Here is a 111,970-nt window from a genome sequence, read left to right on the forward strand (position 1 = left end):
TCCTCGACTTCGAGCAGCCCGTCGCGCTGTCGCTGGTCGCGCTGCTGCATTTCATCTCCGACGAGGACGGCGCGCAGGAGCTGGTGGACACGCTGGTCGGCGCGCTGGCTCATGGCAGTTGCCTGGTGCTGTCGGCGATGACGGCGGACTTCGATCCGGAGAAGGTGAACGCGGGCATCGCGGCGTACACGGCGAGCGGGGTGACCCTGGTGGCCCGCTCGCACGACGAGGTGAGCCGTCTCTTCAAGGGACTTGAAGTGCTGGAGCCGGGGATCGTGTCCCTGTCGCGGTGGCGTCCGGACGCCCGGGAGGACGGCGATCCCGTATCGCTGTACGGCGCGGTCGGCATCAAGCGCTGAGCCCGCGAGGCGGCCACTCACCCCAGCAGCCACCCCCCGTCCACGCTCAACTCCACCGCGTTGACCGAGCCGTTGCGCAGCAGGAAGTCCACGGCGTCCACCACGTCCGCCACGGTCGCGAGCCGTCCGGTCGGGGTCCTGGCCCGCACTCCCGCCAGGACCTGCTCCGGTTTGGCCCGCCAGTGGGGGCTGTCGCCCACGACTCCGGGGTGGATCGCGTTGACCCGGACGGGCGCGAGTTCGACGACGAGGGTGTGCATCAGCCCGGTCACCCCGGCGTTGACGGTCGCCACCGTCGTCGCACCCGGGTAGGGCCGCTCCTTGGCCTGTCCCCCGAACAGCACGACGGCGCTTTCGTCGTGCAGCCGGGACCGCAGCGCGTGCACGACGGCGGTGTAGCCGACGAGCTTGAGCGTGACGAGGTGGATGGCGGCGTCGATGTCGTACGCGGTCACCCGGTTCTCGTCCCGTGAGACGCCCGCGATCACCAGGTGGTCGACGGTCCCCACCTCGCCCAGCGCGTCGACGATCCCCTTCGGCCGCGCGAGGTCCAGGGCGAGCCCCCGGGCGCCGATCTCCTTGGCCGCGGTGTCGGTACGGTGCGCATCGCGCCCGGTGATCACCACCTCGTCGCCGCGCTCCGCCCGCACCCGGGCGAACTCCCTGCCGATGCCCGAGGTTCCGCCGATCACCACCACGCCGCTCATCGGGAAGCCTCCCTCAGGTAGTCCCAGTCCCGCGTGAAGCGGTACGAGTGCCGCGCCGGCGGCTGCGGGGCCTGTGTCTCCAGCCAACGCAGCGGCTCGTCACCGGCGTTGGAGAAGCCGTGTACACAACCGGCGCCCGCCCAGGCGCAGTCGCCCGGACCGAGCCGGTATCGCGCACTGTCGAAGACCGCGTCCGCCTCGCCCTCGAGGAACAGATACGTCTCCTCGAAGGGATGGTCGTGCGTGCCCGCGACGCCGTCGGGCGCGTACTGCACCATGAACATCGTCGAGGCCACCGCGCCGAGATCGCTGTCGACCATCATCTTCACCGTGATCCCGCTGTAGACGAGGAGCGCGGTCCGCATGCTCGCCGACACCGCGAGCAGGTCCTGGGACTGCTTGCCGGGGTCCATCTGGGCGGGCTCGAAATGACCGAAGGACCGGGTGCGCGGATCACGGACGTCGATACGGACGGGCGGGCGCGCAGGCCACGCCGGGACCGTCTGGGTGTCGTACCCGTACCGGGCCCGCGGCACCGGTGCGAGCATGTCGGCCCAGCGGGCGGCGGTGTCCCCGGCGCCGCGCCACGCGTGCGGGACACCGGTCGGGAGAAGGCCGTAGTCACCCTCCTCCAGCAGATACGACCCCTCGGGCACATCGAGGACCGCGGACCCGTCGAGGACGTGGAAGCTCTCCTCGTACGAGTGCACATGGGCCGCGACCGCGCCATCGGGCCGCAGCTCGCACACCCCGAAACCGGTGTGCGAGCTGCCGTCGCCCTCGCCGACCAACTCCCGTCGCCGGTAGCCGTGTTCGTCGTACGACGGCTCCGGCAGGTCGGCGGCCCGGCGCACCAGGTGTCGCGTCACGCCCGGGCCTCCTTCGCGGCCAGCAGCCGGTCACGGGACTCCTCGACCAGGCGCCGGGCCCGCGCCACGTCGGCTGTGAGCCTGCCGTCGCGCTTGCGGACGACGCCGTCGACGATCACTGTCTCCACGTTGGACACGTCGGCGCTCAGCACAACCGCCGCGGCGGCGTCGTGAACCGGAGCCACATTCAGGGCGGTTGCGTCGATCGCGACGACGTCGGCGCGCTTGCCCGGGCTGAGGGAGCCGGTGCGGTCCTCCAGGCCGGCGACGTGCGCGCCGTTACGGGTGGCTATCTCCAGCATCTGACGTGCGGTCAACATCGTGTCGGGGACCGGGACATCGGCCTGCCAGCTCGCCGCGTTGACGCGGGCTCGCTCGGCGCCGAAAGCCGCGCGGATCTGGGTGAACATGTCGCCGGGCACGGTGGTGACGACGTCGATGCTGAGCGAGGGACGCAGTCCGTGCTCGATCGCCTTCATCACCGGCGGCCAGCCGTGCCCCATCTGCGTCTCCACCTGCGGCGCGATGGAGACCGTACCGCCACTGTCGGCGACCAGCCGCCACTCCTCCTCGCTGAAGTAGCAGCAGTGGACGTAGGTGGTGTCGGGGCCGAGCAGTCCGAGGTCGTGGAGCTGCTTGACCATCCCGAAGCGGCCGGCGAGCCGTCCCATGGCCACGTGCACGGTGATCGGGATGTCCAGCTCGCGGGCGAGGGCCCACTCCGAGGTGACGACGTCGTTGACGCAGAAGCCGGGGCCGCGGGTGGCGAGGGCCAGGGTGAGCAGGCCGTCGTCCGAGGCGAAGTACTCGGTGCGGACACGGCGTACGTCGTCGCCCGGGATCGCGATCTTGCTCTCGAACCAGTAGTCGGCGAGGGAGGTGTTGGCGCTGCCGTAGGCGTACTGGGCGCGGATGCCTGTCTCCGCGAGCGCCCGGATCGCCGCGTCCGGGTGCTCGGGCGTGTTGTTGATGTGGGACCAGTCGACGAGCGTGGTGATACCGGCGTTCAGGCACTCCAGGGCGCCCGCGAGGTTGGCCGCGTACACGTCCTCGGGTGTGTAGAGGGGTGCGAAGGTGTCGAGGATGTCGACGAAGTAGTCGTCGAGGGTGGCGTCGGGCGCCACGTTCCGGATCGAGGCCTCCCACGTGTGGCGGTGGGTGTCGACGAAGCCGGGGATCACGATGCGGCCGGTCATGTCGAGGACTTCGGCGTCCGCGCCGATCTCGCGGTCCACGGCCGCGATCTTCCCGTCCTCGATGAGGACGTCACCCTTGGGCAGGTCCCCGATTGCGGGGTCCATCGAGAGCACGTGTCCGGCACGAAGGAGTATCCGATGGGTCATCGCGCTTCCTCCTAGAGGGTGTTCAGTACGCGGCCAGGCTCCTGACGGCCGCCACGACCTTGTCGACGGTGGGGATGACCTGCTCCTCCAGCACGTCCGCGAACGGCAGCGGCACACACTCCGCCGCCACCCGCCGCACCGGCGCGTCCAGCAGAGAGAAGCCCTCGTCGGCGACGACGGAGACGAGCGTGGCGCCCCAGCCGCCCTGGTACGGGTTCTCCTCGACGGTGACCAGCCGGGAGGTCCGGCCGAGCGAGGCGAGGACGGTGGCCATGTCGAGGGGCACGAGTGAGCGCAGGTCGACGACCTCGACGCCGATGTCCTCCTGGGCGAGCCTTTCCGCGGCCTTCAGCGCGACCGGCACCATCGAGGCGAGCGCCACCAGAGTCACGTCCGCTCCTTCGCGGACGACAACCGCGTGGCCCAGCTCGACGACGTGGTCCGGCGGCGGGGGCACTCCCTTGCTCGCCAGCAGCCCCTTGTGCTCGAAGAACACCACCGGGTCGTCGCTGCGGATCGCGGCCGCCATCATGCCGATCACGTCGGCGGGGGTGGAAGGCGCCGCGATCTTCAGCCCGGGGACGGTCAGCGCCCAGTTCTCGGTGGCCTGCGAGTGCTGCGCGCCGAAACCGAGCCCGCCGCCGTTGGCGGTGCGAACGACGAGGGGCACGGTGACCTGGCCGCCCGTCATGTAACGCACCTTGGGTATCTCGTTGGCGAGGTAGTCCCAACAACAGGCCAAAAAGTCCGAGAACATGATCTCCGCGACGGGCCGCATCCCGGTCATCGCGGCACCCATCGCCGCGCCCACGATGGCCTGTTCGGAGATCGGCGTGTCCCACACCCGCTCCCGCCCGAACTCCTTGAACAGACCGGCGGTCGTTTTGAACACCCCGCCGGCCTCCCCGATGTCCTCCCCCAGGCAGACGACGGACGGATCGCGTCGCATCTCCCGCGCGATGCCCTCGGCGACCGCCTCCCGGTACGTGATCACGTCCGCCATGCCGCACCTCCGTCCGCCCACACGTCGGTGAACGCCTCCCGCGGATCCGGCGGCGGCGCGCTCTTCGCGGCCTCGATCGCCTGCCGTACGACTGTCTGGGCGCGCTCGTCCGCCGCGGTGACCGTGTCCTCGGGCACCCCGGCCTCGATCAGCCGCCCGCGTGCGATGTCCAGCGGGTCGTGCTTGAGCCAGCGTTCGACCTCCTCGGCGGGGCGGTAGGTCGCCGGGTCGGTCCGGCTGTGCCCGAAGTGGCGGTAGGTCTCGGCCTCCAGCACGGCGGGCCCGTCTCCGGCCCGGGCCCGCCGCGCCAGCCGTGCCACCGCCTCCTGGACGGAGACGACGTCGTTGCCGTCGACGACCTCGCCGGGGATGCCGTACGCCGGTGCCCGGTCGGCGGCCGGCCGGGGCACCGAGGTGACGTCGGCGATCGGCGTGTACTCCATGTACAGGTTGTTCTCGCAGACGAACAGCACGGGCAGCTTCCATACGGCGGCCAGGTTCAACGCCTCGTGGAAGGAGCCGATGTTGGTGGCGCCGTCCCCGAAGAAGGCGACCGCGAGCTGTCCGGTGCCGCGCAGCCGGGCGGACCAGGCGGCGCCGACCGCCATCGGAAGGTGGGCGCCGACGATGGCGTAGGAGCCGAGCATGTTGGCGTCGGCCTTGGTGAGGTGCATGGACCCGCCCTTGGCCTTGCACAACCCCGTTGCCCTGCTCATGAGTTCGGCCAGGCACTCCTCGGGGGTGGCACCCCGGGCCATCGCGTGGTGGTGACCGCGGTAGGTGGCGAAGACGTAGTCGTCGTCCCGCAGAGCGGCGCTCGCGCCGACCGCGATCGCCTCGTGGCCGGCGGCGAGGTGGGTGGTGCCCTTGACGAGGCCCTGGAGGAACAGGTCGTGGGCGGCCTTCTCCGTACGACGGATGAGAGCCATCTGCTCGTACGAGGCGAGGAGTTCAGCGGTGTCCATCGGTGGTCCCCGTGTTGAGGTGGGACTGCGCCTCCCGGGCGGTGTTGAGCTCGCCGCCCACCGTCCAGTACTTGCGGCCGGCCACCAGCAGCTCCTCGGCCGGGAACTTGGTGATGACCTCGCAGCCGTCGGCGGTGACGACCAGTTCCTCCTCGATCCGGGCGGCGGACCAGCCGTCGGCGGCGGGCCAGTAGGTCTCCAGGGCGAACACCATGCCCTCCTCGAGGACTTCGGGGTGGTCCAGGGAGACCAGGCGGCTGAAGATGGGCTTCTCCCAGATCGACAGGCCCACCCCGTGGCCGTACTGGAGAGCGAAGGCGGCTGTCTCGTCGGCGAAGCCGAACTCCTCGGCGCGCGGCCAGACGCGCACGATGTCGGCGGTGGTGGCGCCGGGCCGGACGAGGGAGATCGCCTCGTCCATGTACTCGCGGCAGCGGACGTAGGCGTCGCGCTGGGCACGGGAGGCGCTGCCCACGGCGAAGGTGCGGTAGTAGCAGGTGCGGTAGCCGAGGTGGCTGTGCAGGATGTCGAAGAAGGCGGGGTCGCCCGGGCGGATGAGGCGGTCGCTGTAGACGTGCGGGTGGGGTGAACAGCGTTCCCCGGAGATGGCGTTGACACCTTCGACGTACTCGCTGCCGAGGTCGTAGAGGACTTTGCTGACCAGTCCGACGCACTCGTTCTCGCGGACTCCTGGGCGGAGGTATCCGTAGAGCTCCTCGTAGGCGGCGTCGACCATCGCGCAGGCCTGGGCGAGCAGGGAGATCTCGTCGCCGGTCTTGATGCGGCGGGCCTCCAGGAAGACCTGCTGCCCGTCGACGACGTCGATGCCCTCGGCGCGCAGGGCGGCGAGGACCGGCATCTCGGCGACGTCGATGCCGAGCGGTTCGCCGGCGAGGCCGTGGGCGCGGAGTTCGGCGGCGATCTTCGCGGCGACGTCCTCGGCGATGCCGGCGTCCGGGTGGAAGGCGCCCCGCAGAGTGGAGATGCCCGCGCGGGCTCCGGTGGGCGGGCCGCCCTTGCCGTCGCTGTAGTCGAGCCACGGGTTGTAGAGCTGGTGGTGGCGGGCCGCGGAGCCGAAGTCCCAGACGATCGGTTCGCCGCCGCGGACCAGCAGGGCGAAGCGGATCAGCTTGTCCATCGCCCAGGTACCGATGTGCGTGGCGGTCATGTAGCGGATGTTGGCGAAGTCGAAGCTGAGCACGGCGCCCAGTTCGGAGCGGTTCAGCGTGTCGTGGAGCCGGGCCAGACGCTGTCTGCGCAGCCGGTCCAGGTCGACGCGCTCTTCCCAGTCGACGGCATTGGGGCCGTAAGTTCGGATCGCCATCGCGACCACCCCCACCGTCGAGTCAACGACCGTCCGCGAGGAGTGTCAAGCGTCACTGAACGGTTTGGCTCGACACGAACCAGACACCCACGGCCGGTTCGTCGCCGTCGTTGCGGTAGCGGTGGGGGGTCGTGGACTCGAAGCTGACGGCGTCGCCGGGGTGCAGGACCTGCTCGTCGAAGCCGAGGGTGAGGACGAGTTCGCCGGAGGTCAGATAGCCGTACTCCGTGCCCGCGTGCCGCATCAGGCCGCCCGAACCGGAGGAGGAGCCGCCGGGCCGGTAGGTGACGAGCAGGAAGTCGACGTCCGTGCCGGGGACGTGCCCGAGCCGCTCCCACACGACGCCGGAGTCCAGTTCCAGCACGTCTCGCTCACCCGGCGTGACCAGGGGACCGATGCGTCGACCGGGGTCGGCCGAGAAGGCCGCCAGTGCGTGCACGAGGGCGGCCGAACTCGCCGCCGCGGCGGTCTCCCGCACCTCGAAGAGGGACTCGACGGAGATACCGAGAGCGGTGGTGATGGCGTACAGGGTGCTGACCGAGGGCTGGCTCTTCCCGGTCTCTATCTGGGAGACCAGGCTCGCGGAGACGCCGACCTCGCGGGCCAGGGCGCGCAGGCCCAGACCGCGCTCCAGACGCGCCTGCCGAATGCGCGCGCCGATCGGCGGCACGGGGGCAGGGGACACGAGCGGCTCCTCTCCTGTGCAGCCCCATTGAACAACCCGCCCCCTCACCTCGGAAAGACCGCCCACATCACTCGGGACACACCGCTGGGTCGCCTCGCACCAGACCACCGCATCGTTTCGCGCCAGACCGCCACGTCCGCCTCACGCCAGACCGCCGCATCGCCCCCCCCTCAGAGCACCGCATGGCCCGCGACGGACTACCGGCAGCACCCCAGATGGACCGCTACAGCCCCCCGGGAAGCCAACCCTCGACAGACCGCTGGCCGCGTCGGACGGCTCAGCCGCGCGTCATCCACGCAGACCGCCACGGCCCCCGGGGCAGCCCACCTGCGACTCCCCGGAAAGACCCCGACGCCACCCGCGACAGACCACCGCGTCCCCCACGGCAGCCCACCCCTGGCACCCCCGAAGGACCCCCACGTCCGCCAGGACAGACCACCCGCAACACCCGGAAAGACGGCCGCGTCGCCCACGGCAGACCCCCCCCGGCACCCCCGAAAGACCCCCACGTCATCCCGGAAAGACCGCCCGCACCTCCCACCCGCTCTCCGCCCGCGGCCCCGCGTGCAGTTCCCCGCCGAGTGCGGTCACTCGCTCCTTCAGGCCGACGAGCCCGTAGCCGCCCCCGTGCGCCGCCGCAGGCAACTGGCTGCCGCCGCGACCGTCGTCGGACACGGACACCTGCAGGCGGGTTCGTTCGTAGTGCAGCCCGACGGTGACCTGGGTGGCGTCGCCCGCGTGCCGCCGTACGTTGGTCAGCGCCTCCTGCACCACCCGGAAGGCGGCCGCCTGCACCTCGTGCGGAAGGTCGTCGGGCACCGCGGTCTCGCGATGCAGGGTGGCCTTCTGGATGGGGCTCGCGAAACCGTCGATGAGACCGGCGATACCCGCGAGGTCGCCCACCGGGCGGCGGTCGGCCGCGTCGTCGGTGTCGCGCAGGACGCCGACCGTCCGGCGCATCGACGCCAGCGCCTCGGTCGCCGCACGCTCGATACCCGCGAGGACGGGGTCGAGTTCCTCGGCGCCGGTGTCCGCCATCATGCGGGCCACCTGGGTCTGCACCAGGATGCCGGTGACATGGTGGGCGACGAAGTCGTGCAGGTCGGCGGCGATGGCCAGGCGTTCGGCCCGCCGGGTCTCGCTGACGGCGACGGTCCGCCGGTAGTCCTGCGAGCGCAGATACGCGGCGAACGCGATCGTGAGGCCGACCAGGAGAAGCCCGATCAGCATGAACCCCAGCATGGTGTCCTGCTCGGCCAGAAAGGGCCGTACCGGAAGCGCCAGCACAGCGGCCCCGTCGAGCGCGGCGCAGGCCACGACCCAGTTGCGCGGGCAGTGCCGTACGGCGACGAACAGCAGGCACAGCAGGATCGCCAGCTCGCCCGGCCCGAACAGCACGCCGGAGCGCGCCACCGAGTCCACCGTGCAGACCAGGGAGGCGACGGCCGGCACGGTGGTACGCAACTGCGGGGTGAGCCGACGGGGGTGCCGGGCGGCCGGCCACAGCACGGCGACGCCGCCGAGCAGCAGGGTCGCGGCCAACGGCCAGGACGGACCGTCGCCGTCGCTCGCGTAGGCCACGTCGACGAACACGGCCGCGAACAGCGCGCCGATACCGGCGCCGCCCGCGCAGCCCCGGGCAGATACGGACTTCATGCCGCTCACCGTATGCGCGGCCGCCGCACGTGGGATCGGCCGAACGGTCGAGGCGCCGCCGTGCCCGGCCCCCAGACCCTGGCCGTTCGGCCGAGGCGGGCGCCCGTGCCCGCGGGTGAGAGTGGAGCCACTTCCCCGCCAGGGGTCCTCCGCCCCCGGAGGACCTCCCTCATTGCCCTCAGGAGCATGCGATGCAGCGCAAGACCCTCGTCACCGGTGTCGGCGCGGTGGCCGGCGCGGCCATGGTCTTCGGGGTCGGTACCTGCTTCCTCACCGGCACCGAGTCGACCACCTCCCTGGACACGCAGAGCACGGCGTCCGTCGGCGGCCACAAGGCACTCGCCGCGAACGTCGTCGAGGGCCGCACCCAGAGCAAGTACCACCCCCTGCCGTGGGTCGGCGTGAAGGTCACCGACGTCTCCTGCCCGAGCGGGCTCAAGGCCGTGGCGGGCGCCACCCTCACCTGCACCGGCAAGAAGAGCGACGGCGGGACCGTGGACATACCCGTCAGCGTGGTCAAGGCCTCGGCGACGTCCGTCACCTGGAAGTTCGACCGCTAGCCGGCAGAGAACCGGCTGACGTGATGAACACCGCCCGCCCTCCGACCGGCACCGGGCCCGGCCGTCACCCTCCGGCCGGACCCGGTGTCACGACCACGCCCCGCCCTCGACCACACCGACTCTCGACCACACCCGCCGAAACAGCCACCGCGCACCCCGCCCCCGTCCACAGCCGCTCCGCACCCTCCTCTCCCTGAGGCATGATCGCCCCATGACGAGCCCCACCCCGCCGGCAGCGCCCATCCGCGTGCTGATCGCCGACGACCAGGACATGGTCCGTACCGGCTTCCGTTTCTTCCTGGACGCGCAGCCGGACATCACCGTGGTCGCCGAGGCCGCCGACGGGGAGACGGCGGTGCGGCTGGCCAGGGAGGTACGGCCCGACGTGTGTCTGCTGGACATCCGCATGCCGAAGCTGGACGGGCTGGAGGCGACGCGGCTGCTGGCGGGGCCCGACGTCGCCGATCCGATGCGCGTGGTCGTGGTCACCACCTTCGACCTCGACGAGTACGTCTACGGCGCGCTGCGCGGCGGTGCCTGCGGGTTCCTGCTGAAGGACTCCGGGCCCACGCTTCTCGCCGAGGCGGTCCGTGCCGCCGCGGCCGGCGATTCACTGGTCTCCCCCTCGGTCACCGTCCGCCTGCTCCGGCACGTCACGGCGGACCGGACGCCGGAGCCGGTCGCCGCGCCCCGCTCCGCTCCGGCCACCGAGCCCCTGACCGACCGTGAGCTCGACGTGGTCCGCCTGGTCGCCCTCGGCCGTACGAACGCCGAGATCGCCGCCGAACTGTACGTCTCCCTCTCCACGGTCAAGACCCACCTCTCCAGCGTCCAGCTCAAACTGGCCGCACGGAACCGCGTGGAGATCGCGGCGTGGGCCTGGCAGAACGGGCACGCGCGGCGGGAGGGCTGAGCCGCCCGCCGGACGGGGCGTTCGAGTCGCCGTTTCCGGGACAAGCTGATCATCGGACGGCACAATGGCGGCAACGGCCGCAGGCACGAGAAGGAGCACAGTCGTGAGCGAGAGCCACACCCCGTCGGGTGCGTCGGCGAGGCTGAACACAGGTGTGGCGCACAACGCGCGCGTGTGGAACTACTGGATCGGCGGCAAGGACAACTACGAGGTCGACCAGCGGGTCGGCGATCATGTCGCCGGGATGTTCCCGATCATCCAGGAGATCGCCCGCGCGGACCGCTGGTTCCTGGGCCGCTCGGTGCGCTTCCTCACCGAGGAGCAGGGCATCCGGCAGTTCCTCGACATAGGCACCGGGCTGCCGACGGTGGACAACACCCACGAGATCGCCCAGCGCATCGCCCCCGACGCGCGGATCGTTTACGTCGACAACGACCCGATCGTGCTGGTCCACGCCCGCACCCTGCTGACCAGCACCCCCGAGGGCGTCACGGACTACATCGACGCCGACGTCCACGACCCGGCCGCGATCCTTGAACGCGCCGCGCAGACCCTGGACCTGAGCAAGCCGGTCGCGGTGATGATGCTCGGCATCCTCAACTTCGTCCTCGACACCGAGGAGGCCCGGCGGATCGCGCGGGAGGTCATGGCCGCGATGCCCGCCGGCAGCCATCTGGCCCTGACGCATCCCACGTTCGACGCCGACCTCGGCGGCGAGGGCCAGATCCCGGCCATGAAGTTCTGGAACGAGAACGCCACTCCGCCGATCACGGCCCGCAGCGGCGAGGACATCGCCACGTTCTTCGAGGGACTCGACCTCCTCGAACCCGGCCTGGTCTCCTGCTCGCAGTGGCGTGCGGACTCCGAGTCCCCGGTCGTGGTACCGCAGTTCGGCGCGGTGGCCGTGAAACCCTGACGCGGGATCCGTTCCGGCCGAGCCCGTCGTGGAGGACGTATGACCACCCTTGCCGACCCCGTTCCCGGCGGCCGTCCCGGTGACGTGGACCGGGCCGCCGCATTGAGTGACGAGCTGGCCGAGAAGGGCGTGCACGGCGTGGTCCTGGCCTACGTCGACACCGCGGGCATCTGCCGGGTGAAGACGATCCCGACGGCGAAGCTGCCCTCCGCCGCGGCCTGGGGCGTGGGCATGTCGCCGGTGTTCGACACGTTCCTGGCGAACGACTCCATCGTCACGACCGACACCCTGGGCTCTCCCGACGGCGATCTGCGCCTCTACCCCGACCTCGACCGGCTCGTGGCGCTGGCCGGGCAGCCCGGCTGGGCCTGGGCGCCGGTCGACCGGATCGCGCAGGAGGGCGAGCGGCATCCGGGCTGTTCCCGCACGGTCCTCAGGCGGATCGTCACCGAGGCCGCCGAGCGGCACGGGATCACCTTCAAGGCGGGCGTCGAGATCGAGTGGGCGGTGGGCCGGGGCCCTGCGGCGGACGGTGACTTCGTGCCCGCCGTGTCGGGACCGGCGTACGGCGCCACCCGGCAGGTCGAGCTCGGCGACTACGCGGCCGACCTGCTGGCGGCCTGCGCCGAGCAGGGCATCGAGGTCGAGCAGCTCCATCCCGAGTACGCGGCCGGGCAGTTCGAGATCTCGACGGCTGCCCTGGACCCGGTGGCGGCGGCCGACGTCAGCGTCCTCGTACGGCAGACGATCCGGGCGGTGTCCCAGGGGCACGGGCTGGTCGTCTCCTTCGCCCCGGCGGTCTTCGCGGAAGGCGTCGGCAACGGCGGCCATCTCCACCTCTCCGCCTGGCGCGAGGGCGAGAACCTGCACTCGGGCGGCAAGGGCCGGTACGGCATGACGCCCGAGGCCGAGTCGTTCGTCGCGGGTGTCCTCGCCCATCTGCACGCCCTCACGGCCCTGACCGCGCCGAGCCCGGCCAGCTATCTGCGTCTCCAACCCTCCCAGTGGGCCGGGGTGTTCACCGCCTGGGGCCGCGAGACCCGGGAGGCGGCCGTCCGGATCATCACCGGCACGGCGGGCCTGACCGACCGGGCCGCGAACCTGGAGCTGAAGCCGGTCGACCTGGCCGCGAACCCGTATCTCGCGTTCACCGGTCTGATCGCCGCCGGGCTCGACGGCCTGACCTCGGCCATGCCCCTGCCCAGGGAGATCACCGGCGATCCGGCCCTGCTCGCCGCCGACCGGGCCGCCGCCATGGGCGTACGCCGGCTGCCGACCTCCCTCTCCCAGGCGGTCCGGGCGTTCCGCGCGGACGAACAGCTGCGGGCCGCGCTGGGCCCGGTCCTCGCCGACGCCGTGGTCGCCGTGCGCTTCGGAGAGAGCGATTCCGTGGCCGAGCTGGACGACGAGCAGATCGCGGCGGCGTACCGCTGGAAGTACTGAGCATGAGCGAACCTGTCCACGAGGCCCTCGCCGCCGCCCGGCTGGTGGACCACCACTGCCACGGGGTCGTCATCGACGGCCTCGACCCGACGGGCTTCGAGTCGCTGCTCACCGAAGGCGCGGCCTGGCCGGGGATCTCCCCCTTCGACAGCCCCGTCGGCGTGGCGGTCCGCCGGCACTGCGCACCCCTCCTGGACCTCCCGCGCCACGCGGCGCCCGACGCCTACCTGGCCCGCCGCGCGGAACTCGGCCCGCAGGAGGTCAACCGCCGCTTCCTGACCGCCGCGGGCACGGACGTGTTCTGCGTGGACACCGGGTACGCGCCGGAACGTCTCACCACACCGGCGGAGCTGGCAGCGGCCGCGGGCGGGACGGCGTACGAGATCGTGCGGCTGGAGGGTGTCGCGGAGGCGGTGGCGGCGCGGGGCGTGGGGCCGGGCGCGTACGCGGACGAGTTCCGCGCGGCCGCTCTGGAGGCCGTGGGGCGGCCGGGTGTGGTGGCCGTGAAGTCGGTCGCCGCCTACCGCACCGGCTTCGACCTGGACCCGGCGCGTCCCTCGGACGCGGAGGTCACCCGTGCCGCCGCCGGCTGGCTCGCCCACGGTGGACGACTGGCCGATCCGGTTCTCGTACGGCATCTGCTGTGGACCGCCGTGGACCTGGGGCTGCCGCTCCAGCTGCACACCGGGTTCGGCGACAGCGACATCCGTATGCACCGCGTGGACCCGACCCACCTCACGGACTGGCTGCACCTGACCGCGGGCACGATCCCGGTCCTGCTGCTGCACTGCTGGCCGTATCAGCGGCAGGCCGCCTATCTGGCCGCGGTGTTCGAGCAGGTGTACCTCGATGTGGGCCTCACCCTGCACTACGTCGGCCCCGCACGGTCCCGGGCGATCCTGGCGGAGGCGCTGGAGATCACGCCGTTCCGCAAGCTGCTGTACAGCTCCGACGCGTACGGCGTGGCCGAATTCCATCTGCTCGGCGCGCTGTCGTTCCGGCATGGACTGGCCGGACTGCTCCAGGAGCGGGTGGACGCCGACGAGCTGAGCCTGCCGGACGCGTTGCGCGTCGTGGCCTGGACGAGCGGGGACAACGCCCGCCGCCTCTACGGACTTCCCGCCCTGTCCCCCGTCCCACCAGGCGAGCGCGACTGAGCGCCCGCCGTCCCTGGAAAGTATGATCTAGCAATGTCTGACTTGACCGAAACCACGCCCGGCTGGCTGAGCGCCGACGATCTCGAGCAGGCGCGCGCCCGGATGCCCATCCTGTACGTCGAGGCCGTGCCCGTGCGCGTCGACGACAGCGGCGAAGTCACCAGCGTCGGCCTGCTGCTGCGCATCGGACCCGACGGAACGGTCAGCCGGACTCTGGTCTCCGGCCGCGTTCTGCACCACGAGCGGGTCCGGGACGCCCTGTTGCGCCACCTGGAGAAGGACCTGGGACCCGTGGCCCTGCCCCGGATCCCGCCCTCCCTGCAGCCCTTCACGGTGGCGGAGTACTTCCCCACCCAGGGGGTCACGCCGTACCACGACCCGCGCCAGCACGCGGTGTCCCTCGTCTACGTCGTCCCGGTGAGCGGCGACTGCCAGCCCCGCCAGGACGCCTTGGACCTGGTGTGGTTCAGCCCGCAGGAGGCCCTGTCACCGGCGGTGGAGAGCGAGATGCCCGGCGGTCACGGAGTGCTGCTCAAGCAGGCGCTCGCCCACATGGGCTGCGCTGTCTGAGGCCCCGGTCAGTCGGTCTCCTTGCGCTGCGTCGTGCCGGGCTCGCCGCTGTCCCGCGTCCACTCGACGACGAGTTCGTCCTTGCTGCCGAAGCGGACCAGGTGGCTGCCGACGACACCCTCCAGGAGATCGAGGTGCTCGGACTCCGTCTCCAGCCTCAGCAGCAGCGCATCCTCGGTGGCGGTGAGGGAGCCCTTGCCTCCGTTCTGGAAGAGCAGGCTGCCCTCACCGCTCTCCTCGTCCCACGTGGTCCGGCTGCGACGCCCGAGGTGCGAGGCGAGCTGCTTGGCGTAGCGGTGCGGGCGGTCGGTGGCGACGCGGGCTTCGGAGCGGGGCATGGGTACTCCCAGGAGTGCGGTGGCGCGGTACGAACTCGATGCTGCCGCAACACCGGTCGTCCCACGTCCATTCCGCACCCCCCGCACACCGCAACGTATGTGTGCGGCCTATGTGCGGGTCTTGCTCGTCATGGAGAACTCGTCGGCCTCCGCCAGGTCGAAGTCGCCATGGTCGCTGCCCAGGCCCTGCGCCACCAGCGCCGCCGCGGCACTGCCCAGGATCGCCGCCTCGCGTGGCGTACGGCCCAGGCCCACCCCGCGCAGGAAGCCCGCCGAGAAGGCGTCGCCGCAGCCGGTGGTGTCGACGACCTCGACCTCGAAGGCGGGGACGGTCTCCGTGCCCTCGGCGGTGACCAGGAGGGCGCCGTCGCCGCCACGGGTGACCGCGACCAGGCCCACTCCCCCGGCCAGGAACTTCTTCGCACCGGTCACCAGGTCCTCCTCCTCGCTGAAGCCGAGGATCTGGTCCTCGTTGGGGAGCAGGAAGTCGACGTACGGGAGCAGCGGTTCGATCTGGTCGAAGGTGCCGAGCGCACCCGGTGCGAGCAGGTCCACCGAGGTGATGACGCCGTGGTCCTTGGCATGCGCCAGGATGCGGGCGGCGACCTCGGCGCCGATCAGCTCGGGGCCGCCGAGGTGGAGGTGGCTCGCCTCGGCGACCGCGTCCCAGGGCACGTCGTCGAGGCCGTAGGTGATGTTGGCGCCGAGCAGGTGGAGGGTGGGGCGGTCACCGTTGGGTCGGATGGGCAGGACCGTCGCGGAGGTGGAGGTGTCGATACGGCGGACGAGCAACTCCGTGTCGATCCCCGCCTTGTCGAGCAGCTGCGTCAGCAGGTCGCCCGTCGGGTCGGTGCCGATCGCCCCGGCGGTGCGCACCGAGGCGCCCAGCTTGGCGAGGGTGAGGGCGGTGCCCGCGGCCGTGCCGGCGGCGGTCATGCGGATGTCCTCGACCAGGGTCGCGCCCTGGCCCTCGGGTATCTCCTCGACCGGCCGTACCAGCACGTCCAGCACGTGCACACCCATGGTGACGACGTTCTGTGCCTTCATCGGTTCCCCTCCTGTGCGGATTGCGTGGTGCCGTAGTCGCGGGCGAGGGCGGCCTCGATCACCGCGATCTGCTGCTGTTCGTCGAGGATGCGGGGCTGCCCGAGGGCGGCCGCGCGCTGGTAGACACCGCAGGCCCACTCCAGGAGCAGCGCGTGCTCGACCGCCTTGTCGAGGGTCGGGGCGTGGGTGACCGCACCGTGGTTGGCCATCAGGGCCGCACCGCGCCCCTCCAGCGCGGTGAGGACCGACTCGGCGAGTTCCGGGGTGCCGAAGGTGGCGTACGGCGCGACCCGGACGGTGCCGCCGAGGGCCAGCAACTGGTAGTGGATGCAGGGCAGTTCGTCGAGGACGAGGGAGAGCGCGGTGGCCATCGGGGCGTGGGTGTGCACGACGGCGGCGGTGCCGTACCGGCGGTAGACGCCCAGGTGGAGGTCGAGCTCCGAGGTCGGCAGCAGACGTCCGGCCACGATCTCTCCGTCGAGGTCCACCACGGTCACCTGGTCCGGGGTGAGCTCGGCCAGGACGGCGCCGGTCGCGGTGATCGCCACGTGGTCCTCGACGCGTACGCTGACATTGCCCGCCGTACCGATGAGCAGTCCCTCGGCTCCCAGACGGCGGCAGGCGTCGGCCACGGCGGCCCGCTCCTCGCTCAGCACCGGGCTTGAGTCGGTCATGCGCGCGACGCTAACCTAAACCTGAAACAAAGTCACGTTCACGTTCGGAGGTTGTCCCGTGAGGTGGTCACGTGGGTGAGCGGAGGTCGTCCCGTGGCTGAGCCCACCCCGGACGCCGAGTCGGCCGCATGGGTCGGCGCCCTGCGCCGCACTCCTCAACAGGCCCGCAGCCGGGCCCGGTTGGCCAGGGTTCTCGAAGCGGCGGAGCGCATCCTGGTCGAGGAGGGCGTCGAGTCGCTCACCACCACCCGGATCGCGTCCGAGGCGCGGGTGTCGGTCGGCTCGCTGTACCAGTACCTGCCCGACCGCGGGGCGATCATCGACGCGCTCGCGGCCGGTTACTTCGCCAAGCTGGAAGCGGCGATGGACGCGCTCGTCGAGGCCGCGGCCACCGAGCGCTGGGAGGACCCGGTCGGCGTCCTCATCGACGCGTACGCGGAGATCTACCGCACCGAACACGGCTTCCGCGCCCTGTGGTTCGGCAGCGGACTGACCGAGCGGACCCGGACCGCGGACCGCGAGCACAAGCGCCGGATGGCCGACGGGATCCGCCGCATCCTGCTCGCCCTGCGGCTCGCCGAGGACGACGAGACCCTCGCCCGCGTCTGCCACGCCGCGATCCTCGCCGCCGACGCCCTCGCCCAGGAGGCCTTCCGCCGGGAAACGAAGGGGGACGCGGCGCTGCTCGAGGAGACCAAGATCCTGCTGCGCGGTTATCTCACGGACATCGCGGCGCGGTACAACGGGTCCTGACGTCTTCAGCGCAACGGGGGTCCGATGCAGCTCACCTTCACCGGCCGGGTGATCGAGTGGCGCGGCCCGGCGCCCTACTACTTCGTCCCGGTGCCCGACCAGGAGTCCGCCGACATCGGTGAGGTGGCCCGGATGGCCACCTACGGCTGGGGCGTGATCCCGGTCGAGGCCCGGATCGGCGAGGTCACCTTCACGACGTCGCTGTTCCCGAAGGACGGCGGCTATCTGCTGCCGCTCAAGATCGCGGTGCGGAGGCCGGAGGGGCTCGACGCGGGGGACGACGTGCGGGTGGAGATGACGGTCCGCTTCTAGGTCTCACGGGTCTCCTGCACCACGACGACCACCACGACGACGGCCACGTATCGTGCAGCCGTGACCGACACCGAGCCCCTGCGGCTGCCCGACATGCCGTTGCACGATCCGTTCGTCGTCGCCGACGCCGAGACGCGGACGTACTACCTCTACACCTCCAACGAACCGTCCGTGTCGGGTGTGGAGGGCGTCGGGACGATGGTCTACCGCAGTCGGGATCTGCGGGACTGGGCGCGGCCCGTCGTCGTGTTCCGGACGGACGAGCAGGAGGGGATCTGGGCGCGGGACGGCGGGTGGGCGCCGGAGGTGCATGCGTGGGGTGGCAGGTACTACCTGTTCACCACACTGCACGACGAGGCCCGGGTGCTGCCGGTGCCACCGGCCGAGCGCTGGGGCACACCCTTCCAGCTGCCGAACCATGCGCGCGGCACCATCACCGCGGTGTCCGACTCGCTGCTCGGGCCCTTCACCGCCGTCGACCCGTCCGGGCCCACTCCCCCCGCGCATCTCATGACCCTCGACGGCACGCTCTACGTCGATCCGGCCGGCCAGCCCTGGATGGTGTACGCGCACGAGTGGCTGCAGACCGTCGACGGGACGATGGAAGCCGTGCGGCTCGCTCCCGATCTGACCGGGACGGTCGGCGAGCCCGTCTTTCTGTTCAAGGGCTCGGACGCGTTCTGGCTCGGTGAGCAGATTCCCGCGGGCGTGCCGCACCAGCTCGCGCCCTACGTCACCGACGGCCCGCAGCTCCACCGCACCCCTGACGGTGCCCTCCTCATGCTGTGGTCGACGTACGAGAAGCACACGGCCGGTGCGGACGGCACCGTCAGCGGTGGTTACGTGCAGACCTACGCCGTCTCCAAGTCCGGTGAGCTGACCGGCCCCTGGGAGCAGCGCCGGCCGCTGGTCCGGGACGACAGCGGGCACGGGATGCTGTTCCGGACCTTCGACGGCCGGCTGATGATGATCCTTCACCGTCCCTTCGAGAACGCGCGCGGGAAGCTGTACGAGATGCAGGCCGAGGGCGACGAGCTGCGGGTGCTGCGGCAGTGCACCGACCTGGACGGTGATGACATCAGCGGGTGAACGGTTCAGGTACGCGCCGGGCCTCCGGTCGTCGGTCTCCTCGTCGCTGGTCCTCGTCAGCGCCGGGTCGTCGGCAGCCACACCCGCATCGTCGACGGGCCGCGGTTCGCCCAGGAGTGGTACGGCACCAGCACGATCCCCTGCCTCTCGGCGGCGGGCAGCTCGGTCTGGTCCGGCGGCCGGTACGGCCACTCCTCGTCGTGCGGCTCGGCGAGTTCACCCGGCGCCACGACCGTGTTGTCCGGCCCGTCCACCGGCTCGGCGGCGGTGTCCACCCGCACGGCGTCGACCTCCCGTCCGTCCGGCAGGTCCACCGACTCGGCGCAGTACACCAGGGGGCCGCGCTGGACGGCGACCGTGCCGCGTACCGCGTCGATGCGGGGGTCCGGCCCGATCCAGCGCGGGGCGACGGGCAGTTCGAGCCGGATCTCGTCGCCGGGGCGGAAGACGCGGGTGACCGTCGCCGTGCCCGGGGCGACGGCGCGGCGGGTTCCGTCCGCGTCGACCAGCCGGGCCGTGGCACCCTCCGTCCACGCCGGGACGCGCAGGGACAGGGTCCATGGGTGGTCCGGGGACCGGGCGATCCGTACGGTCACGGTCCCGTCGGACGGGTAGTCGGTGCGGACGCGCAGGGCGACGTGGCCGACGGAGATCTCCGCGTCGGCGTACTGGTGGAGCTGGACGCCGTGGTCGTCGACGGAAGCCAGATACGCGGGCAGCAGGGCCAGGGTGCGGGCCACGTTGGTCGGGCAGCAGGACACCGCGAACCAGGGGGCTCGCAGGCTCGATTCGGCGCGTGGGCTCACGGCGTCCGTCACCGGGACGGTGCCGCGTCGGCGGCGGTGCAGGGTGTTGGCGTAGAAGAAGGAGCGGCCGTCCTCGGAGGGTGAGGTCGCGACGACATTGAACAGGGTCCGTTCGGTGAGGTCGGCGAAGCGTGGTTCGCCGGTGGCGAGGAGGAGGCGCCAGCTGAGCATCACGGAGGCGACGGCGGCGCAGGTCTCCGAGTAAGCGCGGTCGGGTGGGAGGACGAAGTCGTCGCCGAAGGACTCGTCGCGGTGGTGGGAGCCCATGCCGCCGGTCAGGTAGGTGCGTCGGGCGACCGTGGTCTCCCACTGCCGTACGACGGCCGCGAGGAGTTCCTCGTCCCCCGTCTCCACGGCGACGTCCACGGCACCGGCGGCGAGGTAGAGGGCGCGGACGGCGTGGCCGCGCAGGACGGTGGCCTGCCGGACGGGCAGGTCGTCCTGGTAGTAGGCGCGGCCGAACTCGCCGTCGGCGAGCGTGCCTCGGCCTCGGCGGTCGATGAAGAGTGCCGCCTGGTCGAGGTAGCGCTGTTCGCCGGTCGCTCGGGCCAGTTCGGCCAGGGCGGTCTCGATCTCGGGGTGTCCGCATACGCCGTCGATGCCGCCGGGGCCGAAGGTGGCGCACACGTGATCGGCGGCCCGCTGGGCGATCTTCGCCAGCTCGCCCTCGCCACGGGTCCGGATCTGAGCCACGCCCGCCTGGATCAAGTGGCCGTAGCAGTACAGCTCGTGGCCCCATTCGAGGTCGCTGTAGCGGGGCTGCCGGCCGGGGCGGCCGAAGGCGGTGTTGAGGTAGCCGTCGGGTTCCTGGGCGGAGGCGATCGTCTCGGTGATCGTGTCGGAGCCGGTGCCTGCCCAGGCCATCGCTTCGAGCAGCTTGTAGACGTCCGAGTCGGCGAACTCCCGTCCGCGCCGCTCCTCCACGGGTGCGCTGAAGTTGCCGGTCCAGCCGACGCGTTCCATCCAGTCGCGGCAATGGTCGAGGGTGGCGGTGGCGTTGACCTCCCTTCGCCGGGCCCAGAAGCCGCCGGTGATCCGGACCTCGTCGAGTCCGAGAGGCCGTAGGCGACCGCGACTCGGTGCGACCGGTACGACAAGGTCCCTGTTCGCCTTCAACAACGCGTCATCCCTTCAGGGCGCCTGACATGAACCCGCGCACGTAGTGCCGTTGCAGAAGCAGGAAAACGAGGAGACAGGGCACGGCGAGCACCACCACACCCGCTTCGGTGGCGCCGTAGTCGACGGCGCCCATGCTCTGTTGGCGCAGATTCGCGACGGCCAGCGGCAGGGGCGCCTTCTCGCTGTCGGAGATGAGGATCAGCGGGGCGATGAAGTCGTTCCAGGCCGCGAGGAAGGCGAAGAGGCCCACCGTGATCAGTCCCGGCCGCACCGCCGGGAGCAGCACCCGGCGCAGGGCGCCCGCGGTGCCGCAGCCGTCGACGAGGGCCGACTCCTCCAGTTCGCGGGGGACCGCCTCGAAGGAGATCCTCATCATGAAGGTGGCGAACGGGAGTTGGAACATGGCCAGCACCAGGCTCAGCCCGAGCAGGGAGTTCTGGAGGTGCAGACGGCCGAGGAGGACGTAGAGGGGGATCAGGAGGGTGGCGTACGGGACCATGAGGATGGCCAGGGTCAGCAGGAACAGCAGGTTCTTGCCGGGGAAGCTGAACCGCGCGAAGGCGTAGCCGCCGAGGAGCGACACACCGACGGTGAGCGCGACCGTGAGGACCGAGACGACGGTCGAGTTGAGGAGGTAGCGCCACAGTCCGGCGTCGTAGTCGAGGAGGGTGCGGTAGTTGCCGAAGCCGTAGCCGGACTCCTGGGCGGTGCCGGGCTGGGCGCTGACGGAGGCCCAGGTGTTCCAGAGCAGCGGGAAGAGGAAGACGACGGCAAGGCCGGAGGCGACAACGTAGTAGGGCGTCTGTCCGAGAGCCCGGGTGCGCACGGCGAGGTCTCCCTTCATGATTCGTCGGCGTGCCGCAGACCGCGGAACTGCAGGGCGTTGAGGAGGAGCAGCGCGGCCAGCACGAGGATCGAGAGGGCCGCCGCGCTACCGAGGTCGAGCCGCTGGAACGCCTCCCGGTAGATCAACTGCACCACCGTCACCGTGCTGTTGTCCGGGCCGCCCTTGGTCAGGACGAAGAACTGGTCGAAGGCGAGCAGCGATCCGGTCACGCACAGCAGCAGGGACAGGGCGAGGGAGGGCCGCAGCAGCGGCAGAGTGATGGAGCGGAAGATCTGGCCGCGGCTCGCGCCGTCCATGCGCGCCGCCTCGTACAGCTCGTGCGGAATGCGCTGGAGGCCGACGAGCAGGATCAGCATGTAGAAGCCGGCGAACTTCCAGACCACGAGGAACACCGTCGACAGCAGGGCGGAGGTCGGTGTGCCGAGAAAGGACACCGGGCCGTCGACCAGGCCGAGTTTCTCCAGGGGGCGGCTGAGAGGGCCGGTGGTGGGGCTGTACATGCCCCAGAACAGCAGGGAGGCGGAGGCGAGCCCGAGGGCGCCCGGCAGGAAGTAGACCATGCGGAAGAAGCCGGTGCCGGGGCGGGACTCCTGCACCAGCAGCGCGAGGAGGAGCGCGAGACCGAGGAGGACGACGGTGACGATCCCCGTGTAGAGGAGCGTGAAGCGCACCGCGGGCCAGAACAGGGTGCTGTCGGTGACGTCGGTGTAGTTCTCGGGGGTGTTGCCGCCCTGGTCGCCGGCGAGCAACGGCCAGTCGTGGAGCGACATCTGGCCGACGAGGAGGAGGGGCAGGACGAAGAGGACGGCGACGAACACGGCCGTCGGGGCGGCGTATCCGAGGCCTTGGAGGGTGCGGGAGTGCCACAGGCGGCGCTGCCGACGTTCCGTCCGGACCAGGGGTTCGACTGCCTCCCGGTCCGGTGCCTTCACCTGCATGTCCCTCCTCAGCCGTTGCCCCTGCGGCATCGTCAGTCGGTCAGTGAGGCGGTGACGGCCTCGTTGTCCTTCTCGACCTTCGCCGCGTCACCGAAGACGGCGTCGCGCATCAGCGTCAGCCAGGGCCCGTTGGGGTCGTTGAAGGTCTGCCCGAACTTCAGGGCGTAGGGGGTACGGCCGTCCGCCACCAGCTGGTTGATGGCGACCAGGCGCGGGTCGGCCTTGGAGTACTTGTTGGACGCGAGGTCGGTGCGGGCCACCACGTCCTTGTGCGCGGCGACCACGTCGACCTGTGCCTCGTCGCCCACGGACCAGGCGAGGAAGTTCCAGGCCTGGTCGGTCTTGTCGCTGGTGGCGGAGATGCCGATGGCGTCGCCGCCGACGAAGGTGGACTTGCCGCCGTCGGGTCCGGGGATGGGGGCGACACCGAGGTCGAGGTCCTTGGGCATCAGACCCAGGGTCGTCGACGGCATGGGCATCACACCGACCTTGCCCTTCGGGAAGACTCCGGTCCAGGTCACACCGGTCTCGTCGCGGGCGCCGGGGGCCACGATGTCGTCCTGGACCCAGCCGCGGTAGGTGTCGTAGACCTTCTCGGCGGTGTCGGAGGCCAGGAGGGCCTCGGTGCCGTCCTTGTTCAGTACGTCCTCGCCGGCGGCCCAGATCGACGGCCACCAGGTGAAGACGCCGCAGCCGCCGCAGTTGCCGCCGAAGAAGGTGCCGCTGACGCCACCGCCCAACTTGTCCACGGCCCTGGCCTGTTGGTCCCATTCGGCCATGGTGGTGGGCGGCTTGCCGGGGTCGAGCTTCGCCCGGCGGTAGAGGTCCTTGTTGTAGAAGAGCACCGAGAGGTCGAGGGTGTGCGGGACGACGTACTTCTTGCCGTCGTACGTGCCCGCCTTGATGTGCGACTGGGCGAGGTCGTCCGCGAAGGGCAGGGCGTCGATGCGGTCGGTGAGGTCGGCGAAGAGCCGGCTGGAGGTGTAGTTCGGGACGAACACCACGTCGGAGGCGAACAGGTCGGGGAGGTCCTTGGAGCCGGCGGCCGCGCCGACCTTGGCCTGGTAGTCGTCGGTGGGGACGACGGTCAGTTCGACCTTGTTCTTGTGGTGGGCGTTGTACGCCTTGACCAGGGCCTCGCTCTGCGGGCGGGTCGCCGCGCGGGTCCACATCGTCAGCGTGGCGCCGTCGTCGACCCCCTTCGCGTCCGCTGCACCCCCTCTCCCGCCGCCGGAGTCGTCGTCCCCCGATCCGCAGGCCGTGGCCAGGCCGACGGTGGCGACCAGGGCGACTGCGGCGGTGACGAGTCGGCTGACGGGTCCACGCGATCCGAACGGGCTCCCCATGACGATCCCCCTACGTGACGAGCACCCGGAAGAAACGAGCCGAAAAGGCTTTCGTCAAGCTAGAACCGAGCTCAATGCCCGTCAATCCCCCGCGCAGAACAACGAGTTCAGGTGGGCGAGCGAAAATTCTCGCGTACGGTTGAGAGTGCGCGACGCGAGACAGGAGACCCCCGTATGACACCCGCCCCCGGCCCCGCTCGTTCGCACACCGCCACCCTCACCGACGTCGCCCGGCTCGCCGGCGTCTCGGTGGCCACGGCGTCCAAGGCCCTCAACGGCCGCAGTCAGGTGCGCGCCGAGACCCGGCAGCGGGTGATCGAGGCGGCGGAGCGGCTGTCGTTCCGGCCCAACCAGCTGGCCCGGGGACTGCTCGCCGGGCGGACCGGCACCGTCGGACTGCTCACCAGCGACCTGGAGGGCAGGTTCAGCATCCCGATCCTCATGGGCGCCGAGGACGCCTTCGGCGCGGGCGAGGTCGCGGTGTTCCTGTGCGACGCGCGCGGTGACGCGATCCGCGAGCAGCACCATGTGCGCGCGCTGCTCGGGCGCCGGGTGGACGGGCTGATCGTGGTGGGCAGCCGGACCGATCCACGCCCCTCCCTGGGCCGCGACCTGCCCGTTCCCGTCGTGTACGCGTACGCCCCCTCCGACGACCCGGCCGATCTGTCGATCGTGCCCGACAACGTGGACGCGGGCCGGATCGCGGTCGAGCACCTGCTGGCCTGCGGGCGCACCCGGATCGCGCACATCACCGGCGACCCGGGCTATCTCGCCGCGCGGGACCGGGCGGACGGCGCCCGGGAGGCGCTCGCGGGCGCGGGGCTGGACTTCGTCGGGGAACCGCGCTTCGCGGAGTGGTCGGAAGGGTGGGGACGGGCGGCCACCGCGATGCTGCTGGAGGGGCACTCCGAGGTGGACGCGGTGCTGTGCGGCAGCGACCAGATCGCGCGCGGGGTCATCGAGGTCCTGCGGGAGCGCGGGCACCGGGTGCCGGAGGACGTGGCGGTCATGGGCTTCGACAACTGGCAGGTCCTGACCTCGGCCTCCCGGCCGCCGCTGACGAGCGTCGACATGAACCTGGAGCAGGTCGGCCGGGCGGCCGCCCAGGCACTGTTCGGGGCGATCGACGGCATTCCCCGCTCGGGGGTCGAGACGCTGCCGTGCCGGGTTGTGATCCGGGGGTCCACGGCTCACCTGTCCTGAACCATGCGGTTGCCGAACTCGGTCCTCACCCACCTCTCTTGACACTCCATCAGCTCGCTCCTACGTTGCGAAAACCTTTTAGGTCGTTTCAGCAAAGGGGAGCATCCGATGCGAAGACGAACTGCGCCGCGAAGGCGAACCGGGACCGTCCCCCAGCGCCTCCTCGTGATCCTGGCGCTCCTCCTGTGCTCCGTCTCCCTCGCGGCCCCCGCCCGGGCCGCGCAGACCATCGGGTTCCCCACCTTCACCGGGCCCGCGATCCCCGCTCCGCCCGTCGCCCAGACCACCGGCGACATGATGCGGGCCATCTACGACGCGGAGAGCTCGGGCACCGACTTCTGGATGGACCGGCACCTGCTCGTCGGGCGCCGACCAGAACATCGTCTACACACCCGTCTCCGGTACGAGCGACACGTACACGATCACCACCCGGTCCGGTCAGTGCGTCGACGTCAACGGCGCCTCCACGGCGGACAACGCGGCGATCATCCAGTGGCCCTGCCACGGCGCGACGAACCAGCAGTGGCGGCTCGTCCCGGTGACGGTCGCGGGTACCGACAAGACCTTCAACCTGGTGTCCGTCGGCTCCGGCAAGTGCGTGGCGCCGAGCGGTGGTTCGTCGGCCTCGAACACCAGCCTGGTCCAACTGCCGTGCGCCACAAGCGGCGGCCGCGTGTGGCGACTGCCCGCCTTCACCGGCGGCGGCACCGGCCCGGGCACCTTCACCAACCCGCTCTCGCAGCACGGGCCCGACCCCTGGCTGACGTACTACGACGGTTCCTACTACCTCGCCACGACGACCTGGAACTCGACGGTCACCATGCGCAAGGCGAGCACCCTCGCGGGGCTCGCCACCGCCTCCGACCAGGTGATCTTCAACCTGACCCGGCCCAACGGGGCGGGCACGATGTGGGCTCCGGAGTTCCACCTGCTCGACGGGCCCAACGGGAAGCGCTGGTATTTCTACTACACGGCCGGGCGCGAGCCGTACGACCTCGGCACCCAGCGCATCCATGTGCTGGAGAGCGCCGGACTGGACCCCATGGGCCCCTACAGCTTCAAGGCCGACCTGCTCGACCCCACCCAGGACAACACCTGGGAACTGGACCCGGGCATCCTGCAACTCAACGGTCAGCTCTATCTGTTGGGCACCTTCTACAACGGTTCACAGCCCATGTTCATCCGGCCGTTGTCCAACCCCTGGACGGCGAGCGGCGCCCGGCGTGTGCTGTCCACGCCCACCTACAGCTGGGAAACGGTGGGTGGCGCGGTCAACGAAGGTGCCGAGGTGCTCCAGCGGGGCGGCAGGACGTTCATCGTCTACTCGGCCAGCCACTGCTCCACGCCCGACTACAAGCTGGGGATGCTCACCTACAACGGCGGCGATCCACTCAGCTCCTCCTCGTGGGTCAAGTCGCCGAACCCGGTCTTCCAGCGGTCCAACGCCAATGGCGTGTACGGCCCCGGCCACAACGGTTTCTTCAAGTCGCCCGACGGCACCGAGGACTGGATCGTCTACCACGCCAACAGTTCCGCGAGCGGCGGCTGCGACATGAACCGCACCACCAGGGCGCAGAAGTTCACCTGGAACGCCGACGGCACTCCGAACTTCGGCACCCCGGTGGCGCTCGGGGTCACGCTGACCGCGCCCTCAGGCGAGTAGTCGGGAGAGGAACGGTGCGAGGGTGCGGGTGAACGTGTTGTGCTGCGGGGCGGCGAACAGCGGGTCGAGGTGGTTCATCCCGTTGTCCGTCTCGTACGTCGCGTACGGGATGCGCGAGTCGGCGACGACCTCGCGGGCCGCCGAGACGATCGTTCCCTTGGCGTAGCTCGTCTGGAAGGCGTACAGCGGGACGTCCATGCCTGCGGCGTGCTTCAGCCGCAGGCCCAGTGAGCGGGCCGTGTCGGTCTCGGCGTAGAAGTCGGTGACGTCGAGGTCGACCGACAGCCGGGCCGGCCAGTACCACTCCCACACGGCCGGTTCGGGGCCGCCCGCGTACGCGGCGGCGACCCGGCCGATGGGGGTGATGCCCGCGTCGACCCAGCCGCGCGGTTCACCACTGTCGGCCAGATGTCCCGAGTGCACGCTGATGTCGTTCGGCCAGCCGATGCCGGCGTCCACCAGGGTGCCCAGGAGGGCCGCGTTGGTGACCGGGACCGGCGGCCGCAGGGCGTCGGGCATGCGGGGCTGCAGGACCGAGGGGCCGTCCGGGTCGCGGTGGGCGTACCACCCCGCGAGCTGGTACCAGATCTGGGTGCTCTCCGCCCGGTCACCCAGTCCCACGGCGCTCAGGGTCATGTCGAAGACCGCGCCGTCCTCGATGGCCGCCAGCCGCTCCTTCACCTGCTCCGGCGAGTCGGCGACCGGTTCCCCCGTCCCGTCGAACGCACCGCGCACTCCGCCGTCGACCAGCACCAGGGCGGCCACGTCCCGGTACCCGGGGCAGCCGTCGAAGTCCCAGGCGGCGTACGCCATGGCGGTGGTCGCTCCCCATGAGTGGCCTCCGAGCACCACCCGCCGCCCACCCCGGGCGGCGGCCCGTACGACCGCGCGCAGATCCTCCAGCGTGCGGGTCAGGCCCCACCCGGCGGCGAAGGCGGAGGCCGCGGGGTCCTGCGAGTGGTAGTGACCGTCGAGGTAGTACGCGGCCGGGTCGGCGGTGCGGAAGCCCGAACGATCGGCCAGGTTCTCCTCCCGCCGGTCGAACGCCCACACCTGCACTCCCGGCACGGCCGCGACGAGGTCCCGGGCCGCCCACCGGAAGTCGTTCGCCGCCCCGAACATCCCCGGGACCATCACCAGCACCGTGCGGGCCGTGTCGGGGCCGACCTTCAGCACATGGACGCGGTCCGTCGCCACCGGGCCGCCCCCACCGCCCACGGTCAACGGAACATACGGCTCCCGGACCGGTCCGGCGGCCGCGGCCGACCCGGCCCCCGCCGCCAACAGGGCGGCTCCACCGGCAATGCCGCCCAGCACCGCCCTACGAGACAGACTTCCCGTCACTTACGTTGTCCTCTCAACTGACCGCCCACAGACGCCGGATGACAACGTACGCCCCCCACCTGACGTGCCCGCACCCGGAGTCGGCCGCGCACTGATCAGTCCCGGAGGGGCCTGAGAGACCGCCGGTCTCAGATCGCCTCGCGGATCGCCTGTTCGAAGCCCGCGACGTGACTACGGGCGAGCCGCGCCGCCGTGTCGGCGTCACCGGCGACGATCGCCTCGATCAGCGGTCCGTGCTCCTCGACGTGTCCGGCCATGTCGGCGAGCCGGTCCACGAACAGGCACCAGATGCGGGTGGCCAGATTGTCGTGGCGGACGAGGGTGTCCTCCAGGTAGGGGTTGTGCGTGGCGGTGTAGATGGCGCGGTGGACCTGGAGGTCCAGGTGCATGAGTTCGCCGGAGTCCCGCCCTGGGGTCCGGGCGGTTTCGAGTTCCCGCCGCAGGGCCGTCAGGTCGGCCCGGTCGGTGGCCGTGGCACGCCGCGCGGCCTGCGCCGCGGCCAGGGGTTCCAGTTCCTGGCGCACCTCGGAGATGTGCGCGAGGTCGGTGATGTTGACCTCGGTGGCGAAGGTGCCGCGGCGGGGGTAGGTCGTGATCAGGCGCTCGTACTGGAGCCGTTTGAGTGCCTCGCGCACGGGCGTGCGTCCGACGCCGAGGGACTGCCCCAGCTGCTCCTCGTTGATCGGCGCGCCGGGACGGATCTCGAGCATGACGAGCCGGTCCCGGATGGCGCGGTAGGCGCGCTCCGCGAGGGACAGCTCCTCGAGCTGGGTCGCGACCTGCTGCATGGATGCCCCCTTGACCTGTGCGGCGAGCTCCCATACCTTACCGCACAGGCTGATATATCAGTTGCTCATTAGCTGGCTCTCAGGACGGTGCACAGATGGCAACGAGTACGTCGCTCACCACGCCCACCTCCCCGCTCTCCCTGCCCCTCGGCGAGCTCGACCCGGACGTCGCCACCGCCGTGGCCGCCGAACTGCACCGCCAGCAGTCCACTCTCGAGATGATCGCCTCGGAGAACTTCGCCCCGGCCGCCGTGATGGAGGCCCAGGGCTCGGTCCTGACCAACAAGTACGCCGAGGGCTACCCGGGCCGCCGCTACTACGGCGGCTGTGAACACGTCGACGTCATCGAGCAGCTGGCCATCGACCGGGTGAAGGAGCTCTTCGGCGCCGAGGCCGCGAACGTCCAGCCGCACTCGGGCGCCCAGGCCAACGCGGCCGCGATGTTCGCCCTGCTCAAGCCAGGCGACACGATCCTCGGCCTCGACCTGGCGCACGGCGGGCACCTGACCCACGGCATGCGCCTCAACTACTCGGGCAAGCTCTACAACGTCGTCCCTTACCACGTGCGCGAGTCCGACCTGCGCGTCGACATGGACGAGGTGGAGCAGCTCGCGCTCGCCCACCGGCCCAAGATGATCGTCGCGGGCTGGTCGGCCTACCCCCGGCAGCTGGACTTCGCCGCGTTCCGCCGGATCGCCGACGCGGTGGGCGCGTATCTGATGGTGGACATGGCCCACTTCGCCGGCCTGGTGGCCGCGGGCCTGCACCCGAGCCCGGTGCCGTACGCCGACGTCGTCACGACCACCACCCACAAGACCCTCGGCGGCCCGCGCGGCGGTGTCATCCTCAGCCGCGCCGACCTGGCCAAGAAGATCAACTCTGCGGTCTTCCCGGGCCAGCAGGGCGGCCCGCTGGAGCACGTGATCGCGGCGAAGGCGGTGGCCTTCAAGGTGGCGGCGGGCGAGGAGTTCAAGGAGCGTCAGCGGCGCACGCTGCGGGGAGCGAAGATCCTCGCCGGCCGGCTGCTGGCCGACGACGTCGCCGAGGCCGGGATCACCGTGCTGACCGGCGGCACCGAAGTCCACCTGGTCCTGGTGGACCTGCGGAACTCCGAGCTCGACGGGAAGCAGGCCGAGGACCGGCTGCACCGCGTCGGCATCACCGTCAACCGCAACGCCGTGCCCTTCGACCCGCGCCCGCCGATGGTCTCCTCGGGCCTGCGGATCGGTACGCCCGCCCTGGCCACCCGCGGCTTCGGCGAGACGGAGTTCCGCGAGGTCGCCGACATCATCGCCGAGGCCCTGAAGGGCGAACGGCCCGACGACGAACTGCGCGCCCGGGTCGAGAAGCTCGCCGCCGCCTTCCCGCTCTACCCCCACCTCGACGGAGGCCCGGCATGACCGCCGAACCGCTGCCGGAACACCCGGACTTCCTCTGGCGCAACCCCGAGCCGCGCTCCTCGTACGACGTCGTCATCGTCGGCGCGGGCGGGCACGGCCTGGCCACCGCCTACTACCTCGCCAAGAACCACGGCATCACCAACGTGGCCGTCCTGGAGAAGGGCTGGCTCGCGGGCGGCAACATGGCCCGCAACACCACGATCATCCGCTCCAACTACCTGTGGGACGAGAGCGCGGCGATCTACGAGCACGCGCTGAAGCTGTGGGAGCGGCTCCCGGAGGAACTGGACTACGACTTCCTGTTCAGCCAGCGCGGTGTCCTCAACCTCGCGCACACCCCGCAGGACGTCCGCGAGGGCGTGCGCCGCGTCAACGCCAACCGCCTCAACGGCGTCGACGCCGAATGGCTGGAGCCGGACGAGGTCGCCAAGGTCTGTCCCATCCTCAACGTCTCGTCCCGCACCCGGTATCCGGTGCTCGGCGCCACCTTCCAGCCCCGGGCCGGCATCGCCAAGCACGACCACGTCGCCTGGGCGCTGGCCCGCCGCGCCGACGAGCTGGGCGTGGACCTGATCCAGGGCTGCGAGGTCACCGGCTTCCTCAAGGACGGCGACCGGGTCGTGGGCGTCGACACCAACCGCGGCCGCATCCACGCCGGCCGGGTCGGTCTCGCCGCCGCCGGGCACAGCAGCGTGCTGGCCGAGCGGGCGGGCGTACGGCTGCCGGTGCAGTCCCACCCCCTGCAGGCGCTGGTCTCCGAGCTGCACGAGCCGGTGCATCCGACCGTCGTCATGTCGAACCACGTGCACGTCTACGTCTCCCAGGCCCACAAGGGCGAGCTGGTGATGGGCGCGGGCGTCGACTCGTACAACGGCTACGGCCAGCGCGGCTCGTTCCATGTGATCGAGCAGCAGATGGCCGCCGCCGTCGAGCTGTTCCCGATCTTCGCGAGGGCGCATGTGCTGCGCACCTGGGGAGGCATCGTCGACGTCACTCCGGACGCCTCGCCGATCATCGGCAGCACGCCGGTCGAGAACCTCTACGTCAACTGCGGCTGGGGAACCGGCGGTTTCAAGGCCACTCCGGCGGCCGGCTGGACCTTCGCCCACACCATCGCCACGGGCGAACCGCATCCGCTGAACGCTCCCTTCGCCCTCGACCGCTTCACAACAGGCGCGTTGATCGACGAACACGGCGCAGCAGCCGTGGCCCACTGAGGCATTGAGGAGAACGCCGTGCTGCTGATCACCTGCCCATGGTGCGGACCGCGGAACGAGACCGAGTACCACTACGGCGGTCAGGCCCATGTCCCCCACCCCGAGTCCCCCGCCGACCTCACCGACGAGCAGTGGGCCGAGTACGTCTTCTACCGCGACAACCCCAAGGGCCCCTTCGCGGAACGGTGGATGCACAGCATCGGCTGCCGCCGCTGGTTCAACGTCCTGCGCGACACCGCCACCCACGAGGTGCTGACCTCGTACCGGCCCGACGAGCCACGCCCGGGAGGGAACCGATGACCGACCAGCGCTTCCGGCTGCCGCGAGGCGGCCATGTCGACCGCGGCACCTTGCTGCGATTCACCGTCGACGGACGGGAGTTGACCGGTCACCCCGGCGACACCCTCGCCTCCGCGATGCTGGCGAACGGGCTCGTCGAGGTCGCCCCCTCGCTCTACCGCGGCCGCCCGCGCGGCATCGTCACCGCGGGTGTCGAAGAGCCGAACGCCCTGGTCCAGCTGGGCGGTTCGTGCTCGGAGGGCATGCTCCCCGCCACGACCGTCGAGCTGTACGACGGCCTGTCCGCCACCACGCTCTCGGGAATGGGCCGACTCGACCCCACTCCGGATCCCGCCGTCTACGACAAGAAGTACGTCCACACCGACGTCCTGGTCGTCGGCGCGGGGGCGGCCGGTCTCGCGGCCGCCGCCGCTGCCGCCGCCTCCGGCGCCCGCGTGCTCCTCGTCGACGAGCAGCCCGAGCCCGCCGACCGGGAGCGGGCCGACGAGCTGCGCGCCGCGCTCGACGCCGCGCCCGAGGCCGTCGTACTGCATCGGACCACGGCCTTCGGGTCGTACGACGACAACTATGTGCTGGCACTGCAGCGGCGCACCGACCACCTCGGCGCAGAAGCCCCCGAAGGCGTCTCGCGGCAGCGGCTGTGGCACATCCGGGCCCGCCAGGTGGTCCTCGCGACCGGCGCGCACGAACGTCCGCTGGTCTTCGCGGGCAACGACCGGCCCGGCGTGATGCTCGCCGGGGCCGTGCGCACCTATCTCAACCGGTATGCCGTGGCACCGGGTTCGCGAGCCGTGGTGAGCACGAACAACGACAGTGCCTACGACACCGTCGCCGATCTGTGCGCCGCCGGGATCCCCGTCGCCGTCGTCGCGGACGCGCGCCCCGAACTGTCCGACCGGGCCGCCGAGGTCGCCGCGGCGACCGGGGTGCGGGTGCTGACGGGCAGCGCGGTGATCGACACGGCGGGCGAGCACAGGATCACCTCCGTCACCGTGCAGGCTCTCGACCCCGAGGGCCAACTCGCCGGTGAGGCGGAGTCGTTCGACTGCGATCTGCTCGCCGTCTCGGGTGGCTGGAGCCCGGTGGTGCATCTGCACAGCCAGCGCCAGGGGCGGCTGCGCTGGGACTCCGGGCTCGCCGCGTTCGTGCCGGAGGGGGCCGTACGGGATCAGCAGGTCGTGGGGGCGGCCCGGGGGACGTACGACCTGGACGGCTGTCTGGCCGAGGGGGCACGGGCCGGAGCGCTGGCGGCGACAGCGGCAGGTTTCCAGGTGCCCGTACCGGACGAGGTCGCGCGGCCCGCACCCGGCCCGACCCGCGCCCTGTGGCTGGTGCCCACCTCCGACGGCGAACCCGGCACCTGGGACAGCCACTTCGTCGACCTCCAGCGCGATGTCACCGTCGCCGACGTCTGGCGCTCCACCGGCGCGGGAATGCGCGGAGTCGAGCACGTCAAGCGGTACACCTCGCTCGGCACGGCCAACGACCAGGGCAAGACGTCCGGCGTCAACGCGATCGGGGTGATCGCCGAGGCCCTCGGCGGTTCGCTCGGAGAGATCGGCACCACGGCGTACCGGGCGCCGTACACACCGATCGCCTTCGCCGCCCTGGCCGGGCGTGAGCGCGGCGAGCTGTTCGATCCGGAGCGGACCACGTCCCTGCACAGCTGGCATGTGGCGCACGGCGCGGAGTTCGAGGACGTCGGTCAGTGGAAGCGCCCCCGGTACTACCCGCAGACCGGTGAGGACATGGACGCGGCCGTGGCGCGCGAGTGCCGGGCGGCCCGGGAGGGGGTGGCGTTCATGGACGCCTCCACCCTGGGCAAGATCGAGATCTGGGGCGCGGACGCGGGCGAGTTCCTCAACCGGATCTACACGAACGCCTTCAAGAAGCTCAAGCCGGGCAATGCCCGTTACGGCGTCATGTGCAAGCCCGACGGCATGATCTTCGACGACGGTGTGACCCTGCGACTCGACGACAACCGCTATTTCATGACCACCACGACCGGCGGCGCCGCGGGCGTCCTGGACTGGCTGGAGGAGTGGCTGCAGACCGAGTGGCCCGAACTCGACGTGCACTGCACCTCGGTGACCGAGCAGTGGGCGACGATCGCCGTCGTCGGCCCCCACTCACGCGAGGTCGTTGCGAGTCTGGCCCCTGACGTCGATCTGTCCGCCGAAGCGTTCCCCTTCATGGCCTTCCGCGAGACCACCCTGGCCTCCGGCGTCCCGGCCCGGATCTGCCGGATCTCCTTCTCCGGCGAACTCGCCTACGAGATCAACGTCTCCGCGTGGTACGGCCTGGCGGTCTGGGAGGAGGTGGACGCGATCGGCCGGCCGTACGGCATCACCCCGTACGGCACCGAGACGATGCACGTCCTGCGGGCCGAGAAGGGCTACATCATCGTCGGCCAGGACACCGACGGCACGGTCACCCCGCAGGACGCGGGGATGAGCTGGGTGGTGTCGAAGCAGAAGGACTTCATCGGCAAGCGGTCCTTCGCCCGCGCCGACACCGCCCGCACCGACCGCAAGCAGCTGGTCGGCCTGCTCCCGGCCGACCGCACGACCCGGCTGCCCGAGGGCACCCAACTCGTCGCGGCGGACGTCTCCTTGGAGACCGTGCCCGTGCCGATGCTCGGCCACGTCACCTCCAGCTACCACAGTCCGGCCCTTGGCCGCCCCTTCGCCCTCGCCCTCGTCGCCGACGGACAGGCGAGGAAGGGCCAGACGCTGCTCGCCCCGGTGGGCGAGGCCCTGGTGCCGGTCGAGGTGACCGACTTCGTCCTCTACGACCCCGAAGGGACCCGGCGAGATGGCTGAACCGATCACGGAGGGACCGGTGGCCCTGCGCACGAGCCCCCTGTCCCACCTTCAGGAGCGGATGGGCGCCGCCGCCGTCAGCGGCGCCCGGGGCGTCACCCTGGCCGAACTGCTGTTCGTCACGATGGTGAACGTGCGGGTCGACCCCGCGTCCGCGGCGGCCGACCGGATCGGCAGGACCCTGGGGGCGCCGCTCCCCCGCCGGTGCGGCGACACCGCCGCCTCGAGCCTCCATACGATCATGTGGCTCGGCCCCGACGAGTGGCTCGTGCTGTCCCGGGCCGACGCGGGCGCCGTGACCACCCAGCTACGGCAGGCCCTCGACGGTGCTCCCGGCTCGGTCGTGGACGTCTCGGCGAACCGCACCACGCTGGAGCTGAGCGGGCCGGCCGCCCGGGAGGTGCTGGAGAAGGGCTGCCCGCTGGACCTGCACCCCCGAGCCTTCGGGCCCGGCCGCGCGGTGTCGACCACGGTGGGCCCCATCGCGGTACTGCTCTGGCAGCTCGACGACTCTCCGACGTACCGACTGCTTCCGCGGTCCTCGTTCGCCGACTACCTGGCACGCTGGCTCATCGACGCGATGAGCGAGTACGGCGGGCCGCGGGTCGCCTGACGGGCGTCCCACGGAATACGGAAAAGGCCGTTTTCTCATCCCTGAGAAAACGGCCTCCGACCTGCGTGAAGCTGGTCGGGACGACAGGATTTGAACCTGCGACCCCTTGACCCCCAGTCAAGTGCGCTACCAAGCTGCGCCACGTCCCGGTGCCCGCCTGACCTGGGCTTTCCCCTGGCCGAACGTGCAGAGAAACCATACCGCACTCGGGTCGGTGGTCGCGCACCCCTTTCGCCCACCTCACCCCCTGGGCGGATCGGGCAGCCCCAGCCCCGGATACGCGTCGAGCAGCCCGGTCGGCGCCGCCTGCCGCCAGGAGTCGGCGAGGATGTCCCGCAGTTCGCCCTCGTCCTCGATCGCGGCGAGGCGGGCGCGCACCCACGCGAACTGTGCCTCGTGATCGGCGATCCAGAACTTCCCCGGCTCGGCCAGCACCAGCTCGTCGCGCTCCTCCTTCGGACAGCGCACGGCGAGGGAGGTCTCGTCCTCGGGCAGCGTGGCGAACATCTTCCCCGCGACCCGGAACGTGGGCATGCTCCAGGCGATCTTCTCCGTCGTGTCCGGCAGGGACAGGGCGACACGGCGTACGTCTTCGGCGTCCGGCATGACAGGCACCGTAGCGGCTGCCACTGACAATCACCTGGTCGGAGCGGTCGCCCCGAGCCGCTTGTAGTACAGGGTGGTCGGCCGCAGCTCCCCGGCGGGGTCGGCCGCGTAGTCGGGGATGACTCCGGCCCGGGTCCATCCGGCGCCGCCGTAGAGGCGCTCGGCGGGGCTGTCGGTCTCGGTGTCCAGGTGCAGCAGGGTGATTCCGGCCGTGCGAGCGGCCTCCTCCGCGATGCCGAGGAGCCGCCGCCCGAGACCGTGCCCGCGCGCGTCCCGGTGCACCATCAGCTTGACCAGCTCCGCGCGGTGGCGGGAGTTGGGTTTGTCGGGGAAGGCCAGGCTGACGGTACCGACCGCGCGGTGACCGTTGTCCGCCGCCCACACCGCCAGACACCCCGCGGCCACCGCGTCCGCACGCTCCTTCCACCAGCCGACGGCCGCCGCCCGGTCCATCGGTGCGAGGAACCCGACGGAGGCGCCGCCGTCCACCGTGTCGACCAGCAGATCGGCCAACTCGTCCACACGGTCCAGCAGTTGGACCTCGTCAAGGCGGGTGACGTTCACGGCAGGACCACCGCCAGCACATACCGCACCGGGTCGGGACCCGCGCACCGGAACCGCGTCGGTCCCCACACCCGCAGCCGCAGACAGTCCCCGGTGCCGAGGTGGTGCTCGGCGTCCTGGGCGGTGACGTCGAGCGCACCCTCCAGAACCCAGATGTGCTGCTCCAGGCCCGGCACGGGCGGCCGGTCGTAGGCGATGTCGGCACCGGCGGCGAGCCGTCCCTCGACGAGTTCGCCGCGCAGCCCGGCGTGCGGCGGCGACACGGACCGCCGTACGAACCCGGAGGCCCGGTCCTCCCACACCGTCTGGTCGGCGCCCCGGATCAGCAGCGCGGGCTCGGCCTCGACCTCGCTGAGCAGCTGGGACATGGTCCGCCCGTACACCCCGCACAGCCGGTTCAACAGCGAGGCGGTGGGGCTGATCTCGGCCCGCTCGGCGCGGGACAGGGTGGACTTGCTGACACCGCTGCGCTCGGCCAACTCGCCCAGAGACCAGCCCCGTTCGGCCCGCAGGGCGGCGAGTCGGACGCCGAGGCGGGTGTCGACGGGGTCGGGCCCGGGTTCGTCGTGTTTCATATTCGGGAAACTATCCCACATACGAGAAACCCGCTAGCGTGACCGGCCCCCTACTCCCCGGCAACGGCTCCGAGCGCGTCCAGCACAGGTCGGATGAGGGGGTGCTCCTCCGCTCCCCGCCGCACGGCCGCGAAGACCCGGCGCGTCGGGGCGATCCCGTCCACCGGCCGTACGACGACCCCGGTGAGGTCCATCCCGATCAGCGCCGATCGCGGCACCAACGCCACCCCCGCGTCCGCCGACGCCAGTGCCACCACCGCGCGGAAGTCGTCCGACGAGTGCTCCAGACGCGGCTGGAATCCGGCGTTCTCGCAGGCCAGGACCACGACGTCATGGCAGGGGTTGCCCGGGTAGGGGCCGATCCACGGGTCCTTGGCGAGCTCGGCCAGCGGCACCTCGCCCGCGTCGGCCAGCCGGTGGCTCACCGGGACGACCGCGTCGAAGGGCTCGGCGTACAGGGGTACGTGGGCCAGGCGGGGATCGTCGGCGGGCGGAGCCCCGCGGTACTCCACGGCGACCGCCACATCGACCTGCCGGTCGAGGACCATCGGCAGGCTGGCGTCGCCCTCGGCGTCCTGGACACGGAGGTGGATGCCGGGGGCCGTCGAGGCGAGACGGGCCAGCGCGGGTGCCACGACCAGGGCGATCCCGGTCGCGAAGGAGGCGACCGTGACCGTGCCGGCCGCGCCCGAGCTGTAGGCGGCCAGCTCGGCCTCCGCCCGCTCCAGCTGGGCGAGGACCGCGTTGGTGTGGCTGAGCAGGATCTCGCCGGCCGGGGTCAGCCGTACACCCTTCGCCCCGCGCTCGACGAGCCGGTGGCCGGTCTCCTGCTCCAGGGCCGTGAGCTGCTGCGAGACCGCGGAGGGGGTGAGATACAGCGCGGCGGCAGCCGCCGTGACCGTGCGGTGGTCGGCCACCGCACGGAGGATGTGGAGCCGCCGCGCCTCGATCATGGGATCGATTATCGCAATACGTCCGGACTAGGCCGCCAGCTCGGCCCTGGCCGCGACGAAGGCGTCGACCGCGCGGTTCACGTCCTCGGTGGAGTGGGCCGCCGAGAGCTGCACCCTGATGCGCGCCTGCCCCCGCGGCACGACCGGGTACGAGAAGCCGATCACGTACACCCCGCGCTCCAGCAGCAGCTCCGCCAGACGGCCTGCCTCGGTGGCGTCCCCGATCATCACGGGTGCGATGGCGTGGTCACCGGGCAGGACGTCGAAGCCCTCCTCGGTCATACGGCGACGGAACAGGGCCGTGTTCTCCCGCAGCCGCACCCGCAGGTCGTCCGCCGACTCCAGCAGGTCGAGGACCTTCAGAGAGGCCGCGGCGATCACCGGGGCGAGCGTGTTCGAGAAGAGGTACGGCCGTGAGCGCTGACGCAGGAGCGCGACGATCTCGGCACGGGCGGCGACGTAACCGCCGGAGGCGCCGCCGAGCGCCTTGCCGAGGGTGCCGGTGACGATGTCGACGCGGTCCATGACGCCGTGCAGCTCGGGGGTGCCGCGGCCGCCGGGGCCGACGAAGCCGACGGCGTGCGAGTCGTCGACCATGACCATGGCGTCGTACCGGTCGGCGAGGTCGCAGATGTCCTTCAACGGCGCCACGTAACCGTCCATGGAGAAGACGCCGTCGGTGACGATCAGCTTGCGCCGGGCACTCGCGGCCTCTTTCAACTGCCGTTCCAGATCGGCCAGATCACGGTTGGCGTACCGGAACCGGCGGGCCTTGGACAGCCGGATGCCGTCGATGATGGACGCGTGGTTCAGGGCGTCGGAGATCACCGCGTCCTCGGGGCCCAGCAGCGTCTCGAAGACACCGCCGTTGGCGTCGAAGCAGGAGGAGTACAGGATCGTGTCCTCCTGGCCGAGGAAGGCGGACAGCCGCGCCTCCAGCTCCTTGTGGACCTCCTGCGTGCCGCAGATGAAGCGGACCGAGGCCATGCCGTAGCCCCAGCGGTCCAGGGCGGCGTGGGCGGCGGCGACGACCTCGGGGTGGTCGGCGAGGCCGAGGTAGTTGTTGGCGCAGAAGTTGAGCACCTCACCGGGGCGGCCGCCCGCGGAGACGTTCACGGTCGCGGACTGCGGGGTGTCGATCACGCGCTCCGGCTTGTGCAGGCCGGCCGCGCGGATCTCGTCGAGGGTGGCGCGCAGGTCGTCGCGCACGGAGTCGAACATCGTCAATCCCTAAGTCAGTTGGTCCAGTCGAGGATGACCTTGCCGCCGCGGCCGCTCGCCGCGTCGGCGAACGCGGCCTCGAAGTCGCGGTAGCCGTACCGGCCGGTGATCACGGGGGCGAGGTCGAGGCCGCCCTCCAGGAGGACCGACATCGCGTACCAGGTCTCGAACATCTCCCGGCCGTAGATGCCCTTGATGGTGATCATCGAGGTGACGATCCGGGCCCAGTCGACCGGGAACTCCGCGGCCGGCAGTCCCAGCATCGCGATCCGGCCGCCGTGCGTCATGTTGGCGATCATGTCGCGCAGGGCCTCGGGCCGACCGGACATCTCCAGGCCGATGTCGAAACCCTCGCGCAGCCCCAACTCCTTCTGCCCGTCGACAATCTGAGCCTCCGACACATTCAGCGCGAGGCTCACCCCGATCTTGCGGGCCAGTTCCAGGCGCTCCTCGCTGACGTCGGTGACGACGACGTTGCGAGCACCCGCGTGCCGGGCGACCGCCGCCGCCATCAGTCCGATCGGCCCGGCGCCGGTGATCAGCACGTCCTCACCGACCAGCGGGAAGGACAGCGCGGTGTGCACGGCGTTGCCGAACGGGTCGAAGATCGCGGCCACGTCGAGTTCGACGGGGACGCGGTGCACCCACACATTGGCGGCGGGCAGTGCGACGTACTCCGCGAACGCCCCGTCCCGGCCGACGCCGAGCCCGACCGTGGCCCGGCACAGGTGCCGCCGCCCGGCGAGGCAGTTGCGGCACTTGCCGCAGACAAGGTGCCCCTCGCCGCTCACCCGGTCGCCGATGGCGATATCCGAGACATCGCGTCCGGTCTCCACGACCTCGCCGACGAACTCGTGGCCCAGAACGAGGGGCGTGCGGATCGCCTGCTGTGCCCACCCGTCCCAGGACCGGATGTGCAGATCGGTGCCGCAGATACCGGTGCGCAGCACCTTGATCAGGACGTCACCGGGGCCGACGGCCGGCTCCGGGACGTCCGCGAGCCACAGTCCGGGCTCCGCCTTCTCCTTGACCAGCGCCTTCACGGCATGGCTCCTGTGGGTGCGAGGGGTGGAAACGCCCAGCAATCTGCCGTACGACGCCGTCCTGGTCCATCGAGGATTTCTTAAGCGGTGCCACAGCTCCGCTTCACGCCCGCTGCGGGCCCCGGTCGAGGCGGGAGACCTGATAGTGGCTGATGTACCAGCCGTCCCCCGCCCGGGTCACGAGCACCGCGAGCTTGACCGCGAGTGCGGGCCGGTCGGTGAACGTGAAGTCGACGTCCAGGTAGCCCATGACGAGGCCGTCGGCGGGGCGCCGCGTCTCGAGGATGCGGCACTCCGCCTTCAGGCCGGGCGGCTGGGAGGCGTAGTACTCGGCGACGCCCTGCCGTCCGACGCTGTAGGGGTGCAGTCCCTGGAACACCGCGTCCTCGGTGAAGAGGGCCGCCACGCGCTCCGGTTGGTGGGCGTCGACGCCGGCCTTCCACCGGTCGAGGACGTCGTTCAGGATCGCCATGGCGTCCGTCGAGCTGGTCATGTCCGCTCCTTGGTGGATGAATTGACGGTTCGTCAGTGTCCGGCGCTCATACCGCCGTCGACGTGCAGGATCTCGCCGGTGACGAAGGGTGCCGTCTCCAGGAAGAGCACGGCGTCCACGATGTCGCTCACTTCGCCCATGTGTCCGACCGGGTGCAGCGCGGCGAGGAACTCGTGGGTCTCCTCCGCGTGCATGGGGGTCTTGATGGTGCCGGGCGACACGGCGTTGACCCGGATGCCGCGGGTGGCGTACTCGACGGCGAGGGACTTGGTGGCGGACTGCACACCGCCCTTGGTCAACGAGGCCAGCACGGACGGGACCCTGGAGTCCGCGTTGTCGACGAGGCTGGTGGTGATGTTGACGATGTGACCGCCGCCCTGGGCGAGCAGGTGCGGGACGGCCCGCTGGGTGAGATGGAAGACGCCGGCGAGGTTGATGCCCGTCACGGTGGCGTAGTCCTCGGCGGTGTACTCCGTGAACGGCTTGGCGACGAAGATGCCCGCGTTGTTGACCACGGTGTCGATACGGCCGAACCGTTCCACGGCAGCCTCCACGATCCGCCCCGCGGTGGCCGGGTCGGCGAGGTCGCCCTGGACGGTGAGGACGTCCGCGTCGTCGACGGGTGCGATGGTGCGCGAGGTGGCGACGACGGCGTAGCCGAGCTTGCGGTAGCCCTCGACGAGGGCGGCGCCGATGCCCTGCGAGGCGCCGGTGATGATCGCGACCTTCTGGCTCTGCGTGCTCATGGTGACCTTCTTCGAGTCGGTGACCGGCACTAGCCGACCGGTCGACTATTGGGAAGGTAGCCCCGTCCACGGGGTGACGGAAGGATCGGATTCCTACGGCCTGGAAGGCACTGCGTCCCAGTGCAGGTCAGCCGGGGATCGCGTACGGATCGTCGGCGGGCAGCCAGGCGTCCGGGGCGTGGATGCCGAGGTCACCGACGCCCTCGCACAGCGCGTCGACGACGGCCAGGACGCCGGTGCGCTCCTCCTTCTCGCGCCACACCAGGGACCAGGTCCAGTAGACCTTCGGTCCGACGATCTCGCGGCGGACGAGGTCGGGCGGGAGCGGACTGGTCTGCCCCTTGGGCGAGTTGACGACAGGGCGGGTGCAGCGGCGCACGTGGTCGAAGAACGCGGGGCCGGTGATCGCGCCGTCGGAGATGCGTACCGTACGGGCGCCGGTCGCCTGCGCGAGCTCTTCGGCGTACACGTTCCAGGCGGCCCAGGCGGTGAGATCGTCATCGATGAGCACGTGGACGTCCCGGGCCGCCACGTCGGGTACGTCGCTGCTGTCGCCGCCCCTGGCGACGGCGTAGAGCCGGTCGGCGCCGATCAGCCGGGCCCGCAGCCCTTGCCTGCGAAGGTCCTCGGTGCGCACCCAGCAGACGGCGAGGTCCAGGCTGCCGTCGGCGACACGCGCGGCCTGGGTGTGGGAGGGGGCGACCCAGGCGTCGAGGTGCACCTGGGCCACCGCTGCCGTACGCGACATCAGGTCCGGGGGAAGCCAGTTGACGTACCCGAGCCGTACCGACTGCGAGCCGGTCAGGCTGCCGGCCCGGCGTTTGAGGTCGTCGGCTCGGTCCAGCAGGGCGCGGGTGTGCGGGAGGAGGGCGGCACCGGCCTGGGTGAGGGAGACCTTGCGGCGGTCACGGTCGAACAGCCGGACGCCCAGGTCCCGTTCGAGTGCCTTGATCTGCTGGGAGAGCGAGGGGCCCGCGATGAGCAGCCGCTCGGCGGCCCGGCCGAAGTTCAGTTCCTCGGCGACGGCGACGAAGTACCGCAGCTGGCGCAGTTCCACGGGCGCCATCGTACGCGCTGGGAGGCTGCGCCTATCAGCAGCGAGGAAGCCGGTCGTGGCATCGGTGCAGGTGACGCGCGCACCATGGGTTCACCGACGACGAGCGGAGCGCGTCATGCGAGAGTTCCTGGTCGAGATCACCACCACCGTTCCCGAGGGCACCGGACAGGAGGAGGTCGACCGGCGGCGGGCCGCCGAGGCCGTCCGCGCGAAGGAGCTGGCCGCCACCGGCCGTCTCGCCCGACTGTGGCGCCCCGTGGGCGAGTTGCGCAGCATCGGCGTGTGGCGGGCCGCCGACGAGGAGGAGCTCCACGAGAAGGTGCTCGGCACCCTGCCGCTGCGCCCGTGGATGACCCTCACCGTCACCCCGCTCGCCCCGCACCCCAACGACCCCGGCACGAGGTGAGCGCCTCGTCCCCCTGGAGTCATGTTCTCCGGGCCGCGGCGGCGCTCGCGGCAGGCATGGGAGTCGGCCGCTTCGTCTACACCCCGATCCTGCCCCTGATGCACACCCAGGCGGGCCTGTCCACCGGCGCCGGGGCGAACCTGGCCACCGCCAACTACGTCGGCTATCTGGTCGGCGCCCTCGCGGGCATCCTGGCCCCCGTACTGATCCGGTCGCGCACCGTACTGCGTGCCGCCCTGACCCTGCTGACCGGCACGCTCGCCGCGATGCCCCTCACCCACAGCACCACCGTCTGGAGCCTGCTGCGGCTGCTGGCGGGCGTGGCGAGCGCCCTGGTGTTCGTCGTCGCGGCCGGCTCCCTCCTGCACCACCTGCGGGACCACCCGCCGCACCTGGCCGGCTGGGCGTTCGGCGGGGTGGGCGGCGGCATCGCGCTGTCCGGCCTGCTGGTCCTGGTGCTGCGGTCCGCGGCCGACTGGCGCACCGCCTGGTGGGCCGCCGCGGTACTGGCCACGCTGCTCGCGGCCGCCTCGTGGAATCTACGGCCGCAGGAGGCGTCCGTCGCCGCCCCGGGCGGGAGCGGCGCGAGACCCCGCACGCACCGCTGGTTCGGTGCGCTGTTCGTCAGCTACACCTTGGAGGGCGTCGGCTACATCGTCGCCGGGACCTTCCTGGTCGCCGCCATCGGACAGGAGTCCCCCGGCTGGGTCGGCAGCGGCGCCTGGGTGCTCGTGGGGCTGGCCGCCGTGCCGTCCTCGGCACTTTGGGCCCGGCTGGGCCGCCGGTGGTCACGCCCCGGACTGCTGCTGACGGCGCTCGTGATCCAGGCGGCCGGCATCGCCCTGCCCGCTCTGGTCGGCGGTACGGCCGCGGCCCTCGGGTCGGCGGTGCTGTTCGGCGCCACGTTCATCGGCATCAGCTCGCTCGCCCTGGCCACCGGAGCGCACCTGCGGTTCCCCCGCTCGGTCGCCCTGCTGACCGCCGGGTACTCGGTCGGACAGATCCTGGGCCCGCTGGTCGTCGCTCCGCTGCTGCACCACGGCTACCACCGGGCCCTCCTGCTGGCCGCCCTCGTGGTCCTGGCGGCGGCCGCAGCGGCCGCCGTGCTGCGGATCGGCTTTCCGCACCACATGGTCGTAAGGGGACACACAGTCCCCGAGCAACAGCGAGAATCGACCGAGGACGCCCGGCCCACCGCGGCCGGCCCCTGAGCACTCACCGCCGCACCCGGCCGACTGACATGGAGCCGCTGATGACCACCGCACGGGACCTCGCGATCGTCGTCCTCGATGTGGCCGCCGACAAGCCGGTGGAGCAGGGCGATCTGTCGCTCGTTCTCGCGGGAGCCGAGGTGCTCGATCTCCTCGACGCCCACGCCCTCGCCCTGGACGGCGACCGCATCCTGCCCCAGGCCCAATCCCCCACGGGCGACCGCCTGTTGGACGAGGCCGCCGAGGCGCTCGTACGGCAGGAGCCGTACGAGTCGGTCGAGGACTGGCTGTGGCGCCGGGGCCGCGGGCTGTCCGCGGCCTACGTCGACGACCTGGAGCGGATCGGGCTGACGGCCCGCTCACGGGGCCGCCGGATCCCGCTGCGGACCGGGCGGACGGAACTGGTCGACTCGGCGGCCAGGCGGCAGGCCGAGGAGCGCCGGGCGGCGGGCGAACCCGTCCTCGCCGCCCTGGTGTCCGCCGCCGGAATCGGTGACGAACCGGCCGGGGAGCTCGCCGACGACGCGGCCACCGTGCTGGCCGCGGTCGGGGACGCGGTGATGGAACTGGAGGCCGTACGCCAGCGGAAGGTCATCGAGGACGCCGCGTTCGACAACGTCTGGCGCGGTTACTAGGCCTGCCCGGCGGATCGGGTCCAGGAGCCTGCGGCGCCGAGCAGGGCTCGGCAGTTGTCCCACAGGGGGCTCAGGCGCTGGGGGCTGTTGTAGAGCTTGGCGAACATCACCTGGCCCTCCAGTTGGGCCACCACCGCCCGTGCCGCCTCCCGTGGGTCGGACACGGTGACGTCGCCGCGGTCCCGGGCCTCGGCGACGACCGCCTCGACCATGTCGACCTGCGCGTCGAAGATCTCCTGCAGCCGTCCGCGCACGGGCTCGGCGTGGTTGCTCAGTTCCAGAGCGAGGTTCCCGAACAGACAGCCCGAGACCGTGCCGCAGCCCTCCTGGACGGCACGCTGGCCGGCCTCGGTCTGCTCGAAGAGCCCGCGCAGCCGCAGCAGGGGGTCCGCGTCGGTGCCCAACACGGTTTCCCAATCCCGCCGTTGAGCCGCCCAGTGCTCGTCGACGACGGCGAGCGCGAGGGCCTCCTTGGACTCGAAGAAGTAGTAGAAACTGCCCTTCGGCACCCCGGCCGCCTTGCAGATCTCGGCCACGCCCAGCGCCGAGTAGCCGCGCCCCTCGATGAGCGAGCGCGCGGCACCGAGGATCTTCTGCCTGGCCTCACTGGTACGTCCCACACAGCGAGTCTACGTGAGTACTAGACCGGTCGGCTGGTGATGTGGCCGTCTCGCCCGTCACAGCACCGGGAGCCCGTCGGCCTCCCGTCGCTGCAGACGCGCGACCAGTTCCGCCGCCGACGACTTGATGGTCTCCAGTCCGGACTTCCCCCAGGTCCGGGGGTGCACGTCCGCCGCGCACACCGTGCCCAGCACCATCCCCGTGGAGTCGATGAGCGGCGCGCCCAGATAGGAACGGATGCCGAATTCGTCGACGACCGGGTTGCCCGCGAACCGTGGGTAGTCACGGACGTCCTCCAGGACCAGCGCCTTGCGGCGGGCGATCACATGGGGGCAGAACCCATGGTCGCGCGCCATATAGCGGCCCACTTCCGGTTTGGCCTCGTCACCGTCCGCCGGGGGCCTGGCCACGGGAATCCTGAGACCGGCGAAGAACTGCCGGTTCTCGCCGATGAAGTTCACCATGGCGTACGGCGCCCCCGTCTGCTCGGCGAGCCGCTCTGCGAAGGCGTCCAGAGCAGGCTCCGGGCGCTCCCCGAGGTCCAGCAGGCGCAACCGTCGTGCCCGGTCCGGGCCCTCCTTGTCCTCCGGGGTGAGCAGCAGACGACCGGCCGGGCGTGGTGGGTCGTAGCTCATGGGCGGGTTCCGTCACTGTGGACGTCGGTCATATGCGGCTCCGTGGCGGTGTGTGCGGGGGTCACATGTGGGCGCCATGGCTCGGCGCGGGCGCCGGGCTGTGGGCGATGAGATGGCGTACGAGGGTGAGCAGGGTCTGCACACCGGAACTGGAGATCCGTGCATCGCAGCGCACGATCGGGATCTCCGGCGGGAGGTCGATGGCGGCTCGGACCTCCTCGGGGTCGTAGCGATACCCCCCGTCGAACTCGTTGATCGCGACGATGAATCCGAGGCCGCGCTGCTCGAAGAAGTCCACGGCCGCGAAGCAGTCCTCCAGTCTGCGGGTGTCGGCGAGGATCACCGCGCCCAGCGCGCCCTCGGAGAGTTCGTCCCACATGAACCAGAACCGCTCCTGCCCGGGCGTGCCGAACAGGTACAGGACGTGTTCCGGATCGAGGGTGATCCTGCCGAAGTCCATGGCCACCGTCGTCTCGACCTTGTTCTCGATACCTTCGAGACTGTCGGTCGCGGCGCTGACCGTGGTGAGCAGTTCCTCCGTGCTGAGGGGAGCGATCTCGCTGACCGCGCCCACGAAGGTCGTCTTGCCTACCCCGAACCCTCCCGCCACCAGGATCTTCAGTGCGGTGGGGAAGGGGTCAGAGCTGTCGTCGTAGTCCATCGAGCACTGCCTCCAGAAGAGCCCGGTCAGTCGGGTTGTGGGTGAACTCGGGGGGCTTGGTGGTCAGCGCCCCGCAGTCGACGAGGTCGGACAGCAGCACCTTGGTGACCACCGCCGGCAGCTTGAGATGGGCGGCGACCTCGGCGACCGATACGGGCGCGCGGCACAGGTCGAGGGCCTGCGCGTGCTCGGGGCCGAGGTAGCCGATGGGGGTGGCCCCGGTCGCCATCACGTGCGACAGCAGGTCGAACGCGATGGACGGCCGGGTGCGGCCGTTGCTGACCGTGAAGGGCCGCACCAGCCGCCCGGCCGCGTCGTCGAGCCAGGGCCCGTCGCCGACCGCAGCCACGCTCAAGGCCTCATCGCCGGGGATTCGACGGCGTGCTGCCGGGGCGCGGTCACCAGGTAGGGACGCACGCTCTTGACGAGCATCGCCATCTCGTAACCGAGGACGGCGGCGTCGGCCTCACGTCCCGCCAGCACGGCGAGACAGGTGCCGGAACCCGCGGTGGTCACGAACAGCAGCGTCGAGTCGAGTTCGACGACGACCTGGCGGACGTCTCCGCCGTCGCCGAAGCGGACGCCCGCGCTGCGGCCGAGGGAGTAGAGGCCGGAGGCCAGGGCCGCCATGTGGTCGGCGCTGTCCCCGTCGAGGCCGTGGACCGACTTCACGAGCCCGTCGCAGGACAGCAGGACCGCGCTGTGGGTGTGCGGTACGCGCTGCACGAGGCCGCTCATCAGCCAGTCGAGATCGGATACATGGCCGGTCGGCGCTTCGCTCGCCATGGTGGATCGACTCCTTGAGGTACGAAGGTCTGCGGGAGCGCTGGGGGGTGGGGTGAACGCGGGGGTGGTCATCCGGCGGGTGCGCTCCCGTCGTGCCGGGGGGTGGTGCGGTCGAGATCGAGACCGTGCGCCTCGGATATGTGGGGCCGCTCCATGGGAGTTGCGTCAATGGGGGCGGATGCCGTGGAGCCGGTGTCCGAGTGGGCCGCGTCTGTGTAAGAGGTGTCCGTATACGTGCGGCCCGTTGCCGCCGTGTCTGGTTGGGCCGAACCCATGTGGGCGGGGCCCATGTGCACGGAGTCGATGGGCGCGCTCATGGGGGTGGAGCTCATAGGGGTGGGGTCCATGTGTGTGGACGCCGTGTGTGCCGCATCGATGCGGGCGGGGTCAACGGGGTCGGCCTCCCTACGCGGCGACGGCAGTGTCGTGGTCGGTTCGCCGGGCGCGTGCTCCAAGTGCTGCTGGGCCTCGGCGAGGCTGATACCGCGCTGGAAGGCCGCCATCAGTCCCGGGTCGTGGCCGGCCGGGTACTCGGGGTCCTGCCGTGGCACCGGTCCGCCGCGCAGCTGGGGTGCGATGTGCTCCTGGGCGCGGCGCCTGGGCAGTTGGGGCTTGCCCATGGTGCCCCGCACGGTCCCGGTACGCGGGGTGGGTGGCGTGCTCACATGCTCCACGACCAGCCGGCGTTCGTCGGGCCTGATCCCGGGCACGGCCTCGGCGGGGGTCGGCCGCTCCGCACGGGCCCCGCGCACCGGCAGCGGCGCAGGCCGCCCCGAGTGCGCTCCACCGCCGTTCGGCCCGCTTCCACCACCGGGCTTCCGCTGGGCCACGCCACGGGCCAAAGACCCGCTCCCGTCGGACCATGCCTCGCCCCCACCCGGCACCGCCGAGCCACCGTTGAGGAAGGACCCACCGCCACTCGCCGGGGCGTCACTGCCGCCAGGCACCTGCCCGCCACGACTCGGTGTCTCCGAGCCGCCGTTCAGGAAAGCTCCACCGCCACTCGGCGTTAAGCCACTCCCCCCGGGCACCTGCCCCTCGCCACCAGGTGCCTCCGAGCCACCGTTCAGAAAGGCCCCACCGCCACTCGACGGGAAGCCACTGCCCCCAGGCACCTGCCCCCGGCCACTCGACACGCCCCCGCCGCCATCCGGCGAAGACCCGCCACCGCCCGACAGGCGGCCGCCCTCACTCGGAACGCTCCCCCCGCCCGCCGGTGCCTCCGAGCCGCCGTTCGTGAAGGGCTCACCACCACTCGGCAGACGATCGCTGCCACCAGGCCCACGCCTGCCACCGCTCGACGCGGCCCCGCCACCATCCAGCGCAGCCCCGCCGTCGGCCGGTACACCTCCGCCGCCGTGCGTCAGTGACCCGGCACCGTCGGCCATGGATTGGCCACTCGACGCGCGGTCACCGTCGCCCGGCGCGCGACCACTGCCGTTCCGTACGGGCCCGCTGCCGTTTCGCACGACCCCGGTGCCCTGCGGCACCGCTCCGCCGCCGGTCGTCGGCGCCGCACTGCCGTTGAGTCCGGACTCCGTACCCCGGGACTGCCCCCGGCGTGGGGCGACCCCGGGACGGGGCTCAGCGGGCGCGCCGCGGTGCCGTGCCTCGTGCCCGGGTCCCGGATGGGCCGGGCCCTGCGTGGATACGGCCGTACCCGCGGTCCCGACCGACCCCGCGGCTTGCGACGACTGTGCACCGATCGCCCCCGGCGCCGAACCCAGCAGCGCCTGCGGCACCACGAGGACGGCCTGGACGCCGCCGTAGATGTTGGTCTGGAGCCGGACATGGATGCCGTGCCGCTTCGCGAGCTGCGACACCACGAACAGCCCGATGCGCCCGTCCGCCAGCAGGCTCGCGACGTTGACCTGGTCGGGATCCGCCAACAGAGCGTTCATCCGGTGCTGTTCGTCGACCGGCATGCCGAGCCCGCGGTCCTCCACCTCGACGGCGAGCCCGGAGGTCACGAGGTTGGCGCGCAGCAGCACTTGAGTGTGCGGCGCCGAGAACACCGTGGCGTTCTCGACGAGTTCGGCCAGCAGATGGATGACGTCGGCGACGGCGTGCCCACGCAGCGTGCCGTCGATCGGCGGCACGAGTTTGACCCGTGAGTACTGCTCGACCTCGGCGATGGCGGAGCGCAGCACCTCGGTCATGGAGACGGGGTTGCTCCACTGCCGACGCGAGACGGCACCGCCGAGGACGGCGAGGTTCTCGGCGTGCCGGCGGATCCGGGTGGCGAGGTGGTCGACGTGGAAGAGCCCCTTGAGCAGGTCGGGGTCCTCGATCTCGTTCTCCAGCTCGTCGAGGATGGAGATCTCGCGGTGCACCAGCGACTGAAGCCGCCGCGCGAGGTTGACGAAGACCTCCAACTTCTGTTCGCTGCCGGCCTGGCTGGAGAGCTGGGCGGCCTGGACGACGGCGGTGACGGCCCCGTCGTGGGCGCGGGCCAGGTCGGCGGCGAGCAGTTCGAAGTCGTCGGCGTCCTCGGGCGGACCGCTGCTCGGGCCGCGCCCCGGCGGAATCTCCCCGCGGCGCAGCCCCTCGACCAGGACCCGCAGGTCGGCCTCGCGCCGCGCGCTGCTGCGGCGCAGTGCGCCGACGCGGTCGCTCACCGTCTTGGCGGCGCGGTCGGCCGCCACGGCGGCGATGAAGATGGCCGCGAGGGTCACCGAGACGGCCCCGGTCAGGACACCCCACAGAATGAGGCTGGGTTGTGCCCCGGTGGAGCGGACGGTGAACAGGACGGCCGCACAGCCGCTGAGGGCGACCGCGATCGGTGGGAGCACGGCCAGCCGCAGCAGTTGCGGCCGTATGTGCGTCTCCGGCAGCGAAGGGGCGGGGCGGGCGACCGGCCGCCCGTGCCGCCCGCCCTCACGGCGGTCTGCGCGTGCGGCCGGGGCACGGAGGTGAGACATCGGTGGTGTCCTTGTACTGGTCCGTCGGTCCTGTGGGCCGGAGGGTCCCGGGCCGGCCGGCCCGGTTCGGCGGGCTCCGGCACGTGCCCCTGCCGGTTGCTGGGCGGGGTGCCGAGCGGGGCGCGCGGCATGATCGTCGGTCACCGGCGCGTCGCCTCCGTCCTCCCCGCACCGCGGCTGTTCGCCGTGGGCATGCGTCATGGCGTACCGGTCGAGAGAACCGAAGACTTCAACCCCTCGTTGCCCGGCGGACACTCACAGTAGTCGCCAACGCGTCAGGTGCGAGCGGCACTTGACAAAGTCCCCCGCGGAGCGTCCCGCTCTGGTATGAGGTTTCGCACGACAGATCGACAAGCAGCTCGGCCGGGAATCCCCGAACGAGTGAATACCGATCAGTCCTGGTCAGAAGCGGTCACGAGCGTCCGGCGAGGATCCAGGGGGTACGCGCACCTCGGTCGCCGCGTCAGCCATTTCCCCGCGTACGGCAGACCCGCCAACACCCCTCCGGACCGTTGGCCCGAGCCTTCCCGATTGTCACTGACCGTGTCGATCGGAAGGAGCCCCTGACGAAGTCCTGCAGGGTGACCTCGTGGGGGAACGCGGTCGGGACCGGCAACTGCCGCTCGCCGGGCGACGAACCCGACGTACCCCGAACAGCTGGAGCGCACCGTGAACCCACTCACCCGCAATCCGGCGTCCGTCAACACTGTCGTGGGCCTACGGCCGCGTCCCGTCCAGTCCCACAAGCCCCCGCGGTCACCTCTCGGCGAAGAACCCCATCGACCGACCGGACGGTCACACACTCGCCCTACCCCAGCCCGCACCGGTCGACCCCAGCCGCACGGCCCGCGTCACATCAGCCACGTCCACGCCCGCACAGTCACCTATCGGCGAAGAGCCCCACGGACCGGCCGGACGGTCACACACATCGCCCTACCCCAGCCCACACCGATCGGCCCCACCCACACCGCCCGCGTCACACCACCCACGGCCACTCACACGGAGAACCACCACCTGCGGGCATGGTGCCGAGTCCCCTCAGCGGTGGCGCAACCGAAGCCCCTCCGTCCCCCGCGGTGACGCGCCCGGCCACAGGCCAACGCGGCCCCTCACCCGACTCCCCGCGCCCCTCAGGTGACTGGGCCGCACCCACCCAGGACCCCGGGGAACCCCGCCCAGCCACCACGAACCAGCAGAGCTGCCCCACCGCACGGTGAGGCAGATCCGCGACCGTGACTCAGGCCTCGGCCACAGGTACGGGCTCCTCCGCCACAGGTACAGGCTCCTCCGCCACCGTCGGCAACGCCGCCCACCCCCCGGCCGGCGCCTTCGCCACCCCCCGCCACCAAGGATCGACCGCCGGGGCGGCCCCAGGCTCGAACGGCTCCCCCGGCCGAGGCGTAGCCATCGCGACGCCGGCCTTGTGGGCCAGCAACATCGTCCGATCCGCGGGCTCCGCCCAAGGATGCTGCGCGAGATTGAACGTGCCCCAGTGGATCGGCAGCAGCACCCCCTCCGCCGCATCCCCGCCCTGCAGATCCAGATGAGACTGCACCGCCTCTTCAGGCGTCATGTGAATCTCCGGCCAGAACTCCGAGTAGGCGCCGAGCTGGATCATCGTCGCGTCGAAGGGCCCGAACGAGGCGCCGATGTCCTTGAACCCCTCGAAGTACCCGGTGTCACCGCTGTGGTACACCCGGTGTTCACCACTGGAGACGACCCAGGACGCCCACAGCGTGTGCTGGGTGTTCCGCAGCCCGCGTCCGCAGAAGTGCCGAGCCGGGGTGGCCGTCAGCGCCAGTCCGGCCACCTGGGTCGACTCGTGCCAGTCCAGCTCACGCAGCCGGTCCGCGGACACCCCCCAGTGCTCGAGATGGGCTCCCACACCGAGCGGCACGGCGAAGACGGTGTCCGTCCCGGCCAGTTGCTTGATCGTGGGCATGTCCAGGTGGTCGTAGTGATCGTGGGAGATGACGATCACATCGACCGGCCCGAGCGCGGCGAGCGGCAGGGGCACGGGGTGCAGCCGCTTGGGCCCGGCGAAGGGGAACGGGGAGCACCGCTCGCCCCATACGGGGTCGAACAGCACGCGCCGTCCGTCGATCTCGGCGAGCACGCTGGAGTGCCCCATCCAGGTCAGTCGCAATCCCGTGGCGGGCGGCTTGGAGAGGTCGGCGAGCGTCGTGGCATGGACGGGGATCCGGCCTTGCGGCGCCCGCTGCTGCCGGGCGTCGCTGTCGAAGTAGCCCTTGGCGAAGTCGATCGCCGACCCGTCGGGCCGGATCCTGGCGGTTCCGCCGGGGTTCTGGAAGACACCGTCTTTGAAGTGGGGGGATCTGCGGATACGCGCCATGCGCTCACCGCTCGGGTCCGCACCGAAGGCCGCGGGCTGCAGCGCGCGGAGCCCGGAGCTCAAGGGACGGAAGCCGGTCACGGTACCTCCAGGTGGAGTCGCTGAGGCATCCATTATGGTCCGCCCCTCTGACAGTGCCGGAGTCTGTCCGGTCACACGGGTAAGGACGCCGTCGGAGCGGATCACGTTGACAGGGCGCGGCCGGATGCCAATACTGACTCCCCGTTCAGTAGCCGTCCGCCCGCACCGGAGCCCGTGTGACCACCCCCTTGTTGTCGCTCACCTGGACCGACCACGTCACCGGCCACCAGGGCTTCCTCGTCGTCGACCGCCTGGTACGGGGTGTCGCCAGCGGCGGCCTGCGGATGCGCCCCGGCTGCACGCTGGACGAGGTCACGGGGCTCGCCCGCGGCATGACCATGAAAGAGGCCCTGCACTACGACCCCGAGGCGCGGTACATCCCGCTGGGCGGCGCCAAGGGCGGCATCGACTGCGACCCCCGGGACCCGGCGGCGTACGGCCTCCTCGTGCGCTACCTGCGCGCCATGCGGCCGTACGTCGAGAGCTGCTGGACGACCGGCGAGGACCTCGGTCTCAGCCAGGACCTGGTGGACCGGGCGGCCGCGGAGGCCGGCCTGGTCTCCTCGATCCAGGCGGTCTATCCGCTGCTCGACGACGAGGCCACTGCCCGGCGCCGGCTCGCGGACGCGTTCGCCGTCGAGGTCGACGGCGTCGGACTCGATGAACTGGCGGGCGGCTGCGGGGTCGCCGAGTCGGTGCTCGCGGCCCTGGACCTGGCCGGAGTGCCGTACGCGGGCACGTGCGTGGCGGTGCAGGGCCTTGGCACCATGGGCGGGGCCACGGCCCGCTTCCTCACGCGCGCGGGGCTCACCGTGGTGGCCGTCGCCGACATCAAGGGCACGGTCTTCAACCCCGCGGGGCTCGACGTCGAAGCGCTGCTGGCCGCCAGGGACACCTACGGCACCGTGGACCGCTCCGCCCTGCGCCCCGCCGACCGCGAACTGCCCGGCGACGCCTGGCTGTCGCTCGACGCGGAGGTACTCGTGCCCGCGGCGGTGTCGTACACGATCGACACCCGCAACCAGGAGCGGATCAGGGCCCGTTGGATCGTCGAGGCGGCCAACATGCCGGTCCTGCCCGCGGCTGAGGCGCTGCTGGCGGCGCGCGGGGTCACCGTACTGCCGGACGTCGTGGTCAACTCCGGGACCAACGCCTGGTGGTGGTGGACCCTGTTCGGCGACATCGGCGCGGACGCGGACGAGGCCTTCGCGCACATACGGCGTTCCATGCGTGCCCTCGTCGAGCAGTTGCTGACCCGCGCGGAGGCGGACGGGATCTCGCCGCGCGCCGCCGCCCACGCACTGGTCGCGGATCGGCTGCCGGTGATCGCGGACCGGTTCGGCTGGTACCGCTGACCTGGGCCCTCGGGGCGGCGCCCCACCGAGCGACGGCTTAGGGTGACCCCGTGGCGAGAGTGCGGTTGACAGTGGCCGAGCGGCGCGAGGAGCTGCTGCGGGCCGCCATCGAGCAGATCGAGGCGCGGGGCGTGGCGGCCGTCAGGATCGCCGACGTGGCCTCGGCGCTCGGAGTCAGCAACGCCCTGGTGCTCTACCACTTCTCCACGAAGGAGAAGCTGGTCGCCGCCGCGTTCACCTACGCCGCCGAGGACGATCTGGCCCATCTGCGCAAGCTCCTGGGCCGCCGTACCAGCGCCCTGCGTCGGCTGCGGGCGGCCGTTCGCTGGTACGCGCCGACGGGCCAGGCCAAGGGCTGGCGGCTGTGGATCGAGGGCTGGGCGGTGGCCCTGCGCGAGCCGGCGCTCCAGGAGGTCACCCGCGACCTCGACAGGCGCTGGAAGGCGGCACTCGCGGAAGTGATCGCCGAGGGCGTGGCCGCGGGCGAGTTCCACTGCCCGGACCCGCAAGCCACAGCCCTGCGCCTCACCGCCCTCCTGGACGGCCTGGCCGTCCAACTGACGTCCTACGCGGGCGCGGTGCCCAGGTCCCGGGCCCAGGCGTGGGTGGACGAGGCCCTGGCCCGCGAACTCGGGCTGGACGGCACGGGATCCGCATAGCGGTGGCAGGGCGAAATCCGCCCGGCCCCGGCCACGCGCACAGCTCAAGCCACCGAAGCGATCCGGGTCTTGATGTCGTCCGGCGACAGCACGCCCTTGGCCGTCACGTGGTCCCCGGAGGACTCCCCCCGCAGCCGACGCCCGATCCACGGCACCAGATACTCCCGGGCCCAGTGGACGTCGTCCCGTCGCACGTCCAGCGGACCTCGCGGCGGAAGCGGCGGCCACTGCTGGTCCGGGTCGGCCGGGACCTCGAGACCGAGGACCTGACCCGCGCGGAGGGCCACACGCGTGTGCCCCTCCGGGGAGAGGTGCAGCCGGTCGCCGTCCCAGGCCCGCCGGTCCTGAATGGTCTTCAGGGACCACAGGTCGAGCACCGGACATCCGTACCGGTCGGCGACGGCCCGCACATGTCCGTTGTACGTGGCGATCTTGCCCCGCAGATGCTTGAGCACGGGAACGCCACGCGTGTCGAAGCCGGTCGTCACCATGACCGTGCCGCACGCCTCGGTGAGCCGGGCGATCGCCCGCTCGAAGCGCTCGGCGACCTCGTCGGGGTCGGTTCCGGGCCGGATGATGTCGTTGCCGCCGGCGCAGAACGACACCAGGTCCGGTGCCAGTTCGACGGCCTGCGGAAGCTGGTCCTCGACGATCTGGTCGAGCAGCTTCCCGCGTACGGCGAGATTGCTGTACCTGAAATCGCCCTCGGGCCGCCGGTCCGCGAGAAGTACCGCGAACCGGTCGGCCCATCCGACGAACGCCCCGTCGGGGCCGGGGTCGCCGACGCCCTCGGTGAAGCTGTCCCCCACCGCCACGTACGACCCGATCACTGAACTGCTGTCATCCTTCGAATCGTCTGCCACAGCCGTTCATGATTCACCTTCGAATGTGACCTACGCGACCGTAGGAAGGGCTTGACGGGCGGTGAGATAAGCCACTCCTAAAGTGTTCACCAAACAAGGAATAGGTCTCTCATCGGGAACGTTGACGCTGCGACCGCCATACCCTGAAGTCGCTGATACGGAAGTGGCTCCACGTGGTCCGGAACGCGAAGTGCCCAGTCGTATAAGGCTCCGGGTCGTTGTAGTCGAAGACGAGTCGCCCGTTGTTCCACCACTGCACCTTGGAGCCGTCGGAGACGATCCGCACCCGGTTCGGCTCGTTCGCGGTGAGCAGCGGCTCGGTGTAGTCGTAGATCAGCGGTCGCACACCGGGCTCCCCGACGTATCGGCGCAGCCGTGTCGTGGTGTTGTAGTTGGCGCCGTAGCCCGAGTAGTACGTCTTCAGGTAGTCGTACTCCGCGAGCGCCCCGCCCCGCCGGGTGGCGAAGAGGTCGTCGGGGGACCGGACGTCGACCGCGTTCCAGAAATTGTTCAGGTCGGACACCCGGTCGTTGGCCCCGCCCGCGGAGACGGGTGTGGCGGTGTACTCCAGGACGTACGGCCCTTCGAGTGGCTGCCTGAACCAGATCGTCGCGCCCGCGGGCACGTCGACCTCCAACACCCCGCGCTGCGCGGTGACCGTGCCGCCCTGCTCCAGTTCGACGGCCCAGCGACCGAGGCCGTGGCGGAAGTCGTCGTGGGCGATGAGGCGACGGTGGCGGGGCGAGGCGCTCGCGGTGACCGCGGGGGCGAGGGCGGCCAGGGCGGTGCCGGCGGCGAGGGCTCCGAAGGCTCTACGGGTGGTCGTCATGCGAGAGCGTTCCTTCCGGGGACGGCCCGGGCGCACGAGGGGTCTCGGAGCCCAGGCGACAGTCGGGGTACGTGGATTGCAGAGAGTGGGTCGCCGGACACAGTGACCTCCCACAGTCTAGAAAGCGCTTGCCCCACTACGGAGTTCACTCTGTCCCCACCCTCCCCCGCCTGTCGACGCCCTGAGCGCGCCTGCCACAAGAACGCAATGAAGTGATCATGAAGGCGCGGACCGGCTCAGACCGGGAACACCGAAGGCCGGACCCGGGGATCGGGGTCCGGCCTTCGGTGGCACAGGGGGGCGTTGTCAGCCGACGGCGACACCCTTCGAACGGAGGTAGGCGACCGGGTCCACGTCGGAGCCGTAGTCCGGCGTGGTGCGGATCTCGAAGTGCAGGTGCGGGCCGGTGACATTGCCGGTCGCGCCGGACAGGCCGATCTGCTGACCCTCGGTCACGGCCTGTCCGGCCGAGACGGAGAGCTGCGACAGGTGGGCGTACTGCGCGTAGTAGCCGTCGTTGAGCTTGATGACGACCTGGTTGCCGTAGGCGCCGCCCCAGCCCGCGGAGACGACCGTGCCCGCGGCCACGGCCTTGAGCGAGGTGCCGGTCGGGACGACGAAGTCGACGCCGGTGTGGTAGCCGCTGGACCACATGCTGCCCGCCACGCGGTAACCGGTGCCGATGGTGGCGCCGGTGACCGGAAGGGTGTAGCCACTGGAGCTGGTGGTGGCGGAGCTCTGGGTGGCGGCCGTCGAGTTCGAGGACGACTTCGACGCCGCCTTCTCCGTCTTCTTCGCCTTCGAGGAGGACGAGGAAGCGGAGGACTCGGTCTTCGTGGTGCTCGTCCTGGCCTTCTTGCCGATCGAGAGCTTCAGACCGGGGTGGATCAGCGACGGGTCGTCTCCGATGGCCGAGCGGTTGTCGGCGTAGAGCTTCTTCCAGCCACCGCTGACGTTCTGCTCATCGGCGATCTTCGAAAGATAGTCGCCGACGCGCACCGAATAGGTGCGCACAGTCGAGGTCTTCGCGGCCGTCTTTTCAGCGGACTTCTGCGCGACCGGAAGCGACTGAACGGCCTTTTCCGACACGGACTGGGGGGTGGCGGCGTGAGCGCCGGTGGCCCCCATGAACGGGAGTGCGAGAGCGGCGCCTCCGGTTCCGGCAACGGCTATCGAGCGGGTGAAGCGCTGGGACTTCGGACGGCGGTGCTTACCCTTCGCGGGCATGGTGAATTCCTCTCCGGCGCCTGCGAGGTGAGCTGTCGGGTGCGAGCTGGAGATGCCCGGCCGCGTCGAGACGCGACTTAACCCCAAGCCGTTCCGGAGACCGGAACAGGCGAAACTACCTGTGGGTCCCCCGCTCCTGCCGTGCACGGGTGAGTGAGTGAGCGGAATCCGTTCGGCGGCAGGATTGGGCGTCCGACCGGATCGGTGGCGAACGTAAGCGAACAAGACGCAAAGGGACAAGTGAGAGGTTCCCTGTGTATGCGTTCCTGTTGATCCCTTAAGAGAATTACCGGTCACGCTGCGTGGATCGGGCGCCCATTACCCGGCCTGAATCCCCTTGTAGAACCTGCGAATTACGTGAACATGACGGGCGACACACCGTCACGGATATGACGCTCCTCACGTCACGAATTCACAGGAACCCTGATTCCGGAAGGAGTTGGAAGGAAGCTATTAATTCGGACAGAAGCCCTAGATGCGACGCAGTCGGATAACCGTCGCATCGAGGTCGCCGCGCAAACCGGTACGAAGTCCGTGATGCAGCAATACGGCCCCTCGGTGCACTTCGCCCGTTTCGGGGCATTCGTACGACGCCGTCGGGTCGAGTCCACGCAGCCGCAACGCCGGGACCGGCTCGCCGTACTGCTGCGCCTGGAGCCAGGCGAGGACGACGGACTCGCCCCCGAGGACGTACTGCACCGCACTCAGGCCGCCCCGCGGAGGCCTCAGCCGGTAGAGGTCGCCGCGCTGCACCAAGGGCCGGATCTCCTTGTAGAGAGCCACCCACCGCCCGGCCTCGGCGAGCTCCTCCTCGGTCCACTCCGCGAGGTCCCCGCCGACCCCGAGCACCCCGGCCATCGCGCTCACGAACCGGAACCGCAGCGAGCTCACCCGGTCGTTGAGCTGGGTATTGGGGCTGTCGGTGACCCAGGCGGCCATCACGCGCGCGGGGTGGATCTGACTGAAGCCGTACTGAATGGCCAGGCGGTCGAGCGGGTCGGTGTTGTCCGAGGTCCACACCTGGTCGGTGCGGCTGAGCACCCCGAGGTCGATCCTGCCGCCGCCACCCGAGCAGGACTCGAAGGCGACGCCCGGGTGGGCTTCCCGCAAGCGGTCCAAAAGGGCATAGAAGCCGCGTACATGGTCGACCCACAGACGCTGCGGATAAGGGTCGCCGGGCCAGCCCGCGTCCGTGAAGCAGCGGTTGAAGTCCCACTTCACATAGTCGATCGGGGCCGAGGAGAGCAAGGTGTCGAGCTGCCCCCACAGGTACTCCTGGACGTCCTCGCGCGCGAGGTTCAGCACGAGCTGATTGCGGAACTCCGTCCGCTTTCGTCCTGCTTGGTACTGCACCCAGTCCGGGTGGGCACGGTACAGCTCGCTGTCCGGGTTGATCATCTCCGGCTCGACCCAGATGCCGAACTGCATGCCGAGCCCGTGCACGTACTCACCGAGCGGCTTGAGGCCGTTCGGGAAGCGGTCGGGGTTGGGGGCCCAGTCGCCCAGCCCGGCCCGGTCACTGGTGCGGGCACCGAACCAGCCGTCGTCGACCACGAACAGCTCGACGCCCATCGCCGCGGCCCGCCGGGCGAGGGTGCCCTGCTGCTCCTCGGAGATGTCGAAGTTGGTGGCCTCCCAGGAGTTGAACAGCACGGGACGGTCCTGGTCCGCGCCCGGGATGACGTACGCCCGCTGGTAGGCGTGCCAGGCGCGGCTCGCCCCGCCGAACCCGCCGTCGCTCCAGAGACCGGCGAAGACAGGGGTCGTGAACGACTCCCCGGCCGCCAGCCGGAGCAGACCCGAGTCGTCGTATCCGGCGCCCCCGGTGATCTGCACGCGCGCGTCGGGGAGTTGCGCGACGGCGATCCGCCAGGACCCCGACCAGCCGAGGGCGACCCCGTAGACCTCGCCCCGCTCCTCGGTGGCGTCGGTGTCGAGGGCGACCCAGGGCAGGTGCTGGTGCCCGGTGTGGCCGCGACGGCTGCCGATGACCTTCTCGCCGTAGGTGAGGGGGGTCTGCGTGAGCAGGGACTCGGCGGCCCAGCGGCCGTGCAGCTGGGACAGCCGCCAGCCGTCCTCCCGGTCGGGCAGGGTCCAGGTGGCGGAGTCGGCGCGCAGCAGCTCGACGGGCGCCGGTCCCTGGTTGTCCAGGGTCACCCAGCGCTCCAGGACGTCGTGGCGCATCCGGTAGTGCAGCGTGACGGTCAGTCCGCCGTCGCGGAACCGCAGCCGCAGCTCGTCACCCTCGGTGTCGTACGCCTCGAAGCTCCACTCGGTGCCGCGCCGCTCGTCGGTGCGCACGGACAGGGCCGGGCGTGTGAAGCGAGGGCCGCCCTCGACGGGGTACTCCTCGCGTCCGTCGAGCGGGGCCTCGAACGGCCGGTAATCGGGCAGCGGGCTCACCGCGAGGGCCTCGGCGTCGGCGAGGGCGATCCGCGGACCCCAGTGCAGGTGCAGCAGCTCGTCCTCGGCGGTGAGGTGCAGGGCGTAACTGCTGGCAGGGCCGGACAGAATCCATGTACGGCCGTTCTCGGCGATCTCCAGCATCGTGCTTCCCTCACAGATTCGAACAGGTGCCAACAGGTGCACTCAGGCACCAACATCATCAATGTCCACCCGCCCCGGTGCAACGGCTGTGGACAAGTCATTACGGGCCCTGTGGACAACTCATTGCCCCAGGAACCCATGTCGTATGGTCGAGAGCGTGCCCGTCGACGAGCAGCGTCGGCGGAGCCCGGCTGGGAGGAGCCCCCGTGACGCAGCAGATCCCGTCGACCGAACCGGAACTGGCAGGTGTCCGCAACTTCCGTGACGTGGGCGGACTGCCGACGGCGGACGGACGGCGGGTGCGCTACGGCGTGCTGTTCCGCAGCGGTCACCTCGCACACGCGACGGAGGACGACGCGGCCTTCCTGGCCTCCCTGGGTCTGCACACGATCTTCGACTTCCGCAACGCGGCGGACCAGAAGCTGGAGGGCCCGGACGTCGACCTGCCGGGCGTCGCCAATGTGAACCTGCCGCTGAGCGACCCGGCGGAGGGCACCTGGTTCTGGAAGATGGTCCGCGACGGGGACATAGAGCAGCTCCGCGAGCTCCTCGGCGACGGCAAGGCCGCGCAGCGGATGATCAACTCCTACCGCACGATGATCAAGGAGCGCACCGGCGAGCACTCCCAGGTGCTGCGCTCCCTCGCCGAGGACAGCGTGCCCGCCCTCATGCACTGCGCGGCCGGCAAGGACCGCGCGGGTCTGTCCATCGCGGTGACCCTGCTCGCCCTGGGCGTGGAGCGCGAGGCGATCGTCGCCGACTACCTGGAGTCGAACGCCAAGCACCGCCGCTACAAGGTGCGCCGCACCAGCACCTCAGCCGACGCCTACTCCCCCGAGGTCATGGAGCTGCTCAGTCCCCTCTTCGAGGCGCGCGCCGAGTATCTGTCAGCGGCCTTCGAGACCATCGACGAGACATGGGGCAGCGTCGAGGTGTATCTGGAGGAGGGCCTCGGCCTGACCCCCGAGATCCGCGAGCGGCTGCGGGACCGGCTGCTCGACTGAGCCGTACGACCGCTACTGCCCGGCTCCCACCTCGAAGAGCAGGAAGATGAAGGCCGCGAAGACGTGGCCGACCGCGAGATAGATGATGAGGCGCACCCACAGGGCGCGGGGGAACTTCTCTTCCATGTCACTCATGGCGTCTCTCCAGGGGTGGGCCCCAGGCACAGCGTGGCCGTGGGACTCTGCAACAGGGTGTGGACGAACAGGAGCTCGACTCCGGCGGGATCCTGGGCGGCGATGCGGTGCGGGGTCAGCGAGTCGAAGTGCGCGCTGTCACCCGGGCCGAGCCGATGCGTGGTGTCACCGAGGCGCAGCCTGAGCCGCCCCTTGAGGACGTAGAGCCATTCCTCGCCGGGATGCACCCGCACGATGTCGCCCTGCGAGCCGTGCGGCACCCGCACGCGCAGGGCCTGCATCCCGCGGCCGGGCGCGCCGGCCGGGAAGTATGTCCAGCCGCCTGCTTCGGTGGGTTCCATATCGGCCGCGCGCACGACGGCGTCCCGCTCCGCGACCGTCTCGCCGAGGAGTTCCGAGACCGTCGTACCGTAGATGCGGGCCAGCGCGAGCAGCATCGGCAGCGAGGGCTGGCGCTGACCGGTCTCCAGCCGGGAGAGATGGGCGGGCGACAGCCCGGCGGCTCCGGCCGCGGCCTCCAGGGTGAGGGAGGCGCGGCGGCGCAGGGCCCGTAGCTGAGGAGCCACCGAGGGCAGCTCCGTGAAGGCTTCCGGAGAGCTCATACATCCATTGAGCCGGAGCTTTGCCTCTGCGGCAAATTTCTTGCCTCAGAGGCAAAAAACCTCAGGACGTGCCGCTACCGGTTGGCCACCGCCTGCTTCACCAGTGTCTTGCTGAAGTCCCACATCAGCCCGCTGCCGCTGTGCGCGTCGTCCATGACGTCGGTGAAGGCGTCGACGAACCGGTCCACTTCCTTCTCCCCGACGACGAGCGGCGGGATCAGCTTGATGACCTCCAGATGGTCGCCGGAGACCTGGGTGAGGATCCGGTGCCGCTGGAGGAGGGGGACGACCACCATCTGCGCGAACAGCCCCTTGCGCGCGGCCTGGAGCATGGTCCAGCGGCTGCGCAGCTTCAGCGACTTGGGCCTGCCGAACTCGATGCCGATCATCAGGCCACGGCCGCGGACGTCGGCGAGCAGCTCGTACTTGTCGATCAGCGCGGTGAGCCGGGAGCGCAGCAGGTCGCCCGTGACGCGGGCGTTCGCGACGATCTGCTCGTTCTCCATGACCGAGAGAACCGCGAGCCCGGCCGCCATCGCCTGGGCGTTGGATCCGAAGCTCGCCGAGTGCACCAGCACCCGGTCCATCGACGAGTAGACCTTCTTGAAGATCCAGTCCTTGCCGAGGGTGGCGCCGACCGGCACATAGCCGCCGGAGAGCGCCTTGGCCACGCACACCAGGTCGGGCTCGACCCCGTCCTCGTGCTGGTAGGCGTAGAAGTCCCCGGTCCGTCCGAGCCCGGTCTGCACCTCGTCGGCGATGAGCAGCGCCTTGTGTTTGCGCAGCAGTTCCTGCGCGGCCCGCAGATAGCCGGGCGGGGGCTCGTGCACGCCCTTGCCCTGGATCGGCTCCACGACCAGGGCGGCCACGTCGCCCTTCTTCAACTCCCGTGCCAGTGCGTCGAGATCGCCGAGAGGTACGGCGGTGTCGGGCAGCAGGGGCGCGAATCCGTCCCGGAAGCCCGACTCTCCGTTGACCGACAGCGACCCGGTGGTCAGCCCGTGGAAGGCATGGTCGCAGTACAGGACCCTGGGCTTCCCGGTGGCGTACCGGGCGAACTTCAGAGCGGTCTCCACCGCCTCGGTGCCGCTGTTGCCGAAGAAGACCCGGTCCAGGTGCGGGCTGTGGGCGAGGAGCTTCTCGGCCAGCAGCCCGGGCAGCGGCTGGCAGTCGAAGCGGGTGAGGTCGGCGAGCTGGGCGTCGAGGACGTCGTGCAGTGCCTTGCGGACGACGGGGTGGTGGCGCCCCAGGCCCATGACTCCGAACCCGGCGAGCATGTCCAGGTAGTCGTTGCCGTCCGCGTCCCAGAAGTAGGCGCCCTCGCCGCGCTCGTAGACCTTGTCGAAGCCGATGGTGTGCAGCATGCGCGGGAGCTGGTGGTTCAGGTACCTGCCGTGCAGCTCGTAGCGCTCGGCTCCGCGCTCGGCCAGGAGTCTGCCGAGGTCGAACTCCGTGGTCATTCAGCCTTCTCCCTGACTTCGGTCTGTGCCTTCACGGCCAGACTCGCGCTGATCCGCCCCGCCACCTCGACCGGCGTCAGACCGATGTCGGCGAGCACCTCGCCCCGCTTGGCGTGCGCGAGGAACTGCTCCGGGATCCCGAACCGCCTTACGGGTACGTCGACTTCGGCGTCACCGAGCGCCAACGCGACGGCGGCGCCCACTCCGGCGGCCCGGCTGTTGTCCTCGACGACGGCGACCAGCCGGTGTTCCGCGGCGAGGCCCGGCAGCGAGGGGTCGACGGGCTTGACCCAACGCGGGTCCACCACCGTGCAGTTGATACCGCGCGCCGCCAGCAGCTCGGCGGCCTGGAGGCACACCGGGGCCATCACACCGACGGCGACCAGCAGCACCTCGGGCCGCTCCCCGCGATGCAGCACGTCCAGGCCACCGACCCGGTCGATCGCCGGCACCGAGGGCCCCACCGATTCCTTCGGGAACCGCACCAGGGTCGGCGCGTCGTCCACGGCGACCGCCTCCCGCAGCTGCGCCCGCAGCTGGTCGGCGTCCCGAGGAGCCGCGATCCTCAGTCCGGGGACGACCTGGAGGATCGACATGTCCCACATGCCGTTGTGGGAGGCCCCGTCGACGCCCGTGACCCCGGCCCGGTCCAGGACGAACGTGACCCCGCAGCGGTGCAGGGCGACGTCCATCAGGAGCTGGTCGAAGGCCCGGTTCAGGAAGGTCGCGTACACGGCGACGACCGGATGCAGCCCACCTGTGGCGAGGCCTGCGGCGGAGACCGCCGCGTGCTGCTCGGCGATACCGACGTCCCACACCCGGTCCGGGAAACGCGCCGCGAACTTCCCGAGGCCCACCGGGTGCAGCATGGCCGCCGTGATCGCCACGACGTCCTCCCGCTCCTCGCCGATCGCGACTATCTCGTCGCCGAACACCGAGGTCCAGGAGGGCCCGTTGGACGGCGCGAGCGGCTCACAGGTGAGGGGGTCCATCACACCGACGGTGTGGAAGTGGTCCTCCTCATGAGCCAGGGCGGGCTCGTAACCGCGCCCCTTCTCCGTCAGGCAGTGGACGAGCACCGGCCCGTGGAAGCGCTTGGCGCGCCTCAGCGCCGACTCCACGGCCCCGATGTCGTGTCCGTCGATCGGGCCGACGTACTTCAGCCCGAGGTCCTCGAACATGCCCTGCGGCGCGAAGGCGTCCTTGAAGCCCTTCTTCGCGCCGTGCAGGGACTCGTAGACGGTGTTGCCGACCAGCGGGGTTCTGAGGAGTACGTCCTTCCCCCAGGCCAGCACCTTCTCGTAGCCGTCGGTCGTGCGCAGGGTGGCCAGGTGGTTGGCGAGCCCGCCGATGGTCGGCGAGTACGACCGCTCGTTGTCGTTGACGACGATGATCAGCGGCCGGTCCTTGGCGGCCGCGATGTTGTTCAGCGCCTCCCAGGCCATGCCGCCGGTGAGCGCGCCGTCGCCGATGACCGCGACGACATGCCCCTTCGCCCCCTGCACCTGGCGGGCCTTGGCGAGCCCGTCGGCCCAGCCGAGCGCGGTGGAGGCGTGGCTGTTCTCGACGATGTCGTGCTCGGACTCCTCACGCGAGGGGTAGCCGGACAGGCCGCCCTTGCCGCGCAGCTTGGAGAAGTCCTGACGTCCCGTCAGGATCTTGTGCACATAGCTCTGATGGCCGGTGTCCCACACGATGCGGTCGACCGGTGACTCGAAGACCCGGTGGAGCGCGATGGAGAGTTCCACCACCCCCAGGTTGGGCCCGAGGTGTCCGCCGGTCCTGGCGACCGCGTGCACCAGGAACTCCCTGATTTCCTCGGACAGTTCACCGAGATCCGATTCGGACAGCGCCTTCAGGTCGCGTGGTCCCCGGATGTTCTCCAGAATGGTCACGCTCGGGCCCCCTTCGGTCCGTGCTGTTCAACTCACGGTGACGGCCGGCTCCCCCGACGCGACGCCGTCCTGCTCCATCTGCTCGGCGATCTTCATCGCCTCTTCGATGAGGGTCTCCACGATCTTCGACTCGGGGACGGTCTTGATGACCTCGCCCTTCACGAAGATCTGCCCCTTGCCGTTGCCGGAGGCGACCCCGAGGTCCGCCTCCCGTGCCTCGCCGGGACCGTTGACCACACATCCCATCACCGCGACCCGCAGGGGCACCTCCATGCCCTCGAGACCCGCCGTGACCTCGTCAGCCAGCTTGTAGACGTCGACCTGCGCGCGCCCGCAGGAGGGACACGACACGATCTCCAGCCGGCGCTGCCGCAGGTTCAGCGACTCCAGGATCTGGATGCCGACCTTGACCTCCTCGACCGGCGGGGCGCTCAGCGACACCCGGATGGTGTCGCCGATCCCCCTGCTGAGCAGCGCACCGAAGGCCACCGCCGACTTGATCGTCCCCTGGAAGGCGGGCCCGGCCTCCGTGACCCCCAGGTGCAACGGGTAGTCGCACTGCTCGGCGAGCAGCGTGTAGGCGCTGACCATCACCACGGGATCGTTGTGCTTGACGGAGATCTTGATGTCCCGGAAGCCGTGCTCCTCGAACAACGACGCTTCCCACAACGCCGATTCGACCAGCGCCTCGGGGGTCGCCTTGCCGTACTTCTGGAGCAGCCGGCGGTCCAGCGACCCGGCGTTGACCCCGATCCGGATCGGCGTGCCGTGGTCCTTCGCGGCCCGCGCGATCTCCTTGACCTTGTCGTCGAACTGCTTGATGTTGCCGGGATTGACGCGTACGGCCGCGCAGCCGGCCTCGATCGCCGCGAACACGTACTTGGGCTGGAAGTGGATGTCCGCGATCACCGGGATCTGCGACTTGCGCGCGATGGTCGCCAGGGCGTCCGCGTCGTCCTGGGTGGGACAGGCGACGCGGACGATCTGGCAGCCGGACGCGGTGAGTTCGGCGATCTGCTGGAGGGTGGCGCCGATGTCCGACGTACGGGTCGTCGTCATCGACTGCACCGACACCGGGGCCCCGCCCCCGACCGCCACCGGTCCGACGTGGATCTGCCGCGACAGGCGCCGCTCGGCGATCGGCCGGACCGGTACCTCGGGGACGCCCAAGGAAATGGCGGTCATGGCGCTACTCGCGGTTTCCGGAGACCGTCTCGCGCATGGCGCGCAGCGATTCCTTGAGCGAGCCCATGGTGGCGAGGACGGCGGTGGGCTCGTAGCCGCAGTGCGCCATGCAGTTGGCGCACCGCGGGTCCTTGCCGCGGCCGTACTTGTCCCAGTCGGTCTCCTCGATGAGTTCGCGGTACGTCGGCACGTAGCCGTCGCTCATCAGGTAGCAGGGCCGCTGCCAGCCGAACAGGGAGTAGTTCGGGATCGCCCACGCCGTGCACGGGAAGTCGACCTTGCCCTCCAGGAAGTCCAGGAAGAGCGGGGAGTGGTTGAGCCGCCACTTCTTGCGGTTGCCGCCGGCGAAGGCCTTCTTGAACAGCTCCCGGGTCTGTTCCACGCCCAGGAAGTGCTCCTGGTCGGGCGCCTTCTCGTAGGCGTAGGCGGGGGAGATCATCATCTCGTCGACCTTGAGGTCGTCGTTGAGGTAGTTGAGCACCTCGATGATGGTCTGCGGGGTGTCCGTGTTGAAGAAGGTCGAGTTGGTGGTGACCCGGAAGCCGCGCTTCTTTGCCTCCTTGATCGCCTCGACCGCCTCGTCGAACACACCCTCCTTCGCCACCGACTCGTCGTGCCGCTCGCGCAGCCCGTCGATGTGCACGGCGAAGGCGAAGTACGGGGAGGGCTTGAACTTGTCCATCTTCTTGCGCAGCAGCATGGCGTTGGTGCAGAGGAAGACGTACTTCTTCCTCGCCACCAACTGCCGCACGATCTCGTCGATCTGAGGGTGCATCAGCGGCTCACCGCCGGCGATGGACACCATCGGGGCACCGGACTCAAGGACCGCCCCGACGGCCTGGGCCACCGGCATGCGCTGCTTGAGCACCCCGGCGGGGTGCTGGATCTTGCCGCAGCCCTCGCATGCGAGGTTGCACGCGAAGAGGGGCTCCAGCTCCACGATCAGCGGGAACTTCTCCCGCTTGCGGAGCTTTTGTTCGGCCAAGTATGTAGCGACCTTGATGGTCTGGCGAAGCGGCATGGCCATCTGGCTCACCTCCTGGGGAGCAGCAAGGAACGGTGCCATTCATAGAAAGCAGGAAGAACGGAACGAAGAACACGGAAGGCCGATATTCCACCGCGTACCGTGCCGATCCGGACGAGTTCATGCTGTGGAGCGTCCACGACCACCCGGACGGCCGCAACGGGGCGCTCGCCCGCGCGCACGGCGCTCAGGAGCGTGGCCGCGGACTCCATGTCGACCGCGATCGCGCCGGTCGCGAGCAGATCCGACCGCTCGTGACCGCGGACGACGTGATCGGAGCCGGTGAGCGGCCCGGTATGCACGGTGCGTCCCGGTACGGCCCGTACGAGCTCCTTGACGAGTAGGTCGGTCTCCACACACGGAACGGTTCCGTCCGGATGCCGTGTCTCCTCGGCGACCACCAGATCGCCGGGGTGCATCCCGGGGGCGAGCCCCGCGCAGAAGCCGGTGGCCAGTACGGCGGCCCCGTCGAGCAGGGGGTCGGCCAGTCGGCGGGTGACGGACCGTTCCGCCGCCTTGGGGCCCATGCCCGTGCGGAGCACGGTGACCGGCCCGCCGGCCCCGCCGCGCTCTCCCGTGCGCAGGGCGAGCTGCTCGATGCCGAGGGCGCAGGCGATCAGCAGCGGGGCGCTGGCGGGCCGGGTGCTCATCAGAGGGCCTCGGGCCGGGAGAACGGTTCTCCATGGACGTAGCGGCCGAGTGCGGTGAGCGGGAAGACCTGCCGGTAGAGGTGGTAGTTGATGGAGAAGTCCCAGGGGAAACCGGTGCCGGTGAAGTAGGGCTCGTCCCAGGATCCGTCCTCGCGCTGGGTGCTCGCGAGCCACTCGATGCCCCGCTCGACCGCCTTGGAGTCCCTCTCCCCCGCGGCCAGCAGCGCCATCAGCGCCCAGGCCGTCTGCGAGGCCGTGGAGGCACCGCGACCGCTCCACTCCTTGGCGTACTTGTAGGAGCGCAGGTCCTCGCCCCAGCCGCCGTCGTCGTTCTGCACCTTCTCCAGCCAGGCCACGGCCCGCCGGATCGCCGGGTGCGAGGCGGGCAGACCGGCGGCCGTCAGCGCGGGCACCACCGAGCCGGTGCCGTAGACGTAGTTGACGCCCCAGCGCCCGAACCACGAGCCGTCCGGCTCCTGTTCGGCGAGCAGCCAGTCGATGCCCCGCCGGGTGCGCGGGTCGTGCGCGAGCCCCTCGACGGCCAGCATCTCCACCACATGCGCGGTGACGTCGGCGGACGGCGGATCGATGACCTCGCCGAAGTCGCAGAACGGCAGCCGGTTGGGGAACGGACTGGTGTTGTCCACGTCGAAGGCGCCCCACGCGCCGTTCTTCGACTGCATCCCGAGGTTCCAGCGCACTCCGCGCCCGATGGCCTTCTCGATCCGTTCGGGGTCGTGGTGCCTGACCCGGCGCAGGGCGAGGGCGACCTCGGCGGTGTCGTCGATGTCGGGGTAGTTGTCGTTGTGGAACTCGAACGCCCAGCCGCCCGGCGGGAGTTGAGGCCGCTTCACCGCCCAGTCGCCGGGGCGCACGATCTCCTCGCCGAGCATCCAGTCCGCCGCCTTGACGAGCTGCGGATGGTCGGCGGGCACTCCCGCGTCGGCGAGCGCGATGGTGGCGAGGCAGGTGTCCCACACCGGCGACTGGCAGGCCTCGATCATCCGGGACCCGTCCTCACGCCAGATGGCGAAGCGGTCCAGGGACTCCAGCCCGGCCCGCATGACCGGGTGCTCCAGGTCATAGCCGACCAGGTGCAGGGCGATCACCGAGTACACGGCCGGCGGCTGGATGCCACCCCAGCAGCCGTCGTTCTCCTGCCGCTCGATGATCCAGCGGGCCGCGCTGTTCATCGCTGCTCTGCGGAGTCTGCGCGGGGCGACCTTGCGCAGCTGGTGCAGCGCCTTGTCCAGACGCTGGAAGGCGCCGTCCCAACTCGCCACCGGGGCAAGGGGCTTGGCAGGGTTCGGGTCGGCCGGGTCGATGTGCAGCTCATCGAGCGGGAAGGGCGCGGGCCGGACCGGCCGCTTCGCGGAGACGATCGTCAGCGGGACGATGGTCTGGCGGGCCCAGCAGCCGAAGTCGTAGATGTTGAGCGGCATCCACTGGGGGAAGTAGATGAGTTCCGGCGGGAGTTCGGGCAGGTCCTCCCACTTCCACCAGCCGAACAGGGCGAGCCAGATCCGGGTGAACACCCGGGCGGCGGCGATACCGCCCTGAGCGCGGATCCAGGCGGAGGCCTTCGCCATGTGCGGGGCGTCGGGCGCGTCGCCGTCCAGGCGGAGAGCGACGTACGCCTCGATGGTGGTGGAGAGTTCGCCGGGCCCGCCGTAGAAGCCGGCCCAGGTGCCGTCCTCGCGCTGCTCGCCGCGGATGAACTGGGCGGCGGCACGGGTGGTCGACTCGTCACGGATACCCAGGAACTGACGGAGCAGCAGGTCCTCGGCGTCCATCGTGACGTTGGTCTCGAGGTCGCCCTTCCACCAGCCCTCGGCGTCCTGCCGGGCGAGCAGGTGCTCGGTGGCGCGCTGTACGGCACGTACGGCGGCTTCTTGTATCCCGGCCGCCACGGGGGTGTCGAGGTGGATTTCGCTGGCCGCGGCAGCGCGGGGCGGGAGGGCCCCGGTGCTTCCGTCGGTCGTCGCTGTCATGGCTTCCCCTTCGTGCAGTGTGCAATGTGGTGCTCTGCTGTGGGTCCGCCGTCGGCCGGTGCCTTTCCTTTCCTCGCAGCACCGGCCGGCGACTACGCGAGGGCTATTCGACCGATAGTGATCATCTCTTTCGTACGACGACGAAGTCGGCGAGCGCCGTGAACCGGTCCCGTACCCGGTCGGGCATGTCAATGGCGTTCAGGGCCTCGATGGCGACGGCGTGCTGACGGCGGGCCTCCGCCGCCGTCCACTCGCGACCTCCGGCCTCCTCGATGAGGGCGGCACGGGCCGCGAACTCCTCCTCGGAGAAGTTCTCGAAGTCGCTGCTCTTGGCGTCGGCGGCGAGGATCTCGCCGAGTCGCTCGGAGGCGGCACCGCCCGCCGCGAGCGCGGCCACGACCGGCAGCGACTTCTTGCGCTGGCGCAGATCGCTCCAGGTCTGCTTGCCGGTGGAGACCGGGTCGCCCCAGATGCCGAGGAGGTCGTCGACGGCCTGGAAGGCGAGGCCGAGGTGGTAGCCGTACTTCTCCAGGGTGTCGGCGGTGCGGTCGTCCGCGCCGCCGAGCACCGCGCCGATGGAGGAGGCGCAGGCGAGCAGGGCGCCGGTCTTGTTGCCCTCCATCTCCAGGCACTCCTCGACGCTGACGCGGTCGCGGTGCTCGTAGGAGATGTCCTGGGCCTGGCCGTCGATCAGGGCGCGGGTGGCGGTGGTCAGACGGCGGGTGGCGCGACCTGCCTCGACCGTGCCGAGCTCGAGCAGGACCTCGTTGGCCAGGGCGAACAGGGCGTCGCCGACCAGGATGGCCTGGGCGGGGCCGTGCACCTTCCACACGGTGTCGCGGTGGCGGCGCTGCTCGTCGCCGTCCATCAGGTCGTCGTGCAGCAGAGAGAAGTTGTGGACCAGTTCGACGGCGACGGCGCCGGGGATGCCGGTCTCCGGCGGGGCGCCTGTGACCTCGGCCGAGAGCACCGCGAGGGCGGGGCGCACGGCCTTGCCGCCGTCCCCGTCCGCGGGGTTGCCCTGGGCGTCGATCCAGCCGAAGTGGTAGGCGGAAACGGTGTCCATCGGGGGTGCCAGACGGTCGACGGCCGCCTTCAGCTCCGGTGTGGCCAGGGTCCGGCCGCGCTCGAGGAGCGCGGTCACGTCCACCGCGGTCCTCGCAGCGGCTGTCTCTGCCGGGGGCACAGTGGGCACGGTCTCTCCTCTTGTTGCGGTACCGGAGGTGCTGGGGCCTGACGCGCCGTGCTGATCGAGCATCACGCGGCCTCCTCGAACTCGAAGAGGCGGGCGGGGCGGGGCCGGCCCAGGGCGGCGAGAGCGGCGTCCGCCGCACTCACACCGCTGCGGACCGCACTCTCCATGGTCGCGGGCCACCCTGTGGCGGTCCACGCGCCGGCCAGGTAGAGGCCGGGGGCTTTCGTACGGGCACCGGGCCGCAGCCGTCCGACGCCGGGGGCCGGAGCGAACGTCGCCGTGCGCTCCCGGGTCACGAAGAAGTCCTTCACCTCGGCGCCGCGCGCGAGCGGAAGCAGCCGCTCCAGCTCGGGCAGATAGCGCTCGCGCAGCGCGGCCACCGGCTCGTCGATCTCGTCGTGCGCGGCCGACTGGGACAGGGCGAGGTACTGGCCCTCGCGCAGCCCGGAGGCGGCGGTGCGGTCGAAGACCCACTGCACCGGGGTGCCGAGGGCCGCGAAGAACGGCTTGTCGAGCACCTTGCGGTCGTAGACGACATGGACGTTGAGGATCGGCGCGGTGCCGATGTCCCGAAGATTTTCCGGGGCGTCCAGCGCGCCCTCCGGCAGCAGGTCACACGCCTCGTCCTGGGCGACGGCGAGGACCACCGCGTCGGCCCGGAGCGTCTCCCCGGGAACCTGAACGCTCCAAGTGCCGTTCTCGTCAGTAGAGATGGAGGTGACGCGTGTACGGACCTCGGTACGCACGCCCGCGGAGTCGAGCGCCTTGCGGGCGAGCCGGTCATGCAGTTCACCGAGCGGGACGTGCGCCCAGCCGATGTCGGCCGCGCCCGGGTCGGACAGCAGACCGGTCTTGAACACCATCGCGGCGAGCGCCAGCGAGGCGTCGCCCGCGACCGCGTTGAGGGTGGCGACCCCGACCAGGTCCCACAGGGCCTCGACGGCACGCGCCGACTGACCGTGCGCGGTCAGCCAGCTGCCGAAGTCCTGTGCGTCCAGGCTCGGATCGGCGAGGTCGAGCCCCTTGAGCGCGAGCGCGGCACGCCCCACCCTGGCCCGCTCGGCGAGTGAGAGATGTGGATAGGTCGCGAGGCTGCGCCCCAGATGCAGGGGCACCGGCAGCGCGTCGCGCCGCAGTCTGCCGAGCCGTCGGCCCTCGGGCCGGGCCACGTCGAGCACGGGCACGTCGAGGCGATTCTGCAGCGGCGCCAGCGCCGTTCCCTCGATGCGGTCGAGGAACCAGCGGTAGGCGGTGCAGCAGCGCAGGTAGACGTGCTGTCCGTTGTCGACGGTCAGTTCGCCGCGCTGGAAGGAGAAGGCGAGCCCGCCCAGGCGTGGTCTGCCTTCGAGCAGGGTGACACGCACCCCGGCGTCGGCAAGCGCGAGCGCGGCCGTGATTCCGGCGAGCCCACCGCCGATCACGACGGCGTCCCGCCCGGACTGCTGCCCGTCGGTCATCGCACACCCTCCCCTGCGCGGACGCCGTGGTGCTTGAACGGTGCACGGCCGGCCGTTGCAGTCAGGGACGCCGTCCTCGAGCGGAGGGTTGCGTGCCACTTTTCTCCGGTGGCATCACCTTGGACCGAATTGTCCATCAGGCGCGCCTCCTGACGGCCTGGCGCGTCACATGCCGTGCGTCCAGGCCCGACAGGCCGCGGACGGCGACGTACGCCTTCTCGCGTCCGGGCAGCGAGACCCGGCCGCGCAGCACCGCCTCGGGGTCGCGCTCGATGCGGTCGAGCAGACGGCGGTAGATGCCGGCCATGGCGGCGACACAGGCACCGCTGCGCCGGTCGAGCATCGGGAGCAGCCGGTAGCCCTCGGCGAAAAGGGCGCGGGCCCGTCGCACTTCGAAGTGCACGAGGCCCGCGAAGTCGGCGCCCTCCGGTGGTTTCGGCCCCTTGAAGCCGGCCGAGCAGCCGAACTTCGCGAGGTCGTCGGCGGGCAGATAGATGCGTCCGCCCTCGGCGTCCTCGCGGACGTCTCTGAGGATGTTGGTGAGCTGGAGCGCAAGACCGAGCGTGTCGGCATACTCCGGCGCGCGTTCGCCGGCGCGCGCCCCCGGTTCGGTGCCGAACACACCGAGCGAGAGCCGTCCGATGGCGCCCGCCACACACCGGCAGTACACCTTCAGGTCGTCCCAGGTCTCGTAGCTCTCGCCGCGTACGTCCATCAGGACGCCGTCGATCAGCTCGTCCAGGCCGCCCAGCGGGATCGGGAAGGTCTCTGCGGCATGGGCGAGGGCGACGGCCACCGGATCGGTGTCGTCCTCGTCGACCGAGCCTTCCCGCACCCGGGTCAGCATCGCCCGGGTGTCCTCGAGTCTCGCGGTCTTCACGTCGTCCGCCAGCGCGCCGTCGCCGATGTCGTCGACGCGCCGTGAGAACGCGTAGAGCGCCGACATCGCACGCCGCTTGGACGTGGGCAGCAGCCTGATGCCGTACGCGAAGTTGCGCGCCTGCTGTCCGGTCACGGTCTCGCAGTAGCTGTAGGCGGCGAGTACCGGTGCGGACACATGCGGTGGTGACTCCACGGTCCGGATCACCCCTCTCCTCGCAGAGTGACGCCCACCTCGCGCAGCAGCTGGAGCCTGCCGGGCTTGGGCGGGCCGGGAAGTACGTCGTGTTCTGCGGCGGCGATCGCACGGAGCGCCGCCCTTCCCCCCGCCACGAACCCTGCGAGCAGCAGCTTCAGTCTGCCGTGGACGCTACGCACCAGGGGGGCGCCTTCATTCAGGAGTTCGCGGGCGCGTTGTGATTCGTATGCAACCAGAGCGCGCACCGATGCGCCCGCGGTTTTCGCGGCGAGATCCGCTTCCTGGACGTGAAAGCGCTTCATGTCCTCGGCGGGCAGATAGATCCGGTCGCGGCCGAGGTCCTCGGCGACGTCCTGGAGGTGTTCGACGATCTGGAGGGCCGTGCAGATCGCGTCCGAGAGACGGATCCGCTCGGGGGTCGAGGTGCCGGTGACGGCGAGCACGAGACGGCCGACGGGGTTGGCGGACAGCTCGCAGTAGGCGAGCAGGTCGTCGTAGGTCTCGTAGCGGGTGACGAGCTGGTCCTGGCGGTTGGCGGCGATCAGGCCGAGGAAGGGCTCGGGGGTCAGCGAGCGGCGGCGGACCGTGGCCTGGAGGCGGCGCAGCAGGGGGTGGCCCGGGGTTCCCTCGAAGACCCGGTCCAGGTCGGCCTCGAAGGCGTCCAGGAGGAGCAACCGGTCCTCGGCCTCCGCGGGCGACACGCCGAGCAGTCTCGCGTCGGCTCCGCCGGGGGCCAGGTCGCCGTCGCCGATGTCGTCGACGAGCCGGGCGAAACCGTAGACCGCGACGAGATCGGTGCGCCAGTCCTTGGGCAGGAAGAACGGAGCCACGGGGAAGTTCTCCCCCGCGGCCTTGTCGAGCGTGCCGCGCTCCGGATCGCCGGCGCGCGCCGTACCGGTTGCCGTCACCGCTCACTGCCCGGGGCAGGGACGGCACGGGCTGGGCGGAGCTGGGGATCTTCGGTCGCCATTGCCGTCACAACTCCCGTTCTACACCGCAGACCCAATACAGACTATTTCGGACACGCCGCCCGGCCGTCGGCGCAGCGCCCCAGTGATCGGGTGTCGCGCATTATCGCCCCACTTGCCGCGATTAGGCACCCGTACAGCTTACGTTGTACAACGCGGCAAGGATCGTCGGGGTGTCCTGCACATCACAACAACACACCGATTGGCCCCAAGATTCCTAAGGGGGCACGAAGTTGACGTTTCCTTTGCAGACGCGGGGCCCCGCCGGAACAGTTCCGGCGGGGCCCGGTCAAGCGGAGCGGTCCTGTTCGTCCGCGGCGCAGTGGACTACTTGCCCGTGAACTTCTCGTACTCCTTGATGACCTCGTCGGTCGGGCCGTCCATGCGCAGCTCGCCGCGTTCCAGCCACAGGACGCGGTTGCAGGTGTCACGGATCGACTTGTTGTTGTGACTGACGAGAAACACTGTTCCCGCGGTCTCGCGCAGCTCGCGGATGCGGGCCTCGGAGCGCTTCTGGAAGGAGCGGTCGCCGGTGGCCAGGGCCTCGTCGATCATGAGTACGTCGTGGTCCTTGGCGGCGGCGATGGAGAAGCGCAGGCGGGCCGCCATGCCGGAGGAGTACGTGCGCATCGGAAGGGTGATGAAGTCACCCTTCTCGTTGATCCCGGAGAAGTCGACGATCTCCTGGTAGCGCTCCCTGATCTGCTCCCGGGTCATGCCCATCGCGAGCCCGCCCAGGATGACGTTCCGCTCTCCGGTGAGGTCGTTCATCAGGGCCGCGTTGACGCCGAGCAGGGAGGGCTGGCCGTGGGTGTAGACGCGGCCGCTCTCGGCGGGCAGCAGACCCGCGATGGCGCGCAGGAGGGTCGACTTGCCGGAACCGTTGGAGCCGATGAGGCCGATCGCCTCGCCCTTGTAGGCGACGAAGGAGACGCCCTTGACGGCGTGCACCTTACGCACGCCCCGCGCCGCGTCGTCGGAGCCTCGCTTGAGGATGCGGCTGAGCGCGGCGGTCGCGCTGCCCTTGCCTGTCTTGGCGCCGTTGACGCGGTAGACGATGTGCAGCTCGTCCGCGATGACGGTGGGAGTGTGCTCGTCCGCGATGACGCTGGGGGTGTGCTCGTCCCTGATGTCCTCAGCCACGGCCGTACCTTTCCTCCGCCTTCCAGAAGTACACGAAACCGCCGAGCGCGAAGAGCGCGGCCCAGCCGCCCGCGGCCGCCCAGACGTGGTCGGGCAGGTTCTCTGCGCCGTACTCGTCGATCAGGGCGAAGCGCATCAGGTCCATGTAGATGGCCGCGGGGTTCCACTGGAGCACCGTGGCGAGCCACTGCGGCTTGTCGGCCAGCATGACCGGGATCGAGAACATCACGCCGGACGCGTACATCCAGGTGCGCATCACGAACGGCATGAGCTGCGCCAGGTCGGGGGTCTTGGCACCGGCGCGGGCCATGATCAGCGCGAGGCCGGTGTTGAACAGGAACTGAAGGATCAGCACCGGGACGATCAGCGCCCAGGACAGGTCCGGGTAGTGGCCGAAGCCGACCGCCACGGCGAACAGCACGACCATCGAGAACAGCAGCTGCTGGAGCTGCTGGAGCGCGAAGGAGATCGGCAGGGAGGCACGCGGGAAGTGCAGCGCGCGGACCAGGCCGAGGTTGCCGGAGATGGCGCGGACGCCCGCCATGACGGAGCTCTGCGTGAAGGTGAACACGAAGACGCCCGTGACCAGGAACGGGATGTAGACGTCCTTGGGCATGCCCCGGCTGGCGTTCAGGATGACGCCGAAGATGAAGAAGTACACGGCGGCGTTGAGCAGCGGCGTCGCCACCTGCCACAGCTGGCCGAGCTTGGCCTGGCTGTACTGGGCGGTCAGCTTCGCCCGCGAGAACGCGAGGATGAAGTGGCGCCGGTCCCAGAGCTGGCGGACGTACTCGACGAGTGAGGGCCTGGCGCCGCTCACGGTCAGGCCGTTCCGGGCGGCGAGCTGTGCCGCCGTCAGGCCTTCGTCGGGCGACGCGGGCGCGCTCACCGCGACCGTGCCGTCGTGCGTTGTCTCACTCACTGATGGATAGCTTTCCTCTTCGGGATGCGCGGCCTGTGCGGGGCAGGGCATGAGCGTGGGGCCGCGGTGCGGCCCGGTTGCTCTCAGGGACGAGCTTGTCAGATGACCGGGGGCCGGCCCAGTCGGGTCAGGCGCCAGACGGTACGCCACTTCATCGGCCTGCGCGGTCCGCACGGCGTGCTCCAGCCCTCCCGGAAGCCGCCGAACCAGGCCTTCAGTGCGGGGCGCGAGGGGCGGCGCAGCAGGGTGAGGAGCAGCCAGACGCCGAGATAGACCGGGACCAGCGGCGCGGGCAGGTTGCGGCGGGCGAGCCAGACGCGGTTGCGGGCGACCATGCGGTGGTAGACCGCGTGCCGCGAGGGCGCGGTCGTCGGGTGGTACAGCACCATGTCGGACCGGTAGTCGATCATCCAGCCCGCGTCGAGGGCCCGCCATGCCAGGTCGGTTTCCTCGTGGGCGTAGAAGAACTCGTCCGGGAGGCCGCCGACTTCGGCGAAGACCTGGGTGCGTACGGCGTTGGCGCCGCCGAGGAAGGTGGTGACCCGGGAGGAGCGCATCGGGTCGGCGGCCCGCAGCCGGGGGACGTGCCGGCGCTGGGTGACCCCGGTGTCGGGGTCGGCGATGCGGAAGCTGACGATGCCGAGCGTCGGGTCGGCCTCGAAGGCCTGGCGGCACAGTTCGGCGGTGTCGTGGTTCGGGAGAAGGCCGTCGTCGTCGAGGAAGAGCAATACGTCGACGTCGCGGCCGCTGGGACCGAAGGCCTCGATGCCGACGTTGCGGCCGCCGGGGATGCCGAGGTTCTCCGGCAGCTCGATCGTGCGGACGCCGTCGGGGACGTCCGGGACGGGCGAGCCGTTGCCGACGACGACCACCTGGACCGGGTCGCCGTCCTGCTTGGCGACCGAGTCGAGCAGGGCGCGCAGCTCCTCGGGGCGGTTGCCCATGGTGATGATGACCGCGCCGACCTTCATGCCGGTGCTCACTTCAGCCTGCTGGAGGCGAGGATCGACACGAGGTGCAGCAGGGTCTGGAGCAGGGCGATACCGGCGAGCACCGCGACGCCGAGCCGCGAGAAGAACAGGTCGTCGCGCAGCTGGTCCGCTATCGCGAGGACCAGGATCAGCAGGGAGGCCTCGATGCCGAGGATCAGCCGGTGGAACTTGAACGCGGCGGCGGCCCGGCGGGCCAGTGCCATGCCGGAGGAGCGCATCTCGGCGGCCGCCTCCTGGACCGGCGGCTTCCCGGTCTGGTGGCGGGCGACGCCGACCAGGTCGGTCTCGGCCTTGATCAGAATGGCGCCGAGGGCGGCCAGGGTGCCGAGGAAGGCCCACAGCCAGTCGATACGACCGCTGCCGAACACGTCGGCGGCGCGCAGACCGAAGCCGACGAGCACGGCGGCATCGGTGAGGTAGGCGCCGACCCGGTCGAGGTAGACGCCGCCCAGCGAGTACTGCTTCTTCCAGCGCGCGATCTCGCCGTCGACGCAGTCCAGCAGGAGGTACATCTGGACGCACACCACGCCGAGCACGGCTCCCGGGATCCCCGGCACCAGGAGGGCCGGGGCCGCGAGGACACCGAAGACGGTCATCAGGTACGTGAGCTGGTTGGGTGTGACCTTGGTGTTCACCAGGTAGCGGTCCACCCGGAGGGACACCTCACGCATGTAGAGGCGTCCCATCCAGTGCTCACCGCTGCGCCGGTCCTTGACCCCCGCGGGGTGGACGACCGGACGGAGTTCAGCTACCGATGGCCTTGACATAGTCGGTGTAGATGTCCTTGATCTGGTCGGTCTTGAGGTCGAGGTGTTCGAGGATGGTGTAGCGGCCGGGGCGGGTCTGCGGGGCGAACTCCACGGCACGGACGAACTCCGCGGGCGTGAAGCCGATCTCCTCCGGCAGGACCGGCAGTCCGTGCCGGCGCAGTACCTGGGCCATGTACGCCGATTCCTCGTGGGCTCCGCGCAGGTACATCGCGAAGGCCGCGCCCAGGCCGCACTGCTCGCCGTGGGCGGCGGCGCGCTTGGGGTAGAGCAGGTCGAACGCGTGGTTGATCTCGTGGCAGGAGCCGGACGCGGGCCGTGAGTCGCCCGAGATCGACATCGCGACGCCGGTGAGGACGAGGGCCTCGGCGAGCACCTGGAGGAAGTCGTTGTCGCCGACACCTCCCGGGTGCCGGAGCACGGCCTCGCCGGCCTGGCGGGCCATGGCGGCCGCGAGTCCGTCGATCTTCTCGCCCTTGACGCGGTTCGCCAGCTCCCAGTCGGCGATCGCGTTGATGTTGGAGACCGCGTCGCCGATACCCGCGCGCACGAAGCGCACCGGGGCCTCGCGGATGACGTCGAGGTCGATGACGGCCGCTATCGGGTTGGGCACGCCGTACGAGCCGCGGCCCGCGTCGTTGTCGAGGGTCGCGACGGGCGAGCACAGGCCGTCGTGCGCGAGATTGGTCGGTACGGCGACCAGGGGCAGGCCGATGCGCGCCGCGGCGAACTTGGCACAGTCGATGATCTTGCCGCCGCCGAGTCCGACGACCGCGTCGTAGTGGCCGGCCTTCATCTCGCCGGCCAGCCGGATCGCGTCGTCGAGGGTGCCGCCACCGACCTCGTACCAGGTGGCGCCGGGCAGGGCGGGAGCAAGCCGCTCCTGCAGCTTGGCGCCGGAGCCGTTGCTGACGGCGACGGCCAGCTTGCCGGAGTGCGAGATCCGCTCGTCGGCGAGCACACCGGCCAGGTCGTCGAGGGCACCGGGGCGGATGTCCACGACGACCGGCGCGGGAATCAGCCTTGTCAGTAGCGGCACGCGATCTCCCGTCCGCGGGCGAGATCGTCGTGGTTGTCGATCTCCACCCACTGGACGTCGCCGATCGGCGCGACGTCGATGCGGAAGCCGCGGTTCACGAGCTCCTGGTAGCCGTGCTCGTAGAACTGCTGCGGGTCGGTCTCCCAGACCGTCTTCAGGGCGTCGGCCAGTTCCGGGGCGGCGGCGCCCTCGATGAGGGTGACGCCGATGTACTCGCCGGTGGCCTCGGCCGGGTCCATCAGCTTGGTGATCTTCGTCATGCCCTTCTCGGCGTCGACGACGACCTTCATCTCCTCGTCGGCGAGGGACTTCACGGTGTCCAGGGCGAGGATGATCCGCTTGCCCTCGCCGCGGGCGGCGAGCAGCGTCTTCTCGACGGAGACCGGGTGCACGGTGTCGCCGTTGGCGAGGATCACGCCGTCCTTGAGGGCGTCACGGCCGCACCACAGGGAGTAGGCGTTGTTCCACTCCTCGGCCTTGTCGTTGTCGATGAGGGTGAGCTTGAGACCGTACTTCGCCTCCAGCGCTTCCCTGCGCTCGTACACGGCTTCCTTGCGGTAGCCGACGATGATCCCGACCTCGGTCAGACCGATCTCGGCGAAGTTGCCGAGGGTCAGGTCGAGAACCGTGGGTTCGCCCTCTATGCCCGCGGGGCCCACCGGCACCAGAGCCTTGGGAAGGCTGTCGGTGTAGGGGCGCAGACGGCGTCCGGCGCCGGCCGCCAGCACGAGGCCGATCATGCGGGTTCTCCTTCATCGTGTACGGCGGGCGCCCCTGCGGACACCCAGAAGCGGATGCTCTCGACGAGCACCAGCAGGGCCACCGCCACGGCCAGGACCGTGAGCGCGACCGTGAACTGCGAAGCGGTGAGCAGCGCGGCCAGGACGGTGACGAGCAGCGTCCGTCCCTCGTGCCCCCCGATGGCGCGCACCAGCCAGGCCGGGGGCGCTCCGGCGTTGCCGCGGATGCGGTACACCGTGTCGTAGTGATGGTAGGCGACGGCGGCCACCAGTCCGAAAGCCGCGGGAAGGGCTCCGTTCACGTCCGCTGTGGCCGCGAGGATCAGGACGGTGCCGTATTCGGCGGCGCGGAAGAGCGGGGGGACGAGCCAGTCCAGGGGGCCCTTGAGGGGGCGGTACAGGGCCTGAGCGGCGGCGATCGCGTAGACGAAGGCACCGGCGACGGGTGCCCAGGTCATTCCCGAGAAGAGGGCGACGGCCAGGACGACCGTGCCGGCCAGGGCCACCAGGAACGGGGCACCGAGCGGGGCGCGCGCGACCCGTGTCAGGAGTCCGGCCGGCGGCCCGTTGTCCGCCAGGTCCGCCAGCGCCTGCGCCGCCCGGTCCGTGCGCTGCGCCTTGCGGGTCAGCGAGCGCAGGACCCGGCCCGCCGTCGTGTAGGTCGCCGCGAAGGCGCACCCGATGAGAAGGGCGTAGAAGGTGATACGAGGAGTGGTGGCCGCCGTCAGGACGGCGATCATCGCCCAGCGCTCCCCGATCGGCAGGACGATCATCCGCCGTACCCACACCGTCCAGCCGACGCTGTCGAGCTTGTCCGAAAGGGCCGCCGTGGGGCTGGTGTTGGCGGTCGCGTCGTGGTTGGCCTCGTTGAACGAGAAGTCGACGACGTGCCGGCAGGTCTGCAGGATCATCGCGCCCAGCGCCAGCGCCCAGACGTCGTCGCCGCCGCGGGCCGCTCCGAGGGCGAGGCCCGCGTAGTAGGCGTACTCCTTGGCCCGGTCGAAGGTGGCGTCGAGCCAGGCGCCGAGCGTGGAGTACTGGAGGGAGTAGCGGGCGAGCTGGCCGTCGGTGCAGTCCAGGACGAAGGACGCGATGAGCAGGACGCCGGCGGCGATGAACCCGCCTCGGGTACCGGTGGCCGCGCAGGCCGCCGCTATGAGCGCGGTGATCAGGGAGGCGGTGGTGACCTGGTTCGGGGTCAGCCCGCGGCGGGCGCACCAGCGGGCGAGGTAGCGGGAGTAGGGGCTGATGAAGTGTGTGGTGAAGAAGCCGTCCCGGGACTTCACGGCCGACTTCAGGCGTACGGCCTCGTCGTCGACGTCCGCGACGGCCTGCCGTGCCTCGTTGCGGGCCTGCGGGTCGGCGGGGACGGCGGCGACCAGGCTGCCGAGCTCGGGCCGGTACACCTCGGCGCCGTCGTCGGCCAGCGCGGTGACGATGCGGTCGGGGAGGCTGTCCACCGCCAGCGCCGTGCCGCCGCCCGCGGAGTTGTCGCGGGCCAGCGCCCGGGTGAGCGTCACGCGCCCTTCGGGCTGTGCGGTGACGGCACCGGGCACGGCGGCGAGCGGGAAGCGGGGGTCGGTGAGGCCGAGGCGCAGGGCGTGCACGTGGCCGACGAAGCGGGCGTCGACGAGGGCGACGCGCTGCTCGCAGGGTGCCTCGGCGACCAGTCGCTCGGCGTCGGCGGCGTCCACAGCGACCCGCACGTCGAAGCCGAGGGACCGCAGATCACCCTCGATCGACGATCCGGGGACCGGCTGACCGGTGAGGATGGCGGTCGACAACCGAACTCACTCCCTGGGTGCCGACGCGCGGGCGCCGGTCATGTGCACGATGGGGGCGCCCCTTGGCTGCACCAGGCGGGCGGCATGTCGGCAGAGGCTATCGGATGCCAAGAAGACTGCGTTCACCGCCCGTTAACGGGCCGATCAACGCCGCCTCCCCAGGCCTTTGCCGCGATCATCATCGGTGATCCGGGCCCCCGCTCACAAACCGCGCCCCACAGAGCGGACATCCGGGACATCGCCGGGAGGCAGGAGCGTCGGCATAGGGTGGGCGACCATGACGTGGCTGATCACCGGCGGTGCCGGGTACATAGGGGCGCATGTGGCGCGGGCCATGACGGGGGCCGGGGAGCGGGTGCTCGTCCTGGACGACCTCTCGGCGGGCGTACCCGCACGGCTTCCCGCCGACGTGCCGCTGGTGCGGGGCTCCTCACTCGACGGCGGACTGCTGAAGCGGGTGCTGGCCGAACACGCGGTGACGGGTGTGGTGCATCTCGCGGCGCGCAAGCAGGTCGCGGAGTCGGTGGCACAGCCGACCCGCTACTACCAGGAGAACCTCGGCGGCCTCGCGACCCTTCTGGAGGCGGTCGCGGAAGCCGGTGTCGAGCGCTTCCTGTTCTCCTCGTCGGCGGCCGTCTACGGCAACCCCGATGTGGAACTGATCACGGAGGAGACGCCGTGCGCCCCCGTGAACCCGTACGGCGAGACGAAGCTCGCCGGGGAGTGGCTGGTGCGAGCGGCCGGGCAGGCCCACGGGATCTCCACCGTCTGCCTGCGCTACTTCAACGTCGCCGGGGCCGCGACGCCGGAACTCGCGGACACCGGGGTCTTCAACATCGTGCCCATGGTCTTCGACCGGCTCACGCGCGGCGAGGCCCCGCGGATCTTCGGCGACGACTACCCGACGCCGGACGGCACCTGCGTCCGTGACTACATCCATGTGTCCGACCTGGCCGAGGCCCATCTCGCGGCGGCCCGGCACCTGAGCGGACAGAGCGGTGATCTGACGGTCAACATCGGTCGCGGCGAGGGCGTGTCCGTGCGCGAGATGGTCACGGTGATCGGTGAGGTGACCGGAGACCGACGGCCGGCCGTCGTGGAGCCCCGGCGTCCGGGAGACGCGCCCGTGTCGGTGGCCTCGGCCGCCCGGGCCGCCGGGACGCTCGGCTGGAGCGCGCGGCGAGGAGTGCGCGAGATGATCGACTCCGCGTGGCGGGGCTGGCTGCTGCACCACCACTGAGGGCGCCCTGACCTGCGCTTCGTTTCCGCAGGTCAGGGCACATGACAACGGTGTTCAGTGCCGCGTTGCCGGATACCCCCCACCCGTAGTTCACTGTGATCCCGGACGCTGTTCGGGACCAACGCGTAGGAGGCGGCTTCCATGGGGGCAGGGCACGATCACGGGCACTCGCACGCGCCGGCCGGCGGTACGGCGTCCGCGGCGTACGTCGGCAGACTGCGGGTGGCGCTGTCGATCACGCTCACCGTCATGGTGGTCGAGATCGTCGGCGGTTTCCTCGCGGACTCCCTCGCCCTGGTCGCCGACGCGGCGCACATGGCGACGGACGCGCTGGGCCTCGGCATGGCCCTCCTCGCGATCCACTTCGCGAACCGCCCGGCGACCGGCAACCGCACCTTCGGGTACGCCCGCGCCGAGATCCTCGCCGCCCTCGCGAACTGTCTGCTGCTGCTCGGCGTCGGCGGCTACGTCCTGTACGAGGCGATCCAGCGGTTCGTCACGCCGGCCGGCACCGAGGGCGGGCTGACCATCGTGTTCGGCGCCATCGGTCTGGTCGCGAACATGATCTCGCTGACCCTGCTGATGCGCGGCCAGAAGGAGAGCCTGAACGTCCGGGGGGCGTTCCTGGAGGTCGCCGCGGACGCGCTGGGTTCGGTCGCGGTGCTGATCTCGGCCGTGGTGATCCTCACCGCGGGCTGGCAGGCCGCCGACCCGATCGCGTCCCTCGTCATCGGCCTGATGATCGTGCCGCGCACCGTCAAGCTGCTGCGCGAAACCCTCGACGTCCTGCTGGAGTCGGCCCCCAAGGACGTCGACATGACGGAGGTGCGCACGCACATCCTGGACCTGGACGGCGTGGAGGACGTCCACGACCTGCACGCCTGGACGATCACCTCGGGCATGCCGGTGCTGTCCGCGCACGTGGTCGTGCGCTCCGACGTCCTCAGCGCGATCGGTCACGAGAAGATGCTGCACGAACTCCAGAACTGCCTCGGCGACCACTTCGACGTGGAGCACTGCACCTTCCAGCTGGAGCCGAGCGGGCACGCGGAACACGAGGCACGACTGTGCCACTGACACACGTGTACGGTGCATGAAACGCCCGTTCTGACGGAATGCACCGATCCGGCGCACCTTTGCGTCCTCCACCCCACAGCACCGCCCCGAGCGGTTCCCCGCCCGCCGCGCCGGGCACGATCAACTGCCGGGAGTGCCGGATACGTGCGGCACACTTGGGGCGCGAAGACCGATGTGAAGGATGGGTATGCCGACCACACCTGCCACCACGACGCACACGCCGTCGAACGGCGCCGCGAACGCGATCCTGCTGGAACTGGTCGACGAGCACGGTGTGACGATCGGCACCGCGGAGAAGCTCGCCGCCCACCAGCCGCCGGGGCAGCTGCACCGCGCCTTCTCGGTGTTCCTCTTCGACGAGCGGGGCCGGCTGCTCCTCCAGCAGCGCGCCCTGGGCAAGTACCACTCCCCCGGCGTGTGGTCCAACACCTGCTGCGGCCACCCCTACCCGGGCGAGGCGCCCTTCGCGGCGGCGGCCCGGCGGACGTACGAGGAGCTGGGCGTCTCCCCGTCGCTGCTCGCCGAGGCGGGCACGGTCCGCTACAACCACCCGGACCCCGACTCGGGACTGGTCGAGCAGGAGTACAACCACCTGTTCGTCGGCATGGTGCAGTCCACGCTCGCCCCGGACCCGGAGGAGGTCGGCGCGACGGCGTTCGTGACGCCGGACGAGCTGGCGGAGCGGCACACGAAGGACGCCTTCTCGTCCTGGTTCATGACGGTGCTGGACGCGGCCCGCCCCGCGGTCAGGGAGCTGACGGGCCTCTCCGCCGGCTGGTGACCGCCCTCAGGACACGCGCACGGACTTGAGCGGCAGGGCGGCCCAGATCACCTTGCCGCCGCTGGACGTGTGCTCGACGTCGCAGACCCCGCCCGCCTCCCGGGTGACCTCGCGGACCAGCAGCAGCCCCCGGCCCCCCGTCTCGCTGTGGGCGGCCTCCAGAGCGGTCGGCCGGTAGGGGTGGTTGTCCTCCACGGACACCCGCACCCACTCCGCGCCCACGGCCACCTCCACCGCGAGCATCGGCGAGAGCAGGGCCGCGTGCCGGACGGCGTTCGTGACGAGCTCGGACACGATCAGCAGAAGGCCCTGGACGAGGTCGTCCGAGACCGGCACTCCCTGGCGGTACAGCAGGTCCCGCACGGCGTGTCGCGCCTGCGGGACCGACGCGTCCACAGCGGGTGCGGTGAACCGCCACACACCCTCGTACGGCAGCGGATCCGGTGTGCCCGGGTCGAGGGGGTCCGGCCCGAGGGGGTCTTCTCCGCTGTCCGGTGGGCGAGGGCCGGACCCGCGCCCATGGTCGTCCATTCTTCGGTCGCCACCCTTGCGCTCGATTGTCACCACATGTCGAGTGTTGGCAGCACGTCACTCCACCCCGGATGTCTGAACAGAAGTCAGCGGATATCGAGTGCCCCTGACCGATTCCGCGCAGAACTATTCGGGGTGTGCCGATTCGGCGGCGACCTCGTGCCGTTCGGTGACCATTCCGACGATCTTGCGAGGTGAACGTGGCCCCTTCTTGATCGTACGGTCGAGGCATACGACTAGCATCCGACGCCATGGAGCTCTCGGAGCCGCAGCTGCTGCACACCGTCACCGACTCGGTCGCCACCGTGGTAGTCCACCATCCGGCCAAGCGCAATGCCATGACGGCCGCGATGTGGCGGGCGCTGCCGCCGCTGCTGGACACGCTGGCCGCCGATCCGGGGGTACGGGCGCTCGTGCTGACCGGTGAGGGCGGGACGTTCTGCGCCGGTGCCGACATCTCCACGCTGCGCCGGTCGCCCGAGGAGGCGCAGGCGCTCGCGGTGCACGCCGAGGAGGCCCTCGCCGCGTTCCCGAAGCCGACGCTGGCGGCGATCCGGGGGCACTGTGTGGGCGGCGGGTCGCAGCTCGCGGCGGCCTGCGATCTGCGGTTCGCCGAGGAGGGCTCGCTGTTCGGGGTGACCCCGGCGAAGCTCGGGATCGTGTACCCGGCCTCCTCCACCCGGCGGTTGGTGTCGCTGGTCGGCCCGGCGGCCGCCAAGTACCTGCTGTTCTCCGGCGAGTTGATCGACGCGGAGCGTGCGCTGCGCACGGGCCTGGTCGACGAGGTGCTGCCCGAGGGTGAACTCGCCGACCGAGTCGGGGAGTTCACCCGGATCCTGGCGTCCCGCTCGCAGCTGACGCAGGCCGCGGCGAAGGAGTTCGCGAACGGCCGCACGGACCGGGACGCGTACTGGACCGCACAGGCGCGGGGCAGCGGCGACACCGCGGAGGGCGTCGCCGCGTTCCTGGAGCGCCGTCAGCCGCAGTTCACGTGGTCGGCGCCTGGCCGAGGATGAACCGGCTCCTCGACCGGATCAGCTCGACGACGTCCGCGGGCGCCTTCTCGGGAGCTCCGGCGTCGTAGGGCGGTTGCGGATCGTACTCGATGCCCAGTTGCACGGACTGGGCCACGAAGTCGCCGGAGATCCGGCCGAGCAGGGCGAGCCCCATGTCGATGCCGGAGGAGACCCCGGCCGCGGTGACGTACTTGCCGTCCGTCACGACCCGCTCCCCCGTCGGCTCGACCCCGAACTTCCTCAGTTCGTCGAGCGCCAGCCAGTGCGAGGTCGCACGACGCCCTTCGAGACGTCCCGCGGCCGCGACCAGCAGGGAGCCGGTGCACACGGACGTCGTCCAGGTGCTGGTGGTGTCGGCGATGCGGATCCAGTCGAGGAGGGCCTCGTTCGTCATCTGCGGGGTCTGCCCCGGGCCGCCCGGGACGACCACCACATCGGGGTTCGGCACCTCGGCCAGGGTCCTGTCGGCGATCAGCGCGAGGTGCCCGCTGTCGGTGCGGACGGGACCGGTCTCCTCGGCGACGAAGACGACCTCGGAGTCGGGGAGACGACCGAGGGTCTCGTACGGTCCTACGGCGTCCAGGGCGGTGAAACGGTCGTAGAGGACGATGGCGATCTGCACGGGGGGCCTTTCAGTGGGCCGGGGTCGGGTGGAAGCGGCGCCGGTACTCGGACGGGGCCGTGCCGAGGGCTTTGACGAAGGCGCGGCGCATCCCCTCGGGGGTGCCGTAGCCGCTGGCGCGGGAGATCTCCTCGATGCCGTCGGAGGTGTCCTCCAGGAGCCGGCGGGCGTGTTCCAGCCGGACCCGGTCGACGTACCGGCCGGGCGTCATGCCGGTCTCGGTCTGGAAGGCGCGGGCGAAGTGGCGGGGCGAGAGACGGGCCCGGGCGGCGAGAGTCTCGACGCTCAGGTCGCCGGCGGGGTGCTCGGTGATCCAGTGCTGGACCTCCCGCAGCGGCTCGCGCCGGGCGGTCTGGGCGGCGAGCTGGGCGCTGAACTGGGCCTGGTTGCCGGGCCTGCGCAGGAAGACCACCAGGTGGCGGGCGATGGCGAGGGCGGCGTCCCGGCCCAGGTCCTCCTCGACCAGGGCGAGCGCGAGGTCGATGCCCGAGGTGACGCCGGCGGACGTCGACACCTGCCCGTCGCGCACATAGATCGGGTCGGGGTCCACTTCGACGGCCGGGTGGTCGTGGGCGAGCTTGTCGCTGTACGCCCAGTGCGTCGTGACGCGGTGCCCGTCCAGGAGCCCCGCCTCGGCGAGCCGGATGGCGCCGGTGCACACCGAGACCAGACGCTCGGCCCGGGGGCCGTGCTCACGCAGCCAGTCGGTGAGGAGCGCATCGGGGCGCCGGGTGCCCCGGCCGCCGGGCACCAGGAGGGTGTGCGGGGCATCGGTCTGCGCGAGGGTTTCGTCCGGTACGACGGTCAGGCCGCTGGAGGTGCGTACGGGAGCGCCGTCCAGCGAGGCCGTACGGATGCGGTAGGTGCCCGGGGTGTGCTGCTCGGCCCCGGCGAAGACCTCCAGCGGGCCGGTGACGTCGAGGCTCTGCATGCCGTCGAAGAGGACGAAGAGAACGGTTCGCTGGGCCATGTCTTCGATTCTTGGGGGCTCCGGCGATGGCCGCAATGACGAGTTCCCCACCTTTTCTGCCATCAGGAGCTCCCCCGTAGAGGGGATACCAAGCGGTCGGTAACCTGCACGCCATGACTACTGCCGTCCTGGAACCGCGCGCCGGCCGCCGATGTCACAACCCGCTCAACTCCCTGCACGCCGCGCACTACTTCTCCCCCGACCTGGGCAGGGAGCTGGCCGCGATCGGCGTCACGCACCCGAGGGCCGTCAACTTCGCGGTGCGGTCCGCCGCGCTGGGACCGGTCGGGCCGGGGGCGGTGACGGCCGCGTTCTACAACTACAAGCACGAGCTGGTGGCCGAACACGTGCCCGCGGTGTGGCGGACCGCCGCGCCCGAACGGGTTCTGGCGGCACGTGTGCGTGCCGTCGACGCGACACTGCGCCGCCTGCTGGGTGAGGAGGCCGTGGCATCCGACGAGATGGCCGAGGCCGCGCGGCTCGCCCTGCGCGCCACCGAGGCCTGCTCGCGCGCCGCGCGCCCGCTGTACTCCGCGCACGCCGACCTGCCGGTGCCGCAGGAGCCCCACCTGGCGTTCTGGCACGCCGCGACGCTGCTGCGCGAGCACCGGGGCGACGGGCATCTCGCTGCCCTGATGTCCGCGGGGCTCGACGGCCTGGAGGCCCTGGTGACCCACACGGCGACGGGCAGGGGCATGACGCCGCCCTGGGTGTTCACCACGCGCGGATGGACCCGGCAGGAGTGGGACGCGGCCGTCGGACGGCTCCGGGAGCGAGGGCTGCTGGACGCCGACGGCGAGCTGACGGAGCAGGGTGTGGCCCTGCGGGACGAGATCGAGGCGGAGACCGACCGGCTGGACCGGGCCCCGTACGAGCACCTCGGAGCCGAGGACGTGCGACGGCTGACGGAGCTCGCGATCGGGTTCGCGCGTACCGCGGCGGCCGCGGGGGCCTATCCCGCGGACCTGATCGGCAAGCGCTGAGCCACGACGGATCAAGTCCGCGCAGCGAAGATTGCCTGGCCGTCACGGAGGTACCCGTTCTTCTCCCGGTCGTGGTGGCCGGGAGAAGAAAGGGGATGCACATGTTCCGCGCGATCGCAGACGTACTGCGCCAGATCGGTGGTGCCATCGCCACCGTCGTGACGCTGCCGTTCCGGGCGCTGGCCCGGCTCTTCGGCGGTGCGTCCAGCTCCACGAGGAGCCGCAGGGCCTGATGACCACGGCCGGATGACCGCGCCCTGAGCCCCGACTGTCGGTGCCGCCTGTCACAATTGCCGCGCAACCTCAGTGAGAAGGCGGTACGGGATCGTGACGACACCCGGGTCCAGCGGGTCCACCAACGCAGGGTCGATCGAAAGCAGGATCGCCGAGGAACTCGGCGTACGCGAGCGGCAGGTCAAGGCTGCCGTGGAACTGCTCGACGGCGGTTCCACGGTTCCCTTCATCGCCCGCTACCGCAAGGAAGCGACCGAGATGCTCGACGACGCGCAGCTGCGCACGCTCGAGGAGCGGTTGCGGTATCTGCGGGAGCTGGAGGAGCGGCGGACGGCGATCCTCGACTCGGTGCGCGAGCAGGGCAAGCTCACCGAGGAGCTGGAGGCGCGGATCCGGGGCGCGGAGACCAAGGCGCGCCTGGAGGACATCTATCTGCCGTTCAAGCCGAAGCGCCGCACCAAGGCGCAAATCGCGCGCGAGGCGGGCCTCGAGCCGCTCGCCGAGGGCCTGCTCGGTGACCCGGGCGTCGCTCCGCTCGCCGCGGCCGCCGCGTTCGTGGACGCCGACAAGGGCGTGCCCGACGCGCAGGCCGCGCTCGACGGCGCCCGGGCGATCCTGACCGAGCGCTTCTCGGAGGACGCCGACCTGATCGGCGAGCTCCGCGAGCGCATGTGGGTGCGCGGCCGTCTGGCTGCCAGGGTGCGGGAGGGCAAGGAGGAGGCGGGCGCCAAGTTCGCCGACTACTTCGACTTCGCCGAACCCTTCACGAACCTGCCCTCGCACCGGATCCTGGCGATGCTGCGCGGCGAGAAGGAGGAAATCCTCGACCTCGTCCTGGAGCCGGAGGAGGCCACGGAGGGACCTTCGTCCTACGAGGGCATGGTGGCCCACAGGTTCGGGATCGCCGACCGCGGCCGTCCCGGCGACAAGTGGCTGACGGACACGGTCCGCTGGGCCTGGCGGACCCGCATCCTCGTGCACCTCGGCATCGACCTCAGGCTGCGGCTGCGTACGGCCGCCGAGGACGAGGCGGTCAACGTGTTCGCGGCCAACCTCCGCGACCTGCTGCTCGCCGCCCCGGCCGGCACGCGCGCGACGCTGGGCCTGGACCCCGGATTCCGTACGGGTGTGAAGGTCGCCGTGGTCGACGCGACCGGCAAGGTGGTCGCCACCGACGTCATCCACCCACATGTCCCGGCCAACAGGTGGGACGAGGCGATCGCCAAGCTGGCCCGGCTGGCCAAGGAGCACGCGGTCGAGCTCGTCGCGATCGGCAACGGCACGGCGTCCCGCGAGACCGACAAGCTCGCCGGTGAACTCATCACCAGGCATCCGGAGCTGAAGCTCACCAAGGTGATGGTGTCCGAGGCGGGCGCCTCCGTGTACTCGGCCTCCGCGTTCGCCTCGCAGGAGCTGCCGGACATGGACGTGTCGCTGCGCGGCGCGGTCTCCATCGCGCGCCGGCTCCAGGACCCGCTGGCCGAGCTGGTGAAGATCGACCCGAAGTCGATCGGCGTCGGCCAGTACCAGCACGACCTGTCCGAGGTGAAGCTGTCGCGTTCGCTGGACGCGGTGGTGGAGGACTGTGTGAACGGCGTGGGGGTCGACGTGAACACCGCGTCCGCCCCGCTGCTCGCCCGGGTCTCCGGGATCACCTCCGGGCTCGCCGAGAACATCGTGTCGCACCGGGACGCCAACGGTCCTTTCAAGGCGCGCACCGAGCTGAAGAAGGTGGCCCGGCTGGGTCCCAAGGCGTACGAGCAGTGCGCGGGCTTCCTGCGGATCCGCGGCGGCCACGACCCGCTGGACTCCTCCAGCGTGCACCCCGAGGCGTACCCGGTGGTGCGGCGCATGGTGAAGACCGCCGGGCAGGAGGTCGCTTCCCTGATCGGCAACACGGGAGTGCTGCGCTCGCTGCGGCCGCAGGACTACGTGGACGAGACCTTCGGTCTGCCCACCGTGACCGACATCCTCAAGGAGCTGGAGAAGCCGGGGCGTGACCCTCGGCCCGCCTTCAAGACGGCGACCTTCAAGGACGGCGTCGAGAAGATCTCCGACCTGTCCTCCGGGATGGTGCTGGAGGGGGTCGTGACCAATGTGGCGGCGTTCGGGGCGTTCATCGACGTCGGTGTCCACCAGGACGGGCTGGCGCATGTTTCCGCGCTGTCGAAGACATTCGTCAAGGATCCCCGGGATGTGGTGAAGCCCGGTGACATCGTCAAGGTGAAGGTGCTGGAGGTCGATATTCCGCGGAAGCGGATCTCCTTGACGCTGCGGCTGGACGACGAGGCGGCGGCCTCCGGCGGGGAGCGGCGACAGCAGCAGCGGGGTGGGCGGCCTCCTCAGCAGCGGCAGCGGCAGCAACCGCGTCAGCAGCAGGCGCCTGCTCCGGGCAACAGTGCGATGGCTGACGCCTTGCGCAAGGCGGGGCTGGTCAATCCGAAGAACGGCAAGCGCTGATACAGGTCGTGGGGGGGCGGCCGGCCCGTTGTGGCTGGTCGCGCCCACGCGGCGGAGCCGCATATCGACACAGCCCCGCGCCCCTTCAGGGCGCTTCAGTCACCTTGCCCGATGAGACCTCCAGGCGGCGGGTCACGTGGACCGCGTCCAGCATTCTGCGGTCGTGGGTGACCAGCAGCAGGGTGCCCTCGTAGGCGTCCAGCGCCGCTTCCAGCTGTTCGATGGCCGGCAGGTCCAGGTGGTTCGTCGGCTCGTCCAGGACCAGGAGGTTGACGCCCCTGCCCTGGAGCAACGCCAGGGCCGCCCTCGTACGTTCGCCGGGGGACAGCGTCGCCGCCGAGCGCAGGACGTGGTCGGACTTCAGGCCGAACTTGGCCAGGAGGGTGCGGACCTCCGCCGGTTCCGTATCGGGGACCGCCGCGCAGAAGGCGTCCAGCAGGGACTCCTCGCCGTGGAAGAGCTCGCGGGCCTGGTCGACCTCGCCGATCAGGACGCCGGAGCCCAGGGAGGACTGGCCGGCGGTCAGCGGCACCCGGCCCAGCAGGGCGCCGAGCAACGTCGACTTGCCGGCGCCGTTCGCGCCGGTGACCGCCACCCGGTCCGCCCAGTCGATCTGGAGGGACACCGGGCCGAGGACGAAGTCGCCGTGGCGGACCTCGGCGTCCCGCAGCGTCGCGACGACCGCGCCCGACCGCGGGGCCGACGCGATCTCCATCCGCAGGTCCCATTCCTTGCGCGGCTCGTCGACGACGTCGAGGCGCTCGATCATCCGCTGGGTCTGGCGGGCCTTCGCGGCCTGCTTCTCGCTGGCCTCGCTGCGGAACTTACGGCCGATCTTGTCGTTGTCGTTGTTCGCCTTGCGGCGCGCGTTCTTCACGCCCTTGTCCATCCACGAGCGCTGCATCTGCGCCCGGTCCTGGAGGGCGGACCGCTTGTCGGCGTACTCCTCGTAGTCGTCCCGGGCGTGCCGGCGGGCCACCTCCCGTTCCTCCAGGTAGGCCTCGTAGCCGCCGCCGTAGAGGGTGATCTGCTGCTGGGCCAGGTCGAGTTCGAGGACCTTGGTGACGGTGCGGGTGAGGAACTCGCGGTCGTGGCTGACCACCACCGTGCCGGCGCGCAGGCCCTTCACGAACCGCTCGAGGCGCTCCAGGCCGTCCAGGTCGAGGTCGTTGGTCGGCTCGTCGAGGAGGAAGACGTCGTAGCGGGAGAGCAGGAGGGAGGCGAGGCCCGCTCGTGCCGCCTGGCCGCCCGACAGGGACGTCATCGGCAGGTCCAGGTCGACCGCGAGGCCCAGGGAGTCGGCGACCTCCTCGGCGCGTTCGTCGAGGTCGGCGCCGCCGAGGTCCAGCCAGCGCTCCAGGCTGGTGGCGTACGCGTCGTCCGCTCCCGGCGCCCCGTCGACCAGGGCCTGGGTCGCCTCGTCCATCACCCGCTGGGCCTCGGCGACTCCGGTGCGGCGGGCGAGGAACTCCCGCACGGTCTCGCCCGGGCGCCGCTCGGGCTCCTGCGGGAGGTGCCCGACGGTCGCGGACGGCGGGGAGAGCCTGAGCTCCCCCTCCTCCGGCGTGACCAGGCCCGCGAGCATCCTGAGCAGCGTGGACTTGCCCGCGCCGTTGGCCCCGACCAGGCCGATCACATCTCCGGGCGCGACGACGAGGTCGAGCCCGCTGAACAGGGAACGGTCGCCGTGGCCGGCGGCGAGGTTCTTGGCGACGAGGGTGGCAGTCATCAGACCGTCGATCCTAATGGCCGCGGCGGATGCCCGGCGCTTCGGTTCTCAGCGGGCCATCGCCTCCACCAGGACACTTCCCGAGGTCCGCGCCACCACGAATGCTTCTCCCTTCACCGACTTGGCGTCCAGGGCGATACGGTGCCGGCCCGCTTCCAGGACGCCGTCGAAGACCTCGTGGGCGTGGGTGCGGTACAGCCGGTCGAGGCGGTACGCCGTCAGGCGCACCCGGCACGGTGAGGTGACCTCGACGGCCGCCTCGCCGTCGGCGGCGACCAGCCGGGTCAGCCGCCGCCGTTCGGCGGGGCTGCGGTCCAGGGCGTGCTCTATCTGGGCCACGAGCAGCGGGATGATGGGGGCGAGGCCGTCGACGTAGGTCACGTCGACGCCCGCACGTTCGAAGGAGTGGCGTACGGCGGTCCGTTCCTCCTCGGTGACCGCGCGGCCGAAGGCGACCGCGCCGTAAGCGCGCAGTTCGTCGGCGTGGACGGCGCCCACCTCACGGGTGATGTCGGCGCCGATGCCGATGGTGCGCAGGGCGGCGGCCAGCTTGGCGAGAACGGCGACGCGGGCGCCGATGAGCAGGACGCGGCGGCGGGCGCCCTCCGGTTCGGTGCCGCCTCGGAGCAGGGAGTCGAGCGCCGCGCGGTACTCGGCGCCCTGGAAGCGGAACGGCCCGATGCCGTGGTAGCCGTTGAGCTGGAGGTCCACGGCCTCCTCGGTCTGCCAGGCGAAGTCCCGCCAGATGAAGTCGTCGCCGTCCCGCTCGATGACCGCGGTGACGGCTCCGCAGGCGAGGTCCTCGCACTCGGGGCAGCCGTAGATGACGTGACGACCGCTCGGAAGCGGGGCGTCCGTCTCGCCCAGGAAGCTGCGGACCTGGGCGGTGAAGATCGCGGGTGGGACGTCGGAGGCGAGGGGGGAGACGGCATCGAGGTCGGAGAGCTGGAAGAGGAGCGGGCGGCCGTCGACGATGAAGTCCACGAAGTCCCGGTGTATTTGGAAGTCACCGTTGGCGAGGACTCCACCGGCACGCATCGCCGGTGCCAGGCCGAAGGTCGCGTATGCGGCAGACATGGTGTGAGTATTCCCGGCTTTGGGCCGGTCTGAGCACGGCATGCGTCATTCCGCTCACGTCGGGTGGCGCGGCCCGGCGTGAGCGGCGTACGCATGGTCGAAGGAGGACCGGTCTCATGCGCCGTACTCAGCTGTGGTCGTGGCCCAGCGGGTCGCCCTCCGTCTCGGTGCCGGGGCCCGGACCGATCTGGATCCCGAAGTCGCCGTCGTACTTCCTGTGGCCCTCGATCACGGCGAGTTCGACGGCCTCGGAGCCCATCTCGCCGCGCACGATCAACGGGTCCCGGCGCAGGTCGCGCATGAGGGCGACGCACATGCCGATCATCACGAGCACGAAGGGCGCGGCGGCCAGGATCGTGAGGTTCTGCAGGCCGGTGAGCGCGTCGCCCTGGCCGCTGCCGACGAGCAGCATGATGGCGGCGACCGCTCCGGTGACCACGCCCCAGAACACGACGACGAATCGCCCGGGTTCGAGGGCGCCCTTCTGGGAGAGCGTGCCCATCACGATGGAGGCGGCGTCGGCGCCGGAGACGAAGAAGATGCCGACGAGGATCATCACCAGCAGGCTGGTGGCGGTCGCGATCGGGAACTCCTGGAGTACGCCGAAGAGTTGGCCCTCCGGTGTCGACTCACCACTGAGCGCGCCGCCCTCCTTCAGCTTCATCGCCGTACCGCCGAAGATCGCGAACCAGACCAGGCTGACCGTGCTGGGCACGAGGATGACACCGCCGACGAACTGCCGGATGGTGCGGCCGCGGCTGATGCGGGCGATGAACATGCCGACGAAGGGCGTCCAGGAGATCCACCAGGCCCAGTAGAAGACGGTCCAGCTGCCGAGCCAGTCCGCGACGCCCTTGCCGCCGCTGGCCTCGGTACGTCCGGCGAGCTGGGGCAGGTCGCCGAGGTAGGAGAAGACCGAGGTGGGCAGCAGGTCGAGCACGATGATCGTGGGTCCGGCGATGAACACGAAGACCGCGAGGATCAGGGCGAGCACCATGTTGGTGTTGGACAGCCACTGGATGCCCCGCTCGATACCGGAGACGGCCGAGAGCACGAAGGCCAGGGTCAGCACGGCGATGATCGCGACGAGCAGACCGGTGCTGACGTCGTCCATCCAGTCCAGCTCCTGGAAGCCGGAGCCGATCTGGAGGGCGCCGAGACCGAGAGAGGCCGCGGAGCCGAAGACGGTGGCGATGATCGCGAGGATGTCGATCACCCGGCCCACGCCGCCGTTCGCGTGCCTCTCCCCGATGAGCGGGGTGAACACGGCGCTGATGGTCTGGCGCCTGCGCTTGCGGAAGGTGCTGTAGGCGATGCCGAGGCCGACCACCGCGTAGATCGCCCAGGGGTGCAGGGTCCAGTGGAAGAGGGTGGTGGCCATCGCCGTCTCCATGCGTTCGCCGGAGTTGGCGGGACTCGTGCCCGGAGGCGGGGTCGTGTAGTGCGAGAGCGGCTCGCTGACGCCGTAGAACATCAGGCCGATGCCCATGCCGGCGCTGAACATCATCGCGACCCAGGACACGGTCTTGAACTCGGGTTCCTCGCCCTCGGCGCCCAGGTGGATACGGCCGTAGCGGCTCATCGCGAGCCACAGGGCGAACACCACGAAGCACGAGGCGGCCAGCATGAAGGCCCAGCCGCCGTTGTGGATCAGCCCGTTGAGCATGGAGGTGGAGACGTCCTCCAGCGAGTCCGTCGCGGCCCAGCCCCAGATCACGAAGGCCAGGGTGATGGCGGCGGTGACTCCGAACACCACCCGGTCGGTCTGGTGGCCGAGAGTCCCCGCGGGGTCTTCCCGGCCACCTCTCTTCTTCAGGTCTTCCGTCATCTGCGGCACCTTCCCCTGGGGCGGTGGGTACGCCGGTTTTCACACAGTTTCCCAGGACCTACCACAGGTGCCACAGATTCGAACCGCTTCAACAGCCGGTGTCGGGCTCCCCGACCGTGAGGTGGTACGGGGCGCGTTCGTCGAGCAGCAGCGGGACGAGGGCGCGCAGGGGTTGGCGAAGCGGGACGTAGGTGCCCTTCGTCCGCACCCCGTGCAGGGCGAGTTCGTCCTTCCACTCCAGGTACTGGGCGTCGGTGAGCCGGTAGCCGCAGGGCGGGTCCTGAAGCACCTCGGCCGGTTCGGGCGGGTCGTTGTCGGCGCCGCCGAGGTGGACGGGGCCGGTGGAGGGTTTGTGGCGGGCCTCGGTGGTGGCCTTCTCGACTTGTCGGCGACGGTCGTGGGCGAAGCCGAACAGGCCCTTCAGAGCGGCCAGTTGGGAGTTCACCCGGCGTCGGTTGTTGGCCGCCTCGTCCGTGTCCCCCAGCGGTTCGACTCTGCTCTCGATGAGCAGGCCGATCGCGTGCTTGACACCCGACATGTTGCGCAGGATGCGCTCCTGGCCGTCACCGGCGACCTGCTTGATCGGGTCGCCGGTGACCGGGTCGGTCCAGATGCCGTACGTGCCGGTCGTGTAGCCGGCGCGCTGGGCGGCGGGGCGTACGTATGCCTGGGACAGGGTCTCGGCCTCGTCGTGGACGGCCCGGTCGGTGTTGAGGTTGCGGGGCCAGAGGTCGAAGAGGTCCTTGTCGTAGTACCGCGGTGTGGCGGAGTACTCGTGCAGGTCGTAGATCACGTCCGGTTGACGGTCGCGGACGACCTTCGCCATGGCGCGTGCCTCGGCGGTGGCGAGGGCGAGGTGGTCGCGGTTGATGTCGACGCCGTCACTGTTGCCACGGGTGTCGGCGGCCCGGCCGTCCGGGTTGGCGGTGGGCACGACCAGCACGGTGGTGCGGTCGAGGAAGCGCCGGGTGCCGGCGTCCTTCGCGTACGCCAGGTCGCGGACCTGGGTAAGACAGCCCTCGCGCCCGGAGGGCTCGTCGCCGTGCTGGCTGCACACGAGGAGGACCTTGGTGGGGGCGTGGCGTGCGCCGACCTGGACGAGGTGGAGGGGGCGGCCCTGTTTCGTCGTACCGATCCGGCTGAGGGAGACCCGGCTGCTCGTTCGGTCGACCTCGGTGAGGAAGTCCCGCTCCTCGGACTCGCTCGTCCAGCGGGCGCCGTTCGACTGTTCGAAGCCGGTGCGGGGCGGGGCCTCGGTGGCTTCGGCCGGAATCGCGACCAGGGAGGCGACCAGGGCCGCCGTGCTCACGGTGACGGTTCGGATCGTCATCCTCCCTCCGGAACACGGTGGGCGGTACGCGGGGCCCGGACTCCGTCAAGGGCCACTGCCGTCTCCGGTACGGCGGTCTCGGCGCCCTTCGTGGCGTGGGCGAAGGCGGCGGCGCCGCCGACCAGCGGGACGCGGGCCGAGGTGCGGGACAGGTCGATCGTGAGGGTGGGCTTGGTGGACGGCGGGTCGATGAGGTCCTTGTCGGTGCCCGCGACGATCAGGGCGAGGCGGTGGCCCGCCGGGACGACGTGGTCCGTGGCGCCGAGGTCCAGGGTGATCGTGTATGCCTTGCCCGGGGTGAGCGGGACGCCCTTTCCGGGGTCGGCGTAATTGCCGAGGTCGGCCCAGCCGCGGCTGACGACCGTGTAGTCGACGGCGGTGGTCTTCGCCTGCGTCTGCTTGAAGCAGGCGCTGTCACCGGTCGTGCTCGCACCCCAGCAGGTGCGGTCGGTGAGAGTGGTGATGCCCTCGCCGCCGGCCGCGTAGTCGCGGATGGTGTCGGGGCCGAGGTCCACCAGTACGGCGGAGAGGTGGGCCGTGGTGGTGGTCGGGCTCGCCGTCACGGTGACCTTGGAGGAGCCGGACAGGCGGAGGTCCTTGGTGAGGGTTCCGGTGGTGAAGCCCGCCTTGTCGGGGGTCGACGTGTCGATCCGGGCGGCCCAGTCGGTCTCGCTCAGCGCGGGATCGTCGGTGAAGGTCTCGGCGCCCTTGGCCTTGGTCAGGCCGAGGGTGCCGACGCCGGGCTGGGAACCCTTGGCGGGGCGCAGGGTCGTGGTGGCCGTGCCGCGCGGGGGCCAGGTCTTCGAGGTGACCCACTGGTCGGGGTGGCGTTCGATGTCGGCCATGGGTTCGCGGTCGATGCCGTTGTCGTAGCCGAGGAGTTCGTGGTCGAACCAGCGGTGCAGGGTGTCGACCCATTCCGCGCGGCGGAAGTCGAAGGGGTCGACGTGGCCGGTCTGGGACAGCCAGATCTTGCGCTCGACGCCGTTCTTCGCGAGGGCGTCCCACCACGGACCGAGGTGCTGGAGGCGGACGTTGAGGTCCTGCATGCCGTGGATCGCGAAGACGCTGGCCTTGACCTTGCGGGCGTCCTTCACATAGTCGCGCTCGGTCCACAGCGGGGTCCGGTCGCCGGTGCGGGGCGCCTGGTCGACGAGCTTCTGCTGGACGGCGGCGCACTTGGCGCGGGCGTCGGGGCTGTCGACGTAGTCGGAGAGCCAGTCGGGGCCGGAGTCGTAGAGCGGGGCGCCCTTGGAGAAGTAGTAGTCGTACCAGGTGGAGATGGCACTTATCGGGACGATGGTCTTCAGTCCCTCGACCCCGGTGGCGGCGACACCGTTGGCGATGGTGCCGTCCCAGCTCTTGCCGATCATGCCGGTTCTGCCGTTGGTCCAGGTGGCCTTGGCCTTCGCGGTGCCCGTGCGGCTCGTGTAGGCGGTGGCCCGGCCGTTCAGCCAGTCGACCACCGCCTTGGCGGACTGGATGTCGGAGCGGCCGCCGACGTCCACACAGCCGTCGGAACGGTTGGTGCCGGCGAGGTCGACCCCGACGAAGGCGTAGCCGCGGGGCACGAAGTAGTTGTCGTAGAACAGCGGCATCTGGATGACGTTGCCCTGGGCGTCGTACGTCTTCAGCTGGCTCTCGTTGCCGCGTCCGCAGCAGGAGTAGTAGGGGCTGGCGTCCATGATGACCGGGACCTTGCGGCCCTGCTGGGCGGGTTCGCGGGGCCTGACGATGTCGACGGCGACGCGGTCGGTCTTTCCGTCACCGTCGCCGTCGAGCCGGGTGTCCACCCAGACGGCCTCGCGGACGGCGTTGCCGTACGAGTAGATCGGTTGGCTCTCTCGCGGGGCCGTCCGCTCCTGTGCCTGTGCGGTCGCGGGGGCGAGGAAGGTCGCCAGCAGGGCGGCGGTGGCCGCGGCCGCTGTCGCGAGCGGTCTCCAGATCATGAAGCGCGTGCGTATCGACATGCGCGGACGGTACAGCGGTCAACTCCCGTGCAAAAGAGGGCCCCTTGAGACCATGACGGCCGAATGGCGATCGTGTGACACGGGTGTCCATGGACACATCCAGCTCACAGGTGGTGAATAGGCTGCGAACAGACTTCGTGCCCCTACGACTTGGAGCTTTCGTGCACCGCAGACTCATCGCACCGGGCGCACTCGCGACGGCCTCCCTGATGCTGGCGATCCCGGCCTCGGCAGCGGGCTTCTCCCCCGGCGCACCGGGTATCGGCGACCCCTACTACCCGGCCTACGGCAACGGCGGATACGACGTCTCCCACTACGACCTGCGGCTGAAGTACCAGCCGGCGACGGACGAGCTGGAGGGAACGGCGACTCTTCTCGCGCGCACCACACAGGATCTGTCCCGCTTCGATCTGGACTTTCTGCTCGACGTGAGCGAGGTGCGGGTCAACGGCGCCAAGGCGTCGTTCACGACCTCCGGCGAGCACGAACTGGAGATCACGCCGAAGTCGCCCCTGGCCAAGGGCACTTCCGTGACCGTGGTCGTCCGCTACAGCGGGGTGCCGTCCTCCAAGCAGGCGTACGGCTTCACCAGCTGGCACCGCACTCCCGACGGCGGGGTCGGGGCGAACGAGCCCGAGGCTGCCTGGTGGTGGTTCCCGAGCAACGACCACCCGCTCGACAAGGCCACCTACGACGTGTCGGTCCTGGTGCCGGACGGCAGCCAGGCCATCTCCAACGGAACGCTCCAGTCGACGAGTTCACGCCTCGGCTGGACGCGCTACACCTGGCGCTCCGACAAGCCGCAGGCCACCTATCTCGCGACCCTGGCCGTCGGGAAGTTCGACATCACGACCGGGACGACCGACGGCGGCATTCCGGTCGTCAACGCCTACAGCAAGGACCTCGGGGCCAACTACGGCGCGGCCCGGGCCAGTGTCGAGCGGACCGGGGAAATCGCCGACTGGCTGAGCAGGTACTTCGGGCCGTATCCCTTCAACGCGCTCGGCGGATATGTGCCGAACACCACCACCGGGTACGCGCTGGAGACGCAGACCCGGCCGTTCTACAGCCCGCGGCAGTTCGCGAACGGGTCCAACACCTCCGTGGTCGTGCACGAGTTGGCCCACCAGTGGTACGGCGACCTCGTGTCCGTGCGCGGATGGAAGGACATCTGGGTCAACGAGGGATTCGCGCGGTACGCGCAGTGGCTGTGGTCCGAGCACGAGGGCGAGGGGACGGCGCAGGAACTCGCCGACTACGTGTACGCCTCGCATCCGGCCGACGACGCGTTCTGGACGGTGAAGCCGGGTGATCCCGGGCCGGAGAACCAGTTCGACATCGCCGTCTACGACCGGGGTGCGCTGGCCCTGCAGGCGCTGCGGAACGAGATCGGCGACGAGGCCTTCTTCGCCGTGCTGAAGGGCTGGCCGCAGAAGTACGCGTACGGCAACGCGTCCGTCGCCGACTTCCAGAGGTACGCCGAGGAGGTGTCCGGGCAGCCGCTGGCAGCGCTGTTCGACACGTGGCTGTTCCAGCCGTCCAAGCCGGGGACGCCGGCGGCGCGGGACGCGTCGATCGCGAAGTCCGCGCAGGCCGCGGACGCCTCTGCACAGCCGAAGTCGTGGAAGAAGATCGCGGCGACGAACGACGTGCACGGGCACGGCGAGTAGGGCCTGGGTTTCCGGCGAGCCGCGAGGAGGGCCGGTCAGAGCAGGACCAGGAGTATCAGCGTGCCGATCCCACGCGGGCGAGGAGTGCCTCCCTGGTGATCGCCTCCGTCTCCGTGGACGGCACGGTGCAGGCGTAGGCGCCGGCCACCGCGCCGTACAGGGCGCACCGGTGCGGGGGCTCGCCGGTCAGGCGGCCGAAGAGGAAGGCGGCGGCGAAGGCGTCCCCGGCGCCGTTGGAGTCGATCACGGGGGTGGATGGTGCGACCGGCGGGATGTGGGTCAGCTCGTCGTCGGTGAGGAGGTACGCGCCCTCGGCGCCCGCGGTGGCGACGACCACGTCGGCACGGCCTCGCGCGGCGATGTCGCGCAGGGTGTGCTCGGGGTCGGTGAGGGCGGCCGCGGACAGGAAGACCACGTCGGCGGCGAGGGCGAACGGCTCGTGGTACGGGTTCTCGCCGTCCCAGTCGTGGAGGTCGGTGGAGAGGGTGGCCCCGGACTCCCGGAGGAGGGGGAGGGCGTGGGAGCAGGGGTGGGTGATCGAGACGTGGACATGGCGGCTCGCCTCGGTGAGGGGCCTCAGGGTGTCCGGCGGGAGGCGGTCGTCGGGGTGGGCGCGGCTGGTGTCGTACAGGGACAGGCGTCTGCCGTCGGGGCCGACGAGGTTGACGGCCCGCTTGGTCCCGGCGGGCTGGGGTACGACGGTGAGCGCGATGCCACGGTCGCGGTGCAGGGCGCGGACGAGGTCGCCCTCGGGGTCGTCGCCGAGGAAGTCGAGGTGATGGGTGTTCAGTCCGAGGGCGCCGAGGCCCACGGCGACGAAGTCCCCGGTCTGTCCTGCGCGGGTGCGGATGCCGGAGTCGATCATGTAACTGTCGGCGTAGGGCAGGGGCAGCGCGGGGACGTACACGATGGTGTCCACCCCGGCCCCGCCGAGCACGAGCACGTCGATGTCCCGGCTCACGTCAGTTCTCCCCGTGGTCGTGGACGGTGACGGCGACACCCCGCTTCACCAGCCGCTCATTGATCAGCGGCTCCACGCGGGACCATTTTCCGCCGGCCAGTCCGCACCCTATCCGTGGCATGTGCACGGACGCGTTGAGTTCCAGAGCCTTGTCGGCCAGGCCACCCAGAGCCGCGTCGATCGCCTCGTATCGGACCGGGACGCCCTTGCTGCCGGTCCGTATCCCCCGCTGTCCGACCATGTTGGCCACCCATACATACGGCTCGACCTGCACGAACTGCACGGCGCCCAGCCCGAAGTCGTTCGACGCGCGCCCCCGGTGCCAGGCACGGTACGCGGCCTCCGGCTCGGGCCACCTGCGCGACACCGCGACGACGAAGCCCTTGCCCCAGCCCCCGATGTCGTTGCAGACGTGCGCGATCAGCTTGGTGCCCTTCACCGACGGAGCAGTCGCGTCGCCTCGGATGTACTTGATCTCCCCCATGACGCCACCGTAGAGGGCGCCACTGACAAGGGCGCCTCGTCAGTCCGTGAGGTCGGTCAGCTCGCGGTCCGCCGTCCGTTCGACCCTGTGGCGGATGCCGAACCAGCCGCCCACCAGGAGTGCCGCGACCACCGGGATCAGCAGGAGCGTCCTGCGGCCGACCTCGGGGTCGTTCCACATCATGCCCAGACAGGCCAGGAGGAAGGCGACCGTGGTGATCTCCGTGGCCGGACTGAAGGGCAGGCGGAAGGAGGGGCGGGTGACCAGGCCCGCCCGGGCGCGGCGGACGAAGACCAGGTGGCAGATCATGATGATCACCCAGGTGCTGATGACGCCGAGGGAGGCGACGTTCAGCACGATCTCGAAGGCCTGGCTCGGCATGAGGTAATTCAGGCCGACGCCGAGGACGCAGACCGCGCAGGTGAGCAGGATGCCGCCGTAGGGGACCTGGCTGCGGTTCATGCGGGCCGTGAACTTCGGGGCAGAGCCTGCCGTCGCCATGGAGCGCAGGATGCGGCCTGTTGAGTACAGGCCGGAGTTCAGCGAGGACATCGCCGCAGTCAGGACCACCAGGTTCATCACGTCACCGGCCGCCGGGAGCCCGATCTTCGACAGGACCGTGACGAAGGGGCTCTCGTCGGCCGAGTAGACCGAACCCGGCAGGAGCAGGGCCAGGAGGACGACCGAGCCGACGTAGAACAGGCCCACCCGCCACATGATCGAGTTCACCGCGCGCGGGACGACCTTCTCCGGTTCCGCCGTCTCCCCCGCCGCGACCCCGACCAGTTCCAGTGCGGCGTACGCGAAGATCACGCCCTGCATGACGAGGACGACCGGCATCGCGCCGTGCGGGAGGACTCCGCCGTTGTCGGTGATCACACTCGGGCCGGGTGTCCCGCCGTCCACCTCGTGCTGGGTGGCCAGCAGGAAGATGCCGATCAGCATGAAGCCGACGAGCGTGGCGACCTTGATGATCGCGAACCAGAACTCCATCTCGCCGAAGATCTTCACCGAGATCAGGTTCACGGCGAGGACCACGGCCAGCGCGATCAGGGCCAGCGTCCACTGGGGGATGTCGGTGAACAGGCTCCAGTAGTGCGTGTAGAGCGCGATCGCGGTGATGTCGGCGATGCCGGTCGTCGACCAGTTCAGGAAGTACATCCAGCCCGCGACGTAGGCCCCCTTCTCGCCGAGGAACTCGCGCGCGTACGACACGAAGGAGCCCGAGGAGGGCCGGTAGAGGACCAGTTCGCCCAGGGCACGGACGACGAAGAAGGCGAAGACGCCGCAGACCAGGTAGGCCAGCGCCAGCGCCGGGCCCGCGGTGTGGAGGCGTCCTCCGGCGCCCAGGAAGAGGCCGGTGCCGATCGCCCCTCCGATGGCGATCATGTTGACGTGCCGGGCCTTGAGGTCCTTGCTGTAGCCGGCGTCGCCCGCGTCGGCGGGCACCCGGGCCACGTCGGTGCGGGAGGCGGCCTGTGCCGAGTGCACGGCGTCCTTGCTCACAGGTGGTTCCACTCTCTGGTGCGCCCCGGCGGGACTCGCTCGGGTCTCCGGACGTACGTCGGCCCGTACCTCTTCGGTGAAGGGCACAGGCCGAGGGCTCGCCTTCCCGGGAAGCCGACCCGCACACGGTGGCGGACGTCACAGAGGCAGACGTCTCGGAGATTGTCGGGACAGGTGGCACAGCAACAGGTGTCACAGCAATGGTGAGACAGCGATACTGCTCCACATGACCACCGACACCTCAACCGATGCCGAGGAGCCGACCCTCACCGTCGACGAGCTGGCCGCGCGGGCGGGGGTCACGGTCCGCACGGTCCGTTTCTACGGCACGCGAGGGCTGCTGCCGCCGCCGGTGATCGGTCCGCGCCGGGTCGGTCACTACGGCGGCGAGCACCTCGCCCGCCTGGCGCTGATCGAGGAACTCCAGCACCAGGGCATGACCCTGGCGGCGATCGAACGCTACATGCAGCAGTTGCCGGCCGGCCTGAGCCCCCATGACCTCGCGATCCACCGGGCCGTGGTGGCCTCCTGGGCCCCGGACGTCGTGGAGCTGGTGACGCGCGAGGAGCTCCGGCGGCGGGCGGGACGTGCGCTGAGCGACGACGACCTGGAACGGCTCGCCGCGATGGACGTCGTACGGCGGGACGGCGACGGCTACCGCGTGGACCTGGGCCTGCTCCGGCTCGGTGTCGGACTGCTCGACGTCCCGCTGTCGCTGGAGGCGATCCTGGCCTCGCGCAAGGTGCTCATCGAGCACTCCCGGGCCGCCGCGCACGAGTTGTCGCAGCTGTTCCGGGGCGAGGTGGCCCAACGCGACGCGCAGGACGTGAAGTCACTGTCCGCGCACATGGAACCCCTGGTCGTGCAGGCCCTGTTGACGACCTTTCAGCGGTCCCTGAAGGAGGAGCTGCGGGAGTGGACGTCAGAGGTAGGCCGAACCCCCTGACACGTTGAGGGTCTGCCCGGTCAGGAAGCCACTGCCCTCGTCGACGACGTACAGCAGGGTCGAGACCAGGTCGGCCGGCTCCTGTGTCCGTTCGACGGCCTGCCGCGAGCGGACGAACTCGAAGCCGCCGTCCGCGCCGACCGTCCGTTCGGCCGTGGCGGTGCGGACCATGCTGGGCGCGATGGCGTTGACCGTGACACCGTAGGGGGCGACGGCCGCGGCGAGGGAGCGGGTGAAACCGATCAGGCCCATCTTCGAGGCGACGTACGGGACCATCGTGGGCGGGGCGGTGAGGACGGCCGCCGAGACGATGTTGACGACACGGCCCCACCCGGCCGCCTTCAGATGGGGCAGCGCGGCCCGCGTCACCAGGAAGGGCGCCTCCAGGTTGACCCGCATGACCCGGCGCCAGTCCTCAGGTGTCGTCTCCTCGAAGGGCTTTGCCGGGTAGACGCCCGCGTTGTTCACCACCACGTGCAGGGTGCCGAACCGTTCGATGATCCGCTCCAGTCCCTCCTCCACGGCGACCGGGTCGCTGACGTCCCCGACCAACTCGACGTAGTCCAGGATCTGTTCGGCGGTCTCCGGCTGCGGCTCCAGATCGAACCCCGCGACCCGGTAACCGCGCCCGGCGAGCGCGACGGCGAACTCCCGTCCGAGGCCCTGTGCCGCGCCGGTCACCAGGGCGGTACGCGTCTCCATGCGCCGAGTGTGGTGACCCGTGAGCCGCGCGGCAAGGGCTCATTCCACTCGCTGGAACGCCGCTGTTGCCGCCCGGGGCCGTGGGATCGACGCTGCGGGGCGATGCCAGCAGCTGCCTGTTACGGGAGCCGTGCCCGATGACCGAGACCGAGCGTGCCGTGGACGATGCCGAGCGCGCCCGCGAACAGACCGGCGGGCTGCGCCGGTTCCGCCCGCTGCCGCGCCGGCTGGTGCGGGACGAACTCGGAGTGCTGCTGGTGCTGGGGCTGTTGATCGCCGGCATCGGCGTCCCGTACCCGGACTTCCTCGACACGGACAACCTGCTGTCCACGGCTCACAACTCGGTGTACATCTCGCTGATGGCGTGCGGGATGGTCTTCGCGCTGGCCATGCGCGAGGTCGATCTGTCGGTGGGCGGAAGTTACGCGATGTGCCTGGTCGTCGGGGCGTTGCTGGTGCGGGACGGGACGGCGCCCTGGCTGGCGGTGCCGGTGATGCTGCTCACCGGCATCGCCGCCGGCGTGTTCAACGCACTGGTCACGACGGTCCTGGCGCTGCCGTCGTTCATCGTGACGCTGGGCACGCTGTTGCTCTTCCGGGGTGTCGGACTCGCGCTGGCCGAGGGCAAGCAGATCACCGATCTGCCGCTGGACGACTCGTTCTTCACCTTCGCGGGCGGGGATCCGGGCGGCGTGCCGTTCGCCCTGTGGGTGCTGCTCGTGGGGGTCGTCGTACTGGCCGTGGTGCTCACCCGCACCCGTTTCGGGGCGCGGGTGCGGGCGATCGGCTCCAATCCGGACGCGGCCGAGTTCAGCGGCATCCCGGTGGTCCGCACCCGTATCCAGGCTCTCGCCCTGTCGGGGCTGACCACGGCGTGCGCCGCAGCGCTCGCCCTCGCCTTCTACGGGGCCGGCGACCCGACCCTGGGCCAGGGGTACGAGCTCCAGGCCATCGCCGCCTGCATCATCGGCGGTACCCCGCTGGCCGGCGGCCGGGGCTCGGTGGTGGGCGCGGTGGCCGGGGCGATGATCCTGTCGGTCGTCGCCGCCGGGCTCGTGTTCTTCGAAGTCCCGATCAACTGGACGTCGTTCGCGACCGGCGGGGTCATCCTCGTCGCGGTCGCGGCCGACAGCGCGTTGCGGCGGACCGGACGCCGTCGCAAGTGAGCCGAGCCTTGGAGGCCGTCATGCATCCCCGATTCCGTACGGTGTACACGGCGCTCGGCGCGCTGCTCCTGCTCGGCGCCACCGGCTGCGGGAGTGGCGGACAAGGCAAGGGCGGCGAGCTGAACATGGGCATCGCGGTCGCCAACATCTCCCTCAACTTCGCCCATGAGATGGTGCTGGGCGCGGAGAGCGCCGCGAGCCATGCCGGGGGCGTCGACTTCAAGGCCGTGGGGCCGCCCAACACGGACGGGCCCGCCGAGGTGCAGCTCTTCCAGAACCTCACCACCCGGGCCAGGGACGGCATCGTCCTGGAGAACCTCGATCCGCCGATCTTCACCCGGCCCGCCGCCCGGGCGGTCGACCAGGGAATCCCGATCGTCGCCCTGGACACCTCCCCCACCGACGGCAGCAAGGTCGGCTTCTACGTCGGCAACGACAACTACGCGCTGGGCGAGTTGATGGCGAAGGAGGCGCTGAAGCGGCTCGGCGACGACCCGAAGGGCGAGGTCGCCATCGGGGTGCCCAACCCGGGTACGCCGGTGCTGGACAACCGGGCGAAGGGGATGGCCGACACGTTCAGGAAGGAGGCGCCGAACGTGAAGATCGTCGGCCCCTTCCAGACGTACAGCGACCCCGGGCAGAACTACAGCAGTTGGTCGGCGCAGGTCAACGCGCACCCGAAGGCGCTCGCGTTCCTCGGCGTGGGTGACGCCGACAGCTACAACCTCGCCAAGATCAAGAAGACGGCGAAGGGCACATGGCTGTCGGCCGGCTTCGACGTCGACCCGAAGACCCTCGACGCGGTCAAGGGCGGCTCGAACTTCGTCACCATCGACCCGCAGCACTTCCTCAAGGGCTATCTGTCGACCGCGATGCTGATCGAGGCCGTGCGCGACAAGGACGGCAAACTGCCCGAGGGCTGGTTCCTCTCTCCCGGCGGGGTCGTCGACTCCTCCAACGTGGACGAGGTCATCGCCCGGCAGAAGTCCGCGAAGGCGGCCTACGACTGGTACAAGCCGACGATCGACAAGCTCCTCGGCGACCAGGAGTCCCGGATGAAACCCTTGAAGGACGCGCGCTGAGATGACCCACGGCGACACCCTGGTGGCACAGGGGCTGGTCAAGTCCTATGGCGGAGTAAGGGCGTTGGACGGGGCGGGCATCCGGCTGCGCGGCGGCGAGGTGCACGCGCTGGTCGGTGAGAACGGGGCGGGCAAGTCGACGCTCGTACGGATCCTGGCGGGAGCGCTCGCCCCGGACGAGGGGGCGGTGCGGCTGGCCAAGGACACCCGGATCGCCACGGTGTCACAGGAGTTGAGCCTCTTTCCGGACCTGACGGTGCGGGAGAACCTCTTCCCGCACCGCCCGCCGCTTCGTCTGGGCCTGCTCGACCGGGGCGCCATGGACCGGGCCGCACGACCGGTCCTCGAAGAGCTCGGCCTGGACGTCGACCTCGGCACCGAGCTGGGCGAACTACCCCTCGCCGACCAACAGTTGACGGAGATCGCCCGGGCTCTGCTGCGCCGGCCGCGTCTGCTGATCCTGGACGAGCCGACCTCGGCACTCCCGGCCGCCGCCGTCGAGCGCCTCGAACGGGTGCTGCGCACGCTCACCGGGCGGGGCATCGCCGTCCTGTACGTCACCCACTTCCTGGAGGAGGTCATGCGCACCGCGCAGCGCGTGACCGTACTGCGGGACGGGCGGGTCGCGTCGGCCGGAGTGCGGCGGACGGAGGTGACCGTGCCGGAGCTGGTCACCGCGATGCTGGGCGGACGGCCGGAGCAGTCCGCGCGGCGGACGCGGACCGTGGCCGATGTGCCGCCGCCGGTGGTGCTGTCCGGGGTGAACGTGCCGGGGCGGCTCACGGACGTGACCTTCACCGTGCGGGCGGGCGAGGTGGTCGGGGTCGCGGGGCTGCAAGGGGCGGGCCATCTCGACGCGTTGGAGGTGGTGTGCGGGCGCGCGGAGGTCTCGGCGGGCCGGGTGGACGTCGGCGGGCGCGGACAGCCGCACTCGCTGCGGGCGGCGGTCCGTGCGGGCGTGGCCTTCGTGCCGAGCGACCGGAAACGGTACGGGCTGATGGTGGATCGCACGGTGTGGGAGAACACAACGGCGGTCAGCTGGCTGGCGCTGGGCCGGGGCGGGTTCATGCCGTCACGGTCCGAACTCGTGCGGCGGACAGCGAACCTGACCGAGCGTCTGCGCTTGCGGGGCGGGCCGTACGACATGGTGGCGCGGCTGTCCGGCGGCAACCAGCAGAAGGTCGTCTTCGCCAAGTGGCTGGCGACAGAGCCGAAGATCGTGGTGCTGGACGATCCGACGCGTGGTGTCGACGTCGGCGTACGGGCAGAAATGCATCGGATCGTGGGCGAGTTGGCGACGAGCGGGGCGGCCGTACTGCTGGCGTCGACGGATCTCGCGGAGCTGACGGAGGTGTGCGACCGGGTGCTGGTGTTCGTACGGGGGCGGGTGGTCGGCGAGGTGCACGGGGCGCGGTTGACGGAGCATGCGCTGGCGGTGGCGATGCAGCAGGGCGCCACCCCCTCGATCTGACCTCTTTCAGGCCGACAGAGTGCGGGTCAGTGCCCGGGCCGCCGCGCACACCCTTGCCCCGATACGGTCCATATCGAGCCGCCGTGTGCCGCCGGTGACGGAGATCGCGGCCACCGGGCGGGAGCCCGGGCCCTGGCTGTAGACGGGGGCCGCGACCGCGGAGACTCCGACCTCGGCCTCCTCCAGGTTGACCCCGTAGCCGCGGGCCCGGGTGCGGGCGAGGTCGCGGGCGAGCTGTCCGGGCAGGACCAGGGTGCGCGGGGTCAGGCGGGGCAGCGCGCGGCCCGGTGGGCGGGGGTCGAGGGCGAGGAAGACCTTGCCGGTGGCAGTGCAGTGGGCGGGCAGCCGACCGCCGGTGCGGGAGACGATCGGGGTGGCGCGGCGGCCGGTGACCTTCTCCAGGAACAGGGTGTCGGTGCCGTCCGGGACGGCCAGGTGCACGTTCTCGTGGGTCACCTCGTGCAGGTCGCCCAGGTACGGCAGGGCGGCGTCCCGCAGTTCGCGTACGGACGGCGCCGACTGGCCCAGTACGAACAGCGCGAGCCCGATGCGGTAACTGCCCTCCGGGGTCCGCTCGACCAGTCCGAGCCTGACCAACTCGCCGATCAGACGATGCGCGGTGGGCTTCGGCAGGCCGGTGCGCAGGGCCAGTTCGGCGAGGGAGAGCGCGGTCTCGGACTCGCCGCAGACTCTCAGCAGCGCAGCCCCGCGGGCGAGCACCGACTTCGGCAGCGGACCGTCCGTCATGGACCGATGATCGGCCCGTGCGGGCCGGGTGACAAGATGCGGGTTCTTGTGAGTCCGCTATTCCCGGAGCGGTACGTCGACGAGCAGCGGCCCGGTGAGGTCGCTCGCGCCGGCCACCAGTTCCCGCAAGTGGTCGGCGCTCTCGGCGCGAACCGCCTCGACGCCGAAGAAGCGGGCGGCCTGGGTGAAGTCCAGCGGGCCCAGTTCGGTGCCGGGGCAGGTGCCTTCGACTCCCATCGCCTTGTAGGTGTCCTGGAGGGTGCGGTAGACGCCGTTGTTCATCACCACGAACAGGACGGGGGTGTTCTGGCGGGCCGCGCTCCACAGGCCCTGTAGGCCGAAGAGGGTGCAGCCGTCGCCCAGGACGGCGACGACGGGGCGGTCCGGCTCGGCGAGGGACCGGCCCACGGCGGCGCCGATGCCCCATCCGAGGCCGCCGCCGACGGTGTGGGTGTAGCTGCCGGGGCGTTCCAGTCGTACGTGCCGGCGGAGCAGGAGGCCGACGGTGATGGCCTCCTCGACGACCACGGCGTCCCGCGGGAGACCGCTCGCCACGGCGTGGGCGGCGGCCCAAGGTGCCAGTGGGGCCGGGGAGTAGGCGGCACGGGCCGCGGACTCTGCGCGCTCGCGTTCGGTGGCGTGGTGTTCGCCGGCGCGGAGGATGCGAGCCTTCGCGGTGTGTTCGGGCACGCGGTCGCGGAGCAGGTCAGCCAAGCGGTGCAGGGAGGGCGCGAGGGCGCCGACGAGGCCCGTCTCGGCGGGGAAGTTGCGGCCGATCTCGTCCGGGTCGGAGTCGAGTTGGAGGACGGTCAGACCGGGAGGCAGGGCGGGGCCCGGGGTGTAGTGGTGGGGGGTGAAGGCGTGGGCGCCGGCGATCAGGACGGTGTCGTACGGCGCGAGGGCGGCACGGACCGCGTCGTGGCGGGGCGGCAGCATGCCTGCGTACAGGGGGTGCGTGGTGGGGAAGTCGAGGGCGTCCGCCATGGGCTGGTGGTGGACCACGGCCCCGCAGGTCTCCGCCGTGCGGACGAGTGCGCCCAGCGCGTCCTCGCGGGCCACACCGTCGCCGGCGACGATCGCCGGGCGGGCGGCTGATCCCAGGAGTACGGCGGCTCGCTCGATGCCGGGGGCCGGGCCGAGCGGGGGTGCGGGGGTGCGGGGAGGGACCTCCAGTTCCGTGTCCTCCTGGAGGAGGTCCATGGGGATGGATAGGAAGACC

The 111,970-nt window shown here is 70.8% G+C and carries 106 protein-coding genes, 1 tRNA gene and 1 riboswitch (2 of these 108 running past the window's edge); of the genes, 35 read left to right on the plus strand and 72 right to left on the minus strand.

The window, feature by feature from the left end; genetic code table 11:
• Positions 1-359: the 3' portion of an SAM-dependent methyltransferase gene (locus RNB18_RS24235; protein ID WP_311716211.1), read on the plus strand. 436 nt of this gene lie to the left of the window's left edge; the window shows 359 of its 795 coding nt (coding positions 437-795); the start codon falls outside the window, past its left edge; the stop codon is at positions 357-359.
• Between the two features lie 17 nt (positions 360-376).
• Here the strand turns inward: RNB18_RS24235 and RNB18_RS24240 are convergent, their stop codons facing one another.
• The 8 genes from RNB18_RS24240 to RNB18_RS24275 all read right to left on the minus strand — a co-directional run bounded on the left by RNB18_RS24240 (position 377) and on the right by RNB18_RS24275 (position 8,911).
• Complete coding sequence (locus RNB18_RS24240) at positions 377-1,066, minus strand: SDR family oxidoreductase (RefSeq protein WP_311716212.1); 690 nt, start codon at positions 1,064-1,066, stop codon at positions 377-379.
• Positions 1,063-1,935: a cupin domain-containing protein gene (locus RNB18_RS24245; protein ID WP_311716213.1), complete on the minus strand. Its 873-nt coding sequence runs from the start codon at positions 1,933-1,935 to the stop codon at positions 1,063-1,065. The genes RNB18_RS24240 and RNB18_RS24245 overlap by 4 nt, the downstream gene beginning before the upstream one ends.
• A complete protein-coding gene (locus tag RNB18_RS24250) occupies positions 1,932-3,278 on the minus strand; it encodes an amidohydrolase family protein (protein ID WP_311716214.1) in 1,347 nt (448 codons plus the stop codon). The genes RNB18_RS24245 and RNB18_RS24250 overlap by 4 nt, the downstream gene beginning before the upstream one ends.
• 22 nt (positions 3,279-3,300) lie before the next feature.
• Positions 3,301-4,281 carry an alpha-ketoacid dehydrogenase subunit beta gene (locus RNB18_RS24255; RefSeq protein ID WP_311716215.1) on the minus strand — a complete coding sequence of 327 codons (981 nt, stop codon included), beginning with the start codon at positions 4,279-4,281 and terminating at the stop codon, positions 3,301-3,303.
• Entirely contained in the window at positions 4,269-5,246 is a 978-nt protein-coding gene (locus tag RNB18_RS24260) for a thiamine pyrophosphate-dependent dehydrogenase E1 component subunit alpha (RefSeq protein WP_311716216.1), read from the minus strand. The genes RNB18_RS24255 and RNB18_RS24260 overlap by 13 nt, the downstream gene beginning before the upstream one ends.
• Positions 5,233-6,570: a M24 family metallopeptidase gene (locus tag RNB18_RS24265; RefSeq protein WP_311716217.1), complete on the minus strand. Its 1,338-nt coding sequence runs from the start codon at positions 6,568-6,570 to the stop codon at positions 5,233-5,235. Before RNB18_RS24265 ends, RNB18_RS24260 begins: the two co-directional genes overlap by 14 nt.
• Before the next feature lie 52 nt (positions 6,571-6,622).
• On the minus strand, positions 6,623-7,255 hold the full coding sequence (locus RNB18_RS24270) for a helix-turn-helix domain-containing protein (protein WP_311716218.1): 633 nt from the start codon (positions 7,253-7,255) through the stop codon (positions 6,623-6,625).
• A 510-nt stretch (positions 7,256-7,765) separates the two neighbouring features.
• Positions 7,766-8,911, minus strand: a complete 1,146-nt coding sequence (locus RNB18_RS24275; protein WP_311716219.1) for a sensor histidine kinase — start codon at positions 8,909-8,911, stop codon at positions 7,766-7,768.
• Between the two features lie 191 nt (positions 8,912-9,102).
• On the opposite strand from RNB18_RS24275, the gene RNB18_RS24280 reads away from it, so the two are divergent.
• From RNB18_RS24280 to RNB18_RS24305, 6 genes are all read left to right on the plus strand, one after another.
• Positions 9,103-9,471, plus strand: coding sequence for a DUF4333 domain-containing protein (locus tag RNB18_RS24280; protein ID WP_311716220.1), 369 nt, complete (start codon positions 9,103-9,105; stop codon positions 9,469-9,471).
• A 211-nt stretch (positions 9,472-9,682) separates the two neighbouring features.
• Complete coding sequence (locus RNB18_RS24285; RefSeq protein ID WP_311716221.1) at positions 9,683-10,384, plus strand: response regulator transcription factor; 702 nt, start codon at positions 9,683-9,685, stop codon at positions 10,382-10,384.
• A gap of 103 nt (positions 10,385-10,487) precedes the next feature.
• Entirely contained in the window at positions 10,488-11,300 is an 813-nt protein-coding gene (locus tag RNB18_RS24290; RefSeq protein WP_311716222.1) for an SAM-dependent methyltransferase, read from the plus strand.
• A gap of 39 nt (positions 11,301-11,339) precedes the next feature.
• Entirely contained in the window at positions 11,340-12,743 is a 1,404-nt protein-coding gene (locus tag RNB18_RS24295; protein WP_311716223.1) for a glutamine synthetase family protein, read from the plus strand.
• A gap of 2 nt (positions 12,744-12,745) precedes the next feature.
• On the plus strand, positions 12,746-13,900 hold the full coding sequence (locus tag RNB18_RS24300) for an amidohydrolase family protein (RefSeq protein ID WP_311716224.1): 1,155 nt from the start codon (positions 12,746-12,748) through the stop codon (positions 13,898-13,900).
• A 33-nt stretch (positions 13,901-13,933) separates the two neighbouring features.
• On the plus strand, positions 13,934-14,470 hold the full coding sequence (locus RNB18_RS24305) for an NUDIX hydrolase family protein (RefSeq protein WP_107104795.1): 537 nt from the start codon (positions 13,934-13,936) through the stop codon (positions 14,468-14,470).
• Positions 14,471-14,478: 8 nt separating this feature from the next.
• Here the strand turns inward: RNB18_RS24305 and RNB18_RS24310 are convergent, their stop codons facing one another.
• From RNB18_RS24310 to RNB18_RS24320, 3 genes are all read right to left on the minus strand, one after another.
• Positions 14,479-14,808 carry a DUF2218 domain-containing protein gene (locus RNB18_RS24310; protein ID WP_059209436.1) on the minus strand — a complete coding sequence of 110 codons (330 nt, stop codon included), beginning with the start codon at positions 14,806-14,808 and terminating at the stop codon, positions 14,479-14,481.
• Between the two features lie 108 nt (positions 14,809-14,916).
• Positions 14,917-15,855: a carbohydrate kinase family protein gene (locus RNB18_RS24315; RefSeq protein WP_311716225.1), complete on the minus strand. Its 939-nt coding sequence runs from the start codon at positions 15,853-15,855 to the stop codon at positions 14,917-14,919.
• A complete protein-coding gene (locus tag RNB18_RS24320; protein WP_311716226.1) occupies positions 15,852-16,529 on the minus strand; it encodes a class II aldolase/adducin family protein in 678 nt (225 codons plus the stop codon). The genes RNB18_RS24315 and RNB18_RS24320 overlap by 4 nt, the downstream gene beginning before the upstream one ends.
• Before the next feature lie 93 nt (positions 16,530-16,622).
• Here RNB18_RS24320 and RNB18_RS24325 point away from each other — a divergent pair, with 93 nt between their 5' ends.
• From RNB18_RS24325 to RNB18_RS24335, 3 genes are all read left to right on the plus strand, one after another.
• Positions 16,623-17,282: a TetR/AcrR family transcriptional regulator gene (locus RNB18_RS24325; protein ID WP_311716227.1), complete on the plus strand. Its 660-nt coding sequence runs from the start codon at positions 16,623-16,625 to the stop codon at positions 17,280-17,282.
• Positions 17,283-17,306: 24 nt separating this feature from the next.
• Complete coding sequence (locus RNB18_RS24330) at positions 17,307-17,594, plus strand: DUF1905 domain-containing protein (RefSeq protein WP_311716228.1); 288 nt, start codon at positions 17,307-17,309, stop codon at positions 17,592-17,594.
• Positions 17,595-17,687: 93 nt separating this feature from the next.
• Complete coding sequence (locus RNB18_RS24335; RefSeq protein ID WP_311716396.1) at positions 17,688-18,683, plus strand: glycoside hydrolase family 43 protein; 996 nt, start codon at positions 17,688-17,690, stop codon at positions 18,681-18,683.
• 56 nt (positions 18,684-18,739) lie between these two features.
• On the opposite strand, the gene RNB18_RS24340 is transcribed toward RNB18_RS24335, so the two are convergent.
• Genes RNB18_RS24340 through RNB18_RS24355 form a run of 4 tightly spaced genes read right to left on the minus strand, consistent with a single transcriptional unit; the run spans position 18,740 to position 23,739 of the window.
• The gene (locus RNB18_RS24340; RefSeq protein ID WP_311716229.1) at positions 18,740-20,605 is read right to left on the minus strand and encodes a glycoside hydrolase family 127 protein; all 1,866 of its coding nucleotides are present in this window, start codon (positions 20,603-20,605) and stop codon (positions 18,740-18,742) included.
• 7 nt (positions 20,606-20,612) lie between these two features.
• Positions 20,613-21,434: a carbohydrate ABC transporter permease gene (locus tag RNB18_RS24345; RefSeq protein ID WP_311716397.1), complete on the minus strand. Its 822-nt coding sequence runs from the start codon at positions 21,432-21,434 to the stop codon at positions 20,613-20,615.
• Positions 21,435-21,448: 14 nt separating this feature from the next.
• Positions 21,449-22,393, minus strand: a complete 945-nt coding sequence (locus tag RNB18_RS24350; RefSeq protein ID WP_311716230.1) for a carbohydrate ABC transporter permease — start codon at positions 22,391-22,393, stop codon at positions 21,449-21,451.
• 32 nt (positions 22,394-22,425) lie between these two features.
• Positions 22,426-23,739 (minus strand): ABC transporter substrate-binding protein, encoded by a 1,314-nt coding sequence (locus RNB18_RS24355; protein ID WP_311716231.1) that lies wholly within the window; start codon positions 23,737-23,739, stop codon positions 22,426-22,428.
• A gap of 174 nt (positions 23,740-23,913) precedes the next feature.
• Here RNB18_RS24355 and RNB18_RS24360 point away from each other — a divergent pair, with 174 nt between their 5' ends.
• Positions 23,914-24,942, plus strand: a complete 1,029-nt coding sequence (locus RNB18_RS24360) for a LacI family DNA-binding transcriptional regulator (RefSeq protein ID WP_311716232.1) — start codon at positions 23,914-23,916, stop codon at positions 24,940-24,942.
• A 421-nt stretch (positions 24,943-25,363) separates the two neighbouring features.
• Complete coding sequence (locus tag RNB18_RS24365; RefSeq protein ID WP_394817664.1) at positions 25,364-26,605, plus strand: family 43 glycosylhydrolase; 1,242 nt, start codon at positions 25,364-25,366, stop codon at positions 26,603-26,605.
• Here RNB18_RS24365 and RNB18_RS24370 read toward each other — a convergent pair.
• Together RNB18_RS24370 and RNB18_RS24375 are read right to left on the minus strand one after the other, a co-directional pair.
• Positions 26,594-27,949, minus strand: a complete 1,356-nt coding sequence (locus tag RNB18_RS24370; RefSeq protein WP_311716233.1) for an alpha/beta hydrolase — start codon at positions 27,947-27,949, stop codon at positions 26,594-26,596. The two genes, RNB18_RS24365 and RNB18_RS24370, sit on opposite strands and share 12 nt — an antisense overlap.
• Positions 27,950-28,077: 128 nt before the next feature.
• Positions 28,078-28,737 carry a GntR family transcriptional regulator gene (locus RNB18_RS24375; RefSeq protein ID WP_311716234.1) on the minus strand — a complete coding sequence of 220 codons (660 nt, stop codon included), beginning with the start codon at positions 28,735-28,737 and terminating at the stop codon, positions 28,078-28,080.
• 95 nt (positions 28,738-28,832) lie between these two features.
• Here RNB18_RS24375 and glyA point away from each other — a divergent pair, with 95 nt between their 5' ends.
• The 5 genes from glyA to RNB18_RS24400 are packed head-to-tail and all read left to right on the plus strand — an operon-like array spanning position 28,833 to position 35,089.
• Positions 28,833-30,137, plus strand: coding sequence for a serine hydroxymethyltransferase (glyA, locus tag RNB18_RS24380; protein ID WP_311716235.1), 1,305 nt, complete (start codon positions 28,833-28,835; stop codon positions 30,135-30,137).
• Entirely contained in the window at positions 30,134-31,354 is a 1,221-nt protein-coding gene (locus RNB18_RS24385) for a sarcosine oxidase subunit beta family protein (protein ID WP_311716236.1), read from the plus strand. The genes glyA and RNB18_RS24385 overlap by 4 nt, the downstream gene beginning before the upstream one ends.
• Positions 31,355-31,372: 18 nt before the next feature.
• A complete protein-coding gene (locus RNB18_RS24390; RefSeq protein ID WP_311716237.1) occupies positions 31,373-31,654 on the plus strand; it encodes a sarcosine oxidase subunit delta in 282 nt (93 codons plus the stop codon).
• Positions 31,651-34,476 carry a sarcosine oxidase subunit alpha family protein gene (locus RNB18_RS24395; protein ID WP_311716238.1) on the plus strand — a complete coding sequence of 942 codons (2,826 nt, stop codon included), beginning with the start codon at positions 31,651-31,653 and terminating at the stop codon, positions 34,474-34,476. The genes RNB18_RS24390 and RNB18_RS24395 overlap by 4 nt, the downstream gene beginning before the upstream one ends.
• Positions 34,469-35,089 (plus strand): sarcosine oxidase subunit gamma, encoded by a 621-nt coding sequence (locus RNB18_RS24400; protein WP_311716239.1) that lies wholly within the window; start codon positions 34,469-34,471, stop codon positions 35,087-35,089. Before RNB18_RS24395 ends, RNB18_RS24400 begins: the two co-directional genes overlap by 8 nt.
• Before the next feature lie 72 nt (positions 35,090-35,161).
• Here RNB18_RS24400 and RNB18_RS24405 read toward each other — a convergent pair.
• The 10 genes from RNB18_RS24405 to RNB18_RS24450 form a co-directional block, all read right to left on the minus strand.
• Positions 35,162-35,238: transfer RNA gene (locus tag RNB18_RS24405), tRNA-Pro, on the minus strand.
• A gap of 91 nt (positions 35,239-35,329) precedes the next feature.
• The gene (locus RNB18_RS24410; RefSeq protein WP_311716240.1) at positions 35,330-35,695 is read right to left on the minus strand and encodes an MmcQ/YjbR family DNA-binding protein; all 366 of its coding nucleotides are present in this window, start codon (positions 35,693-35,695) and stop codon (positions 35,330-35,332) included.
• 30 nt (positions 35,696-35,725) lie between these two features.
• Positions 35,726-36,259, minus strand: a complete 534-nt coding sequence (locus RNB18_RS24415; protein WP_311716241.1) for a GNAT family N-acetyltransferase — start codon at positions 36,257-36,259, stop codon at positions 35,726-35,728.
• Entirely contained in the window at positions 36,256-36,834 is a 579-nt protein-coding gene (locus RNB18_RS24420; RefSeq protein WP_311716242.1) for a helix-turn-helix domain-containing protein, read from the minus strand. Before RNB18_RS24420 ends, RNB18_RS24415 begins: the two co-directional genes overlap by 4 nt.
• A gap of 50 nt (positions 36,835-36,884) precedes the next feature.
• Complete coding sequence (locus tag RNB18_RS24425) at positions 36,885-37,787, minus strand: LysR family transcriptional regulator (RefSeq protein ID WP_311716243.1); 903 nt, start codon at positions 37,785-37,787, stop codon at positions 36,885-36,887.
• A gap of 27 nt (positions 37,788-37,814) precedes the next feature.
• Positions 37,815-39,008, minus strand: a complete 1,194-nt coding sequence (locus tag RNB18_RS24430) for a glycine C-acetyltransferase (RefSeq protein ID WP_311716244.1) — start codon at positions 39,006-39,008, stop codon at positions 37,815-37,817.
• Between the two features lie 14 nt (positions 39,009-39,022).
• The gene (tdh, locus tag RNB18_RS24435; protein ID WP_311716245.1) at positions 39,023-40,051 is read right to left on the minus strand and encodes an L-threonine 3-dehydrogenase; all 1,029 of its coding nucleotides are present in this window, start codon (positions 40,049-40,051) and stop codon (positions 39,023-39,025) included.
• A gap of 103 nt (positions 40,052-40,154) precedes the next feature.
• The gene (locus RNB18_RS24440; RefSeq protein WP_311716246.1) at positions 40,155-40,544 is read right to left on the minus strand and encodes a YybH family protein; all 390 of its coding nucleotides are present in this window, start codon (positions 40,542-40,544) and stop codon (positions 40,155-40,157) included.
• A 32-nt stretch (positions 40,545-40,576) separates the two neighbouring features.
• A complete protein-coding gene (locus RNB18_RS24445; protein WP_311716247.1) occupies positions 40,577-41,290 on the minus strand; it encodes an SDR family NAD(P)-dependent oxidoreductase in 714 nt (237 codons plus the stop codon).
• A gap of 127 nt (positions 41,291-41,417) precedes the next feature.
• Complete coding sequence (locus RNB18_RS24450; RefSeq protein ID WP_311716248.1) at positions 41,418-42,356, minus strand: LysR family transcriptional regulator; 939 nt, start codon at positions 42,354-42,356, stop codon at positions 41,418-41,420.
• Between the two features lie 106 nt (positions 42,357-42,462).
• Here RNB18_RS24450 and RNB18_RS24455 point away from each other — a divergent pair, with 106 nt between their 5' ends.
• Genes RNB18_RS24455 through RNB18_RS24465 form a run of 3 tightly spaced genes read left to right on the plus strand, consistent with a single transcriptional unit; the run spans position 42,463 to position 44,599 of the window.
• The gene (locus RNB18_RS24455; protein WP_311716249.1) at positions 42,463-42,753 is read left to right on the plus strand and encodes a muconolactone Delta-isomerase family protein; all 291 of its coding nucleotides are present in this window, start codon (positions 42,463-42,465) and stop codon (positions 42,751-42,753) included.
• 56 nt (positions 42,754-42,809) lie between these two features.
• A complete protein-coding gene (locus RNB18_RS24460) occupies positions 42,810-43,964 on the plus strand; it encodes a YbfB/YjiJ family MFS transporter (RefSeq protein WP_311716399.1) in 1,155 nt (384 codons plus the stop codon).
• A 41-nt stretch (positions 43,965-44,005) separates the two neighbouring features.
• Positions 44,006-44,599: a GOLPH3/VPS74 family protein gene (locus RNB18_RS24465; RefSeq protein ID WP_311716250.1), complete on the plus strand. Its 594-nt coding sequence runs from the start codon at positions 44,006-44,008 to the stop codon at positions 44,597-44,599.
• On the opposite strand, the gene RNB18_RS24470 is transcribed toward RNB18_RS24465, so the two are convergent.
• The 7 genes from RNB18_RS24470 to RNB18_RS24500 all read right to left on the minus strand — a co-directional run bounded on the left by RNB18_RS24470 (position 44,596) and on the right by RNB18_RS24500 (position 52,657).
• Positions 44,596-45,219, minus strand: a complete 624-nt coding sequence (locus tag RNB18_RS24470; protein WP_311716251.1) for a TetR/AcrR family transcriptional regulator — start codon at positions 45,217-45,219, stop codon at positions 44,596-44,598. The two genes, RNB18_RS24465 and RNB18_RS24470, sit on opposite strands and share 4 nt — an antisense overlap.
• A 57-nt stretch (positions 45,220-45,276) precedes the next feature.
• Complete coding sequence (locus tag RNB18_RS24475) at positions 45,277-45,855, minus strand: GAF domain-containing protein (protein WP_311716252.1); 579 nt, start codon at positions 45,853-45,855, stop codon at positions 45,277-45,279.
• A 61-nt stretch (positions 45,856-45,916) separates the two neighbouring features.
• Complete coding sequence (locus tag RNB18_RS24480; protein WP_311716253.1) at positions 45,917-46,516, minus strand: GTP-binding protein; 600 nt, start codon at positions 46,514-46,516, stop codon at positions 45,917-45,919.
• Positions 46,494-46,865 carry a DUF742 domain-containing protein gene (locus RNB18_RS24485; RefSeq protein ID WP_031052041.1) on the minus strand — a complete coding sequence of 124 codons (372 nt, stop codon included), beginning with the start codon at positions 46,863-46,865 and terminating at the stop codon, positions 46,494-46,496. Before RNB18_RS24485 ends, RNB18_RS24480 begins: the two co-directional genes overlap by 23 nt.
• A 2-nt stretch (positions 46,866-46,867) precedes the next feature.
• A complete protein-coding gene (locus RNB18_RS24490; protein ID WP_311716254.1) occupies positions 46,868-47,302 on the minus strand; it encodes a roadblock/LC7 domain-containing protein in 435 nt (144 codons plus the stop codon).
• A gap of 68 nt (positions 47,303-47,370) precedes the next feature.
• Complete coding sequence (locus RNB18_RS24495; protein ID WP_311716255.1) at positions 47,371-50,223, minus strand: ATP-binding protein; 2,853 nt, start codon at positions 50,221-50,223, stop codon at positions 47,371-47,373.
• Positions 50,224-51,460: 1,237 nt separating this feature from the next.
• The gene (locus RNB18_RS24500) at positions 51,461-52,657 is read right to left on the minus strand and encodes an MBL fold metallo-hydrolase (protein WP_311716256.1); all 1,197 of its coding nucleotides are present in this window, start codon (positions 52,655-52,657) and stop codon (positions 51,461-51,463) included.
• Positions 52,658-52,833: 176 nt separating this feature from the next.
• Between RNB18_RS24500 and RNB18_RS24505 the strand changes: the two genes are divergently transcribed.
• Both RNB18_RS24505 and RNB18_RS24510 read left to right on the plus strand, forming a co-directional pair.
• Complete coding sequence (locus RNB18_RS24505; RefSeq protein WP_311716257.1) at positions 52,834-54,012, plus strand: Glu/Leu/Phe/Val dehydrogenase dimerization domain-containing protein; 1,179 nt, start codon at positions 52,834-52,836, stop codon at positions 54,010-54,012.
• Between the two features lie 50 nt (positions 54,013-54,062).
• On the plus strand, positions 54,063-54,671 hold the full coding sequence (locus RNB18_RS24510) for a TetR/AcrR family transcriptional regulator (protein WP_311716258.1): 609 nt from the start codon (positions 54,063-54,065) through the stop codon (positions 54,669-54,671).
• 44 nt (positions 54,672-54,715) lie between these two features.
• On the opposite strand, the gene RNB18_RS24515 is transcribed toward RNB18_RS24510, so the two are convergent.
• The 4 genes from RNB18_RS24515 to RNB18_RS24530 all read right to left on the minus strand — a co-directional run bounded on the left by RNB18_RS24515 (position 54,716) and on the right by RNB18_RS24530 (position 60,137).
• On the minus strand, positions 54,716-55,501 hold the full coding sequence (locus tag RNB18_RS24515) for an SGNH/GDSL hydrolase family protein (protein WP_311716400.1): 786 nt from the start codon (positions 55,499-55,501) through the stop codon (positions 54,716-54,718).
• Positions 55,502-55,643: 142 nt separating this feature from the next.
• Complete coding sequence (locus RNB18_RS24520) at positions 55,644-56,363, minus strand: DUF6250 domain-containing protein (RefSeq protein ID WP_311716259.1); 720 nt, start codon at positions 56,361-56,363, stop codon at positions 55,644-55,646.
• 306 nt (positions 56,364-56,669) lie between these two features.
• Positions 56,670-57,590 carry a M23 family metallopeptidase gene (locus RNB18_RS24525; RefSeq protein ID WP_311716260.1) on the minus strand — a complete coding sequence of 307 codons (921 nt, stop codon included), beginning with the start codon at positions 57,588-57,590 and terminating at the stop codon, positions 56,670-56,672.
• Positions 57,591-57,592: 2 nt separating this feature from the next.
• Positions 57,593-57,764: riboswitch (cyclic di-AMP (ydaO/yuaA leader) on the minus strand.
• A 297-nt stretch (positions 57,765-58,061) separates the two neighbouring features.
• Positions 58,062-60,137 carry an alpha-galactosidase gene (locus RNB18_RS24530; RefSeq protein WP_311716261.1) on the minus strand — a complete coding sequence of 692 codons (2,076 nt, stop codon included), beginning with the start codon at positions 60,135-60,137 and terminating at the stop codon, positions 58,062-58,064.
• A gap of 206 nt (positions 60,138-60,343) precedes the next feature.
• On the opposite strand from RNB18_RS24530, the gene RNB18_RS24535 reads away from it, so the two are divergent.
• Complete coding sequence (locus RNB18_RS24535; RefSeq protein WP_311716262.1) at positions 60,344-61,141, plus strand: tyrosine-protein phosphatase; 798 nt, start codon at positions 60,344-60,346, stop codon at positions 61,139-61,141.
• 12 nt (positions 61,142-61,153) lie between these two features.
• On the opposite strand, the gene RNB18_RS24540 is transcribed toward RNB18_RS24535, so the two are convergent.
• The 20 genes from RNB18_RS24540 to RNB18_RS24635 form a co-directional block, all read right to left on the minus strand.
• A complete protein-coding gene (locus RNB18_RS24540) occupies positions 61,154-61,276 on the minus strand; it encodes a DUF6126 family protein (protein ID WP_311716263.1) in 123 nt (40 codons plus the stop codon).
• Positions 61,273-61,878 (minus strand): helix-turn-helix domain-containing protein, encoded by a 606-nt coding sequence (locus tag RNB18_RS24545; RefSeq protein WP_311716264.1) that lies wholly within the window; start codon positions 61,876-61,878, stop codon positions 61,273-61,275. Before RNB18_RS24545 ends, RNB18_RS24540 begins: the two co-directional genes overlap by 4 nt.
• Before the next feature lie 74 nt (positions 61,879-61,952).
• Positions 61,953-63,338 (minus strand): aspartate aminotransferase family protein, encoded by a 1,386-nt coding sequence (locus RNB18_RS24550; RefSeq protein ID WP_311716265.1) that lies wholly within the window; start codon positions 63,336-63,338, stop codon positions 61,953-61,955.
• A complete protein-coding gene (gene dxs, locus RNB18_RS24555; RefSeq protein ID WP_311716266.1) occupies positions 63,335-65,233 on the minus strand; it encodes a 1-deoxy-D-xylulose-5-phosphate synthase in 1,899 nt (632 codons plus the stop codon). The genes RNB18_RS24550 and dxs overlap by 4 nt, the downstream gene beginning before the upstream one ends.
• A 27-nt stretch (positions 65,234-65,260) precedes the next feature.
• Complete coding sequence (ispG, locus tag RNB18_RS24560; RefSeq protein ID WP_057610206.1) at positions 65,261-66,418, minus strand: flavodoxin-dependent (E)-4-hydroxy-3-methylbut-2-enyl-diphosphate synthase; 1,158 nt, start codon at positions 66,416-66,418, stop codon at positions 65,261-65,263.
• 4 nt (positions 66,419-66,422) lie between these two features.
• A complete protein-coding gene (gene hpnH, locus RNB18_RS24565) occupies positions 66,423-67,445 on the minus strand; it encodes an adenosyl-hopene transferase HpnH (protein WP_311716267.1) in 1,023 nt (340 codons plus the stop codon).
• A 5-nt stretch (positions 67,446-67,450) separates the two neighbouring features.
• A complete protein-coding gene (locus tag RNB18_RS24570) occupies positions 67,451-68,092 on the minus strand; it encodes a phosphorylase family protein (RefSeq protein ID WP_311716268.1) in 642 nt (213 codons plus the stop codon).
• Positions 68,092-70,083, minus strand: a complete 1,992-nt coding sequence (shc, locus tag RNB18_RS24575; protein WP_311716269.1) for a squalene--hopene cyclase — start codon at positions 70,081-70,083, stop codon at positions 68,092-68,094. Before shc ends, RNB18_RS24570 begins: the two co-directional genes overlap by 1 nt.
• Before the next feature lie 121 nt (positions 70,084-70,204).
• Positions 70,205-71,269, minus strand: coding sequence for a polyprenyl synthetase family protein (locus RNB18_RS24580; protein ID WP_311716401.1), 1,065 nt, complete (start codon positions 71,267-71,269; stop codon positions 70,205-70,207).
• 71 nt (positions 71,270-71,340) lie between these two features.
• Positions 71,341-72,735: a hydroxysqualene dehydroxylase HpnE gene (hpnE, locus tag RNB18_RS24585; protein WP_311716270.1), complete on the minus strand. Its 1,395-nt coding sequence runs from the start codon at positions 72,733-72,735 to the stop codon at positions 71,341-71,343.
• On the minus strand, positions 72,732-72,872 hold the full coding sequence (locus RNB18_RS24590) for a DUF6380 family protein (RefSeq protein WP_311716271.1): 141 nt from the start codon (positions 72,870-72,872) through the stop codon (positions 72,732-72,734). The genes hpnE and RNB18_RS24590 overlap by 4 nt, the downstream gene beginning before the upstream one ends.
• Positions 72,872-73,822, minus strand: a complete 951-nt coding sequence (gene hpnD / locus RNB18_RS24595; protein ID WP_311716272.1) for a presqualene diphosphate synthase HpnD — start codon at positions 73,820-73,822, stop codon at positions 72,872-72,874. The genes RNB18_RS24590 and hpnD overlap by 1 nt, the downstream gene beginning before the upstream one ends.
• Entirely contained in the window at positions 73,819-74,721 is a 903-nt protein-coding gene (hpnC, locus tag RNB18_RS24600; RefSeq protein ID WP_311716273.1) for a squalene synthase HpnC, read from the minus strand. The genes hpnD and hpnC overlap by 4 nt, the downstream gene beginning before the upstream one ends.
• A 387-nt stretch (positions 74,722-75,108) precedes the next feature.
• Positions 75,109-75,924 (minus strand): ABC transporter ATP-binding protein, encoded by an 816-nt coding sequence (locus RNB18_RS24605; RefSeq protein WP_394817658.1) that lies wholly within the window; start codon positions 75,922-75,924, stop codon positions 75,109-75,111.
• Positions 75,917-76,846: an ABC transporter permease gene (locus tag RNB18_RS24610; RefSeq protein ID WP_311716274.1), complete on the minus strand. Its 930-nt coding sequence runs from the start codon at positions 76,844-76,846 to the stop codon at positions 75,917-75,919. Before RNB18_RS24610 ends, RNB18_RS24605 begins: the two co-directional genes overlap by 8 nt.
• A gap of 98 nt (positions 76,847-76,944) precedes the next feature.
• Positions 76,945-77,817, minus strand: a complete 873-nt coding sequence (locus tag RNB18_RS24615) for a glycosyltransferase family 2 protein (protein ID WP_394817665.1) — start codon at positions 77,815-77,817, stop codon at positions 76,945-76,947.
• An 8-nt stretch (positions 77,818-77,825) separates the two neighbouring features.
• Positions 77,826-78,605 carry a CDP-alcohol phosphatidyltransferase family protein gene (locus RNB18_RS24620; protein WP_079072546.1) on the minus strand — a complete coding sequence of 260 codons (780 nt, stop codon included), beginning with the start codon at positions 78,603-78,605 and terminating at the stop codon, positions 77,826-77,828.
• On the minus strand, positions 78,583-79,644 hold the full coding sequence (locus RNB18_RS24625; RefSeq protein WP_311716276.1) for an iron-containing alcohol dehydrogenase family protein: 1,062 nt from the start codon (positions 79,642-79,644) through the stop codon (positions 78,583-78,585). The genes RNB18_RS24620 and RNB18_RS24625 overlap by 23 nt, the downstream gene beginning before the upstream one ends.
• Positions 79,632-80,384 carry a phosphocholine cytidylyltransferase family protein gene (locus tag RNB18_RS24630; protein WP_311716277.1) on the minus strand — a complete coding sequence of 251 codons (753 nt, stop codon included), beginning with the start codon at positions 80,382-80,384 and terminating at the stop codon, positions 79,632-79,634. Before RNB18_RS24630 ends, RNB18_RS24625 begins: the two co-directional genes overlap by 13 nt.
• The gene (locus RNB18_RS24635; protein ID WP_311716278.1) at positions 80,381-82,168 is read right to left on the minus strand and encodes a DUF5941 domain-containing protein; all 1,788 of its coding nucleotides are present in this window, start codon (positions 82,166-82,168) and stop codon (positions 80,381-80,383) included. Before RNB18_RS24635 ends, RNB18_RS24630 begins: the two co-directional genes overlap by 4 nt.
• A 277-nt stretch (positions 82,169-82,445) precedes the next feature.
• On the opposite strand from RNB18_RS24635, the gene galE reads away from it, so the two are divergent.
• From galE to idi, 3 genes are all read left to right on the plus strand, one after another.
• Entirely contained in the window at positions 82,446-83,408 is a 963-nt protein-coding gene (galE, locus tag RNB18_RS24640) for a UDP-glucose 4-epimerase GalE (RefSeq protein WP_059209387.1), read from the plus strand.
• 141 nt (positions 83,409-83,549) lie between these two features.
• Positions 83,550-84,485 carry a cation diffusion facilitator family transporter gene (locus tag RNB18_RS24645; RefSeq protein WP_311716279.1) on the plus strand — a complete coding sequence of 312 codons (936 nt, stop codon included), beginning with the start codon at positions 83,550-83,552 and terminating at the stop codon, positions 84,483-84,485.
• A gap of 187 nt (positions 84,486-84,672) precedes the next feature.
• On the plus strand, positions 84,673-85,266 hold the full coding sequence (gene idi, locus RNB18_RS24650) for an isopentenyl-diphosphate Delta-isomerase (protein ID WP_311716280.1): 594 nt from the start codon (positions 84,673-84,675) through the stop codon (positions 85,264-85,266).
• A 6-nt stretch (positions 85,267-85,272) separates the two neighbouring features.
• On the opposite strand, the gene RNB18_RS24655 is transcribed toward idi, so the two are convergent.
• Complete coding sequence (locus RNB18_RS24655) at positions 85,273-85,797, minus strand: ATP-binding protein (protein WP_311716281.1); 525 nt, start codon at positions 85,795-85,797, stop codon at positions 85,273-85,275.
• Positions 85,798-86,048: 251 nt separating this feature from the next.
• Here RNB18_RS24655 and RNB18_RS24660 point away from each other — a divergent pair, with 251 nt between their 5' ends.
• A complete protein-coding gene (locus tag RNB18_RS24660) occupies positions 86,049-86,813 on the plus strand; it encodes an enoyl-CoA hydratase/isomerase family protein (RefSeq protein ID WP_311716282.1) in 765 nt (254 codons plus the stop codon).
• Here RNB18_RS24660 and RNB18_RS24665 read toward each other — a convergent pair.
• Positions 86,785-87,435 carry a DJ-1/PfpI family protein gene (locus RNB18_RS24665; protein ID WP_311716283.1) on the minus strand — a complete coding sequence of 217 codons (651 nt, stop codon included), beginning with the start codon at positions 87,433-87,435 and terminating at the stop codon, positions 86,785-86,787. The two genes, RNB18_RS24660 and RNB18_RS24665, sit on opposite strands and share 29 nt — an antisense overlap.
• A gap of 10 nt (positions 87,436-87,445) precedes the next feature.
• Positions 87,446-88,405 carry a GlxA family transcriptional regulator gene (locus RNB18_RS24670; protein ID WP_311716284.1) on the minus strand — a complete coding sequence of 320 codons (960 nt, stop codon included), beginning with the start codon at positions 88,403-88,405 and terminating at the stop codon, positions 87,446-87,448.
• A gap of 113 nt (positions 88,406-88,518) precedes the next feature.
• Between RNB18_RS24670 and RNB18_RS24675 the strand changes: the two genes are divergently transcribed.
• From RNB18_RS24675 to RNB18_RS24685, 3 genes are all read left to right on the plus strand, one after another.
• Positions 88,519-89,388: an SCO6745 family protein gene (locus tag RNB18_RS24675; protein WP_311716285.1), complete on the plus strand. Its 870-nt coding sequence runs from the start codon at positions 88,519-88,521 to the stop codon at positions 89,386-89,388.
• 101 nt (positions 89,389-89,489) lie between these two features.
• On the plus strand, positions 89,490-89,621 hold the full coding sequence (locus tag RNB18_RS24680; RefSeq protein WP_252100478.1) for an LPFR motif small protein: 132 nt from the start codon (positions 89,490-89,492) through the stop codon (positions 89,619-89,621).
• A gap of 94 nt (positions 89,622-89,715) precedes the next feature.
• The gene (locus RNB18_RS24685; protein WP_311716286.1) at positions 89,716-92,082 is read left to right on the plus strand and encodes a Tex family protein; all 2,367 of its coding nucleotides are present in this window, start codon (positions 89,716-89,718) and stop codon (positions 92,080-92,082) included.
• An 85-nt stretch (positions 92,083-92,167) separates the two neighbouring features.
• Here RNB18_RS24685 and RNB18_RS24690 read toward each other — a convergent pair whose 3' ends face one another.
• The 5 genes from RNB18_RS24690 to RNB18_RS24710 all read right to left on the minus strand — a co-directional run bounded on the left by RNB18_RS24690 (position 92,168) and on the right by RNB18_RS24710 (position 100,016).
• The gene (locus RNB18_RS24690) at positions 92,168-93,811 is read right to left on the minus strand and encodes an ABC-F family ATP-binding cassette domain-containing protein (RefSeq protein ID WP_311716287.1); all 1,644 of its coding nucleotides are present in this window, start codon (positions 93,809-93,811) and stop codon (positions 92,168-92,170) included.
• 48 nt (positions 93,812-93,859) lie between these two features.
• Positions 93,860-94,888, minus strand: a complete 1,029-nt coding sequence (locus RNB18_RS24695; protein ID WP_311716288.1) for an oxidoreductase — start codon at positions 94,886-94,888, stop codon at positions 93,860-93,862.
• Between the two features lie 127 nt (positions 94,889-95,015).
• Positions 95,016-96,716, minus strand: coding sequence for a BCCT family transporter (locus RNB18_RS24700; protein ID WP_311716289.1), 1,701 nt, complete (start codon positions 96,714-96,716; stop codon positions 95,016-95,018).
• Between the two features lie 88 nt (positions 96,717-96,804).
• Positions 96,805-98,046 carry a M14 family metallopeptidase gene (locus tag RNB18_RS24705; RefSeq protein ID WP_311716290.1) on the minus strand — a complete coding sequence of 414 codons (1,242 nt, stop codon included), beginning with the start codon at positions 98,044-98,046 and terminating at the stop codon, positions 96,805-96,807.
• Complete coding sequence (locus RNB18_RS24710; protein ID WP_311716291.1) at positions 98,043-100,016, minus strand: Xaa-Pro dipeptidyl-peptidase; 1,974 nt, start codon at positions 100,014-100,016, stop codon at positions 98,043-98,045. Before RNB18_RS24710 ends, RNB18_RS24705 begins: the two co-directional genes overlap by 4 nt.
• A 161-nt stretch (positions 100,017-100,177) precedes the next feature.
• Between RNB18_RS24710 and RNB18_RS24715 the strand changes: the two genes are divergently transcribed.
• Positions 100,178-101,686 (plus strand): M1 family metallopeptidase, encoded by a 1,509-nt coding sequence (locus RNB18_RS24715; protein WP_311716292.1) that lies wholly within the window; start codon positions 100,178-100,180, stop codon positions 101,684-101,686.
• Between the two features lie 55 nt (positions 101,687-101,741).
• Here RNB18_RS24715 and RNB18_RS24720 read toward each other — a convergent pair whose 3' ends face one another.
• Genes RNB18_RS24720 through RNB18_RS24730 form a run of 3 tightly spaced genes read right to left on the minus strand, consistent with a single transcriptional unit; the run spans position 101,742 to position 104,637 of the window.
• The gene (locus RNB18_RS24720; RefSeq protein ID WP_311716293.1) at positions 101,742-102,647 is read right to left on the minus strand and encodes a PfkB family carbohydrate kinase; all 906 of its coding nucleotides are present in this window, start codon (positions 102,645-102,647) and stop codon (positions 101,742-101,744) included.
• Between the two features lies 1 nt (position 102,648).
• Positions 102,649-103,131, minus strand: coding sequence for a macro domain-containing protein (locus RNB18_RS24725; RefSeq protein ID WP_311716294.1), 483 nt, complete (start codon positions 103,129-103,131; stop codon positions 102,649-102,651).
• 39 nt (positions 103,132-103,170) lie between these two features.
• Entirely contained in the window at positions 103,171-104,637 is a 1,467-nt protein-coding gene (locus RNB18_RS24730; RefSeq protein WP_311716295.1) for an amino acid permease, read from the minus strand.
• A 226-nt stretch (positions 104,638-104,863) separates the two neighbouring features.
• Between RNB18_RS24730 and RNB18_RS24735 the strand changes: the two genes are divergently transcribed.
• Complete coding sequence (locus RNB18_RS24735; RefSeq protein WP_311716296.1) at positions 104,864-105,583, plus strand: MerR family transcriptional regulator; 720 nt, start codon at positions 104,864-104,866, stop codon at positions 105,581-105,583.
• On the opposite strand, the gene RNB18_RS24740 is transcribed toward RNB18_RS24735, so the two are convergent.
• A complete protein-coding gene (locus RNB18_RS24740) occupies positions 105,560-106,285 on the minus strand; it encodes an SDR family NAD(P)-dependent oxidoreductase (RefSeq protein ID WP_311716297.1) in 726 nt (241 codons plus the stop codon). The genes RNB18_RS24735 and RNB18_RS24740 overlap by 24 nt on opposite strands.
• A gap of 137 nt (positions 106,286-106,422) precedes the next feature.
• Between RNB18_RS24740 and RNB18_RS24745 the strand changes: the two genes are divergently transcribed.
• The 3 genes from RNB18_RS24745 to RNB18_RS24755 are packed head-to-tail and all read left to right on the plus strand — an operon-like array spanning position 106,423 to position 110,004.
• Positions 106,423-107,451 (plus strand): ABC transporter permease, encoded by a 1,029-nt coding sequence (locus tag RNB18_RS24745; protein ID WP_311716298.1) that lies wholly within the window; start codon positions 106,423-106,425, stop codon positions 107,449-107,451.
• A gap of 20 nt (positions 107,452-107,471) precedes the next feature.
• The gene (locus RNB18_RS24750) at positions 107,472-108,533 is read left to right on the plus strand and encodes a sugar ABC transporter substrate-binding protein (protein WP_311716299.1); all 1,062 of its coding nucleotides are present in this window, start codon (positions 107,472-107,474) and stop codon (positions 108,531-108,533) included.
• A gap of 1 nt (position 108,534) precedes the next feature.
• Complete coding sequence (locus tag RNB18_RS24755; protein WP_311716300.1) at positions 108,535-110,004, plus strand: sugar ABC transporter ATP-binding protein; 1,470 nt, start codon at positions 108,535-108,537, stop codon at positions 110,002-110,004.
• A 6-nt stretch (positions 110,005-110,010) separates the two neighbouring features.
• Here RNB18_RS24755 and RNB18_RS24760 read toward each other — a convergent pair whose 3' ends face one another.
• Together RNB18_RS24760 and RNB18_RS24765 are read right to left on the minus strand one after the other, a co-directional pair.
• The gene (locus RNB18_RS24760) at positions 110,011-110,751 is read right to left on the minus strand and encodes an IclR family transcriptional regulator (protein WP_311716301.1); all 741 of its coding nucleotides are present in this window, start codon (positions 110,749-110,751) and stop codon (positions 110,011-110,013) included.
• 57 nt (positions 110,752-110,808) lie between these two features.
• Positions 110,809-111,970, minus strand: partial view of a thiamine pyrophosphate-binding protein gene (locus RNB18_RS24765; protein ID WP_311716302.1) — the 3' portion only. Its footprint extends 467 nt past the window's final position; only the last 1,162 of its 1,629 coding nucleotides appear in the window; its start codon lies off the right edge, out of view; it ends in the stop codon at positions 110,809-110,811.

Source organism: Streptomyces doebereineriae (genome assembly GCF_031845645.1).
In the GTDB taxonomy this organism is placed as follows: Bacteria; Actinomycetota; Actinomycetes; order Streptomycetales; family Streptomycetaceae; genus Streptomyces; species Streptomyces canus.

What these genes read in the sequence shown, in the direction of transcription:
- RNB18_RS24525 (WP_311716260.1), bottom strand. Translation starts at nt 57,590, where the DNA reads ATGCCCGCGAAGGGTAAGCACCGCCGTCCGAAGTCCCAGCGCTTCACC.
- RNB18_RS24475 (WP_311716252.1), bottom strand. Translation starts at nt 45,855, where the DNA reads ATGAGCTACGACCCACCACGCCCGGCCGGTCGTCTGCTGCTCACCCCG.
- RNB18_RS24250 (WP_311716214.1), bottom strand. Translation starts at nt 3,278, where the DNA reads ATGACCCATCGGATACTCCTTCGTGCCGGACACGTGCTCTCGATGGAC.
- RNB18_RS24320 (WP_311716226.1), bottom strand. Translation starts at nt 16,529, where the DNA reads ATGACCGACTCAAGCCCGGTGCTGAGCGAGGAGCGGGCCGCCGTGGCC.
- RNB18_RS24240 (WP_311716212.1), bottom strand. Translation starts at nt 1,066, where the DNA reads ATGAGCGGCGTGGTGGTGATCGGCGGAACCTCGGGCATCGGCAGGGAG.
- idi (WP_311716280.1), top strand. Translation starts at nt 84,673, where the DNA reads ATGCCGACCACACCTGCCACCACGACGCACACGCCGTCGAACGGCGCC.
- RNB18_RS24615 (WP_394817665.1), bottom strand. Translation starts at nt 77,817, where the DNA reads ATGAAGGTCGGCGCGGTCATCATCACCATGGGCAACCGCCCCGAGGAG.
- RNB18_RS24700 (WP_311716289.1), bottom strand. Translation starts at nt 96,716, where the DNA reads ATGACGGAAGACCTGAAGAAGAGAGGTGGCCGGGAAGACCCCGCGGGG.
- RNB18_RS24495 (WP_311716255.1), bottom strand. Translation starts at nt 50,223, where the DNA reads ATGTCTCACCTCCGTGCCCCGGCCGCACGCGCAGACCGCCGTGAGGGC.
- RNB18_RS24655 (WP_311716281.1), bottom strand. Translation starts at nt 85,797, where the DNA reads ATGGACGACCATGGGCGCGGGTCCGGCCCTCGCCCACCGGACAGCGGA.
- RNB18_RS24410 (WP_311716240.1), bottom strand. Translation starts at nt 35,695, where the DNA reads ATGCCGGACGCCGAAGACGTACGCCGTGTCGCCCTGTCCCTGCCGGAC.
- RNB18_RS24455 (WP_311716249.1), top strand. Translation starts at nt 42,463, where the DNA reads ATGCGAGAGTTCCTGGTCGAGATCACCACCACCGTTCCCGAGGGCACC.
- RNB18_RS24755 (WP_311716300.1), top strand. Translation starts at nt 108,535, where the DNA reads ATGACCCACGGCGACACCCTGGTGGCACAGGGGCTGGTCAAGTCCTAT.
- RNB18_RS24740 (WP_311716297.1), bottom strand. Translation starts at nt 106,285, where the DNA reads ATGGAGACGCGTACCGCCCTGGTGACCGGCGCGGCACAGGGCCTCGGA.
- RNB18_RS24440 (WP_311716246.1), bottom strand. Translation starts at nt 40,544, where the DNA reads ATGACCAGCTCGACGGACGCCATGGCGATCCTGAACGACGTCCTCGAC.
- RNB18_RS24430 (WP_311716244.1), bottom strand. Translation starts at nt 39,008, where the DNA reads ATGTTCGACTCCGTGCGCGACGACCTGCGCGCCACCCTCGACGAGATC.
- RNB18_RS24395 (WP_311716238.1), top strand. Translation starts at nt 31,651, where the DNA reads ATGACCGACCAGCGCTTCCGGCTGCCGCGAGGCGGCCATGTCGACCGC.
- RNB18_RS24675 (WP_311716285.1), top strand. Translation starts at nt 88,519, where the DNA reads ATGACTACTGCCGTCCTGGAACCGCGCGCCGGCCGCCGATGTCACAAC.
- RNB18_RS24445 (WP_311716247.1), bottom strand. Translation starts at nt 41,290, where the DNA reads ATGAGCACGCAGAGCCAGAAGGTCGCGATCATCACCGGCGCCTCGCAG.
- RNB18_RS24660 (WP_311716282.1), top strand. Translation starts at nt 86,049, where the DNA reads ATGGAGCTCTCGGAGCCGCAGCTGCTGCACACCGTCACCGACTCGGTC.
- RNB18_RS24330 (WP_311716228.1), top strand. Translation starts at nt 17,307, where the DNA reads ATGCAGCTCACCTTCACCGGCCGGGTGATCGAGTGGCGCGGCCCGGCG.
- RNB18_RS24570 (WP_311716268.1), bottom strand. Translation starts at nt 68,092, where the DNA reads ATGAGCACCCGGCCCGCCAGCGCCCCGCTGCTGATCGCCTGCGCCCTC.
- RNB18_RS24305 (WP_107104795.1), top strand. Translation starts at nt 13,934, where the DNA reads ATGTCTGACTTGACCGAAACCACGCCCGGCTGGCTGAGCGCCGACGAT.
- RNB18_RS24255 (WP_311716215.1), bottom strand. Translation starts at nt 4,281, where the DNA reads ATGGCGGACGTGATCACGTACCGGGAGGCGGTCGCCGAGGGCATCGCG.
- RNB18_RS24490 (WP_311716254.1), bottom strand. Translation starts at nt 47,302, where the DNA reads ATGGCGAGCGAAGCGCCGACCGGCCATGTATCCGATCTCGACTGGCTG.
- RNB18_RS24745 (WP_311716298.1), top strand. Translation starts at nt 106,423, where the DNA reads ATGACCGAGACCGAGCGTGCCGTGGACGATGCCGAGCGCGCCCGCGAA.
- RNB18_RS24300 (WP_311716224.1), top strand. Translation starts at nt 12,746, where the DNA reads ATGAGCGAACCTGTCCACGAGGCCCTCGCCGCCGCCCGGCTGGTGGAC.
- RNB18_RS24540 (WP_311716263.1), bottom strand. Translation starts at nt 61,276, where the DNA reads ATGAGTGACATGGAAGAGAAGTTCCCCCGCGCCCTGTGGGTGCGCCTC.
- RNB18_RS24285 (WP_311716221.1), top strand. Translation starts at nt 9,683, where the DNA reads ATGACGAGCCCCACCCCGCCGGCAGCGCCCATCCGCGTGCTGATCGCC.
- RNB18_RS24460 (WP_311716399.1), top strand. Translation starts at nt 42,810, where the DNA reads ATGGGAGTCGGCCGCTTCGTCTACACCCCGATCCTGCCCCTGATGCAC.
- RNB18_RS24620 (WP_079072546.1), bottom strand. Translation starts at nt 78,605, where the DNA reads ATGTCAAGGCCATCGGTAGCTGAACTCCGTCCGGTCGTCCACCCCGCG.
- RNB18_RS24725 (WP_311716294.1), bottom strand. Translation starts at nt 103,131, where the DNA reads ATGGGGGAGATCAAGTACATCCGAGGCGACGCGACTGCTCCGTCGGTG.
- RNB18_RS24750 (WP_311716299.1), top strand. Translation starts at nt 107,472, where the DNA reads ATGCATCCCCGATTCCGTACGGTGTACACGGCGCTCGGCGCGCTGCTC.
- RNB18_RS24265 (WP_311716217.1), bottom strand. Translation starts at nt 6,570, where the DNA reads ATGGCGATCCGAACTTACGGCCCCAATGCCGTCGACTGGGAAGAGCGC.
- RNB18_RS24315 (WP_311716225.1), bottom strand. Translation starts at nt 15,855, where the DNA reads ATGAAGGCACAGAACGTCGTCACCATGGGTGTGCACGTGCTGGACGTG.
- RNB18_RS24425 (WP_311716243.1), bottom strand. Translation starts at nt 37,787, where the DNA reads ATGATCGAGGCGCGGCGGCTCCACATCCTCCGTGCGGTGGCCGACCAC.
- hpnE (WP_311716270.1), bottom strand. Translation starts at nt 72,735, where the DNA reads ATGACCGACGGGCAGCAGTCCGGGCGGGACGCCGTCGTGATCGGCGGT.
- RNB18_RS24360 (WP_311716232.1), top strand. Translation starts at nt 23,914, where the DNA reads ATGACACCCGCCCCCGGCCCCGCTCGTTCGCACACCGCCACCCTCACC.
- RNB18_RS24690 (WP_311716287.1), bottom strand. Translation starts at nt 93,811, where the DNA reads ATGACTGCCACCCTCGTCGCCAAGAACCTCGCCGCCGGCCACGGCGAC.
- RNB18_RS24400 (WP_311716239.1), top strand. Translation starts at nt 34,469, where the DNA reads ATGGCTGAACCGATCACGGAGGGACCGGTGGCCCTGCGCACGAGCCCC.
- RNB18_RS24355 (WP_311716231.1), bottom strand. Translation starts at nt 23,739, where the DNA reads ATGGGGAGCCCGTTCGGATCGCGTGGACCCGTCAGCCGACTCGTCACC.
- RNB18_RS24520 (WP_311716259.1), bottom strand. Translation starts at nt 56,363, where the DNA reads ATGACGACCACCCGTAGAGCCTTCGGAGCCCTCGCCGCCGGCACCGCC.
- RNB18_RS24480 (WP_311716253.1), bottom strand. Translation starts at nt 46,516, where the DNA reads ATGGACTACGACGACAGCTCTGACCCCTTCCCCACCGCACTGAAGATC.
- RNB18_RS24310 (WP_059209436.1), bottom strand. Translation starts at nt 14,808, where the DNA reads ATGCCCCGCTCCGAAGCCCGCGTCGCCACCGACCGCCCGCACCGCTAC.
- RNB18_RS24705 (WP_311716290.1), bottom strand. Translation starts at nt 98,046, where the DNA reads ATGACGATCCGAACCGTCACCGTGAGCACGGCGGCCCTGGTCGCCTCC.
- shc (WP_311716269.1), bottom strand. Translation starts at nt 70,083, where the DNA reads ATGACAGCGACGACCGACGGAAGCACCGGGGCCCTCCCGCCCCGCGCT.
- RNB18_RS24450 (WP_311716248.1), bottom strand. Translation starts at nt 42,356, where the DNA reads ATGGCGCCCGTGGAACTGCGCCAGCTGCGGTACTTCGTCGCCGTCGCC.
- RNB18_RS24280 (WP_311716220.1), top strand. Translation starts at nt 9,103, where the DNA reads ATGCAGCGCAAGACCCTCGTCACCGGTGTCGGCGCGGTGGCCGGCGCG.
- RNB18_RS24590 (WP_311716271.1), bottom strand. Translation starts at nt 72,872, where the DNA reads ATGGACAATTCGGTCCAAGGTGATGCCACCGGAGAAAAGTGGCACGCA.
- RNB18_RS24385 (WP_311716236.1), top strand. Translation starts at nt 30,134, where the DNA reads ATGACCGCCGAACCGCTGCCGGAACACCCGGACTTCCTCTGGCGCAAC.
- RNB18_RS24710 (WP_311716291.1), bottom strand. Translation starts at nt 100,016, where the DNA reads ATGTCGATACGCACGCGCTTCATGATCTGGAGACCGCTCGCGACAGCG.
- ispG (WP_057610206.1), bottom strand. Translation starts at nt 66,418, where the DNA reads ATGACCGCCATTTCCTTGGGCGTCCCCGAGGTACCGGTCCGGCCGATC.
- RNB18_RS24260 (WP_311716216.1), bottom strand. Translation starts at nt 5,246, where the DNA reads ATGGACACCGCTGAACTCCTCGCCTCGTACGAGCAGATGGCTCTCATC.
- RNB18_RS24670 (WP_311716284.1), bottom strand. Translation starts at nt 88,405, where the DNA reads ATGGCCCAGCGAACCGTTCTCTTCGTCCTCTTCGACGGCATGCAGAGC.
- RNB18_RS24465 (WP_311716250.1), top strand. Translation starts at nt 44,006, where the DNA reads ATGACCACCGCACGGGACCTCGCGATCGTCGTCCTCGATGTGGCCGCC.
- RNB18_RS24680 (WP_252100478.1), top strand. Translation starts at nt 89,490, where the DNA reads ATGTTCCGCGCGATCGCAGACGTACTGCGCCAGATCGGTGGTGCCATC.
- galE (WP_059209387.1), top strand. Translation starts at nt 82,446, where the DNA reads ATGACGTGGCTGATCACCGGCGGTGCCGGGTACATAGGGGCGCATGTG.
- glyA (WP_311716235.1), top strand. Translation starts at nt 28,833, where the DNA reads ATGGCAACGAGTACGTCGCTCACCACGCCCACCTCCCCGCTCTCCCTG.
- RNB18_RS24275 (WP_311716219.1), bottom strand. Translation starts at nt 8,911, where the DNA reads ATGAAGTCCGTATCTGCCCGGGGCTGCGCGGGCGGCGCCGGTATCGGC.
- RNB18_RS24530 (WP_311716261.1), bottom strand. Translation starts at nt 60,137, where the DNA reads ATGCTGGAGATCGCCGAGAACGGCCGTACATGGATTCTGTCCGGCCCT.
- RNB18_RS24350 (WP_311716230.1), bottom strand. Translation starts at nt 22,393, where the DNA reads ATGCAGGTGAAGGCACCGGACCGGGAGGCAGTCGAACCCCTGGTCCGG.
- RNB18_RS24375 (WP_311716234.1), bottom strand. Translation starts at nt 28,737, where the DNA reads ATGCAGCAGGTCGCGACCCAGCTCGAGGAGCTGTCCCTCGCGGAGCGC.
- RNB18_RS24335 (WP_311716396.1), top strand. Translation starts at nt 17,688, where the DNA reads ATGCCGTTGCACGATCCGTTCGTCGTCGCCGACGCCGAGACGCGGACG.
- RNB18_RS24760 (WP_311716301.1), bottom strand. Translation starts at nt 110,751, where the DNA reads ATGACGGACGGTCCGCTGCCGAAGTCGGTGCTCGCCCGCGGGGCTGCG.
- RNB18_RS24735 (WP_311716296.1), top strand. Translation starts at nt 104,864, where the DNA reads ATGACCACCGACACCTCAACCGATGCCGAGGAGCCGACCCTCACCGTC.
- RNB18_RS24295 (WP_311716223.1), top strand. Translation starts at nt 11,340, where the DNA reads ATGACCACCCTTGCCGACCCCGTTCCCGGCGGCCGTCCCGGTGACGTG.
- RNB18_RS24645 (WP_311716279.1), top strand. Translation starts at nt 83,550, where the DNA reads ATGGGGGCAGGGCACGATCACGGGCACTCGCACGCGCCGGCCGGCGGT.
- RNB18_RS24630 (WP_311716277.1), bottom strand. Translation starts at nt 80,384, where the DNA reads ATGATCGGCCTCGTGCTGGCGGCCGGCGCCGGACGCCGTCTGCGCCCC.
- RNB18_RS24695 (WP_311716288.1), bottom strand. Translation starts at nt 94,888, where the DNA reads ATGTCTGCCGCATACGCGACCTTCGGCCTGGCACCGGCGATGCGTGCC.
- hpnH (WP_311716267.1), bottom strand. Translation starts at nt 67,445, where the DNA reads ATGGCCATGCCGCTTCGCCAGACCATCAAGGTCGCTACATACTTGGCC.
- RNB18_RS24420 (WP_311716242.1), bottom strand. Translation starts at nt 36,834, where the DNA reads ATGAAACACGACGAACCCGGGCCCGACCCCGTCGACACCCGCCTCGGC.
- RNB18_RS24550 (WP_311716265.1), bottom strand. Translation starts at nt 63,338, where the DNA reads ATGACCACGGAGTTCGACCTCGGCAGACTCCTGGCCGAGCGCGGAGCC.
- RNB18_RS24545 (WP_311716264.1), bottom strand. Translation starts at nt 61,878, where the DNA reads ATGAGCTCTCCGGAAGCCTTCACGGAGCTGCCCTCGGTGGCTCCTCAG.